Below are 104,465 nucleotides of genomic sequence, written 5' to 3'. Positions count from 1 at the left end.
CCCACCCACCCCCTCCCCCACCCAGCCCCGCTGCCCCGCTGCCCCGCTGCCCCGCTGCCCCGCTGCCCCGCTGCCCCGCTGCCCCGCAGCCCCGCTGCCCCGCAGCCCCGCAGCCCCGCAGCCCCGCAGCCCCGCAGCCCCGCAGCCCCGAGCTTGCCCCACAGCGTCCGCATCCCCGCAGCACAGACCACCCACTCACCGCCGGCTCAAGCCGAACCACGCCCCGCTGAGCGGGAAACCGTTGGCACGCTGGGTGAGCCGTCCCGTGGACTATTGACAGCGCCCGCTCCGAGGGTGTGTGATCTGTCCCATAGATAGGAAACTTTACTAACTATTGCCGCCGGTGGTCCGCCGACCATTCCGCCCCCGGTCACCCCCTGTCCCCCGACAACGCAGGAGGCTCCCAGTGGCACCCCGTCCACCGTGGCGCGCGGTACTGGCCGGTACCGCCGTCGCGGCGCTCGGGCTGACCGCCGTCAGCCCGGTAAACGCTTTCGCGGCCGATACCGACTACGAGTCCGAGAACGCCACCATCTCCCAGGGCGCGGTCGAATCGAACCACGCCGGCTACTCCGGCACCGGCTTCGTCAACTTCGACAACGTCGTCGGCAGCTACGTCGAGTACTCCGTGAACGCCGCCCAGGCGGGCACGCACACCCTGACCTTCCGCTACGCCAACGGAACCGCCGACAACCGCCCGGTCAAGCTGACCGTCGACGGCGGCGACAAGGGCACCGTCGACTTCCCCGCCACCGGCGCGTGGACGACCTGGAAGACCGTCACCGCGACCGTGCAGCTCACCGCCGGGGTCAACAAGGTCCGCACCACCGCGACCACCGCCAACGGCGGCCCGAACGCCGACAAGCTCACCGACACCTTCACCGCGCCGACCGACGGCGAACCGCCGTCGCCGCCGTCGAACCTCAAGGCGAGCAACATCCTCCCCACCGCGGCCACCTTCTCCTGGACCGCTGCGACGGACAACGTCGGCGTCGTCCGCTACGAGATCAACCGCGGCGGCAACATCCTCAAGACCGTCGACGGGAACACCACGAGCGCCACCGTCGACAACCTGACCCCGAACACGGCCTACGACATCTCCGTCGGCGCGTACGACGCCGCGGGCAACCCGTCGCAGCAGAGCAACGTGGTCACCTTCACCACGCCGCCGAGCGACGACACCACCCCGCCGAGCGTGCCGGGCAACCTGCGGTCCACCGGCGTCACCGCGAACAGCGTCTCCCTGGCGTGGAACGCTTCCACGGACAACGGCGGCACCATCGCCGGCTACGACGTCTACCAGGGTGCCACGAAGGTCGCGACCACGACTTCGCTGAGCACGACGGTCACCGACCTGTCCCCGAACACCTCCTACACCTTCACCGTGAAGGCCCGTGACCCGAACGGGAACAGCTCGGCGGCCAGCAACGCGGTCACCGCGAAGACCAGCGCCCCGGGCGGCGCCGGCGGCATCCCGGAGTACGACAAGGACATCGCGAAGGTCGACCTCGGCTGGTCGGTGGACTTCCTGCCCAACGGCAACGCGCTGGTGACCGAGCGGGACCGGTTCGAGATCCTGCTCGTGACGCCGTCGGGCCAGAAGACCACGCTGGGCAAGGTGCCGGGCGCGGTCGGCACCAACGGCGAAGGCGGCCTGCTCGGCCTGGCGATCTCGCCGAACTGGTCGAGCGACCACGCGATCTACCTGTACCACACGGCATCCGGGGACAACCGGATCGTGAAGATGACCTACGACGGCAGCACGCTGTCGTCGACGTCGACGCCGGTACTGACCGGGATCGCGAAGAACCGCTACCACAACGGCGGCCGGATCAAGTTCGGCCCGGACGGCAAGCTGTACGCCACCGTCGGCGACGCCAAGAACAGCGACAACGCGCAGAACAAGAGCTCGCTCAACGGGAAGATCCTGCGGCTCAACCCGGACGGCTCGGCGCCGAGCGACAACCCGTTCTACGCCACCGGCGGCAACGCCCGGTACGTCTGGAGCTACGGCCACCGCAACCCGCAGGGCCTGGCCTGGGACTCCCGCGGCCAGCTGTGGGCGGCGGAGTTCGGCGAGAGCAGCCAGGACGAGCTCAACCTGATCCAGAAGGGCGGCAACTTCGGCTGGCCCGCCTGCGAAGGCACCCAGGGCAGCTGCAGCGGCTACATCGCCCCGAAGAAGACCTGGTCGACGTCGCAGGCCGGGCCGAGCGGGGTGGAGATCGTCAACGACTGGATCTACGTCGCCGGGGTCACCGGTGAGCAGCTGTTCGCCACGCAGATCAACGCCGCCGGCACCGGTGTCGGCACGGTGTCGACGCTGTTCTCCGGCCGCTGGGGCCGGCTGCGCTCGGTCACCAAGACCCCGGACGGCGGGCTCTGGCTGACCTCGACGAACAACGACAAGAACGGCGGCACGCCGTCGGTGCTGGACAACGTGATCGTGCGGCTCAAGTTCCCGGGCGGCAGCACGCCCGGCGGCTTCAAGCTGACCAGCTCCGCCTTCGCCGACAACGCCACCATCCCGGACAAGTACACCTGCGCCGGGGACGGCACGGCGGGCCAGGACCCGTCGCCGCCGCTGGCGTGGGGTGCCTCCGACGGCGCGAAGGGCTACGCCGTCGTGTTCGCCGACGTCGCCAACAGCGGCAACAAGCTGCACTGGGCGATCTGGGACGTCCCGGCGGCCACCCGGTCGCTGCCGGAAGGCCTCGGGGCCGGGTACACCGTCCCGAACCAGGGCGGGGCGAAACAGAAGGCGATGGGCAGCGGGGCGAACGCGCAGAAGTTCTTCGGCCCCTGCCCGGGCGGCTCGAGCCACCCGTACACGTTCACCCTCTACGCCCTGAACACCGCGACCGTGCCCGGCCTGAGCTCGTCCTCGACGATGGCCCAGATCGAGACGGCGATCAAGGGCGCGTCGACGGCCAACGTGGTGCTGCGCGGCAAGTCCAGCGCGGCCGCCTAGAAGCCGCGGCAGGGGTGACCGGAGCGGCGCCGGTCACCCCTGCCGCCCTCACTGCGACTCCGCCACCCGGCGCAGGTGCGCGTCGACGTCGAAGCCGTGCTCCTCCAGCCGGCGGCGGGCCAGCAGCAGTTCGTCGGGCGTGAACAGCTCGGCGTACTCCTCGCGGAGCATGACCGCCTCGGAGCTGCGGCCGAGCTGGTTCTTCTCCCACAGCACGGTGAACCCGCCGGCGGTGCCGGCCCCGCGCAGCAGCAGGCGGGCCGCCTCGACGCCGCCGTGCTCGCGCACCATGCGTTCGAACTGGGCGGGCCGGTAGCCGTAATCCTTGGCGAGAACCCGGCATCCGTCGAGCAGATCCTCGGTGAATCGCGCAGCGAGCCGGGGATCGGCCGGGACGGATGCGGCTGGTTCGGGCATGGGGCAACCTCTCGACGCGACGGCTTCCCAGATTAATCGCGAACCGGGGCGGTTTCGCTACGCCATTCGAGCAACGAATTTGCGAAGTGCACTCTCCGTGTCGGAAAAACCGGCAAAACCGGCAAATCGAAACCGACAGCGACATTCGGGGCTTCGCCCAGGTCGGGGACTCCGCGGGCCCGAGCCCCCGCGAGGTGAAGTGGTCTCTGCCATGCTGACGGCCATGCGAACCGTGGTCCACGGCGACGTTCACGTCCACTATGGACAGATCTACGTCCACGACGAGGCCGGCGAGCCGTTCGAAGGCGATCTGCACGCGTGTTTCGCCGGGCAGCGCAACGGCCTGTGCGGTGCCGCCGTGCGCGGCACCCTCTTCCTCATCACCGGGCTGCACACCGGCGAAGTCGGCTTCACCGCCGAGGTGCACGCGGCCGAGCCACCGGACAGCGGTGGGGAGGACGTCGTCGAGGCTTCCTTCCGCGCCGAGGGCCGGACCAGGCTGGTCACGTGGGGCGGCTCGGACTGGTGGGATCTCGAGCTCGCCCCGGGCGACTACCGCGTCCGCTACAGCGGCACGGCGATGGACGCCGGCCGCGAGCGCGACACCCGGCTCGGCGGCGAGCCCCGGCAGGACAGCTACCTGCTGCAGTTCTGGCCCGCGCCGCCGGCTCCGGACGTCGTCGTCCGCGAAACGAGTGCGATCGCGGCCTACTGGCACGGTTTCGCGCGGGACCTGCCCCCGCCGCCGGCCGAAGAGGAGCTCGCCGCCCGGTGGGAAGCGCGCCGACGGGCCGAGGAGGAGGCGCGGGCGGAGGCGGAGCGCGAACGGCTGCTCCGCGAGTGGGGTGGCGCGCTGCCCGCCGCGCCGGTCCGCGACCTGCCGCCGGGTCCGCTGCGGGAGTTCGCCAAAGTCGACCGCGCGGTGGTGGGAGCGGCGGTCACCGCGGGGCCGGAGGTCTGCCACGCACTCGCCCGCCGGGTGGTCCGCTTCGCGTTCGAGCGGGCCGGGCTCGACAGCGTCGGCTGGATCGCCGCGGGCCTGCGTGCGCTCGACGCGGGGACACCGCTGCCCGCGCCGTTCGACGACTGGACGGCGGCGTGGGACCGGCTCCTGTCGGACCCGGAGGTCCCGCACACGCTGGTACGCACGCCGGACGGCCGGCACGACAACGCGTTGCAGCAGGCCATGGCGTTCCCGGCGATCTTCGCGGCGGTGCACGAGGATGCCGCCAAAGCCCTGGGCGAGGCGTTGTCGGCGGCGGAGTACACCTACGGCGACGACCGGGAGCGGTTCCTGGCCGAGGTGCGCGCGGCGCTGGCCGAGCTCATCGAAGGCCGGTAAGTCACCAGCCGAACAAGCCGCCCATGATCCGGGCGCAGCGGGCCGTCATCGCGTCGGCGCCTTCGTCCGGCCGGTCGATCCACCAGCTGATCAGCGAGTCGACCACCCCGGTCCACACCTGCGCGACCGCCTCGATGTCCGCCGGGTCGGCCAGGCCGCGCGAGGTCAGCAGCTGCGTCGCGCCCAGCACGGCGAACGCGTCGAGCCGGCGGCGGTAGTCCGCGGCTGCCGCGGCGATGTCGCCCGTCGAGGGCACCGTGGCGTCGCGCAGGAGGCGCCAGGCGTACCGGTCGTGGTCGAACGTCGTGAAGATCGCCGAGAGCACCTTCAGGGGCATCTGATCGGGTTCGCCGCCGGCCGCCATGGTCGTCGCCACGCCGTCGGTGAGGCGGCCGCCCGCGCGGTGCAGGCAAGCCAGATACAGGCCGTCCTTCGAGCCGAAGTACTGGTACAGCAACGGCTTCGTGACCCCGACCCGGCGGGCGATCTCGACCATCGACGCGCCCGCGTAACCCGCCCGGCCGAACTCCTCAGTGCCGGCCACGACGAGCTGGGCCTCGCGCTCTTCCCGGGGCATCCCCTTGGTCCCGACCGGCCTTGACTCCGTCACACCGGAGAGCCTACCGTGCGTAAAGTGACCCCAGGGTAAGTTACCGCGTGGTCAGATCCGAGGAGGCAATGTGGCCGAGCTCCTGGCGCACCTGCGCGACCCCGTGCTGTTCGCGATTCCGGTGTTCCTGCTGTTCGTGACGATCGAAATCGTCGCGCTGCACGTGCTCGGCCACGACGACAACGTGGTCGGCTACAGCGTGGCCGACACCCGCACGAGCATGCTGATGGGCACCGTCGCCGTCGGCGTCAACGCGCTGTTCCGGCTGGTGATGCTGGTCGTGTTCGCGGCGCTGTTCGAGCTGGCGCCGGTGCGGCTCGACCCGCGCGACTGGTGGACGTGGGTGCTCATGCTGCTCGGCCAGGAACTCGTGTTCTACGCCTACCACCGGGCCAGCCACCGCGTGCGGCTGCTCTGGGCCGGGCACCAGGTGCACCACTCGAGCGAGCACTACAACTTCTCGACGGCGCTGCGCCAGAAGTGGACCCCGTACTTCCAGCTGCCGTTCTGGTCGGTGCTCGCGCTGTGCGGCATCCCGCCGTGGATGATCCTGACCGGGCTGTCGATCGACCTGGTCTACCAGTTCTTCGTGCACACCGAGAAGGTCGGCAAGCTGCCGCGCTGGTTCGAGTACGTGTTCAACACCCCGTCCCACCACCGCGTCCACCACGGCAGCGACGAGGAGTACCTGGACGCCAACTACGGCGGGATCCTCATCGTCTGGGACCGCATGTTCGGCAGCTTCGTCCCGGAGGGCAGGCGGCCGACGTACGGGCTGACGAAGAACATCGAAACGTACAACCTGCTGAAAGTCGGCTTCCACGAGTACGGCTCGATCCTGCGAGACCTCCGCGGGGCGCGGACGTGGCGCGAGCGCGCGGGCTACGTGTTCGGGCCGCCTGGCTGGCAGCCTGCCCGGGCCCGCGCGCTCGCGCCCGCCGAGTACTGTGCCGATGGTTACTGATCCGACCACAGTCACGGCCGAATGACTTTCGCAGCAAAGGTTACGTGCCGCGCGAGGGTCGGCCTGCTTTTGGTCGGATCAGTAACTAGGCGGTGTCCTGCAGGGTCCGCTCGTTCTCCGGGCGCAGCGTCACCGGCAGGCTCGCCAGCGGCGGGCGCTGCCGGGACGTCAGGTCGGTCAGCACCAGTTCCCGCTCGACGCCGTCCGCCGACGCGCCGCGCTGGAACTGCGCCAGCATCGTGGCCGGCGGGATGGCCGTGACCAGCCGGTCGTAGCGCTCCAGGCGGTCGAACAGCGTCTGCATGATCTGCCCGGACATCCGGCCGAGCGCCTGCGTGCTCTGGTGCCGGTGCACGCGGTGGCCGAGGTCGACCTGGGCCAACCCGTCGAGGCCGCGCAGCTCCACCAGGTCGATGAGGTGCCCGATCTCGACACCGTAGTTCACGACGAACGGGATGCCTTCCAGCACCTCGCGCCGCCCCGCGTACTCGCCGGCCAGCGGCTGGACGAACCCGGACAGCTCCGGCCAGAACATGTTGAGCAGCGGCCGCGCGACCAGTTCGGTGACGCGGCCGCCGCCTTCGGGCTCGCTGCCCGCCGCGCCGTTGAGGGGGCGGTGGTAGAAGCCCTTGACGTAGGCCACGGACGGGTCGGTGAGCAGCGGGCCGAGCAGCCCGGTGACGTAGCTCGTGGTGAAGTCGTAGAGGTCGCCGTCGACGAAGACGACGAGGTCGCCGGTCGTCGCCGCGACGCCCTTCCACAGGGCCTCACCCTTGCCCTGCAGGCCGTCGAGGGCGGGGAAGACGGCGTCCTGCGCGACCACGCGCGCTCCGGCCGCGGCGGCCACCTCGGCGGTGGCGTCGGTCGAATGACTGTCCACGACGAGGATCTCGTCGACCAGCCGGTGGTGTTCCTGCAGCTCCTCGCGGATGGCGGTGACGATCGCGCCGACGGTGGCTTCCTCGTTCCGGGCCGGGATGACGACGGAAACGGTGGTGCCGCGTTTGGCCGCGACCAGGTCCTCGGCCGTCCAGTCGCCCGCTTTGCTGCTGCGCCGGGCGAGCCAGGTGCCGACCTCCGGTGACACCTGCAGCCGCGCGTTGTTCGTGCGCATGCCTTCCCCTTCCCTCGTTCGGCGTATCCCTCCCGACCGAGGTTCGAGGGCCCGCGTTTCGGCGGCCACTCCCCGGTGCTACCGGGGTGTTACGAGATACGCCCGGCGGCACCGATCCCGTTAACACGACGACCGGCGGCGAAATCGCGCTGCTCAGGAGCAAAACCACTGGGAGAATCGCTCCCCGGCTCCTCGGACAGCCCGGCCTCGCGCACCCCGCGACGGCGGGCCGGAGGCCGGCTACGCGTCCTCTTCTTCCAGCATCTCCGGCGTGACGGCCGACTCGGTGTCCGGGATGTTCAGGTCCTTGGCCCGCTTGTCCGCCATCGCCAGCAGCCGCCGGATCCGGCCCGCCACCGCGTCCTTCGTCATCTGCGGGTCCGACAGCTGGCCCAGCTCCTCCAGGGACGCCTGCCGGTTGGACAGCCGCAGCCGGCCCGCCGCCAGGAGGTGGTCCGGGGCCGTGTCGCCGAGGATCTCCAGCGCCCGCTCGACGCGGGCCGCCGCCGCCACCGCCGCGCGGGCCGAGCGGCGCAGGTTCGCGTCGTCGAAGTTGGCCAGCCGGTTCGCCGTCGCGCGGACCTCGCGGCGCATCCGCCGTTCTTCCCACTGCAGCACGCTCGCGTGCGCGCCCAGGCGGGTCAGCAGCGCGCCGATCGCGTCGCCGTCGCGGACCACCACGCGGTCGGCGCCGCGGACCTCGCGGGACTTCGCCTGGATGCCCATCCGGCGTGCCGCGCCCACCAGCGCCAGCGCCGCTTCCGGACCGGGGCACGTCACCTCGAGCGACGACGACCGGCCCGGTTCGGTCAGCGACCCGTGCGCGAGGAACGCGCCCCGCCACGCCGCTTCCGCGTCGGCCACTCCCCCGGACACCACGGCCGCGGGCAGCCCGCGCACCGGGCGGCCGCGCTGGTCGATCAGCCCGGTCTGGCGGGCCAGGCCCTCGCCGTCCTTCACCACGCGCACGACGTACCGGGTGCCCTTGCGCAGCCCGCCGCTGGCGGTGATCACGTGGACGTCCGAATGGTGGCCGTACAGCTCGTGGATCTCCTTGCGCAGCCGTCGCGCGACCGAGCCCGTGTCCAGCTCCGCCTCCACGACCACCCGGCCGGCCACGATGTGCAGCCCGCCGGCGAAGCGAAGCAGCGACGCGACCTCCGCCCGGCGCGGCCCGATCTTCGTGATCTCCAGCCGGCTCAGCTCGTCCTTCACCGCGGCGGTCATCGCCATTACTGCCCCTCCCTGCCTTTCGCTCCTCCCCCGTGCTCCCCGTCCCTGCCGAGACCGAGAGCCTCCCGCATCGTCCGCGCGAGCGCATCAGGATCATGCCGTCCCGGCACTCCGGGGTCGGCCACCACCCCAAGGAGCGCCCGTGCGCCCAGCCGCTCCGCCGCGCGGCGGAGATTCGCCGGGTCGGGCACGGAATCGCGGTCCGCGATCACCGCGTCGACCCGCAGATCGGGCGCGTGCTCGAAGAGTACGTCGAGGTGCCGCTCCGGCGAGAATCCCGCGGTTTCCCCCGGCTGGGGGACAAGGTTGAGCACGAGCACCTTCGTCGCGGCCGTCTGCACGAGCGCGTCGCGCAGGCCGGGCACGAGCAGGTGCGGCAGCACGCTGGTGAACCACGAACCCGGTCCGAGGAAGACGACGTCGGCGTTCAGCACCGCCTCCACCGCCTCGTCGCACGCCAGCGGCGGCCGCCCCGACCGGCCGGTCGAGCGCAGGCTCACGCGCTGCACCTGGCCCGGGGTGGTCGCCACCGCGACCTGACCGCGGATCGTGCGCAGCGCCGCCGGATCCTCGCTGTCGAGCCCGCTGACCTGGCCCTCGATCTCCAGCGGTTCCGGCGACATCGGCAGCACCCGGCCCGAGACGCCCATCAGCCGGCAGGCCTCGTCGAGCGCGGCGACCGGGTCGCCGAGCACCTCGAAGAGCCCGGCCAGCAACAGGTTCCCCACCGCGTGCCCGGCCAGTGCGCCGTCGCCGCCGAAGCGGTGCTGGAACACCTCGGCCCACAGCGTGCCGCCGTCTTCCGCGGCGAAGGCGGCGAACGCCTGCCGCAGGTCGCCCGGCGGCAGCAGGCCGAGTTCGCGCCGCAGCCTGCCGGACGATCCGCCGTCGTCGGCCACGGTCACGACCGCGGTGACGTCGGGGGTCACCCGCCGCACCGCGGACAACGTGGCGTGCAGTCCGTGGCCGCCCCCGAGGGCGACCGCGCGCACGTTATTCACGACCAAGGTCGCGGTGCACCACCTTCACGGCCATACCGTCCTCTTTGGACAGACGCTCGGCGAGCTCGACCGACAGCGCCACGCTGCGGTGCTTGCCGCCGGTGCAGCCGACCGCGAGCGTCAGGTACCGCTTGCCCTCGCGCTTGTAGCCGGCGCCGATCAGGCGCAGCAGCTGGTGGTAGCGGTCGAGGAACTCCTCGGCCCCCTCCTGCGAGAGGACGTAGTTGCGGACCTCACCGTCGAGGCCCGTGTGTTCGCGCAGCTCCGGGATCCAGAACGGGTTCGGCAGGAAGCGGACGTCCATCACCAGGTCGGCGTCCATCGGCAGGCCGTACTTGTAGCCGAAGGACAGCACGGTGACCCGGGTCTGGGTGCTCGACTCGGAGCCGAACGCGTCCTCGATCTTGGCGCGCAGGTCGTGCACCGACAGCGACGACGTGTCGAGCACCAGGTCGGCCTCTTCGCGCAGCGGCTCCAGCAGCGTCCGCTCCGCGGTGATGCCGTCGGCGAGCCGGCCGTCGCCCTGCATCGGGTGGCCGCGGCGGACGGCCTCGAAGCGCCGCACCAGGACGGCGTCGGTCGCCTCCAGGAACAACACGCGCGGCTTGTAGCCCCGCGCGTCCAGGTCCTTGATGACCGAGGCGAGGTCGTCGGTGAACGCGCGCGAGCGCACGTCCATCACCACCGCCACCTTCGTGATCGCGCCGCGCGCCTGCGCACCCAGCTCGACCATGGTGGCGATCAGCTCCGGGGGCAGGTTGTCGACGACGAACCAGCCCAGGTCCTCCAGGCACTTGGCCGCCGTGCTGCGGCCCGCCCCCGACAACCCGGACACGACCGCGACCTCCATGCCGGAGCCGCGGATCTCCTCTTGCGCACTCACTGTGTTTCCCTACTCCCCTGCTCTGTGCCGTTGCCCGCGCCGGACTCCCCGGCCAGCGCGGCGACCACGGCCTCCGCGGTGCGCCTGCCGAAGCCGGGCACCGCCTCGATCTCTTCGATCCTGGCCTGCTTGAGCTTCTTCACCGAGCCGAAGTGCTTGATCAGCGCGGTGCGGCGAGCCTGCCCCAGCCCGGGCACACTGTCCAATTCGGACGTCTGCAGCCGCTTGGACCGCTTCTCGCGGTGGTATGCGATGGCGAAGCGGTGGGCCTCGTCACGCAGCCGCTGCAGCAGGTACAGCCCCTCCGACGTGCGGGGCAGGATCACCGGATCGGGGTCGGCGGGCAGCCAGACCTCTTCCAGCCGCTTGGCCAGCCCGATCACGGCGATGTCGGTGATGCCGAGCTCGGCCAGCACGTCCGCGGCCGCCGTGGCCTGCGGGCCGGCACCGTCGACGACCAGCAGGTTCGGCGGGTAGGCGAACTTCTTCGGCCGCCCGGTCTCCGGGTCGAGACCGGGGGTGCTCGACTCTTCCGCGGTTTCCTTGAGGTAGCGGTGGAACCGGCGCCGGACGACCTCGGCGATCGAGGCGACGTCACCCTCCGTGGCCGCCTCCCGCAGCGCGAAGCGCCGGTACTCGGACTTGCGCGCCAGCCCGTCCTCGAAGACGACGAGCGACGCCACGACGTCGCTGCCCTGGATGTGGCTGATGTCGATGCATTCGATGCGCAGCGGCGCGGTGTCGAGGGCGAGGAACTCCTGCAGCTCGGTGAGCGCCGCCGAGCGCGCCGTGAGGTCGCCGGCGCGACGCAGCTTGTGCTGGGTGAACGCCTCGCCCGCGTTGCGCTGCACGGTCTCGGCCAGCGCCTTCTTGTCGCCGCGCTGCGGCACCCGCAGCTGGACCCGCGACCCGCGCAGCCCGGTGAGCCACTCCGCGACCGCGTCGGCGTCCGCGGGCAGCTCCGGCACCAGGACCTCGCGCGGCACGACCGGGCCGGAGTCGACGTCGTCGCGGGCGTCGAGCTCGGCTTCGTCGCCGTAGAACTGGGTGAGGAAGTGGTCGACCAGCGCCGGGACGTCCATCTCCTCGGCCTTGTCGATCACCCAGCCGCGCTGGCCGCGGACCCGGCCGCCGCGCACGTGGAAGACCTGGACCGCGGCTTCGAGCTCGTCGTGCGCGAACGCCACGACGTCGGCGTCCGTGCCGTCGCCGAGCACCACGGCCTGCTTCTCCATGGCGCGGCGCAGCGCGCCGAGGTCGTCGCGCAGCCGGGCGGCGCGCTCGAACTCGAGTTCTTCCGAGGCGGCCGCCATCTCGGCTTCGAGGCGCTTGATCATGACGTCGGTCTTGCCGGCGAGGAAGTCGCAGAAGTCCTCGACGATGTCGCGGTGCTCGTCGGCGGAGACGCGGCCCACGCACGGCGCCGAGCACTTGTCGATGTAGCCGAGCAGGCAGGGGCGGCCGATCTGGCCGTGCCGCCGGAACACCCCGGCCGAGCAGGTGCGGGCCGGGAAGACGCGCAGCAGCAGGTCGAGGGTCTCGCGGATGGCCCACGCGTGCGCGTACGGCCCGAAGTACCGTACGCCCTTCTTTCGCGCGCCGCGGTAGACGTGCAGGCGGGGGAACTGTTCGTTCAGCGTCACCGCGAGCACCGGGTAGCTCTTGTCGTCGCGGTAGCGGACGTTGAACCGGGGGTCGAACTCCTTGATCCAGTTGTACTCGAGCTGGAGCGCCTCGACCTCGGTGGTGACGACGGTCCACTCCACGCTCGCCGCGGTCGTCACCATCTGGCGCGTGCGCGGGTGCAGGCCGGAGAGGTCGGCGAAGTAGGAGTTCAGCCTGCTGCGGAGGCTTTTGGCCTTGCCGACGTAGATGACCCGCTTGGTCGCGTCGCGGAACTTGTACACGCCAGGGGCATCCGGGATGCTCCCCGGCGAGGGACGGTAGGTGGTCGGGTCAGCCACTCCCCCAGCCTATTTGGCACCACCGACAGTTCTCGCACACCCCCGCTCTGCCCCGCCGGAAGTAGGGTGAACGTCGGCGTTGCGACTTTGGTGGGTGTCCCCCTGGGTGACGCGGTGGTTACTTTCCGACCGCTCGATCCGGTCCCCCTGTCGAAAGGATCCCCACCGTGAGCTCTCTCCGTCTCCTCGGCGCCGCTTCCGCCGCGGCCGTCGCGCTGACCCTCGCCGGTGGCGCGGTCGCCTCCGCGGGCGTCCAGCCGAACATCGTCGGCGGCACCACCGCGCCGACGGTCTCCTGGGGCGCGCAGGTGTACGTGAACACCCCCGGCCGCGACTACCAGGGCTTCAACTGCTCCGGCACGGTGATCGCCGCGCGCTGGGTGCTGACCGCGGTGCACTGCCTCGACCAGGACGGCTCGGGCATGTACGTCCGGGTTGGCAGCAACACGCTGCTGTCGGGCACGAAGATCGCCGTCGACAACGAGTACGAGTCCCCGAACGGCGACATCGCGCTGCTGCACCTGGCCTCGGCGACCAGCGCCTCGCCGATCTCGCTGGGCAGCTCGGACCCGGCGACCGGCAGCACCAACCAGATCTACGGCTGGGGCCGCACCACCCCGACCGGCCCGCCGGCGACGTCGCTGAAGACGGCGAACGTCCAGGTGACCGGCCGGTCCACGGACGCCTACGGCGGCCGCGCGATCCAGAGCGTCGGCGTCAACGGCTCGGCGTGGAAGGGCGACTCGGGCGGCCCCGAGGTCGCGAACGGCGTGCAGGTCGGCGTCGCGTCGACGGTCCAGAACCAGAGCGGGTCGAACACGCGCGGCACGAACAACTACGCGAGCGTGGCGGCGAGCCGGTCCTGGATCCGGACGACCGCGGGCGTGTGAGTTCCCGGGGCGGCGCTCCGGCGCCGCCCCGGTTTTGTCGGTGGTCTGTGGGATGCTCGCGGGCATGCGGATCGCCACCTGGAACGTGAACTCCATCGTCCCCCGCCTGCCGCGGGTGCTCGGTTTCCTCGAGGAGACGGCGCCGGACGTGCTGTGCCTGCAGGAGCTGAAGACCACGACGGAGAAGTTCCCGCTGGCCGAGGTCGAGGCGCTCGGGTACGAGGTGGCGGCGTACGGGCTCGGGCGCTGGAACGGCGTCGGCATCGTGTCGCGGGTCGGCTTGGCGGACGTGGTGCGCGGGCTGCCGGGCGAGCCTTTGTTCGAAGGCGCGGCGGAGGCGCGGGCCGTCGGTGCCACCTGCGGCGGCGTGCGGATGTGGTCGGTGTACGTGCCCAACGGGCGCGAGCCGGACAACCCGCACTACGCGTACAAGCTGGAGTGGCTGGAGACGCTGCGGTCGCTGGTGGCGTCGGAGGTTTCCGGCGGCCCGTTCGCGGTGCTGGGCGACTTCAACGTGGCCCCGACCGACGCGGACGTCTGGGACATCGCGGTGTTCGCGGAGTCGACGCACGTGACGAAGCCGGAGCGCGAAGCACTGGCCCGGCTGCGGGACCTGGGCCTGTCGGACGTCTTCCCCCGGCCGCTGAAGTACGACCACCCGTTCACGTACTGGGACTACCGGGCCGGGAACTTCCCCAACAACAAGGGCATGCGGATCGACCTGGTGTACGGGAACGAGGCTTTCACCGCCGCGGTCACGGATTCCTATGTGGACCGCAACGCGCGGAAGGGGAAGGGGCCGTCCGACCACGCCCCGATCGTGGTCGACCTGGACCTGTAGCCCTCAGCCCCCGGTGGCGGCGCGGTGCAGCTTCCGCAGTGCGCGCACCGCTTCCACCGCGCGGTCCCGGTCCACGGCCTGCACCGCCATCACCGCGTGGTACTCGTCGTCCGGCAGCTCCAGCCGCGCCCACGAAGCCCCGTCGGGAAAGCTCACCGAAAGCACTTCGCTCCACGCGAAGCGGCGGGTGATCAGCACGTTCCGGACCTCGATGCCCTCGGCGTCGGCCCGCACCCGCGCGATGGCGAACAGCATCACGCCGCACGCCAGCAGGATGCCGATGCCCACCATCGCCGCCTGGTCGGAACGCTGGAAGCGGACCCCGGTGTCGCCGTTGCGCAGCAGGACCGCCACCACGACGAACACCGCCAGCAGCGCCACCGCCAGCACGCTGCACATGATCATCGCGCGCCGCGGGCGGATCACCAGCGAAGTCGCCACGCTCACTGGAAACCCCGCTCGGTCCACGGCTGGCGCAGGCTCCGCAGCACGTGCGCGGAGTCCAGGGCGGCCACCGTCGCTTCGTAGCCCTTGTCTTCCTTCGAGCCGGGGCGGCCCGAGCGATCGACCGCCTGCTCGTGCGTGTCGCAGGTCAGGACGCCGTTGCCGACCGGGGTGCTCTCGTCGAGCGCCACCCGGGTCAGGCCCGCCGTCACCGCGTCGCACACGTACTCGAAGTGCGGGGTGCCGCCGCGGATGACCACGCCGAGCGCGACCACCGCGTCGTGGTTGCGGGCCAGCGCCTGCGCCACCACGGGGAGCTCGACCGCGCCGGCGACGTGCACGACCGTCGGCTCCTCCTCCAGCTCCGCTTCCTTCGCCGCGACCAGCGCCCGCTCGAGCAGGACGTCGGTGATGTCGGCGTTCCAGCGGGTGGCGACGATGCCGAGCTTCAGCGACTTGCAGTCGGAGAGGTCCAGCTTGACCTCAGGTCGGCCTTCGCCGCTCACAGTGCTCCTCCATCCGCGTGCTCGGGGCCCGCGCCGACCTGGTCGTAGTGCTCCAGCTGGGCCAGGTCGTGGCCCATCCGGTCGCGCTTGGTCCGCAGGTAGCGCAGGTTTTCCGGGTTCGGCGAGATCGGCAGCGGTACGCGCCCGGTGACGCGCAGGCCGTAGCCTTCGAGGCCGATCCGCTTGGCCGGGTTGTTGGACAGCAGCCGCATGGTGCGGACGCCGAGGTCGCAGAGGATCTGCGCGCCGGTGCCGTAGTCGCGGGCGTCGGCCGGGACGCCGAGCGCGAGGTTCGCGTCGACGGTGTCCGCGCCGTCGTCCTGCAGCTGGTAGGCCTGCAGCTTGTGCAGCAGGCCGATGCCGCGGCCCTCGTGGCCGCGGATGTAGAGCACGACGCCGCGGCCCTCGGCGGCCACCGCTTCCAGGGCGGCCTCCAGCTGGGGGCCGCAGTCGCAGCGCAGCGAGCCGAAGACGTCGCCGGTGAGGCACTCGGAGTGGACGCGGACCAGGATGTCCTGGCCGTCGCCGATTTCGCCGTAGACGAACGCGACGTGTTCGATGCCGTCCAGGAGCGAGTCGTAGCCGACCGCGCGGAACGTGCCCGCCGTCAGCGGGATGCGGGCCTCGGCGACCCGCTCGACCTGCTTCTCGGTGCGGCGGCGGTAGGCGATCAGGTCGGCGATGGTGATGATCGCGAGGTCGTGGTCGGCGGCGAACACCTCGAGCTCGTCGCGGCGGGCCATGTCGCCTTCGTCTTTCTGGGACACGATCTCGCAGAGCACGCCCGCCGGGGCGAGCCCGGCCATCCGGGCCAGGTCGACCGACGCTTCGGTGTGCCCGGGGCGGCGCAGCACGCCGCCTTCCTTGGCCCGCAGCGGCACGACGTGGCCGGGGCGCCGGAAGTCCTTCGCCGTGGACGCCGGGTCGGCGAGCAGCCGGATGGTGTGCGCGCGGTCGGCGGCGGAGATACCGGTGCTGATGCCCTCCGCGGCGTCGACCGTGACGCTGTACGCGGTGCCGCGCGCGTCCTGGTTCGTGTGGTACATCGGGGGCAGGTCCAGCCGGTCCGCTTCGGACTCGGTCAGCGCCACGCAGACGTACCCCGAGGTGTAGCGGACCATGAAGGCCAGCAGTTCCGGCGTCGCCTTCTCGGCGGCGAAGATGAGGTCACCCTCGTTTTCCCGGTCTTCGTCGTCGACCACGACGACCGGGCGGCCCGCCGCGATGTCCTCGATCGCCCGCTCGATGGCATCGGCGTCGAACGCCGCGCCGCTGCCGCACGGGGTCCAGCCCGCTTCGGGTGTGGGCGCACTCGTCTCACTCATGACCGCTCCTCCGTGCCGCTGTCCCGATTGTGCACCTGGTCGCGGATATGGGCCTCGGCCAGCTTTTCCACGTACTTCGCTACCACGTCGACCTCGAGGTTCACCAGGTCACCCGCTTCACGGTGGCCGAGCGTGGTCACTTCGAGGGTGGTCGGGATCAGCGCGACCGCGAACCGGTCGGCGCTGATCGACGCGACCGTCAGCGAGACGCCGTCGACCGCGATCGAGCCCTTCTCGACCACGTACCGGGACAGGTGGGCCGGCAGCGCGAACGTCGTGACGCCGTTCTCGTCGCGGCCGAGGAACACGCCGGTCCCGTCGACGTGGCCCTGCATGATGTGCCCGCCGAGCCGGCCCCCGGCCGGGGTGGCGCGCTCGAGGTTGACCCGGTCACCGACCGCGACCTTGGCCAGGCTGGAGCGCTGCAGCGTCTCGTGGACGACGTCGACGGTGAACTCGCCGCCCGCCACCTCGACGACGGTCAGGCAGACCCCGCTGACCGCGATCGAGTCGCCGTGCCCGGCGTCGCTGGTGACCAGCGGGCCGCGGACGCGCAGCCGGGCCGCGTTCGTCAGCTGCTCGACCGCGGTGACTTCGCCGATTTCCTCGACGATTCCGGTGAACACGTGCGCTGCCTCCTCGTGAACCGGTCCGTGGGCCGGTCCGTAAGCCTGTCCTCCCATCCAACACCCGCCGCGGCCCGGTGGCTTCTCCGGTGCCGCTGCGAGGTCAGCCGGCCCGGCCGCGGGCCGCCTGTTCGCGCAGCGCGGCGACCGCCTTGCCCGGGTCGGCGGCGCCGTAGACGGCGGATCCGGCGACGAAGCAGTCGACGCCGGCCTCGGCGGCCTGCTCGATGGTGTCGGTGTTGATGCCGCCGTCGATCTCGACGATCAGCTTCAGGTGCCCGGTGTCGACCAGCCGCCGCGCGGTGCGGACCTTCTCCAGGACGTCGGCGATGAACGACTGCCCGCCGAAGCCCGGCTCGACCGACATGACCAGCAGCGTGTCGTAGTGCTTGAGCGCGTCGAGCCACGGTTCGAGCGCGGTGCCCGGCTTGAGCGACAGGCCCGCCTTCGCGCCCGCGGCGCGCAGGTTCTTCGCCAGCGCGACCGGGTCCTTCGCGGCTTCGGCGTGCACGGTGACGTTGTAGGCGCCGGCCTCGGCGTACCCGACCGCCCAGCGGTCCGGGTCGTCGATCATCAGGTGGCAGTCGATCGGCAGGTCGGTGCTGTCGATCAGGGCCTTGGCCACGGGCAGGCCGAGGGTCAGGTTGGGCACGAAGTGCGCGTCCATGACGTCGACGTGGACCCAGTCGGCCCGGGTCTCCCCCGCGCCGGCCACGGCGGCGATCTCCTCGCCGAGCCGGGCGAAGTCCGCCGCGAGGATGCTGGGTGCGATCAAAGGTCGGTCTGCCACGTCCCGAGTGTAGGAGGACGGCGCTAACGCTCGCTAACCGGTTGTGACCAGGATCTGGCTCCGGAGAGGGAGGTGACGGGCCACCGGGGAACCCTAACCTCGACGGCATGTCCGGTTTCCTGGTGTCCCTGGCGCGGATCGGCAGCTACCGCAGCCTTCCGTACGCCGTCGCGTCCGCCGTCCTCACGGTCCCGATTTCCCCGTTCGCCTTCGCCGTCGCCGTGTCCGTCGAGGCCGATTCCCGCGTGCGGGCGCTGCTCGCCCTGCTCGCCATGGCGGTGTTCATGGGACTGCTGGGCCTGCTGGGGCCGGTCCGGCGGCTCGGCATCGGCCTCTCGAACACCCTGCTCGGCACGGCCATCCCGGCGCCGGACGGCCGCCCCGACGCCGGTTCGCGGCTGCGTTCGGGTCTCTGGCTCGCCCTGCACACGGCGCTGAGCGGGATCCTGCTCACCGTGCTCGCCTTCCTCAGCCTGGGCCTGCTCGTGCCCGCGGTCTGGCTGACCGGCGGCCAGGACACCATCAGCCTGTTCTGGGACGACGTCCCGCTCGGCGGGTGGACCGTCCCCTTCGGCGTCGTGCTGCTCTTCGCGGCGCTGGTGCTGACCGCGGGCACCACCCGCGGCTTCCGGACCGGCGCGGAAACGCTGCTCGGCCCGTCGGACACCGAACGCGCGGCGCAGGCCGAACGCCGCTCGGCCGTGCTCGCCCAGCGCAACCGGCTGGCCCGCGAGCTGCACGACTCGATCGGGCACACGCTGACGACGTCGACGATCCAGGCGGCCGCCGCGGCCGATCTGGTCGAGGCGGACCCCGCCCAGGTCCGGCGCGCGCTCGGCACGATCGAAGAAGCGTCTCGAAGCGCCCTCGAGGACCTCGACCACGTCCTGGGCCTGCTCCGCGACGAGCCGGCCGCGAAGGCGCCGACGCGCACCCTGACCGAAGTCGACGTCCTCGCCGTGCGCGCCCGCGAAGCCGGGCTCGACGTCCGGCTGGCCGTCACCGGCCCGGTCGCCGCGCTGCCCGCGACGGTGTCGCGGGAGGGTTACCGGATCGTCCAGGAGGGCCTGACCAACGCGTTGCGCCACGCCGGCCCGGGCGCGGTCGAGGTCCGGGTCGAGGCCGGACCGGACCGGCTCGGCATCGCGGTGGTCAACGCGCTGCCCGGCGACGGGCCGCGGACCGGGCGGCGCGGGCTGGCCGGGCTCGCCGAGCGCGTCGAGGCCCTGCGCGGCGAGCTCGACGCCGGCCCGGACGGGCAGCAGTGGCGGCTGCGCGCGACCATCCCGCTGCGGGCGGGCGCGTGACGCCGTCGGTGCTGCTCGCCGACGACGAGCCGCTGGTCCGCACCGGGCTGCGGGCGCTGCTGGAGCAGCAGGGCCTGCCGGTGGTCGGCGAGGCGGCCGACGGCGGCGAGGTCCTCGACGCGGTGCGGCGGACGCGGCCGGACGTGGTGCTGATGGACGTGCGGATGCCCGGCGTGGACGGCATCGAGGCCACCCGCCGGGTGCTCGGGGCGCTGGCGGAACCGCCGAAGATCCTGGTCGTCACCACGTTCGACAACGACGACTACGTGCACGAGGCGCTGCTGGCCGGGGCCAGCGGCTTCCTGCTCAAGCGGGCGCGCAAGGAGGAGATCGCGCACGCCGTGCGGACGGTCGCGGCCGGCGAGTCGCTGCTGTTCCCGGAGGCGATCCGGCGGCTGGTGAGCGGCCGGGTCGCGGGCGGGAAGCACGCGCGGGCGGCGAAAACCCTGACCCGCCGCGAGGCCGAGGTGCTGCGGCTCATCGCCACCGGACTGTCCAACCAGGACATCGCGGCGGCGCTGGTGATCAGCCTGGAGACGGTGAAGACCCACGTGGGCAACGTCTTCACCAAGCTCGGCGCCGGAAACCGCAGCCAGGCCGTGGTCATCGCGTACGAGGCCGGGGTCGTCAAGCCGGGGCACCTCGCCGGTCAATAACCGACGTGCTCTCGGTCACCCCGGGGAAGCCATGAGTTCGGCCAGCGGCCACCCGGCGGTCACCTTCAGTCCCTCCGCGGCACACATGCGGGAGGACTAATAGCCCGTGTCCGAAATCCGGGCCGTAACCCCCGAAGTCCCCGAAGTTCGCCAATGAGGAGAAACATGGCTTCGCTGTTCGCCGGCCGCCGCCGGTGGCTGGTCGCGGGCGCGCTCGGCGCCGCGCTGGTCGCCGCCGCCCCGGTCGCACTGGCCACCAACGGTTCCGACAACGCCGACGCGCGGTCGTTCGCCGGCACCGGTGACCGCACCGCCGACGTCCGCGCCGCGATCCAGGGCGGCCACGCCCGCAACGTCATCCTGTTCCTCGGCGACGGCATGGGCCAGTCGGAGATCACCTCCGCCCGCAACTACGAGCGCGGCGCCGCCGGCCGGCTCGCCATGGACGAGCTGCCGCTCACCGGCGACTACACCACGTACGCCGTCGAGAAGAACAACCCGGCCAAGCCCGAGTACGTGACCGACTCGGCCGCGTCCGGCACCGGCTGGGCCACCGGCGTCAAGACCTTCAACGGCGCGATCTCCGTCGACGCGTACGGCAACGACGTCCCGACGATCCTCGAGATCGCCAAGCGCAACGGCCTGCGCACCGGTGACGTCACCACCGCCGAGGTCCAGGACGCGACCCCGGCCGTGCTCGGCGCGCACGTGATCAGCCGCGACTGCAAGGGCCCGGTCGAGACGACCGCGAAGTGCGCGAAGAACGCCAAGGAGAACGGCGGCAACGGCTCGATCGCCGAGCAGCTGGTGCAGACCCGTCCCGACGTCCTGCTGGGCGGCGGCGCGAAGTACTTCAACCAGACCGTGACGGCCGGGAAGTTCGAGGGCAAGACCGTCCTGGACCAGGCCAAGGCGGCCGGCTACACCGTGGTCAACACCGCGGCCGACCTGGCGAAGGCGCCGAAGGGCAAGCCGGTCCTCGGCCTGTTCGCCGACGGCAACCTGCCGGTCAACTGGACCGGCCCGGCGGCCGTGCACGGCGGCACCGCGCCGTCCCGCTGCACCCCGAACCCCAAGCTGCCCGCGACCCAGCCGAAGCTGGCCGACCAGACCCGCAAGGCCCTCGAGCTGCTCGACGACCGCCGCAGTGACAAGGGCTTCTTCCTGCAGGTCGAGGGCGCGAGCATCGACAAGCAGGACCACGCGGCCGACCCGTGCGGCCAGATCGGCGAGACGGTCGACTTCGACGCGGCCATCGCGGCCGGCGAGGCGTTCGCCCGCAGCCACCCCGACACCCTGGTGCTGGTGACCGCCGACCACGGCCACAGCAGCCAGATCGTCGAGCCCACCGCCACCCCGGGCCTGACCGCGACGCTCGTCACCAACGAGGGCGCGAACATGACCCTGGCCTACGGCACGGCGGAGGCGGGCGGCTCGCAGTCGCACACCGGCACCCAGGTCCGCATCGCGGGCATGGGCCCGCAGGCGGCGAACATCGTCGGCCTGACCAACCAGACCGACCTGTTCGGCACCCTGAAGCGGGCGCTGAAGCTGCGCTGAGCGGTGGGGTGCACCCCCGGGTCGTCCCGGTGGTGCACCCCATACCCCCTGGTGTCCGGTCCCCCTAGCGTGGGGAAAACCGAGACACCAGGGGGTTTTCTCATGCGGAAGTCATTGCGGGCCGTCACCGCGGGCACGCTCGTCGCGCTGCTCGCCGCCACCACCGCCGCACCGGCGCTCGCGGCCGTGAGCCCGGTCCAGGCGAAACTGGACGTGCTGACCGCCCAGGACGGCGTACCGGGGGCGGCGGCGGTGGTCCAGGACGGCCGGCGCACGCAGGTCACCCGCAGCGGCGTGGGCGACGTCGCCACCGGGAAGCCGTTCCCGCGCAACGGATCGTTCCGTGCGGGCAGCGTCACCAAGACGTTCGTGGCGACGGTGGTGCTGCAGCTGGTCGCCGAGGGCCGGGTCCGGCTGGACGCTCCGGTTTCGCGCTACCTGCCGGGGCTGCTGCCGGACGAGCGGATCACCGTCCGGCAGCTGCTGCAGCACACGAGCGGGCTGTACAACTACACCGACGACCTCGACCGGTCGGACCCGGAAGCCCTGCGGCACCGGGGAGCCGAGCCGGCCGAGCTGGTGGCGATGGCGCTGAAGCACCCGGCGCTGTTCCCGCCGGGGACCAGGTGGTCGTACTCGAACACGAACTACATCGTGGCGGGGATGCTCGTGGAGCGGGTGACCGGCCACTCGCTGGACACCGAAATCACCCGCCGCATCACCCGCCCGGTGGGCCTGCGCGACACGTACCTCCCCCGCCGCGGCGACGAGAAGCTGCCGTCCCCGCACGCGGTGGGCTACCTGCCGGTCAACGGGAAGCTGGTGGACTTCAGCGACTTCGACGCCACGATCGCCTGGGCGGCGGGTGGCCTGGTCTCGACCCCGGCGGACCTGGACCGGTTCTACGGAGCGTTGCTGGGCGGCCGGCTGCTGCGCCCGGCCGAGCTGGCGGAGATGCGCCGCACGGTCCCGGCGGACCTCGGCATCCCGGGCGCGGGCTACGGCTTGGGCCTGGGCAGCGTCCCGCTGTCGTGCGGCGTGGTGTGGGGGCACGAAGGGGGCATCATCGGTTTCACGAACTTCGCCGGAGTGGGCCCGAAGGACCGGCGGGCGACGGTGGTGCTGAACGAAAACCCGACCCCGGCCGACACGGGCGCGCACCTGATCGCAGCTGTGGATGCGGCGGTCTGTTCCTAGGCCGGCGGCCCGAAACTGTCGGTGGTGGCCGGTAGCGTGGAAGACGGGGGGCGCCCCCGCGGGCATGGTGCCGATTCGGCGCGAGCCCCGCACGCTTCCGGGCGGATCCAGCCGGCGCAACCGTGCCGGTCGCGCCTCAGGGCAGCAGGTCCAGCGCCTCGGTCCACGGCCGCCGGATGTCCAGGCGGTGCAGCGTCACCCCGGCGCCCGCGAGGGTGTCGAGGTGGCGCTGCCACGCCGGGTGGTGCGCCCGGGTGTCCTGGATCTGGTAGGCCACCACGATCGTGATCCCCGGCGCGCCGAGCACGTCCCCCAGCACCGTCAGGGCCTGGTTGTCCGCGATGCCCAGCGCGAGCTTGGCGACCGAGTTCGCCGACGCCGGCGCGAACAGGAACACGTCCGGGTCGGGGTGCGGCCGCGGCTCGCCGGGCAGCCGGGACACGCTGCGGACCGGCAGGTCCGTGCACGCGGCGACCTCGTCGAGGCCGCCGGTCGATTCCAGCCAGCGCATCGCCGTCGGCGTCAGCGTGATCGCCGGGCGCCAGCCGCGTTCGGCCGCCGGGCGGGCCAGCTCGGCGGCGAACCGGACGTCCAGCCCGCCGCACGAGCCGGCGACCAGTCCGAGGTCCCTCACGGTTTGCGCAGCACGGCGCAGAACATCGCGTCCGTGCCGTGGCGGTGCGGCCACAGCTGGACGTACGGCCCGTCGCCGAGCTCCGGGACGCCGGGGAAGAACCCGCGCGCGTCCAGCACCTCGGCCTTCAGCCGCCGCGCCGATTCCGCGAACACGCCCTCGGTCTCGGCCAGGTGCGGCGAGCACACGACGTAGGTGAGCACGCCGCCCGGCCGCAGCAGCTCGTAGGCTGCGGCGATCAGCTCGCCCTGCAGCTTCGTCAGGTCCGCGACGTCGGACGGCTGACGGCGCCACCGGGCCTCCGGCCGCCGCCGCAGCGCGCCGAGCCCGCTGCACGGCGCGTCGACGAGGATCCGGTCGTAACCCGGCTTCAGGCCGCTCTCGCGTCCGTCGGCGACGTGCACCTTCACCGGCAACCCGCTCGTGGCCTTCTCGACGAGCTTCGCGCGGTGCGGCGCCTTCTCGACGGCGTCGACGGACGCCCCGCTCAGCGCGGCCAGCGCGCCGAGGAGCGCCGCCTTGCCGCCGGGTCCGGCGCAGAGGTCGAGCCAGCGCTCGTCGGTGCCTTCGAGCGGCACCTTCGTCGCGGCGATCGCGCAGAGCTGGCTGCCCTCGTCCTGCACCGCGGCCAGCCGCTCGCGCACCGGTTCGGCGTCGGCCGGGTCGCCGGCGCCGGCGGGCAGGCGTACGCCGTACGGCGAGTACGGCGCCGGGTCGCCGCCGGTGATCGCGGCGAGCTCGTCCGCGCTGATTTCGCCGGGACGGGCGACCAGGTGCACCTCGGGCCGCGCGTCGTCGGCTTCCAGCGCGGCTTTGAGGCCGGCTCCCTTGTCACCCAGCGCTTCGGCGAACGACCGGGCGATCCAGCGCGGGTGCGCGGTGCGCAGCGCGTAGGCGCCGATCGGGTCGGCCGCCTCGTCCGGCGCCAGCTCGTCGAGCCACGCTGCTTCGTCCTTTTCGGACACCTTGCGCAGGATCGCGTTCGCGAAGCCCGTGGCCCACGAACCGGCCTCGGCGCGCACGAGGTCCACAGTGGACGTCACAGCGGCGTGCTCGGGGATGCGCGTGCGCAGCAGCTGGTAGACGCCGAGGCGCAGCGCGTCGAGCACCGCCGGGTCGGTCTGCTTGAGCGGGCGCTCGGCGCAGGCCTCGATGACGGCGTCGAGCAGGCCCTGCGCCCGCGACGCACCGTACGCGAGCTCGGTGGCCAGCGCGGCGTCCCGGCCGGTGATCCGCCGCTCGCGCAGCAGGTCCGGCAGCACGAGGTTGGCGTAGGCGTCCTTCGTGCGGACGGCCGCGAGGACGTCGAACGCGGCCTGCCGGGCCGGATCGACCTCCGGCGGGCGGCGCGGGCCTTCCTTGCGCGGTGCCGGACGGCCCCGCTGCGGCCGTGACGGACGTCGTTCCCTGTGGTCGTTCACCGGAGGCGCTCTCCCTGGTCGATCCTCGTACCGCGCGCCCAGTCGGTGGCCGCCATCCGTTTCTTGCCGGGTGCCTGGACTTCGCCGAGCCGCAGCGGCTTCGTCGCCGTCCCGACCAGCACCCGTTTGCGTTCGACCACGATCTCGCCCGGCGGCGGGCCGGGTTCGTCGAGCACCGTGACCGGGCCGAGCTTGAAGCGTTCCCCGCGGAACTCCGCCCACGCGCCCGGGTCCGGGCTGACCGACCGGATCTGCCGGTCGACCGCCGACGCCGGGTCGGCGAAGGACACCCGCGCGTCGTCGACGGTCACCTTCGGCGCGTAGCTGACCCCCTCGGCGGGCTGCTCGCGCGCGACGAGGGTGCCGTCGGCCAGACCGTCCATGGTGGACAGCAGCAGCTTGGCCCCGGACTCCGCGAGCCGCCCGAGCAGCACGCCGGCGGTGTCGGTGGCCCCGATCGCCTCGGTGACGACGCCGTAGACCGGGCCGGCGTCGAGCTCCTTGACGATCCGGAAGGTCGAGGCGCCGGTGATCTCGTCGCCGGCGCGGATCGCGGCCTGGACGGGCGCGGCCCCGCGCCACGCGGGCAGCAGCGAGAAGTGCAGGTTCACCCAGCCCAGCCGCGGGATGTCGAGGGCGGCCTGCGGCAGCAGCGCCCCGTAGGCGACGACCGGGCAGGCGTCCGGCGCGAGCTCGGTCAGCCGCGCGAGGAAGGCGGGGTCACCGGCGCGCGCGGGGGTGAGGACCTCGATGCCGTGTGCATCGGCGAGCGCGCCGACGGGCGACCGCACGACGCGGCGGCCACGCCCGGCCTGCGCATCGGGCCGCGTGACGACGGCAACGACCTCGTGCCGCCCGGAATCGAGCAGGGCACGCAGGGCGGGGACCGCCGGGTCGGGAGTGCCGGCGAAGACGAGCTTCATCGGCCCACCCCCGGCGGAAGCGGGGTTACAGGTGGCTGGAACATCGTGGCCGAGTCTAGAAGGCCCCCGCCGGTCGGGCGCGCCAGTGCCCCGATGCGCCGATCGACGGGTCAAGCCGGGTTGCCCACAGGCCGGCCGCGATGTGGACAACCAGGGTGGCCACGACGGCTTTCCCGATTTTTCGTCGGCCGCGCTCGATACGCTGGACCCGGGGGGCGCCCCCGGGGCGTGGGGCGCTGCTCGGCGACCATGGAGCTCGGCGGTCGGCGCCGACGGAGGCCCTCGGGGGCGGGGTGGCGAAGTCGGTCGTTGCGGTGCTCTCGTGGAAGCGCCTTCGACCGGAAGTGCCGCCGGCCTGGGCAGTGCCGGGTCGTCTCGGCCGGGCAAGGGAGGTACCCACCACCCCGAAGCCGCAATTGTCACTACGGCCGGTAGTGCCGGGTTCTGGCTTCGGATCGGGGCGGTGGGAGGGGTCTGGGTGGGGTGCAGGTCCGGCCCTCAGCGTGCTGCTGGAGCCGGTGAAGCACCGAAAAAAGAGTGCTCCGGCTTTGCCGGAGCCATGCCAGGAGGGAGGAGTCTGTCGGGTTACTGGGGCACAGGCGCAAGGCCGCGATGGCCAGGTCGGTGGCGGTCCGGATCATCTCGGTCACGCCTCCGAAGGCACGACCGCGATCGCCACCGGAACGACCCGGCTCCGCCCGCCTCGCACGAGGCGAGGCAGGCGAGCCGTCCGCCTACCAGTTCGCCGGCCACACCACCTGAGCCGCACCGCTCCCCCGCCGCACCGGTTCGGCCGCCGCCAGCCAGCGGCCGTCGCGCAGGCGCTCCACTCCCGTGGCCGCTCCGATCTCCGCCGGGGCCGTCGAGAAGCCCTGGCCGCGAGCCTTCAGGTCCGCCGTCTCCGGCTGGTCCAGGAAGGCCTGCTCCACCTGGGCCGCCGCCGAGTTGCGCTGGGATGCCCGCGGGGCCGCGATCGCGCCCTCGAGGGACAGGCCGCGGTCCAGGCGGCCGAGGATCACCTGGAGCACCGTCGTGATGATCGACGCGCCGCCCGGCGAACCCGTCGCGAAGAACGGGCGGCCGTGGTCGAGGACGATCGTCGGGGCCATCGACGAGCGGGGGCGCTTGCCCGGGCCCGGGAGGTTCGGGTCCGGCACGCCTGGCGTCACCGGCGTGAACGAGAAGTCCGTCAGCTCGTTGTTCAGCAGGAACCCGCGGCCCGGCACGACGATGCCGCTGCCACCTTCCTGCTCGATCGTCAGCGTGTACGCGACGACGTTGCCCCACTTGTCCGCGACCGTCAGGTGCGTCGTGTTCTCCCCCTCGTACGGCGTCGGCGCCGCCACGGAGCCCGCGGCGCACGCCGTCGGGTGCCGCGGGTCGGCCGGGGCCACCGGGCTGGTCGCCGCCTTGTCCTTCGAGATCAGGCACGCGCGGGAGTCGGCGAAGCGCTGGTTCAGCAGCTCGCGCGCCGGGACGTCGACGAACGCCGGGTCGCCGATCCAGCGGTTGCGGTCGGCGAAGGCGAAGCGGGTCGACTCGAGGAAGTACTGCAGGTAGTCGGCCTTGCTCGCGTGCTTCAGGTCGAAGTTCTCGAGGATGTTCAGCGCCTCGCCGACCGTCAGCCCGCCCGAAGACGGCGCCGGCATGCCGTAGACGTCGAGCCCCTCGTAACGCGCGTGCGTCGGGTCGCGCTCGATCACGTCGTACGCCGCGAGGTCGCCGGTGGTCAGCTTCCCGGGCCGGACGTTCAGCGTCGAGGCCGGGTCGACCGGCGGCTTCTGCACCGTCTTGGCGATGTCCGCGCCGATCGGCCCGCGGTACAGCGCGTCGACGCCGGACCGCTCGAGCTGCGCGTACGTGGCGGCCAGGTCGGGGTTCTTGAACACGGTCCCCGGCGCCGGGGGCGCGCCGCCCGGCAGGTACAGCGACCGCGTCGAGGGGAACGCCGAGAACCGCGCCGCGTTGTTCGCGATCTGCGTCTGGAACGTCTGGTCGACGACGAAGCCGTCGCGCGCGAGCTTCTCCGCGGGCTTCAGCGTCTTGGCCAGCGAGCGCGTCCCCCACTTGCGCAGCGCCTCGGCCCAGGTCGCGGGCGTGCCGGGCACGCCGACGCTCAGGCCGCTGGTGACGGCGTCGGCGAACGGGAGCGGTGTGCCGTTCTCGAGGAAGAGCTTCTCGTCGGCGGTCTTCGGCGCGGTTTCGCGGCCGTCCAGGGTGTGCACGCGGTGGGTCTTGGCGTCGTAGTAGACGAAGAACCCGCCGCCGCCGACCCCGGCGGAGAACGGGTCGGTGACGCCGAGCGCGGCGGCGACCGCGACGGCCGCGTCGACGGCGTTCCCGCCTTCGCGCAGGACCTGCGTGCCGATCGCGGTGGCGTCGGCGTCGATGCTGGCCACGGCACCCCCGAAGCCGACGGCGACCGGCGACTTCGGCGTGGGCGCGGCGGCGGTGGCGGGCGCGGCGACGCCGGCGGTGAGCGCGGCGGCGGCGGCCAGGACGAGCGTGGTGCGGCTCCAATGCGCGGGCATGCGGGCGAGTCTGCCCCTTGGTCAAGTCTGCTTCAAGCCGTCATCCGACTTTTGCACGGTTCTGGGAACGCTTCCCGCCCGGAACACTGGGTGGCGGAGATCGCCCAGCGACGTGGAGGGAAACCCGTGCGCCTGTCCGCTCTGCTCCCCTTGCTCTCCGCCGTCCCGATGTTCGTGCTCCCCGGTGTCGCCGCGGCCACGCCGGGCTGCTTCGACGCGGCCGTCCCGCTGACCGTGGAGGAACAGCGGCTGACCGCGACGATGCCGGCCGGTGGGCCGGCCGTCGGCCCCGAGCTGGTCCGGCTGGCCGGGTTCGACCCGCTCGTCGCCGAGGTGAAGCACGACCTCTGCGCGGCACGCACGCCGCGCCGGGCCGAGCGGGTGATCACGCAGGCCGGTGACCGGCTGTGGCGGACCGCGGTCGACCGCGCCCAGGGTCGCCGTCCCGACCTGGGCACCCTCGACCGGTTCGACGACCGGCCCCTGTACTGGGCGCGGCTGCAGCTGAGCAGCGCGATCCGGCAGTGGACACCCTCGTTCGCCGTGCCGGACCGGGAGGCGCTGCTCACGGCGTTCGATCACGGCTCACGCGGCCTCGACGACGTCCGGTTCCCGCTCGGGAAGACGCGCCGGGTCATGGTGAGCGGCTTCGACCCGTTCCAGCTCGACGGCGCCGGCGTCCGCATCTCGAACCCGGCCGGCGCGGCGGCCCTGCAGCTGGACGGGCGGACCCTCGACACGCCGTCGGGCCCGGCGGTGGTGCAGGCGGTGAGCTTCCCGGTCGTGTGGGGCTACTTCGACGCGGGCATCGTCGAAGCGGCCTACGGCACGGCGTTGCGCGACCGCGCGCGGCAGCCGGACGTGCTCATGACGATCAGCCAGGGCCGTCCGGGCCGGTTCGACATCGAACGCTGGGCCGGCGCCTGGCGCGGCGGCTTCCCCGACAACAACAACGTGTCCGTCACCGGGGGCGTGCCGCCGGCCGCGGGCTGGCCGCAGCCGGACGTCCAGTTCATCGAGACGACGCTGCCGTACGACCGGATGCTGGCCGCACCGGCCGGCGCCTACCCGGTGAACTTCAACCAGGCGTTCTGCGTCTGGCCGGACGCGTCGCAGCCCGGCGCCGGAACCCCGGTGTGCCGCTCGGACGCCCCGGCCGCGGGCGAGCTCGCCGCTTCCGGCGGGGGCGGCAACTACCTGTCGAACGAATCCATGTTCCGCAGCAACCGCGTCCGCCTCGGCCTCGGCCGGACATCAGTGGCCGGCGGGCACCTGCACACGCCGGTGCTGGGCCAGCCGACGGCCCCGGAAGCGTTGACGGACGCGGACTTCGAGGCCCGCCGCCAGGCGATCGCGGCCCAGGTGCTCACGTTGACCACGGCCGCGGCCGGCGGCCCCGGCACCGCGGCGGCGCCGGCGGTCACGGAATCACCGCGGGCCGCGGTGGAATCGCTGCCGGGCACGGTCCTGCCCGGCTGAGCAGCGTTCATTCCGGCGCTTTCTCACCGGTCATTGCGACAATGGGTGACACCTCAACTCGAATCGGTCCGATCACGGAATTGTTTTCGCATTCTTGCCGCCGGAATCCGGTCGTACACTGGCCGGATGGGTAGCCAGGAGCAGCGTGCGCTCGATTCGCTCTACGCGATCGACAACGTGCTGACGATCGATATCACGATGCCGACGGCGGACTGGGACGCGGTGCGCACCGAACAGCCCGCCGGCGGGGTGTGCAACTTCGACTGGACCGGCGGCAGCCGTTACACCTGGCGGAAGGCGACGTCGGTCGAGCTGTCCGGCACGCGGTTCCCGGCGCGGACGTCCTTCGCCGACGTCGGGGTCAAGAAGAAGTCCTTCTGCGGGTCGATCAGCAGCGGGAAACCCTGTCTGCACCTCGACTTCGGGAAGTTCTCCGACGCGAACAAGGATCCGGTCCGGCAGCTGATCGGCTCGCGGTACCTGACCCTCAACAACTCCGTCCAGGACCCCTCCTACGTCCGGCAGCTGCTCGGCTACAAACTCTTCGAGCTCGCCGGTCTGCCCTATTCGCGCGGCAATTACGCCCAGGTGCGCGTGAACGGCGTGCCGATCGGGCAAGGCGAGGCCGGTGTCGACAGCCCCGGTGTGTTCGTGAACGTCGAGCCGATCATGCCGCGCTACATCGAGCGCAACTTCGGCAACCTGAACGGCAACCTCTACGAGCTGGAGCACCAGGACGACTTCGTCGGCGACCGGTTCCCCTTCATCGGGGTCGAATCGCTGTCGAAGTTCGACGACAAGGCCGATCTGCGGTTCGCCATCGACCACATCGCCGCGCACGGGACGGCCGGGGCCGCCGAGGTGTTCGACCTCGACCAGTTCGTGAAGATCTACGCGATGGAGTTCTTCCTCAAGCACTGGGACGGCTACACCCGCAACACCAACAACACCTACGTCTACAACGACGTGGACGCCGTCGCCCAGCCGGGTGTCGGCGACATCCGGTTCAAGCTGATCCCGTGGGGCCTCGACCAGACCCTCCAGCCCGCCCGGCACTTCCGGCTCGACACCGCCGGGCTGCTCGCCAAGCTCGTGCGCGACGACCCGGGACGGCGGGCGAAGGTGGTCGACCAGATCCGCAGCTACCGCGAGACCGTCTTCGGCTTCGGGATCCAGCAGGAGGTGCTGAAGCCGTTGCTCGACAGGATGAGCACGCTGCTGACCGGGTTCGGCGTGCCGGACGTGCCCACGCAGCTCACCGTCGTGCGCAAGCAGCTGCGGCTCGCCGCGTCCGCCGGTTACCTCTGCGGCGGCCTGCCCGGCGCCGACGGCGCCTACGTCCGCGAGGACGTCACCAACGACTGCCTGCACGCCAGCCGCAGCGAAACCGTGCCCGCGGCGGCCGAGCCCGGCGGCGGCGAGGTCGTCCACCGGCCGCGGCCGGCCGGAGTCGACGACACGGACCTGTGGTGCTTCGCCCCGCTCGGTGGCGGGCAGTCGGTGCGCAGCAAGGCCTCCGGTGCGTCCCTCCACGCGACCACGACGACGTCGGACCAGGGCCACCAGCTGCTGTGCACGCGCGCGTCGGACAACTCGGGCCACGCCGAAGAGTTCACGGTGACCCCGATCGACCCGGTCGGCGACGAATTCGGGTTCAGCGGCTGGTTCACGCTGACGAGCGTCCGGACCGGGCTGGGCGCGGCGTTCGGCGCGGATCCCACGGCGGCCGGGAAACCGCGGGTCCACCAGGACCCCGCCCCGTCGAAGCTGTACTTCTCCTGATTCACAGAACCGCGTAGCCGCCGGCGTCGTCGACGATCAGGATCCGCTGCCTGCCGCCGCTCGAAAACGTCGTGACGCCCTCCGGCTTCGCGGTCCGGTGGAAGGTGACGTCGAGCAGTGCGGCGCGGTCGTCGGCGCGGTTCCAGGTGCCGAGCCGGAACGGCGCGTCGCCGTCGCTGGCCGAGCGTCCGAGCAGGAGCAGGAAATCGCCGGTTCCGGCGGCTCCCGAAATGTCCCGGATCCCGCTGATCACGTCCGGCCGGGGCAGGCGCACGTGCCGCAGTTCGGGAGATCCCAGCAGTGCGGTGGTCCACCGGTCCCCGGCGAGGTCGACGGGCACCCGGACCAGCGTGACGCGCCCCGGGCCGGCGGGTCCCCGCAGGCCGAACAGCAGCGCTTCGCGGTCCCAGGCCAGGCCTTCCACGTTGAGCCCGCCCGCATCCGGTTCCCGCCGCCCGGCCGCGGCGAGCGCGGGTTCGCGGCCGAGCAGCCAGTCCCGGAACCCGGCCATCGGTTCCGCGGGCAGCTCACCCTCGGGCGCGTACCGGACGCGCACGAGGCCGTCGCAGTTCCGTTTTCCGGCCCTGGCGCACAGCGAAGAAGCGACGACGAGAAAGATCTCCCCGTGCACGTCCACCCGGGTGAGGCCTTCGGGATCCCGCAGCATTCCCTTGCCCAGCCCGGCCAACGGACGCCGTCGAATGCGTTCGACCTCGACGACGTCGTGATCGAACGTCATTTCGAACAACGCGGTGGGGTCTTTGTTGTCGACGAAGACGAATCGCCGGGAACCGACCTCCACCACCCCGGAGGCGTTGAACGGCTCGGTGCCGTTCAACGCCGGGAAAGGGGTCGGCCGGATTTTCGTCACGGATCCAAAATACGCCGAAAGGAACTCAGATGAGGTCCAGCGGGTCGAGCTGGATCCGGATCGGTTCGGTCGCCTTCTTCGCGTCACGCCGGGCCGCCGCCGCGTGGATCGACGCCGCCAAGGCCTTGCCCTCCGCCCGGGCGACGCGCACCAGGGCCCGCTCCCGCTCCGCGTTGCCCTCTTCGTCGGGCTCGCCGATCGGGACCGGGCCCAGGACCTCCCCGGACGACGGCAGCGGCAGGTCCTCCAGCAGGGCCGCCACCGCGTCCGGGCTGCCCTCCACGCTCGCCATGCGCATCGCCGGGGGGAAGCCCAGCTCGCGGCGCTCCGCCAGCTCCTGGGCCGCGTGCCAGGCCGGGTCCCAGCGGACCAGGGCCTGCACCGCGGCCAGCCCCGCCTCGGCACCCACGATCACGCGGCCGCCCGCCGCCGCCGGGCGGACCAGGGCCGCCGCCGCCATCCAGCGGCGCAGGGTCTCCTCGCCCGCCCGCAGGTCCTGGCGGCCGAGCAGCGCCCAGCCGTCCAGCAGCAGGGCCGCGCCGTAGCCGCCCTCCGCGACCGGTTCCGCGCCCGGCGTGCACACCACCAGCGCCGGCCTGCCCGGCACCGACTCCAGCACCTCCGCCGCCCCGGACGTGCGGACCGGGACGCCCGGGAACGCGCGGCCGAGCTCCTCAGCCGTCCGCTTCGCGCCGACGATCACCGCGCGCAGCCGGACCGAGCCGCACGCCGTGCAGCGGAACGCCGTTTCCGGGACGCCGCACCAGCGGCACGCCGGCGGTTTCGGCTGCCCGTCGAGCGAGCCGCCGGGCAGGGCCAGCGGCCCCGCGCACCGGCGGCAGTGCGCGGGGGTGCGGCAGTTCCCGCAGGCCAGGCCAGGGACGTACCCGCGCCGCGGTACCTGCACCAGCGCCGGGAGGTCCGCCGCGAACGCCTGGCGCGCCGCCTCGAACGCCACCGCCGGCAGGCGCGCCACCCGGGCCGCCTCGTCCCGGGCGACGTCGAAGTCCTCGCCGACCGGCGTGACGCGCGGGGCGGCCGACCGCAGCGTCGTGCGGTCCGCCAGCACCGGCGCGGCCCAGCCGGACTCGACGAGCAGCTGGGCTTCGGCCGTCCGGGCGAACCCGCCGACCAGCAGCGACGCCTTCGCCGCGTGCGCGCGGTCCATCAAGACGTCGCGGACGTGCGGGTACGGCGCGTGCTGGTCGAGGTGCAGGTCGTCGCCGTCGTCCCAGACGGCGAACAGGCCGGGGTCGTGCACCGGCGCGAACATCGCCGCCCGGGTGCCGACGACCACCCGCACCGCACCGCGCAGCACCGCCAGCCAGCGCCGGTACCGCTCGGCGGGCCCGAGCCCGGCGATCAGCGCCACCACCGCGTCTTCGCCCACGACCGCCGCGCACGCCGCGTGCACCCGGGTCAGGTCGCGGTGGTCCGGCACCACCAGCACCGCGCCCCGCCCCGCGGCGGCCACCGCACCGGCGGCCTCGGCGAGCCGGCGCGGCCAGTCCTCGCCCGGCAGGGCCTGCCAGACGGCGTTCGCGGGCTTGCCTTCGGCGAGCGCCTCCACGAACGCCGGGCCGCGCTGGTAGCGCGCCCAGGCCGTGGTGTCCGGCGCCGCCGGTGGTCCCGCCGGCGGGACCGGCGGTTCGCCTTCGGCCTTGGCGTGCCGCGGCGGGATCGCCAGCCGCAGGACGTCCGAAAGCGTGCCGCCGTAGCGGTCGGCGACCGCCCGGCACACCGCGTGCAGCGACGGCGGCAGCACCGGCTCGGCCGACGTCACGCGGTCCAGGAAGGCCAGCTTGCTGCCGTAGTCGCTGGTCTCGCCGCGTTCGATCAGGTAGCCGTCGACCAGCTGCCCGGCGAACCGGACGCGGACGCGGCAGCCCGGCACGGCGGCTTCGTGCAGCTTCTCCGGCACGAGGTAGTCGAAGGTGCGGTCCAGGTGGGCCAGCGGGATGTCGACGACGATCCGCGCGACCGGCCGCTCGGGCGCGGGCGACTGTGCTCCCTTGGTGGTCCGCGCTTTGGCCGGTTTCCGGGCGCGCGAGGGCGCCGCCTTCGGCGAAGGCGGCTGCTCCGGGAGGTCCCAGAGGGCAGCGGGCTCGGAACTGCTCACGCCGTGATCTCTACCAGACGCCACCGACACCTGACCGGAGAGGCATCACGCGTGACCGGAGAGGCATCTCGCGTGACTGGGGAGGCATCACACGAGATACCCGCCCAGTCACGGGTGATGCCCCTCTGACCACGCGAGAATCCCCCGGAAACGGCGGAAGGCCGTCCCCCGAGCCGGGGACGGCCTTCCGGGGATCGTGCGTCAGGCGCCGGCCGCGGCCTTGAGGGCCTCGGCGCGGGCCGTGCTCTCCCACGGGAGGCCGAGCTCGGGCCGGCCGAAGTGGCCGTACGCCGCCGTCGGGGCGTAGATCGGGCGCAGCAGGTCGAGGTCGCGGATGATCGCCGCCGGCCGGAGGTCGAAGACCTCGGTGATGGCCTGCTGGATCTTCGACGGGTCGACCGTCTCGGTGCCGAACGTCTCGACGAACAGGCCGACCGGGGCCGCCTTGCCGATCGCGTACGCCACCTGGACCTCGGTCCGCTGGGCCAGGCCCGCGGCGACGACGTTCTTGGCCACCCAGCGCATCGCGTACGCCGCGGAACGGTCGACCTTGGACGGGTCCTTGCCGGAGAACGCGCCGCCGCCGTGGCGGGCCATGCCGCCGTAGGTGTCGACGATGATCTTGCGGCCGGTCAGGCCGGCGTCGCCCATCGGGCCGCCGATGACGAACCGGCCGGTCGGGTTGACCAGCAGGCGCGCGTTCGAGGTGTCGATGCCCAGGCCTTCGAGCTCGGGGCCGACGACGTGCTCCTTGACGTCGACGCTGAGCATCCGGTCCAGGTCGATGCCGTCGGCGTGCTGCGAGGACACGACGACCGTGTCGAGCCGGACCGGCTGGTCGCCGGCGTACTCGATGGTCACCTGGGTCTTGCCGTCCGGGCGCAGGTACGGCAGCACGCCGTCCTTGCGGACCGCGGTCAGCCGCTTCGAGAGCCGGTGGGCCAGCGCGATCGGCAGCGGCATCAGCTCGGGGGTGTCCGAGCAGGCGTAGCCGAACATCAGGCCCTGGTCGCCGGCGCCCTGGCGGTTGATCTCGTCCTCGTCGGACTCGACGCGCGACTCGTACGCGGTGTCGACGCCCTGGGCGATGTCGGGCGACTGCGAGCCGATCGCCACGTTGACGCCGCAGGAGTTGCCGTCGAAGCCCTTGGCCGAGGAGTCGTAGCCGATCTTGAGGATGACGTCGCGGACGATCGTCGGGATGTCGGCGTACGCCTCGGTGGTCACCTCACCGGCCACGTGCACCTGGCCGGTGGTGATCAGCGTCTCGACGGCGACGCGGCTGCGCGGGTCCTTCGACAGGAGGCCGTCGAGAATGGAATCGCTGATGGCGTCGCAAATCTTGTCGGGGTGCCCTTCGGTCACCGACTCCGAGGTGAACAATCTGCTGCTGGACGCGGTCACGGTGGCCGTCACTTCCTCACCTAGTCGTCGGATGCCCAGTGGGTTAGGCACCCCTTACCTGTGCAAGCGTACTGACTATCGCTCGGGGGACGGTCAACGCTTCATGAAGCTCACAACAGCGTCCCACAATGTGGACGCGAGTTCTGCTTTCGCCCCCAGCGGGATCGGGATTTCGGTGCCGTCGGCCCCCAGGAGCCAGCCCGAATTGTCCTCCGTGCCGAACGCCTTGCCGTCCCCGACGGCGTTCACCACCAGCAGATCCGCGCCTTTGCGCTTCAGTTTGACCCGGGCGTGGTCGAGAACGCTGCCGTGCGCGTCGCCGGTTTCCGCGGCGAATCCCACCACCACCTGACCGGGATGCCGGTTTCGCACCAATTCCGCGAGGATGTCGGCATTGCGCTCGAGCGTGACGACCGGGTCCGGCTGGTCGTCGGACTTCTTGATCTTGTGCTCGGCCCGGTTCGCCGGCCGGAAGTCGGCGACGGCGGCCGCCATCACGACGACGTCCGCGGACCGCGCCGCGGCGTGCACCGCCTGCCGCAGCTCCTCCGCCGTCGAGACGTGCTCCACCGCTGCGCCCGCCGGGTCGGGCAGGGCGACCGTGTGCGCGGCGACCAGGGTGACCTCGGCGCCGCGCTGGGCGGCGACGCGGGCCAGCGCGTAGCCCTGCTTGCCGGACGAGCGGTTGCCCAGGTAGCGCACCGGGTCGAGGGGCTCGCGGGTGCCGCCGGCCGAGATCACCACGCGGACGCCTTCGAGGTCGCGCGGCAGGGCGTCGGGCCGGGCCAGCAGCAGCTTCGCGAGGTCGACGATCTCGGCCGGGTTCGCCAGGCGGCCCTTGCCGGTGTCGGCGCCCGTCAGCCGGCCCGAGTCCGGCTCGGCGACGATCATCCCGCGCGAGCGCAGCAGGGCCACGTTGTCGCGGGTCGCGGGGTGCTCCCACATCTCCGTGTGCATCGCCGGGAAGAAGGCGACCGGGCACCGGGCGGTGAGCAGGGTGTTGGTCAGCAGGTCGTCGGCGAGGCCGTGGGCGGCCTTGGCGAGCAGGTTCGCCGTGGCCGGGACGACCAGGACGAGCTCGGCTTCCTTGCCGACGCGGACGTGCTGGACCTCGGGCACCTCGGTGAACACGCCCGTGTGCACCGGGTGCCCGGAGAGGGCTTCGAAGGTGGCCGCGCCGACGAAGTTCAGCGCGGCTTCGGTGGGGACCACGCGGACGTCGTGACCGGATTCGGTCAGCCCGCGCAGCACCTCACAGGCCTTGTAGGCGGCGATCCCGCCGCCCACGCCCAGGACGATCCGGGGTTTACTCACCCTCGGTGTGCTCGAGCAGGCCGCCGTGGATCTCGCGCAGCGCGATCGAGAGCGGCTTCTCGCGCGGGCCCGGCTCGACGAGCGGGCCGACGTACTCGAGCAGGCCCTCGCCCAGCTGGGCGTAGTAGTCGTTGATCTGGCGGGCACGCTTGGCCGAGTAGATCACCAGCGCGTACTTCGAGCTGACCTTCTCGAGCAGGTCGTCGATCGGCGGGTTGGTGATGCCCTCGAGCTCTTCGGTCAGGGTTGCCTGGGTGGTCACTCGTGGTGCTCCGCTTCTTCGGAAAACTGATCAGCAGTTATCAAGTTTAGCAAGTGCTCGGCGGCCTCCCGCACGTCGGCGTTGACGACGCGGTGGTCGAACTCCCCCGCCGCCGCCAGCTCGCGCTCCGCTTCGGCCAGCCGGGCCTGCACGGCGGCCTCGTTTTCGGTGCCGCGCCCGGTGAGCCTGCCGACCAGTTCCTCCCACGACGGCGGCATCAGCATCACCAGCCGGGCCTCCGGCATGGCCGCGCGGACCTGGCGGGCGCCCTGCAGCTCGATCTCCAGGACGGCCGGGCGGCCCTCGGCGAGGGCCTTCTCGACCGGCTCGCGCGGGGTGCCGTAGCAGTTGCCGGCGAACTCGGCCCACTCCAGCAGCCTGCCGTCGGCGACCATCGCGTCGAACTCCGCGCGGTCGACGAAGTGGTAGTGCGCCCCGTCGACTTCGCCGGGACGCGCCTTGCGGGTGGTGACCGAGACGCTGAACCAGACGTCGGGCTCCAGCTTCCGCAGCTCGCCCACCACACTCGACTTCCCGACCCCCGATGGCCCCGATACGACGGTGAGCCGGTGCCGGGGGTAGCCCCCCGTCACCGGCTCACTGCCGCGGTCGGCGCCCCGGTTCACCGGGTAGTCACGACCGGCGCCGTTCACTCGCCGCTGAACTCGGCCAGCAGCGCCTTGCGCTGCCGGTCGCCGAGGCCGCGAAGGCGACGGCTGGGGGCGATCTCCAGTCGTTCCATGGTCTGCTGCGCGCGGACCTTGCCGACGCCCGGGAGGGCCTCGAGCAGAGCCGAAACCTTCATCTTGCCGAGGACTTCGTTCTCCTCGGCCTGCTTCAGCACGTCGACCAGAGTGGTACCGCCCCGCTTCAGCCGCTCCTTCAGCTCAGCACGGATGCGGCGGGCGGCGGCGGCCTTCTCCAGCGCCGCAGCGCGCTGTTCCTCTGTCAGCTGGGGAAGTGCCACGTTTTCCTCCGGTAGTTCTCAAAACTGGGTGGGTGACGCGACGGTACCCACCCGTGAGCACCGGCCACAATGCGGGGGTGCCTGGTGGGGGCCGGTTCCGACCCCTGCTATTGGCCGTTTTCCTGCGGGTCGGCCAGCACTTCGGCGACCCGTTCGACCGCTTGGCGCAAAGCCGCTTGCTCCGGACCGTGCTTCAGGATGTCCCGGGACGACGCGGGCAGCACGCCCGGCAGGGACGCACCGAACAGGGCCCGCAAATCGGCCACAGTGGCTCCCTGGGCCCCGAAACCGGGTGCCAGGACCGGACCGTTCAACCGCGAGAGATCGAGCTCTCCCGGCGGAACGGTGGCGCCGACGACGACCCCCACATCGCCGAGCGGCGCCGCTTCGTCGTTGAACGCCGCCGCGGAGTCGACGATCGCCTGCGCGACCGTGCGCCCGTCGGGCAGTTTCGCGTTCTGCACTTCGCCCGCTTCGGGGTTCGAGGTCCGGGCAAGCACGAAGATGCCGCGCCCCGCCGAGACGGCCGTTTCGGCGCATTGGGCCAAAGAGCCGAACCCGAGGTACGGCGAAACGGTGATCGCGTCGGCCGCGATCGCCGCCCCGTCGGCCACGTACGCGGCCGTGTACGCCGCCATCGTGGACCCGATGTCGCCGCGCTTGACGTCCAGGAGCACCAGCGCGCCGGCGTCGCGGGCGGTCGAGACCACCCGTTCCAGCACCCGGACGCCGTCCGGTCCGAAACTTTCGAAGAACGCCGACTGCGGCTTCACGACCGCCGCGCGGGCCGCCAGGACCTCCGTGGCGGACAGCGCGAACCGTTCCAGGCCCGAGACGTCGACCGGGAGCCCCCAGGCCTCGATCAGGCCCGGGTGGGGGTCGATGCCGGCGCACAGCGGGCCGCGGGCCGCGACGGCCTTGGCCAGCCGCGCCCCGAACCGCTCCCGCCCGCTCACGACTTCGCCTTCAGCGCCGCCTGGAGCTCCTGCAGCGACCGGACGCCGATGTCGCCCCGGATCAGCGCCTCGATGCCGTGCACGGCCGCCGCGGCGCCCTGAACGGTGGTCACGCACGGGATGTCGCGCGACACCGCGGCGGTGCGGATTTCGTAGCCGTCGACGCGCGGACCGCTGTTCCCGTAGGGGGTGTTGATCACCATGTCGACTTCGCCGTCGAGGATGACGTCCACGATGTTCGGTTCGGCTTCGGTCGAGCCTTCGTAGTGCTTGCGCACCACCGTGCACGGAATCCCGTTGCGCCGCAGCACTTCCGCGGTGCCGGAGGTGGCGAGGATCTCGAACCCGAGGTCCGCCAGCCGCTTCACCGGGAACACCAGCGAGCGCTTGTCGCGGTTGGCCACCGAGACGAACACGCGCCCGGACGTCGGCAGCGAGCCGTACGCGCCGCTTTGGGACTTCGCGAACGCCTTGCCGAAGTCGACGTCGACGCCCATCACCTCGCCGGTGGACTTCATCTCCGGGCCCAGCAGCGAGTCGACGCCGTGGCCCTCGGGGGTGCGGAAGCGGTGGAAGGGCAGCACGGCTTCCTTCACCGCGACCGGCGAGTCGGCGGGCAGGTGCCCGCCGTCGCCCTCGGCCGGCAGGACGCCGTTCTCGCGCAGGTCCTTGATCGTCGAGCCGGTCATGATCAGCGCGGCGGCCTTGGCCAGCGGCACCGCCGTCGCCTTGGACACGAACGGCACCGTGCGCGACGCACGCGGGTTGGCCTCCAGGACGTACAGGACGTCGTCCTTGAGCGCGTACTGGACGTTCAGGAGCCCGCGCACGCCCACACCGCGCGCGATCGCCTCGGTGGAGCGGCGGACGGCCTGCAGGTCCGTGTGGCCGAGCGTGATCGGCGGCAGCGCGCACGAGGAGTCGCCGGAGTGGATGCCGGCCTCCTCGATGTGCTCCATGACGCCGCCGAGGTACAGCTCCTCGCCGTCGAACAACGCGTCGACGTCGATTTCGATGGCGTCGTCGAGGAAGCGGTCCACCAGCACCGGGTGCTCCGGGGTGACCTCGGTGGCGCGGCGGATGTAGCCGGCCAGGGTCTCCTCGTCGTAGACGATCTCCATGCCGCGTCCGCCGAGGACGTACGACGGCCGGACGAGCACCGGGTAGCCGATCTCGTCGGCGATCCGCTTGGCGCCCTCGAAGGACGTCGCCGTGCCGTAGCGCGGCGCGGGCAGGCCGGCGTCGGTGAGGACTTCGCCGAACGCGCCGCGGTCCTCGGCCAGGTGGATGGCCTCCGGCGGCGTCCCGACCACCGGGACCCCGGCGTCGGCGAGCTTCTTCGCCAGTCCCAGCGGGGTCTGGCCGCCGAGCTGGACGATGACGCCGGCGACCGTGCCGGACGCCTGCTCGGCGTGCACGACCTCGAGGACGTCCTCGAAGGACAGCGGCTCGAAGTACAGCCGGTCGGACGTGTCGTAGTCGGTGGACACGGTTTCCGGGTTGCAGTTGACCATGACGGCCTCGAACCCGGCCTCCCGCAACGCGATCGCCGCGTGCACGCAGGAGTAGTCGAACTCGATGCCCTGGCCGATCCGGTTCGGGCCCGAGCCGAGGATGAGCACCTTCGGCTTGTCCGACTGAACGGCCACTTCGGACTGCGCGTCGGGGTCGGACTCGTAAGCCGAGTAGTGGTAAGGGGTCTTGGCCGCGAACTCGGCCGCGCAGGTGTCGACGGTCTTGAACACCGGCCGCACGCCGAGGCGGTGGCGCAGCGCGCGGACACCGTCCTCGCCCGCCAGTTCCGGCCGCAGGGCGGCGATCTGGCGGTCCGAGAGGCCGGTGCGCTTGGCGCGGCGCAGCAGATCGCCGTCCAGCACCGGCGCGTCGCGGACTTCGGCGCCCACTTCGCCGATGAGGGCGATCTGGTCGATGAACCACGGGTCGATGCCGGACGCTTCGTGGACCTGCTCGACGGTGGCACCGAGCCGCAGCGCACGCTCCACTTCGTACAGCCGGCCTTCGTGCGGCGTGCGCAGCGAGTCCAAAGTGGACTCAATCGTCGCGCCTTCGGGGTCGGGCAGCGTCCAGAACCCGGTCGCCTTGGTCTCGATCGAGCGCATGACCTTGCCGAGCGCTTCGGGGAAGCTGCGGCCGAAGGACATCGCTTCGCCGACGCTCTTCATCGTCGTGGTCAGCGTAGGGTCCGCACCCGGGAACTTCTCGAAGGCGAACCGCGGCATCTTGACGACCACGTAGTCCAAAGTGGGCTCGAACGCGGCCGGCGTCTCGCCGGTGATGTCGTTCCGGATTTCGTCCAGGGTGTAGCCGATGGCGAGCTTCGCGGCGATCTTGGCGATCGGGAAGCCGGTCGCCTTCGACGCCAGCGCGGAAGACCGGGACACACGCGGGTTCATCTCGATGACGACCATCCGGCCGTCGCGCGGGTTGATCGCGAACTGGATGTTGCAGCCACCGGTGTCGACGCCGACCTCGCGCAGCACGGCGATGCCGACGTCCCGCATCACCTGGTACTCGCGGTCGGTGAGGGTCATCGTGGGCGCGACGGTGACCGAGTCGCCGGTGTGCACGCCCATCGCGTCGATGTTCTCGATCGAGCAGACGACCACGACGTTGTCGTGCTTGTCGCGCATCAGCTCGAGCTCGTACTCCTTCCAGCCGAGCACGCTCTCCTCGATGAGCACCTCGGTCACGGGAGACTCCGCGAGCCCGGTGGAGGCTAGCCGTTCGAGGTCCTCGGGCGTGTGCGCCATGCCGGAGCCGAGCCCGCCCATGGTGAACGACGGCCGGATGACGACCGGCAGGCCGAGCTCCTTGACGGTGTCGCGAACCTCGGCCATGTCGTGGCAGACACGGGAGCGCGGGACCTCGGCGCCGATGGAGCGGACGATGTCCTTGAACTTCTGCCGGTCCTCACCGCGCTGGATGGCGTCGATGTCGGCGCCGATCAGCTCGACGCCGTACTTGTCGAGCACGCCACGCTCGTGCAGCGCGACGGCGCAGTTCAGCGCGGTCTGCCCGCCCAGGGTCGCCAGGAGCGCGTCCGGACGTTCTTCGGCGATGACCTTCTCGACGAAGTCCGGCGTCACCGGCTCGATGTAGGTGGCGTCGGCGAACTCGGGGTCGGTCATGATGGTGGCCGGGTTCGAGTTCACCAGTGACACGCGCAGGCCTTCGCTGCGCAGCACCCGGCAGGCCTGGGTGCCGGAGTAGTCGAACTCCGCGGCCTGCCCGATCACGATCGGCCCGGAGCCGATCACCAGCACGTGCTGGATGTCCGTCCTCTTCGGCATCAGGCCTTCTTCTCCATGAGCGAAACGAATGCGTCGAACAGGGGGGCCGCGTCGTGCGGGCCGGCCGCGGCTTCGGGGTGGTACTGGACCGAGAACGCCGGGACGTCCAGCGCGCGGACGCCCTCGACCGTGTCGTCGTTCGGGCAGTAGTGGCTGATCTGCGCCGCCCCGAACGGGGACTCGAAGCGCTGGCCGGGCTCGCCTTCGAGGGCGAAGCCGTGGTTCTGGGCCGTGATCGCCACCGACTTCGTGGCGACGTCGATCACCGGGATGTTGATGCCGCGGTGGCCGTAGCGCATCTTGTACGTCCCCAGCCCGAGCGCGCGGCCGAGGACCTGGTTGCCGAAGCAGATGCCGAACAGCGGGATCTCGCGGCCCAGCACCTGCTTGGTCAGCTCGGTCGCGTGCGTCGTCGTGGCCGGGTCGCCCGGGCCGTTGGACAGGAACACGCCGTCCGGCTCGATCGCCAGGAGCTCGTCCAGGGTCGACGTCGAGGGCAGGACGTGCACCTCGATGCCGCGCTTGATCATCTGCCGCGGGGTGTTGGACTTGATGCCCAGGTCCAGCGCCGCCACCCGGAAGCGAACCTCACCGGAAGGCGAGACCACGTACGGCTTCGGCGTCGACACCTGGCCGGCCAGGTCGGCGCCCTCCATCTTCGGGCTGGCCAGCACCGAAGCGACCATGTCGTCGACGCTGCCGAGCGCGTCACCGGAGAAGACCCCGGCGCGCATCGCGCCGACCTCGCGCAGGTGCCGGGTCAGCGACCGGGTGTCGACCTCGGCGATGCCGACGATCCCCTGGCGCACCAGCTCGTCGTCGAGCGAGCGCTTGGAGCGCCAGTTCGACGGCGTGCGCGCGGGGTCGCGCACCACGTAGCCGTTGACCCAGATCTTCGAGGACTCGTCGTCCTCGTCGTTCCAGCCGGTGTTGCCGATCTGCGGCGCCGTCTGCACCACGATCTGGCCGTGGTAGGACGGGTCGGTCAGCGTCTCCTGGTAGCCGGTCATGCCGGTGCAGAACACCGCCTCGCCGAGGGTTCGCCCCTGCGCGCCGTAGGCAGCGCCGCGGAACACCCGGCCGTCTTCGAGTACCAGTGCGGCCTGAGCGCGCGCGTTCACTGGGCACCTCCCTTGATCTTGAGCTGTTCGATCCACTGTGGATAGTCGTCGAGGTCGTCGCCGCGAAAGCCGGTGTCGAGCTCGGCGTCACCGAGCTGCCAGGTGACGATCAGCAGCGCGTCCGTGCCCATCACCTTCCCGGCGATCTTCGTGTCGCGCCGGACGCCGGTGACGGCGTCCCGCGGGATCCAGAAGTCGGGCGCTCCGCCGCGTTCGACCGCGATACCCGCGCCGTGCAGCCGCCAAACCGCGCCGGTGCGCAGCCCCGCGCCGCGGGTGACGATCCGGTTCTGCCACTCCCCCGCGACCGTCGTCGACAGGTAGACGCCGGTCGATTCCAGCAGCACCTCGCCGGCGTCCGCGGGAATGGCGGGGAACGGCGGCACCTGGGCGCTCTGCGAGCGGGACTTGCGCCGCCAGCCCACGTACATGCCCCAGAGGCAGAGCAGGAAGAAGGCGACGATCGCCAGCACGAGCCAGAAGCGCTCCATCAGCCGATCTTCCCGTCCCGCGCGGTGATCCGCCCGCGCAGCAGCGTCGTGGTCACCACGCCGGGCAGCCGCATTCCCTCGTACGGGGTGTTGGCCGCGATGCTGGCCAGCTCCGCGCCGCGGACGGTCCACTCGGCGTCCGGGTCCACCAGGGTCAGGTTCGCCGGCTCGCCGACCTCGATCGGACGGCCCTGGTCGGCCAGGTTGCCGATCTCGGCGGGCCGCTCGCTCATGACGCGGGCGACCCCGCGCCAGTCGAGCAGGCCGGTGCGGACCATCGTCTCGGCCACGATGGACAGCGCGGTCTGCAGCCCGAGCATGCCCGGCCGGGCCGCGCTCCACTCGGTGTCCTTGTCCTGGACCGCGTGCGGCGCGTGGTCGGTGGCGACGCAGTCGATCGTCCCGTCGGCCAGCGCGGCGCGCAGCTTCTCGGCGTCGGACTCCGTGCGCAGCGGCGGGTTCACCTTGTTGACCGGGTCGTAGGTGGCCAGCCGATCGTCGGTGAGCAGCAGGTGGTGCGGGGTGACCTCGGCCGACACCTTCGTGCCGCGGTCCTTGGCCCAGCGCAGCACGTCCGCCGTGCCCGACGTCGAGACGTGGCAGACGTGCAGCCGCGCGTTCGCGTGCAGCGCCAGCAGGCAGTCGCGGGCCACGATGGACTCTTCCGCCGCGGCCGGCCAGCCGGTGTAGCCGAGCCGGGCCGCGCGCTCGCCCTCGTGGGCCTGGGCGCCGACGGTCAGCCGCGGCTCCTCGGCGTGCTGGGCGATGACGACGTCGAGCGCGGTCGAGTACTCCAGCGCCCGGCGCATCAGCAGCGGGTCGGCGACGCAGAGGCCATCGTCGGAGAACACCTTCACCCGCGCCTGCGAGTTCGCCATCGTGCCGAGCTCGGCGAGCTTCTCGCCCTTGAGCCCGACGGTGACCGCGCCGACCGGGTGGACGTCGACCAGGCCGACCTCCTGGCCGCGCCGCCAGACGTGCTCGACGATGACCGCGTTGTCGGCGACCGGGTCGGTGTTGGCCATCGCGAACACCGCGGTGTAGCCGCCGAGCGCCGCCGCGGCCGAGCCGGTGTCGATCGTCTCGGTGTCCTCGCGGCCGGGTTCGCGCAGGTGCGTGTGCAGGTCGACGAAGCCGGGCAGCAGGACCTGGCCGTTCGCCTCGATCACTTCGGCGTCTTCCGGGGCCTGGACGGCGCCGATCGCGGTGATCACGCCGTCCTCGATCAGGACGTCGACCGGGTCGCCCTCGCCGTACGGACGGGCGCCCTTGATCACGGTGCTCACGCGGCGGCTCCTTCGCTGGCCAGGAGGTGGTAGAGGACCGCCATGCGCACGTGGACGCCGTTGCGGACCTGTTCGGTGATGGCCGAGGCCGGGGAGTCGGCGACCGCCGAAGCGATCTCCATCCCGCGCAGCATCGGGCCGGGGTGCAGCACGACCGCGTGGTCCGGCAGCAGCTTCTGCCGCCGTTCCGACAGGCCGTACGCGATCGAGTACTCCCGCGCGGAAGGGAAGAACCCTCCGTGCATCCGCTCGGCCTGGACGCGCAGCATCATCACCGCGTCGACCGCGGGCAGCTCGGCGTCGAGGTCGTGCGAGACCGTGACCGGCAAGCTCTCGACGCCGTAGGGCAGCAGCGTCGGCGGCGCGACCAGCACCACCTCCGCGCCCAGGGCCGAGAGCAGGTGGATGTTCGAGCGGGCGACCCGGCTGTGCAGGACGTCGCCGACGATGGCGATCCGGCGGTCCTCGAGCGAGCCGAGGCGCTCCCGCAGCGTGGCCGCGTCGAGCAGCGCCTGCGTCGGGTGCTCGTGGGTGCCGTCGCCGGCGTTGACCACCGACGTGCCGGGCTCGGCCAGCCACTCCGAGAGCCGTTGGGCGGCGCCGCTGGCCGGGTGCCGGACGATCACGCAGTCGGCGCCCGCGGCGGCCAGCGTCAACGCGGTGTCCCGCAGCGACTCGCCCTTGTTGACCGAGGAGCTGGCCGCGGAGACGTTGATCACGTCGGCGCTCATCCACTTCCCGGCGATCTCGAACGACACCCGGGTGCGGGTCGAGTTTTCGTAGAACAGGGTGATCACCGTGCGGCCGCGCAGCGTCGGCAGCTTCTTGACCTCGCGGCCGAGCAGCGTGTGCTTGAGCTCGTCGGCGGTGTCGAGCACGGCCGTGGCCAGCGCCGGGTCCAGGCCGTCGGTGGCGAGCAGGTGCTTCACGAGTCCTCTCCAGCAGCAGTGTCCGACGGGCCGCTTTCCGATGGACGCAGCAGGACGGCGTCCCGGCCGTCGATTTCGGCCAGCAGGACCGACACGCCCTCGGAGCGGGCGGTCGGCACGTTCTTGCCCACGTAGTCGGCGCGGATCGGCAGCTCCCGGTGACCACGGTCGACCAGCACGGCCAGCTGCACCGCGCGCGGGCGGCCGTGATCACGCAGGGCATCGAGCGCGGCCCGGATGGTCCGGCCGGAGAAGAGGACGTCGTCGACCAAGATCACCACGCGGTCGTCGATGCCGTCGGTGGGCAGCTGCGTCTGTTCGAGCGCGCGCGGCGGGCGGCGGCGGAGGTCGTCCCGGTAGAGGGTGACGTCGAGGGCGCCGGCGGGCGGGCGGACCCCGGAGAACTCGCCGATCTTGTCGGCGAGGCGGACGGCGAGCGGCGTGCCCCGGGACGGGATGCCGAGCAACACGGGCGGGGTAGTGCTCTCCGCACCGTTCGCGGTCTTTTCGATGACCTGATGGGCCATTCGGGCGATAGTGCGCGCGACATCGCCGGCCGTCAGGAGCTCGCGCTCCCCGGCCGAACCAGCCGCGTCACGCGGGCGTGACGACAAACCGGACTCCTTCCCCGCCTCACCGGACGGGTCCTTAAAGGACGTCTGTTCCCCTGCTGGTCGGGGCTTTCGCACCGACAGTAGCAGGCACTTTGCTCAGTCTTCCGGGTGGTGTGAGGTGATTCGCGACAAGCTCGCGCTTGACCTGGTGACAACAATGCGTAACCATTACTCTGAGTATTCGACTCAGCGAGTCCCCCGGCCCGGTCACCCCGACCGGGAGGGGGTGAAGAACGGAGAACGACCAGATGGGCGATTACGCCAAGGCGCTCGGGGCCAAGCTCCGCGGGATCCGCCAGCAGCAGGGCCTGTCCCTGCACGGGGTCGAGCAGAAGTCCGGTGGGCGCTGGAAGGCCGTCGTCGTCGGCTCGTACGAGCGTGGCGACCGCGCCGTCACCGTGCAGAAGCTGGCCGAGCTGGCCGACTTCTACGGTGTGCCGGTGGTCGAGCTGCTGCCCGAGGGCCGGGTCCCCTCCGGTGCCGAGCCCGCCACCAAGATCGTGATCAACCTGGAGCGCCTGCAGCAGCTGCCTGCCGAAAAGGTGGGCCCGCTGGCCCGCTACGCCGCGACCATCCAGAGCCAGCGCGGCGACTACAACGGCAAGGTGCTCTCGATCCGCACCGAGGACCTGCGGTCCCTGGCGATCATCTACGACATGACCCCGGGCGAGCTGACCGAGCAGCTCATCGACTGGGGCGTCCTGCCGCCGGAGGCCCGTCCTTCCAAGGAGGACTGATCAGCAAGTGTGCGAAACCGACGCAGTGAGCGTTCCCCGGTGGGGCACCGGAGACGCTCACTGACTCGTCGGGGGGCTCGTTTCGGGGGCGAGCCTTCCCCCGCGGTCACCTGACCGGGGGGGCTCTACAGAACCGCGCGCAGGCGGTCGGCGATCGTGCCGATCCGGCCCAGGACGCCGTTGACGAACCGCGGCGAGTCGTCCGTGGACAGTTCCTTCGCCAGGCCGACGGCCTCGTCGATCGCCACCGGGTCCGGCACGTCCTCGGCCCAGAGCAGCTCGTAGACCCCGACCCGCAGCACCGCGAGGTCGACCTTCGGCATCCGCTCCAGCGTCCAGCCCTGCGCGTGCTCGGCCAGCAGCTCGTCGATCCGGGCCTTCCGCCCGGTGACGCCCTCGACCAGGCTGATCGTGTAGTCCGCGATCGGGTCGACGTCCGTCGCGCCGACCCGGTCGGCCAGCAGCGTCACCGCGTCGGTGTCGCGCTGCGCGGCCTCGTACAGCATTTCCACCGCGCGGCGGCGCGCCTGACGGCGGCTGATCGCGCCGCCGCGGTTCGGGTGGGGTTTCGACGTCGGCATCAGCTGGAGACGCGGCCCAGGTAACGGCCGTCGCGGGTGTCGACCTTGATCTTCTCGCCGGTGGACAGGAACAGCGGGACCTGGATCTCCGCGCCGGTCTCCAGCGTGGCCGGCTTGGTGCCGCCGGTGGAGCGGTCGCCCTGCAGGCCCGGGTCGGTGTGCTGGACGACCAGCTCGACCGACGTCGGCAGCTCGACGTACAGCGGCTCGTTCTCGTGCACCGCGACCTGGACCTCGGTGTTCTCGAGCATGTAGTTGGCGTTGTCGCCGACGACCTCGGCCGGGACGGTGATCTGGTCGTAGGTGTCGCCGTCCATGAACACGAAGTCCTGCCCCTCCTTGTAGAGGTAGGTCATGTTCCGGCGGTCCACCGTGGCCGTGTCGACCTTCGTGCCCGCGTTGAACGTCTTGTCGACCACCTTGCCGGTGAGCACGTGCTTGAGGGTGGTGCGCACGAAGGCGCCCCCCTTGCCGGGCTTGACGTGCTGGAACGCGGTGACGGTCCAGAGCTGGCCGTCCAGGTTGAGGACGAGCCCGTTCTTCAGGTCGTTGGTCGTGGCCACGAGCTTGCAGTCTCCTGTGTCGAATCTTCGGGTTCGGGGCCGCTGTCAGACGACCACGAGGTTCTTGGTGCTCAGGGTGAGGAGTTCGGGTTCCCCGGCCCGCACGACGAGCGTGTCCTCGATGCGCACGCCACCGCGGCCCGCGAGGTACACGCCGGGCTCGACGGTGACCGCCATACCGGCGGCCAGTGTACCGACGCCCGTCGCGGCGAAGCTGGGCGCCTCGTGGATCTGCAGGCCGACGCCGTGCCCGAGGCCGTGCGCGAAGTGCTCGCCGTGCCCCGCGTCCGCGATCACCTTCCGCGCCGCGGCGTCCACATCGGACACCTCGGCGCCCGGCACGACGGCGGCGACCCCGGCCGCCTGGGCGGTGTGCACGAGCTCGTAAACCTCCCGCTGCCAGTCGGCGGGCTCGCCGAGGACGAAGGTGCGGGTAATGTCGGAGTGGTAGCCGTCGACGGTGGCGCCGAAGTCCAGCTTGACGAAGTCGCCGCGCTTGAGCTCCGCGTGCGTCGGCTGGTGGTGCGGGATGGCGGAGTGCGCGCCGGCGGCGATGATGGAGGCGAAGCTGGGCGCGGACGAGCCGTGCTCCAGCATCCGGTTCTCCAGGTCACGGGCGATTTCCAGCTCGGTCCGCCCGGGCCGCAGCCCCCCGGCGGCCACCAGGTCGTCCAGCGCCCGGTCCGCCGCGGCGCAGGCCTGGCGCAGCGCCTCGATCTCGGCTTCGTCCTTGACCTCGCGCAGCCGCTCGACCAGCCCGGGGGTCCGCTTCAGGGGTACCTGCTGCTTGAGCTTTTCGTACTCCTCGACGCTGACGTGCTGGCTTTCGAAGCCGAGCTGCCCGTAGGTCGCGGTGTCCTTGGCGGCCCTGGCCACGAGCGCGGCGGCACTCGCCCGGTCGACGACGGTTTCGAGGTCGGGCACCTCGGCGGCCGACTGGGTGGTGTAGCGGCCGTCGGTGCAGAAGAGCGTCTTGTCGTCGCCGCCGGCGTGCAGCAGCACGGCGGCGTTCGAGCCGGTGAACCCGGTCAGGTAGCGGATGTTCAGCAGATCGGTGACCAGCAGCGCGTCCACGCCGGCTCCGGTCAGGAGCCCACGCAGCGCGGCACGACGTCGTCCATGGGTTTCAGGCACCCATCCACCCTAGTTCCTCGGCGGCCGGGTGACCGGTGCGCAGGCCGCCTACACTCCGCAGGATGAGCACCTGGGTGATCCGCGGACTGGTGATGGCGGTGCTGCACGGCGTGGCGTTGACGCTGCTGGCCAAGTACGCCGTGTACCACCCGACGGACCAGACGCTCGCGGTTTCGTCGACGTTGGCGGTCCTGGTCGGCGCGGCGGCGCTGTGGGCGGCGCTGGACGCGTGGCGCGGGGTGGCCGACCGCGGCCGGGCCTGGTTCATCGCGGCGCTGGTGGCCGGAGTGGTGTCGGGCATCCTGTACGTGATCGGGCGAGCGGTGTTCGTCGACCAGACGGGCGTGTCGGAACTGGGCGGCGCCCTCACCGGCGGAGCGGCGTTCTCGGCGCTGCTGGTGCTGGTCCCGGCCGGGCTGGGCCTGCTGGTGGGAGGCCGGATCGGCCGCAGCCGGCCGGTCGAGGAGGAGCCGCGGGACGTGCTGCCGGAGACGCCTTCACCACGGCCCCGGCGGCTTCGGCCGCCCAGCCGCGAGCCGCGCGGCTGATCGGGAGCTTCCGGCCACAACCGGACGGCCCTGGCCACCGGGCCGACAAGCAGCGGCTCTCCGTCACACCCGGGCGGTCGCGAGCCGTGCGGCCAACCGATGGCCTCCAGCCACCACCGGACGGCCCTGGCCACCGGGGCGGATAGGCAGCGGCTTCGAGCCATACCCAGGCGGTCGCCAGCCGCGGCCAACCGGCAGCTTCCAGCCACCACCGGGCCGCCCTGGCCACCGGGGCGGATACGCAGCGGCTTCGAGCCATACCCAAGCGGTCGCCAGCCGAGGCCAACCGGCAGCCTCCAGCCACCACCGGGCCGCCCTGGCCACCGGGCGGACAAGCGGCGGCTGCCACCACCCCGGGCCGCAGCCACCGGGTGCGCGTCAGCCGGTCAGTGCCGGGCCCGGCCGGTAGCCGTCCCACTGCGCGTCGGTCACCGGGTGCGGGGTCGAGGCGTTGCCCGCCGCGACCACCGGGTCCGAGATCCGCCACAGCCGGTGGTCGTCGAGGACCAGCGCGAACCCGCGCCCGGGCGCCTGGACCGCCTCGGCCCCCGCGCGCAACCGGGCCGTCACCGGCAGCGCCGCCACCTCCGGCGGCGCCTTCTCCAGCAGTTCGCCGGCCAGGGCCGCGGCCACCCCGCGCCGGTCGACGCGGACCCGCTGGCCCGCGCGGACCAGGTCCATCGTCCGCTCCGGCGACGGCATCGTGACCCCGTCGAACGTCGCCGCCACCCGGGCGGGGCTCGAGCACGCCTGGCTGCCCAGCAGGTCCAGCCCGAAGTGCCGCAGGTCGGTCGGGGCGGCGGCGCCACCGATCACGGTCGCGCGCATGACGTCGAGGGGCACCCGGGCGCACGGGTCGGCCGTGGACAGCGGCGCGTGCCCGTCGGCGCGGCGCACCAGGCCCGGCCCCTCCCGCCACGGCCCGGGAACCAGCACGGGCCGGAACGGGTGCTCGGTGAAGTCCGCGGACCAGAACGTCAGCGTCGTCCCGCCGTCGGTCTCGTGCGCGACGACGAACGCGGCGAGCGCGCCCACCCACATCAGGTCCGCGCTGAACCCGTCGACGATCGACCGGGCCCGCGGCGCCGAAGTCGAAGCCACCGGCACGAACCCGCCGGTGTCCAGCGCCTGCACGCCCGACCCGAACGCGGGGTCGCGCGAGCGGAGCAGGAACTGCCCGGCGCCGTTGGGACCAGCGGCGCGGCCGGTGGTGTCGGTGAACATCAGGTAGAACCAGCCGTCGAGGTAGACGACCGACGGCTGACCCGCGCCGTAGACGTTTTCGCGGTGCACGTCGTGGGACGGCCCGAGGATCGGCTGCCCGCCGGCCGCGCGGGTCCAGTGGATCCCGTCGGGGCTGGTCGCGAGCCCGATCGAGTTGCCGAGCGCGTGGTCCCCGGCCGCGCCGGTGTAGTACAGGTAGTACGTCGAGCCGACGCGCAGCACGGACGGGTCGCAGGTGTGCATGCCGTCGAACTGCCCGGGCGCCCCGGAGAACACGGCGGCGGGGATCCCACCGTCCGGCCCGGTGAACGGCCCGTCGAAGGACGGGGCCTGGGCGTAGAGGATGTCGTCGCCGGCCGGCCCGGCCCCGCCGTACTGGCTGCACCACCACATCCGGGTCTGCCCGCGGTCGAGCATGACGGTCGGCCCGTAGTTGTAGACGGCATCGGCCCCACCGGCGGCGATGACACCACCGCTCTGCCGGGGGTCACCCGATCCGAGCTCGACGTCGACGGGCCGCGGCGCCGAGGTGGTCTTCCCGCCGGCGATGGCGGGCCGCTCCCCCGCTGCCTGCGGTTGGGCGTAACCCTGGGTGCAGCCCGCGAGCAGGACGGCCGCCAGGAGACTGGCGAGCGAGGCACGAGCGGGTCGCCGACCCCCACGACGAAACGGGTGCACGGCATCGGAGTGTAGCGAGAGGCCACCCGTCCGAGTGGCGGCGCTCCTGTTCGACGGTCGTCCGATCGTGGCGGCGCTGGTCGGGAGCAGCCTCCGGCCCCTGGAGACTGCGCCCGGCGGCGAGAAGCTTTCCGGCCCTGCGGGCTTCGCCCGGCGGAGTCGCACGGCGGTGAGAGACTCTTCGGCCCTGCGGGCTTCGCCCGGCGGGGTCGCGCGGTGGGGTCGTGCGGCGCTGAGTGACTCTTCGGCCGCGAAAAGCCCCACTACCCGGGCGCTGTCACCTACCCGCCGGCCGCACCTTCCGCGGCGACCAGCTCGACCTCGAACCCGGCCTCGTTCTCCAGATAAGCCGCGTAGTGGGCCGGGCCGCCCGCGTGCGGGTAGCGGTCCGCGAACAGCGGCCGCCAGCCGTGGGCCGTCGCGCGGGCTGCCAGGTCGTCGACCTGTGCCCGGCTGCCGACGTGCAGCGCCAGGTGGTTCAAGCCCGGCCGCGTCCGCTCGTGGTCCGTTGCGCTCAGTGCCGGCGACGCCTCGGCCACCAGGTACGTCCCGCCGAGCCGCCAGCTGACCCCCGCCGGCCAGCGCTGGAACTCGCGCCAGCCCAGCTCACCCAGCAGCCAGCCCCAGCTGCGTTCCGCTTCCGCCAGGTCCGGCACCCACAGCTCGATGTGGTGCGGCCGCCCGTGCACCTCCGGCAGCGCCACAAGCACGCGGTGCAGGTCGCCGTAGTGCACGCCGCTGCCGACGTCGAGGAAACCCAAGCGGGCGGCCACTTTCCGGCTCGCCGCGTTCCGCTCGTGGACCAGCGCCCACACCGCCGGGAGCCCGAGCGTGCCGAGCCCGTGGTCCAGCAGCGCACGGGCGGCCTCGGTGGCCAGGCCCTGCCCGGCGTGCGCGCTCGCGACGTAGTAGCCCAGCTCGGCCACGCCGCCCGGCAGCTCCGACGACGGACGCAGGTGCGCGACACCGATCACCTCGCCGTCGCGCACGATCACCCAGTGGCCCTGGCCGGCCGGCCCGTCGTAGGCCAGCCGCCGGTCGACCATCGCGCTCGCCGTGGCCGGGTCGGAGAAGTCCGCCGCGAAGAAGCGGCTCATCTCCGGGTCGGCGAACACCTTCACCACGGCTTCGCGGTCCGCCTCGGTCAGCGGCCGCAGCGTCAGGCGCGGCGTCGCCAGCGAGGTCATCCGGCGTGCTCGGCGAGCCAGCGCAGGGCGAGCGGGTAGCCGTCCACGCCGAGGCCCGCGATCACGGCCGTCGCGATGTCCGAAAGCACGCTGTGGTGCCGGAATTCCTCCCGCTTGTGCACGTTCGAGATGTGCAGCTCGATCAGCGGCGCGGTCAGCTGCGCCGCGGCGTCGCGCACCGCGATCGAGTAGTGCGTCCACGCACCGGCGTTGAGCACCACCGGGTGGCCGCCGTCGGCCGCTTCGTGCAGCCAGCCGACCATCTCGCCCTCGTGGTCGGTCTGCCGGACCTCCACCTCGATCCCGAGCTCCTCGCCCGTCTTGACGCACAGCGCCGCGAGGTCGTCGTGCGTGGTCGAGCCGTACACCGACGGCTCGCGCTTGCCGAGCCGGCCGAGGTTGGGTCCGTTGAACACGAACGCCTTCACAGCAGCACGCTCCCGCTCCCGTGGGTCTCCTCCGCCGCGACGGCCGAGTACGCGGCCGCGAGCAGCGCCGGGTCCGGGCCCTCCAGCCGGCCGGGCTTGGCGAGCCCGTCGAGGACGACGAACCGCAGCGCCCCGGAGCGGGTCTTCTTGTCGCCCTTCATGGTTTCCAGCAGCTGCGGCAGCGCGTCGGCGTCGTAGGTCGTCGGCAGGCCGAGCCGCTTCAGCACGGAGGCGTGGCGCTCGGCCGTGGCGTCGTCGAGCCGCCCGGCCAGCCGCGCCAGCTCGGCGGCGAACACCAGGCCGACGCTGACCGCGGCGCCGTGCCGCCACCGGTACCGCTCGCGGCGCTCGATGGCGTGGCCGAGGGTGTGGCCGTAGTTGAGGATCTCCCGCAGGTCGGACTCCCGCAGGTCGGCGGCGACGACGTCGGCCTTGACCCGGATCGACCGGCGGACCAGCTCGGCCAGGACGTCACCCGTCGCGTCGAGCGCCGCGGCCGGATCGGCCTCGATCAGCTCGAGGATCCGCGGGTCGGCGATGAAGCCGGCCTTGACGACCTCGGCCATCCCGGCGACGAGCTCGTTAGGCGGGAGCGTCTCCAGCGTCGCGAGGTCGACGAACACCGCGCTCGGCTCGTGGAACACCCCGACGAGGTTCTTGCCGGCCTCGGTGTTGATGCCGGTCTTGCCGCCCACCGAGGCGTCGACCATGCCGAGCAGCGTGGTCGGCACGTTGACCAGCCGGACCCCGCGCATCCACGTGCCCGCGACGAACCCGGCGAGGTCCGTCACGGCGCCGCCGCCGAGGCCGACCACGGCGCCCCGGCGGTCCAGCCCCATCCGGCCGAGCACCTCCCAGCAGAAGCCGGCGACGCTCAGCGCCTTGCCGTCCTCGGCGTCCGGGATCTCGACGCGGTGGGCATCGAGGCCGGCCGCGGTCAGCTCGTCGCGGATGGCCTCGGCCGTGGCGGTCAGCGTGGGCGGGTGGATCAGCGCGATCTTCGAGGCGCCGGCCAGGTGCTCGGTGAGGTCGCCGAGCAGGCCGCGCCCGACGACGACGTCGTAGGGCTGGGCGGTGGCGACCGGGATGCGCACCGGATCAGACACGGGGTGGCTCACTCCTTGGCTTCGGCGGGAGCGGCGAGCTCCGCCACGAGGTGCGCGACGATCCCGGACGGCGTCCGGTCGTCGGTGACGATCTCGACGGTGGCGACCTCGCGGTAGACAGGCACCCGCTCGTCGAGCAGTTTCTTGAAGGTGGCCCGGGGGTTCACCCCGGCCAGCAGCGGCCGCGCACTCGACAGGCCGGTGCGCTGCACACCCGCCGCGAGGCCGACGTTGAGGAAGACGACGGTGTGCTCGGCCAGCCGCGCCCGGGTGCCCGGGGTGAGCGGCGCGCCGCCGCCGAGGGAGAGCACGCCCTCGTGTTCGGCCAGCGCGGTGGCGACCGCTTCCTCTTCCAGCGCGCGGAAAGCGGGTTCGCCCTCTTCCGCGAAGATGTCGGAGATGCTGCGCCCGGCCCGCGCGACGATGTCATCGTCGCTGTCCCGGAACGCGACGCCGAGCGCGGCGGCGAGCAGCGGGCCGACCGTGCTCTTGCCCGAGCCGGGCGGCCCGACGATCACCGCGCGAGGACTCACCACCGCTCCTCGAGGGCCTTGAGGTACGCCTCGGCGTTGCGCTTGCTCTCGGCGAGCGAGTCACCGCCGAACTTCTCGAGCGCGGCGTCGGCGAGGACCAGCGCCACGACCGACTCCAGCACGACCCCGGCCCGAGGCACCGCGCAGACGTCGGACCGCTGGTGGATGGCCACCGCGGGCTCGCCGGTCTTGACGTCTACTGTGGACAGTGCTTTGGGGACGGTCGAGATCGGCTTCATGGCCACGCGCACGCGCAGCGGCTCGCCGTTGGTGATGCCGCCTTCGAGGCCGCCTGCGCGGTTGGAGCGGCGCGTGACGCCGACCGGACCGGAGCCGCGGTCGATCTCGTCGTGGGCCTGGCTGCCCCAGCGACGCGCGGTCGTGAAGCCGTCGCCGACCTCGACGCCCTTCATCGCCTGGACGCCCATCAGCGCGCCGGCCAGCCGCGCGTCGAGCCGGCGATCCCAGTGGACGTGGGAGCCGAGGCCGGGCGGGAGGCCGTAGGCGAGCACCTCGATCACGCCGCCGACGGTGTCACCCGCCTTCCGCACGGCGTCGACCTCGGCGACCATCGCGTCGGTGCCTTCCTGGCTGAAGGAGCGCACCGGGCTCTCGTCGATGGCGGCCAGGTCCCCGGGCTGCGGGAGGGGGCCCTCGGGCGCGTCGGCGCCGCCGATCGAGACGACGTGGCTGAGGATTTCGACACCGAGCAGCTGCTGGAGGAAGTTGCGCGCGACGGTGCCGAGCGCGGTCCGCGACGCCGTCTCCCGGGCGCTCGCGCGCTCGAGGACGGGACGGGCCTCGTCGAAGCCGTACTTCTGCATGCCGGGCAGGTCCGCGTGGCCGGGGCGGGGCCGGGTGAGCGGTTCGTTGCGCGCGAGGCCTTCGAGGATCTGGGGGTCGACCGGGTCGGCCGCCATGACCTGCTCCCACTTCGGCCACTCGGCGTTCTCGATGTGCACGGCGACCGGGCCGCCCTGGGTGAGGCCGTGGCGGACGCCGCCGAGGAACTCGATGTGGTCGGTCTCGAAGCCCATCCGCGGGCTGCGGCCGAACCCGAGCCGGCGCCGGGCCAGCTGCTCGGTGACGTCGGCGGTGGTGACGGCAACGCCCGCGGGCATCCCTTCGAGCACGGCGGCCAGCGCGGGTCCGTGCGATTCACCTGCGGTGATCCAGCGCAACATGGGCTCAATCCTGTCACGGGCGCGACGCGGGCCGGGACATGCCTCCGGTCAGCTGCACCGGTGTAGCGGGCGGGCAGCCGGAGAGCGGTGGTGGTGGCGAAGATCGGGAAGGTCATGACTCCAGGCTGCTGCCGCGGGGTTGCGCACGGCAATCACCGGTTGTCGCGAACGGAGGATTCGCGACGTTTTCGGGTCGGAATCACTCCTGTGGGCGACTTCGGGCGCGGGTCGCGCGCGTGCTTGGAGGGTCGGATGGCGTACCCCGGCGGACGACACGCGTACCTGGAAGGACGACACACGTGACTGAAGGGTCGACTCGCGTGATTGGGGGGTCGACTCGCGTGATTGGAGGCGGAAGTCGCGTGATTGGGGGCGGATCTCGTGTGTCTGGAGGGGCATTACGCGTGATTGGGCGGGGATCTCGCGTGGTGGGGTGGGTGGGGGTGGCTCATCCGGGGCCCCCTGCGGCCCGGATGAGCCACCGGACTCAGAGGGTCAGCCGGAGCAGGGGCAGGCCGCTGCCGGCGCGGATCTCCAGTGCCGCCAGGTCGGGCTGCCGCAGGGCCGTGCCGATCGAAAGGCGGGCCGTGTTCTCCGGGAGGGCCTTCCACGTCGCCAGCTGGGTCTCCTGGCCCGAACGCGAGATCGCCACCAGGAGGTAGTCGCCGCCGCTGCGGCCGCCCGTGTAGCTGCACGACATGTCGACCTGGGTGCCCCAGTCGAACGCCGCCAGGCGGGCGTCCGCGCGGACCGGGAACTGCCCCAGCGCCGTCATCGCGACCGAAGGTGGCACCGCCGGCACCGCCGGAGCCGACGCCACCACCGCCAGCGCCACGCACGCCGACACGGCCAGCGCGGCCGATGCCGAAGTCACCGCGAGGCGGATCCGGCGGCCGCGCCGGACGCGGCGCAGCACCGTGGGCAGCAGGTCCGGCGGAGGCGGGCCGGGGTCGGGCAGCGAGGCCGGCGCGTCGACCCTGGCCAGCAGCCCGGGCAGCCCCGCCAGCTCGCGCACCGAAGCCGCGCACCGGTCGCAGGTGCGCAGGTGCTCCTCGAAGCGCTGCCGGTCCTCGGGGGCGAGCGCCCCCAGCACGTACGCGGCGTCGAACGTCGCGAACGGGTCCTCGCTCACTGGGTCACCCCCCTCTCCTCGAGCACCAGGCGGAGCGCGCGCAACGCGTAGTGCGTGCGCGACTTGACCGTCCCCTCGGCCACCCCCAGCTTCAGCGCCGCGTCGGCGACCGAATACCCCTGGAAGTAGCACAGCAGCAGCACCTCGCGGTGCCGTTCCGACAGCTCGGCCAGCGCCTCGGCGACCAGCCAGCCCTGCACCGCGCGTTCGGTGCCGTCGGCGACCACGCGGTCCGGCGGCCGGTCGGTCGGCACCTCCGACCGGGCCGACGCCGAGCGCCAGCCGTCGATGGCGATCCGCCGCGCGACCGTGAAGAGCCACCCCCGCGCCGAGCCCTGCGACTGGTCCAGCACCGACGGCGACCGCCAAGCCCGCAGCAGCGTCTCCTGGACGACGTCCTCGGCCCGGATCCGGTCACCGGAGGTCAGGTGCAGGGCGTAGGACCACAGCGCGGCCGCGTGCTCCTCGTGCAGCGCGCGCATGAGCGCCTCTTCGGCGACCTCTCCCACGAACTCAGGCCGCCACCCGGCGCCGGTCCTTCACGAACAGCAGCGCCAGACCGCCCACGATGCAGACCGCCTCGGTGATGACGCCCCAGTACTCCGGCTGGCTGTTGAACTGGTCGTGGTTGCCCATGAACCCGACGGTCGCGGCCAGCACGTACGCCCCGAGCGTCAGCGCCCCGAACCCGGCCGCGCCCAGCGCCGGCAGCCAGTGCCGCCAGGCCAGGACCGCGATCGCCAGCACCAGCCCGGCGATCGCGTCGAGCAGGAACAGCGTCCCGGTCAGGCCGGGGTAGTCCTGCGTCCACAGGAAGTAGTGCACGCCCGCCGAGCCGAGCAGCGCGGCCGCCACGACGATGCGTAGAACCCAACTCACCATGATCGTTCCTCCACTCCACACCCACTCCGCTACATACACGGGGCAGGGGGCGATCCGGTTCACCGGAAATTGAACCGAACGGGTGGCGATCCCGTTGATAAGGGCATGACAGCCGAACTGCACTCCCGCCGCACCGTCCTGACCACCGGTGCCGCCGTCGCCGGTGCCGCCGTCGGCGCCGTCGCCCTCACCGCCTGTTCGTCGGAGCCGAACGGCAAATCGGGCACCGCGCAGGCGCCGATCGCCGCCGGGACGCCGCTGGTCGCGCTCGCCGACGTCCCGGTCGGGCAGGCGAAGGCGGCGAAGGCGCCGGACGGCACCGACGTGATCGTGGCCCGGACGTCGGAGTCGGCCTGTGCCGCGTTCAGCGCCGTGTGCACGCACCAGGGCTGCACGGTCGCGCCGAAGGGCGCCGACCTGGTCTGCCCGTGCCACGGTTCGGTGTTCAACGCGCTCACCGGCGAGGTCAAGCAGGGCCCGGCGAGCAAGCCGCTGCCGTCGGTGCCGGTCAAGGTCGAGAACGGGAAGGTCGTCACCGGCTGACGAGCCGGGCACGCGAACGGGCCCTTGCGGACGCACGTCCACAAGGGCCCGTTCGCGTTGCGGGAGCGTCGCGAACGGCGGCTCAGGCGTCCCAGGCGAACAGCCGGTCGCCCGCGGCGACCTCGCGGCCGGTGTCCAAACCGGACAAAACTTCCGCCGCCGCGTCGAGCGCGACGACCGGGACGATCGCCGAGTAGCCCGCCGCGGTCACCGCCTCCGGGTCCCAGCTGACGACCGGCTGGCCGGCCCGCACCTGCTCGCCCTTGACGACGTGCAGCGTGAAGCCCTCGCCCTTCTCCTTGACCGTGTCGATGCCCAGGTGGACCAGCACGGCCTTGCCGTCCTCGGTCGCGATGACGTAGGCGTGCGGGTGCAGGGTCGCCACCGTGCCGTCGACCGGCGCGACCGCGTCCGACCGGCCGCCAGACGGCTGCACCGCGATGCCCGGCCCGACCATGGCCTGCGCGAACACCGGGTCGGGGACCTCGGTGATCGGCACCACGCGCCCGGCGACCGGGCTGAGGATGTCGAAGCTCACAGCAGGTCCTCGATGTCGCTGGCGATGGTGTCCGCTTCCGGCCCGACGATCACCTGCAGGGCCGTCGACCCCATCTTGACCACGCCCATCGCGCCGGCCTTCTTGAGCGCGCCTTCGTCGACGAGGCTCATGTCCTCGACCTCGCAGCGCAGCCGCGTGATGCAGCCCTCGACCTCGGTGAGATTGCCCGCGCCGCCGAGTGCCGCGAGGATCTTTTCGGGCCTGTCATCCGCCATCGCGGTCTCCTTGATCACTGTTTGTTCCCAACCTGACGCGAACCGCGTGTCCACCTGTACTACGCCGTTCGTCCGCTTGCACCCCGCCGCGGGCCACGAACGGATAACGGTGGTTGACACCCGTCCGCACGGCGGAGCATCCTGCCCCATCAGATCATTGGTCTAGACCGGAACGTACCAATGTTCCGGGCCGGATGCGAGCACCGGTCCCCCGGTGACACGAGAACGAGGAGGGTGACGCCGATGAGCGCGGCAGCGCACGTCCCGCCGCCCGACAAGGTTGTCAACGGGCCCACGCCCAAGCACGCCCAGCTGCGGGAAATCCTCCGCCGCACGGTGGAGCGCGAGCTCCCGCCGGGTGCCCCGATCCCGTCGGAACGCGAGCTGGCCCAGCGCTACGGCGTGTCGCGGCTCACGGTCCGCTCGGCGATCGGCAAGCTGGTCGAGGAGGGCCTGCTCGCCCGGGTCCGCGGCAAGGGCACGTTCACCGCGGCCCGGCGGATGGAGCTGCAGCTCTACCTGATGTCGTTCACCGACGACATGCGGAGGCGGGGGCTGACCCCGACGACCGAGGTGGTCTCCGCGGCCACCGAGGTGCCGCCCACCGCCTCGGCACACGCCCTCGGCCTGGCCGAGGGCGCTCCGGCGCACCACCTGGTGCGGTTGCGGCACGCCGACGGCGTGCCACTGGCCGTCGAACGCGGCTGGTACCACGCGGGCCGGGCCCCCGGGTTGCTCGGGCTCGACCTGACCCAGTCCATTTACGCGCAGCTGGCCGAGACGTACGGTGTGCGTCCCGACCAGGCGTGGCAGACCGTCTGGGCCGAAGGCGCGGACCGCGAGACGGCCCGGCTGCTCGGCATGCGTGCCGGCAGCCCGCTGCTCGTGTTCCGGCGGGTCTCCAGCGCCAACGGGGACCCCATCGAAGACATCACGTCCTGGTACCGGGGAGACCACTACCAGGTGACCATGCAGTTGGACCGGAACACCCCGGAACCCGGTCAACCACCCCACTATGGAGGATCCAGATGAGTTCGACCACCGCGGAGGGGGCGAAGAAGAGCGGCAGCGGTCTCGCCGGTCTTCAGCGCTTCGGCCGTAGCCTCATGCTCCCGATCGCCGTGCTCCCGGCGGCGGGCATCCTGCTCCGGTTCGGGCAGGACGACATGCTCGGCAAGGACGGCCTGGGCTGGAACAAGGTCGCGTCGGTGCTCGGCGCCGCGGGCGGCACGCTGTTCAACTGGCTGCCGCTGCTGTTCGCGGTCGGCATCGCCGTCGGTTTCGCCAAGAAGGGCGACGGCTCGACCGCCGTCGCGGCGGTCGTCGGCTTCTTCGTCTTCAGCTCCGTCGTCCAGGTCTTCGCCCCGCTCAAGGACCTGCCGAAGTACACGGCCGGCGTCACCGAGCTCCAGCCGATCAAGTGGCCGTACTCGGTGCTCGCGGGTGTCGTGGTCGGCATCGTGGCGGCGCTGCTGTGGCAGAAGTACCACCGCATCAAGCTGCCCGCCTACCTGGCGTTCTTCGGCGGCCGCCGGTTCGTCCCGATCATCACCGCGGGCGTCATGGTGCTCCTCGGCGTGATCTTCGGCCTGGTCTTCCACTGGGTCAACAGCGGCATCGAGGCGGCCGGTGACGCGGTCACCGCCTCCCCGGTCGTCGGTGGCGGCATCTACGGCGCCCTGAACCGCCTGCTCATCCCGGTCGGTCTGCACCAGCTGCTGAACGTCCCGGTCTGGTTCATCTTCGACGGCGGCGACATCAACAACTTCGTCGCGGGCAAGATGTCGGCGGGCTCGTTCACCACCGGCTTCTTCCCGATCTTCATGTTCGCCCTGCCCGCGGCCGCGCTGGCCATCTGGCAGACGGCCCGCCCGGCGCAGAAGAAGGTCGTCGGCGGTGTGATGATCGCCGGCGCGCTGACCTCGTTCCTCACCGGTGTCACCGAGCCGATCGAGTTCTCGTTCATGTTCGTCGCGTGGCCGCTGTACCTGTTCCACGCGATCATGACCGGCACCTCGCTGGCGATCTGCAACGCGCTGGGTATCCACCAGAGCTTCAACTTCTCGGCCGGCGCGATCGACTACCTGCTCAACTTCGGCGCCCCCGCGGCGCAGAAGCCGTGGCTGCTGATCCCGATCGGCCTCGTCTACGCGGTGATCTACTACGTGGTGTTCCGCTTCGCGATCACCAAGTGGAACCTGCGCACGCCGGGCCGCGAGGACGACTCGATCGAGGCCGACCTCGACCGCACGGCCGCCGCGTAACATCCGTACCGACGTAGCACCTGTTTAGCGAGAGGACGAACATGCCGGAGAAACGCGTCGCCGTGGCCAGCAAGGTGGGGCTGCACGCCCGGCCGGCCGCGCTGGTGGCGAAGGCGGCCGCGGCGCAGCCCGTCGCGGTGCAGATCGCCAAGGCCGGCGGGGACCCGGTGGCCGCCGGCAGCGTGCTCAACCTGATGACGCTGGCCGCCGGCTACGGCGACGAGGTCGTCATCAGCGCCGAGGGCGAGGGCGCCGAGGAGGCCGTGGAAGCGGTCGCCCAGCTGGTCGCCACCGACCTCGACGCCTGAGCAGTACCCCGCGAAGGCCTTCGCACCGGCTCCCCGACAGCCGGTGCGAAGGCCTTCGCGGCGTTTCGTAGGCTGGCCTCATGGAGAGCGTGCGCCTGATCGACGAGTGGCCGGTGGACAACGCCGCGACGGCCGTGGTGACGGCGGACGGGAGCGTCGCGGGCCGCCACGGCGACACCGCGCGGAAGTTCCGGCTGGCCTCGGTCTCCAAGCCGCTGACCGCCTACACCGCGCTCATCGCGGTCGAAGAGGGTGTCGTCGAGCTCGACACGCCGGCCGGGCCGGAGGGCTCGACGGTGCGGCACCTGCTCGCCCACACCTCCGGGCTCGCCTTCGACGCGCACAAGGCGATGGCCGCGCCGGGCACGCGGCGCCTGTACTCCAACGCCGGGTTCGAGCAGCTGGCCGACGCGCTCGCCGAGCACTCCGGCATCCCGTTCGCGCAGTACCAGGCCGAAGCGCTGTTCGCCCCGCTCGGCATGGCTTCGACCACGCTGGACGGCTCGCCCGCGGCCGGCGCGGTGTCCACTGTGGACGACCTGGCCGCCTTCGCCGCCGAGCTGCAGGCGCCGAAGCTGCTCGACCCGGCCACCGTCGCCGAAGCGACGAACGTCGTGTTCCCCGGGCTCTCCGGGGTGCTGCCCGGGTTCGGGCACCAGAAGCCCAACGACTGGGGCCTCGGCTTCGAGATCCGCGACCACAAGAGCCCCCACTGGACCGGCGCGCACAGCTCGCCGCGGACGTTCGGCCACTTCGGCCAGTCGGGCACGTTCCTCTGGGTCGACCCGGACGCCGGCGCGGCCTGCGTCGCCCTCACCGACCGCGCGTTCGGCCCGTGGGCCGCCGAGGTCTGGCCGCGCTACACCGACGCCGTCCTGGCGGAACTGGGCGCGTGAAACGGGCCTTCCTCGCCGCAGCCCTCCTGCTGCTCGCCGCCTGCAGCGCACCCGCGGCCGCACCCGCCCCGGTGCCCCCGGCGGCGGCACCGGACGCTCCCCTGGCGCTCGGCACGAACGGCGCCGCCGTCCCGGTGCTGCGCTGGGCGCCCTGCCACGGGCCGTTCCAGTGCGCGGGTGCGGCCGTTCCGCTGAGCTATCGCGAGCCGATGGGCACGATCACGCTGTCGGTGATCCGGCTGCCCGCGGGCGACCCGGGACGGCGCCTCGGCTCGCTGTTCTTCAACTTCGGCGGCCCGGGCACCGGCGGCGTCGGCGAGCTGACGCGGTTCGCCGCCCGTTACCCGCCGGAGCTGCGCGCCCGGTTCGACCTGATGAGCTTCGACCCGCGCGGGATCGGCGGGTCGGCGCCGATCGGCTGTCCCGGCGCGGACCACCCGCCGCCGTCCGGTTCGCCGCTGCGGCAGCCGGACGCCTTCTTCGCCGCGAGCGCGGCAACCGGGAAGGCCTGCGCGGCCTCGGGCGCGCTCCTGGCGCACCTCTCGACCGCGAACGTGGCGAGGGACATGGAACTCCTGCGCCAGGCCGTCGGGGACGCCTCGCTGAACTTCTACGGGTACTCCTACGGCACCTACCTGGGCGCTACGTACGCGAACCTGTTCCCGGACAAGGTCCGCGCGATGACCCTGGACGGCACGCTCGACCTCGTCGCGAACGCCACCGGGAAGCCGGGCCAGGAGAAGCAGCCGGTGGACGTGCGCGCGGACGTCGCCGCGGCGCAGCAGCAGGAACTGGACCAGTTCTTCGCGGTGTGCGCGGCGGCCGGGCCGAAGTGCGCCTTCTCCGGCGGCGACCCGAAGGCGAAGTTCGCCGGGATCTTCGCCCACGCCTCCCGTGGCCCGGGCGTGGGCGCCCTGATGAAGACGGTCGGCAGCGCGCTGTACCAGTCCGGCCGGTGGAAGCGGCTCGCCCAGACCCTGGCCGCGATGCCGTCGGACCCGGGCGCCGCCGCGCCGGTGCCGGACCCGTACGTGCCGACGCACTCCCCCGGTTTCCTGGCCGTGCAGTGCCTCGACAGCGACAACCCGAGCTCGCCCGCGGACTACGCCGAACTCGCCACGCGGGAAAGCGCGCGGCAGCCGTACTTCGGGCTGAGCGCGGTGTATTCGATGGCGCAGTGCGCCGGCTGGCCCGCCCGCGACGACGACCGCTACACCGGCCCGTGGAACCGGCCGCGCAAGAACCCTGTCCTGGTGCTGAACAACCGGTTCGACCCGGCGACACCGCTGCACAACGCCGAGGCGACGGCGGCGGAACTCGGCGACGGCCGCGTGCTCGTCGTCGAGGGCTACGGCCACACCTCACTGGACGTCCCCAGCGCGTGCGCGTCGGCGGCCGTGGTGCGCTACCTGACGGAGCCGGCCGCGCCGGCCGCGGGGACGACCTGCGCACCCGACGCGATTCCCTTTCCCTGAGGGAAAATCGCCGACCGCAGGTGATGCCCAACGACCCGGCCGGGACAGGGTCCAAAGACCCTGCCGCGGTCCGGGCGCGGGTGGTGTCCTGTAGGGGTGCAGGCCCGCCGCAGGGCCGGTGCGGGGACCTCGGGCCCCGGCGGGCCGCACGCCTACTTCACTCCATGACGCGGATCGGTTCCCCCGCCTGGTAGGCGGCGATGTCCTCGACGGCGTCGCCGTAGAAGATCTCGTAGACCTCCCGCGTGACGAAGCCGATGTGCGGGGTCAGGACCGCGTTGTCGAGTGTCCTCAGTGGATGGTCGGCGGGGAACGGCTCGGTGTCGTAGACGTCCAGCGCGGCGGCGCGGATCTCCTTGCGCCGCAATGCGTCCACCAACGCGGCTTCGTCGACGATCGGGCCGCGCGAGGTGTTCACCAGCAGCGCCGTCGGCTTCATCGCGGCGAGCTCGGCCGCGCCGACCAGGCCGCGGGTGCGCTCGCCCAGCACCAGGTGGATGGACAGCACGTCCGAACGCGCGAACAGCTCGTCCTTGGTCACCGCGGTGACGCCGTGCGGGTCCGCCTTCTCCTGCGTCAGGTTCTGGCTCCAGGCGATGGTCTCCATCCCGAAGACCTGCCCGATCTTGGCCGCGCCCGCGCCGAGCCTGCCGAGGCCGAGCAGGCCGAGCGTCTTGCCGTGCAGCATGGTGCCGACGGACGTCTGCCAGCCGCCCTCGCGCATGGACCGGAACTCCTGCGGCAGGTTCCGCGAGGCGGCGAGGATCAGCGCCCAGGTGTGTTCGGCGGTCGGCTCCCCGATGTACCCGGTGGCGGACACGACGACGCCGTTGCGCCGCGCCGCCGCGACGTCGACGGCCGCGTTCCGCTTGCCCGTGCTGACCAGCAGCTTCAGGTCCGGGAGGGCGTCGAGCACGTCAGCCGGGAACCGGGTGCGCTCGCGCATCGCGACGACGCATTCGAAGCCCTGGAGCTGCTTGATGACGTCGGTCAGGGGTTCGGTGAAGACCGTGATGTCGGCGTTCAGCGAGTCCCAGTCACCGAAGGTGAGGGCGACGTTCTGGTAGTCGTCGAGAATGGCGATCCGCATGACCTCACCGTAGTGGCTGCCTCAGCCGGTCGCGGACGGCTCGCCGGGGAAGAGGATGGGGCTGAGCAGGTACCGCGTGCGACCGGGGGTGGCCGGGTTGGCCAGCCGCGGGAGGATCGCGGCCCGCAGCTCGCCGACCATGGCGACGAGTTCGTCCCGGTCCAGCCAGAGCGCGTGCTGCTGGTAGCCGACGGGGTCGGCCGACGGGTCGGCGTCGTCGCGGTCGAGGTAGGCGCCGAACTCGGCGACCAGGGTCGCGACCGCCACGGCGAACGCGCGCCGGTGGTCCTCGGCCGACATCGACGCGACGGTGCCGGGGTCGATGGACGCCCGGTCCCGGCGCAGCCGGTAGTGGCGCTCGGTCGCGCCGCGGACCCGCCGCTCGTCGGCCACCTCCAGGATCCCGCCGCCGGCGAGCAGGTCGACGTGCCGGTAGAGCATGGCTTTCGAGACGTCCGGCAGGAGGGCGCCGAGCTGGGCCGTGGTCAGGGTCCGCTCGCCGCGCAGGGCGTGCACGATCCGCAGCCGGGCCGGGTGTCCCAGCAGTTCCATGATGTCCACTACTCAATTTTCTCATGAGGTGATAACGTTCGCAAAATCCGAGAATGATTGGGGGTTCGGGATGACGGGCACAGATCCGGCGGCGGTCGCGCTGGCGATCGTCGGCATGGTGGCGGCAGAACGGTTCACGGAGGCCGAGGAGCGATTCGCGCCGCGGCTGCGGGCGGCGGTGTCGGCCGGGACGCTCCGGGTGGGGTGGGAGACGGAGCTCGCCAAGACCGGGCCGGTCCGGGCGGTCGGCACCCCGCTGAGCGAGCCGCCCGCGGCGGGCCTGGTCCGGGTGAGCGTCCCGGTGACCTGCGAGCGCGGGGGCCTCACGGTGATCATGTCGGTCGACGACGCCGGCCTGCTGCACGGACTGCGGCTCGCGCCGCCGGCCGGCCCGTCCTGGACGCCGCCGGCCTACGCCGAGCCGGAGCGGTTCACCGAGCGCGAAGTCACCATCGGCGCCGGCCCGCTTTCCGTGCCCGGCACGCTCGCCGTTCCCCGGGGGCGGGGCCCGTGGCCGGGACTGGTGCTGCTCACGTCCGGCCCCGCCGACCGCGACCTCACGACCGGGCCCAACAAGCCGTTCAAGGACCTGGCGTGGGGACTGGCCTCCCACGGCGTCGCGGTGGCCCGGTTCGACAAGGTGACCCACGTCCACCCGGAGACCGGCTCCGCGCCCGGCTTCACGATGGTCGACGAATACGTGCCGCACGCGGTCGCCGCCGTCCGCCTGCTGCAGCAGCAGCGGGCCGTGGACCCGGCGCGGGTGTTCGTCCTGGGCCTCAGCGGCGGGGGCAGGGCAGCGCCCCGGGTCGCGGCGGCCGAGCCGGCCATCGCCGGCCTGATCAGCCTGGCCGGCGACACGCTGCCGCCGCCGCGAGCGGCCGTCCGGGTCGCCCGCTACCTGGCCGAACTGGACCCGGGCCCGGCCACCACCGCGGTCGCCGAGTCGGTCGAGCAGCAGGCCGCACTGGTCGAAAGCCCCGACCTGTCCCCCGCGACGCCGGCCGCGGACCTCCTCTTCGGCTGGCCGGCCTCGTACTGGCTGGACCTGCGCGGCTACGACCCGGTCGCGACCGCCGCCGCACTGGACAAGCCGATGCTCATCCTGCAGGGCGGCCGTGACTACCAGGTGACGGTGACCGGCGACCTCGTGCGCTGGCAGGCCGGCCTGGCCCGGCGGCCCGATGTCGACATCCGCGTCCACGAGGCCGACGACCACCTGTTCTTCCGCGGCGAAGGGCCGTCCACACCGGCGGCGTACGGCGTGCCGCAGCACGTCGACCCGGCCGTGGTCGCCGACATCGCGGAGTGGGTTTCCCGGCCGCGGTGAACGGCCGGCGTGACACAGCCCTCTTGAACACGTTCAAAACTGGCGCTACCCTCCTTCTTGAACACGTTCAAAAGGGGAGGAACCATGGACCCGATCGTCATCGCCTACGCGCTCTACCTGCTGATCAGCATTCCGCTGACGGTGCTCGTCGCCCGCACGCTGAGCAAGCACGGCCGCACCTTCCTCACCGAGGTCTTCGCCGACAGCCCCGGCCTCGCCAACGCCGTCAACCAGCTCCTGGTCGTCGGCTTCTACCTGGTCAGCCTCGGCTTCGTGACGCTCTTCCTGACCACCAGCACCTTCATCGTCAGCGCCCGTGAAGTGTTCGAGATGCTGTCGGTCAAGATCGGCACAGTCGCGCTCGTGCTCGGCGTCATGCACCTGTTCAACGTCCTGGTCTTCAACAGCATCCGGCGCCGCCACCTGGCCCCGAAACCCGCACCGGCGCCGGTCCCGGTCCCCTACCCCGGCGTGCCGCAGGCCCCGCCCTTCCCGGCTCCCTGACCGCGGCGGCGCTAACGTGCAGCGCGTGGCCAAGAGCGAGGAAACGCGGTCCCTGATCGTCACGACCGCGATGCGGCTGTTCACCGAGAACGGCTACGACCGCACGACGATGCGCGCGATCGCCGCCGAGGCGGGCGTCTCCGTCGGGAACGCCTACTACTACTTCTCGTCCAAGGAACAGCTGATCCAGGGCTTCTACGACGAGATGGCCGGCCGGCACCTGGCCACGGCCCGGACGCTGCTCGACGGCGAAACCGGCTTCGCGGCCCGGCTGAAGGCGGTGCTGCTGTGCTGGCTCGACGTCGCCGAGCCCTACCACCGCTTCGGCACACAGTTCTTCGTCAACGCGGCCGACCCGGAGTCGCCGCTGAGCCCGTTCAGCGACGACTCCTCGGCCGCCCGCGAAGCCTCGATCGGCCTCATGCGCGAGGTCGTCGAAGGCTCCGACGTCAAGCTCGACCCCGAGCTGCGCACCCAGCTGCCGGAGCTGCTCTGGCTCTTCCAGATGGGCGTGGTGCTGTTCTGGGTGCACGACCGCTCGGCGGGCACGAAACGCAGCCGGCTGCTGGTCGAGCGCAGCGTCCCGCTGCTGGCCCGGCTGGCCGCGCTCTCCCGGCTGCGGGTGTTCCGGCCCGTCAGCCGGGAGATCGTCGACCTGATTCAGGAACTCTCCAAGCGGGACTGACCGCCCGTAACACTCCGCGGGCTCTGAGCGACCCCTTCCACAACCTGCAGACCCGCAGAGAGGTGGCTCGGGGTGCCGCTGAGTCTCACCCAGCTCGTCAGCATCGCTTCGGGGCTGGTCATCGCGGTGACCAGCTACGTGTACCAGAAGCGCAAGTACCTCAAGTCACTGACGCGCGATCTCGGCTTGGAAACCTTCCCCCAGTACATCGTGCGCGGGGTCGGGTCGCGGCTGGTCCGCCGGCTTCGACCCCGGGTCGCCGCCCGGCTCAGCCTCCGGGATTTCGCCCTGAACCGCCTCGCGGCGAGTTCGAACCGGCTCCTCGTCCCGGCGGCAGTGCCCGTCGAACTCGTGCTGGACGACATGTTCGTCCCGCTGACGGCCACCGGCGCCGACCGAACCCGGTTTTCGGCCGACCAGATCCGGCAGAGCGACCACCGCAGGATCCTGCTCGTCGGCGACCCGGGATCCGGCAAGTCGACCTTGGTCAAGCGCATCTACCGCGACATCTGCCGGGCGGCGATCGCCACCCGCGACGTCCGCCGCGCCCGGATCCCGGTCCGGATCGAGCTCAAGAACCTCAACCCGGGGAAGGTCCTCCGCACGGAAGGCGGCCTGGTCAAAGCCGTCGAGCACCAGGTCACGGCGGTCAACACGTACGCGAGCCAGAACCTCTACGACTCGTTCGCCGACACCGGCCGGATCACCGTCCTCCTCGACGGCTTGGACGAAGTGAACACCAGCGAGTTCGACACCGTCTCGGCCGAGATCACCGAGCTCTGCCGGCACCTGGCCGGGAAACACGCGCGCAACCAGGTGATCGTGACGACCCGCCGCCAGCTCTACGTCAACCTTCCCCCCGACTTCACCGACACCTTCGACGCGCACCTCACCCTGGAACCGTTCACCGCCGACGACATGTACGAGTTCCTGCGCAAGTGGCCTTACCAGAATTCACCGGAACGGCACCTGTCGCGCATTTTCGGCAATCTCGCCGCCCAGCCGAACATCCGCAGCATGTGCGAGACGCCGTTGATCCTCGCGATGTACGTCGCTACCGACCAGATCACCGGCGGAGAAGGCCTGCCGGAAACCCGGCCCGATTTCTACCGTGCCGTGGTCGACGAGCTGCTCGTGCGACGCAGGGGCCGCCAGCTCGGCCTGACCACCGGCCTCAACGTCCTTCGCCGGACCCGGCAGCAGGTGCTGGGCCGGATCGCCCTCGAGCACCTGCTCGACGGGAGCCAGTCCCGGAATGCCCTCGATTGGTCCAGGGCCGTGAAGATCGTCCAGGAGGAGGAAGAACTCACCGAAGCCGACGCCGGGACCCGCCTTCGGGAGCTGTCCCGGGACACCGGCTTGTTCACCGAGGAAAGGCCGGAAGAGACCCTCCGGTTCGTCCACCTGACATTCTGCGAGTTCCTCGCCGCGGACGCCGTCGACCGCGGTGACGACGAGACCTGGCTGCGGATCACGCGCGCGATCGACGAGAGCGCCGATGAAGCCCTCGGGCGGCGGTTCGGCGAGCGGCTGGCGGAGGTGATCGTCTTTTCCGCCGCTCTCCAGAAGAACGACCGGCTCCGCGGGGAACGCGTGCTGTGGGCCATCCGCACCGACGTCGAACTGGGCCTGCGGGCTGTCATCGACTGCCAGCCGTACGACGACGAACGGGTGATGGCGGAGCTGGCCCGGATCGCCGACGCCGCCCACCGGGCCGAGCGAGACGAGAACTGGTTCCACCTGTTCCGGTTGATCGCCATCGCCCTGCGCGACCGCGAGCTGGCCGAGAGTTCGATCACCGGCCGCCGGTCCAGTCACCTCGAACCGTTCTTCGTCAGCGTGACGACCGGCGCTCAAGGGAGTTTCGACCCACTGTTCGTCTCCTACCTGCGCCTCGATCCCGGCGCTGCCCTCGAATTGGCCCGATCACTCGGCCTCGACCTCGCCGCGGACCGTCCAGAACTGCTGATCAAGGTCCTCGACGAACCAGCCGTGCTGGCTCAGGCCATCGCCGAGTTCCAGGGCAGTGAAGAAGGGCTCAGAGAGTGGGCCCTGATATTGGCGATCGGAGGAATCTACCACGAGAGCGTGGGCAACCGGATCGAGTCCACGACCGCGGCCGTGCCGCCCCTGAACGAATGGCTTCCCCCTCGGCCCGGAAAGAGGAGAGGCTGGCACAACTACTTCCTCGGCAGATCCATGGTCGGCATTGTTCTGGAGGCGGCCTGCCGGTGGCCCGGCCCGTCGGCCACCCTCCGGTTTCTCGCCACCGTCCGGGTTCCCCGTTCCTACCGCAGCGTGCGCATCATGCACGCCCTTTCCCTGCTCACCCTGGCGAAGCTGGTCGTCGTCGTGGCCGCTTTCCAGCTTGTCAGCCGGCTGGAGCTGCTCTCTCCGGCGCTGGCCGCGCTTTCGGCAGGCGTGGCCTCGCTCGGCTACCTCCTCTCCTTCCTGCTGGAACGCTTCGAACGCAAAGACCCGCTCCTGGATCAGGCAGACGAGATCATTTCGCGCCGGCCCACGCCCCCGAACGTCCAGCAATTGCTCGAAACCGTCACGGCGAATCCGGAAACCGACACGAAAACGATCGCCGACCTGGTTCGGCGGATCGGACGGGACCGAAAGGACCAGGAGGGACTGTTTTTACGCCGGCTTCGCGTGCCGATCCCCACTGTCCTGACTTTGAACCCGGTCACCCGGATCGACCTCTTCGAGGTCATGCAGGATGCCCTGGCCGACTTGGAGGTGGAGTCCGACGAACCGGAAACCGCCGATCCGCGGACGTGAGCGGAACTGCGGGGGACTCCTGACGAAGGCCCCCGCAGCCGATCACGCCGAAGGACTGACCGCGCGGAAGTACAGGAACCGCGGCTTGGTCCGCAGGTTCGCCGTCCACTTCGGATCGGCGGTCTCGGCCTCGGCGACCGGCATCGGCTCCACCAGGCGGTCCACCGCGAAGCCCGCGTCGCGGACCGCCTGGAACGTCCAGCTCAGCGGGCGGCGGTGGAAGCGGACCACGTTGCCGGGTGGGAACTCGTCCTCCAGCAGCTCGAGCTCGAAGTAGTTCTCCTTGCCGAACCACCGCCAGTCCTCGCCCGGGTGGTGCACCGAGAACACCAGCACGCCGCCGGGCTTGAGCACCCGGCGGAACTCGGCCAGCGTCGGTCCCCAGTCCGCCAGGTAGTGCAGCACCAGGGACGCCGTGACGACGTCGATCGAGGCGACCGGCAGGTCCAGGGGCCGGGCGATGTCCGCGACCTCGAACCGGGCCGTGTCGCCGAACTTCCGGCGTGCGACGGCGATCATCCCGTCGCTCGAGTCGACGCCGAGGACGTCGGCCCCGCGGCCGGCCAGGAGCGCGCTCAGGTGCCCGGCCGCGCAGCCGGCGTCCAGCACGCGCAGCCCGTCGACGTCCCCGGCGAGGTCGAGGATCGCCGGCCGGTCGTAGAGGGCGTTGGTGACGGACTTCTCCGCGTGCTCGGCGTAGGCCTCGCTGTGGCCGTCGTACTGCGCGGCCCGCGCGCGGCCGAGGATCTCCTCGACCACTTCGGTCTTGGCGTCGGCGTAGTTCTGGAGGTATTTCCACTTCTTGGCGGCGAGTTCGCGCTTCTTCGCCGCGTACAGCTCCAGCTCCTCCGGGTGCGAGCGCAGGCGGTCGCGGAAGAGGCGGTAGCGCGGTGTCTGGCCGTTGCCCGGCGAGTAGACGTGCAGGTTGATGTCGGTGTCCGGGCCCTTGAAGCAGCGGTGCTTCTCCCAGTCCGGCTCGCGGATGACGAGCCGGTAGCCCGCCGCCTCCAGCGCCGGGACGTAGGCCTCCTCGTCGTCGGAGTCCGGCACCTCCAGGAGGATGTCGACGATCGGCTTGGCGCACAGGCCCGGCACCGACGTCGAGCCGACGTGCTCCAGCACGAGCACCCGCTCCCCCAGCACCCCCCGGATCCGCTCGGCTTCGCGTTCGAAGAGCTTCGGCCACTCCGGGTCGTAGTCGGCGAGCGTTACGGTCGAGTTGAGCTTCGGCGCTTCGCCGACCCACGCGCTCTGGACTTCCTCATCGCTCAACGCTTCTTGGCTGGTCATTCCGGTAGCCCCCCTTCAACAAGGCAGTCCGCCAGATTATCGACGTGCGCAACCGGTTTTCAGCCGATCGGCAGCGGCAGCAGGTGGCCCGTCGCTTCGCGCAGTGCGTCCCGCATCGTCGCCCGCGGGGCCGGGCGGCCGGTGAAGTGCTCGGCCTGGCCGAACGCCTGGTGCAGCAGCATGTCCAGCCCGGTCGCCAGCCGACCGCCGCGGGCCGCGACGGCTTCGGCGAGCGGGGTCGGCCACGGGTGGTAGATGACGTCGAGGACGTGTTCGACCGCGGCGAGCTCGGCCACGTGCGCGGCGACCGCGTCCGGCGGGACGGTGTTCACCAGCACCGCCGCGGACCCCAGGGCCGCGAAGTCCGTGTCGGCCCAGCGCAGGACGTCGACGTCGAGCGCGGCCCGCTTCGCCGCGTCGAGGGTTTCACCGGCGCGGGCGGGCTCGCGCACCACCAGCCGCACCTGCCGGACGCCGAGGGCGGCCAGCCCGACGACCGCCGCCGCCGCGGTGCCGCCTGCGCCGAGCACGACCGCGGTGTCCGCCGGGGACGGCCGGTAGCCGCCCGCGGCGCGCAGGGCGCCGGTGACGCCCTCGACGTCGGTGCAGTCCGCGAGCCAGCCCCGTTCGGTGCGGACCAGCGTGTTGGCCGCGCCGACGGCGGCCGCGCGCGGGGTCACCTCGTCCGCGTGGTCCAGTGCCGCGCGCTTGCCCGGCATGGTCACCGAAAACCCGGCCCACTCCGGGCCGAGGCGCCCGACCAGGCGCGGCAGCTCCTCGGCGCTCGTCTCGATCCGCTCGTAGGTCCAGCCGGTCAGGCCCAGCGCGGCGAACGCGGCGCCGTGCAGCACCGGGGACAGCGAGTGCGCCACCGGCTTGCCCAGCACCGCGGCCTTGCGCGGCTCAGATGACACCGCGGGCCTTGGCCAGGTCGCGGTTCTTGTTGTGCTCGTCGTTGGTGACCGCGAAGCAGGACAGGCCGTTCTTCTCGCACTTGACGAAGTACACCCAGTCGCCGTCCGGCGGCTTCACCGCGGCCTTGATCGCGTCCGAGCTCGCCACCGCGATCGGCGTCGGCGGCAACCCGGTGTTCTTGTAGGTGTTGTAGGGACCGGACTTCACCCGGTCGGCTTCGTCGGTCAGCAGTGTCGGCCGGTCCAGCACGTAGTTGACCGTGGAGTCCATCTGCAGCCGCATGTTGATCTTCAGCCGGTTGTAGATGACCCGCGAGAGCTTGCCGAAGTCGGCCTTGACCGCCTCGCGCTCGATGATCGAGGCGATGATCAGCGTCTGGTACGGCGTCATGCCCGGACCGGCCGACTGCGAGGTCAGCCCGGAGTTCTGGAGCGCCTCGGCCGAGCTGCGCACCAGCTGCCCGAGGATCTCCTGCGCGCTGGAGCCGGGCTTGACGTCGTAGACGCCGGGCGCGATCAGGCCCTCCAGCCTGCGGTCCTTGCGGTCGGCCTTGTTCGCGGGGTCGATCGCCCAGTCCGGCACGCCGAGCTGCTTGAGGTCCGCCGCGTCGACGGCCTTGCGCAGGTCGTCCGCCGAGACGCAGGTGCTCTTGCCGTTGAGCTGCGCGCACGACGCCTTCGACATCAGGCTGTACACACCCGGCGTGACCTTGCCGTCGGGCTGGGTGATGTCGTCGAACTGGGTGTACGGCCGGATCTCCAGCTGCCCGACCCGCGAGGCCGGGGTGGTGAGCCGCTCGACCGCGCTGGCCCCGGACATGTGCGACTTCATCACGTAGAAGCCGTGCTGGACCCGGGCGAGCTTGGGGTTGCCCTCGCCCGCCTTGACGAACGCCTTGCTGCTGGCGACGACACCGGCGGTGGTGAGCTTCGCGCCGATGGCCGACGTCGTGTCGCCGTCGTCCACCTGGAACAGCACGTCCTCGTTGCCCGCGCCGTCGAAGTCGTCGTAGCCGAAGAACTTGTTGAAGCCGTACCAGGCGCCGCCGGCGAGCAGGGCGATCACCGCGATCGCGGCGATCCAGCCGAGGGCGCGTTTGCCCTTCTTCCGCCGCGGCTTCTCGGGCTCTTCGTCGTAATCGTCGTACTCGTCTTCGTACTCCGACTCGTCGTAGTCGTCGTACTCCTCGTAGTCGCCGTACTCGTCGTAGTCCGCGTACTCGTCTTCCTCGGCGAAGAGCTCCTCGTGCGGCGCGCGCGGCGGTTCGGCCGGGGGCGGCGGGGCCAGCGCGGGCAGGACGTCGGTCACCGGCTCCTCGCGCACAGGCGGGGCCGGCGGACGGCGGCGCGGCTCGGCGCCGGGTTCGGGCACGCCTGCGGAGCGGTCACCCGGCTGGGCGCCCCGCCGGAGGGGTGCTTCGGCGTCGGGTTCCAGCGCCGCGCGGCGCCGCCGCGAATCGGCGGCTTCGGCCGGGTCGGGTGCGGGCCGACGGCGGCGCTCGACACCGGGCGCGGCGGCCTCCACCGGCTCGGGTGCCGGGCCACGCCGGGCCGGCGGGGGCTCGGCCGCGTCGGCGTCTTTGCGCCGCCGCCGCGCGGGCGGCGGCTCGGGCGCGTCCGCGTCGGGTTCCTTCCGGCGCCGCCGCGGGGACGCCGGCTCGATCCGCTCGGGCGCGGCACGGCGGGGTACCCGGTCCTCGTCGGGCTCGGGTGCCGCGCGACGCCGGCGCGGGGCGGCCGGCTGCTCGAGCTCGGAGCCCTCGTCGAGGCCGTGGCGGGCGTAGGCGGCCCGGGCCGGGGCGGCCCGCCGCTCCTGCGGGTCCAGGTCGGCGTCGGCCGAGGGCAGGGTGCCGGGCGGCTCGAGGCGGCGACGGCCGGGCGGCGGGGCGCTGCGGGGGTCGTAACCCGGCGGCTCCTCCCGCCGGGCCCGGCGGGAGGGCTGGGGCAGGTCGTACTCGCCGCTGGGCCCCTGCCCGCGGCGCGGCGGCAGCTCGTGCTGCCCGCTCGGGCTGCGGCGCGGGTCCGCGGCCCGCGGGTCGGCGCGGCGCGGTGCGGGCCGGGACGGCGGCGGGGTGGCCGCTTCCGGCTCGCGCAGTCGCCGACGCCCGCGTGGGGGCTCGGGTGGCTGCTCGTTCATCGGTCTCCCTCCCGGGCGCGGTGCGCAGCGGCGGCGTCGATCCAGGCCTGCAGGATCTCGACGGCGGCGGCCTGGTCGACCACCGCGCGCTGTTTGCGGCCTTTGACCCCGCGCTGGGAGAGGATGCGGGATGCGGTGACCGTGGTCAGCCGCTCGTCGCCCAGCCGGACCGGCACGGGCGCTATCCGCCCGGCCAGGCGTTCAGAATACGCGATCGCCAGCTCGGCCGCCGGACCCTGCCGGTTGGCGAGCGTTCTCGGCAGGCCCACGATCACCTCGACCACCTCGTGCTCGGTGACGAGGGCGGCCAGCTGGTCCAGATCACTGTCGTCGGTCGCATCGCGGGAGAGGGTAACCAATGGCGAAGCGAGCAGGGGGGCCGGATCGCTCAGCGCCACCCCGACCCGGACGGATCCGACATCCACGCCGAGCCGGCGACCCCGGCCCGGATCGCCCACTCCGGGGCGGTCCGGGCCGCGGTTTCCGCGGTTAACCAATGCCGGCAATCGCCGCGCGCAGCGCCGTGACCGCCTCGGCCGCGCCGGCCGGGTTCGTGCCACCGCCCTGGGCCATGTCGGGCTTGCCGCCGCCCCGGCCGCCGATCTTCTCGGCGAACGACGGGACGAGCTTGCCCGCGGCGATGCCCTTGTCCTGGGCCGCCTTGGTGGTCGCGACGACGAAGCTCAGCTTCTCGCCGGCCGGCGAGAAGAGCGCCACGACGCCGGGCCGCGTGCCGAGGCGGCCGCGGATGTCCGAAGCCAGCGCGCGCAGGCCGTTGCCGTCGACGTCCGGGACGACCTCGGCCACCACGGTCACGCCACCGATGTCCTGGGCCTTGTCGACCAGCGCGCCCGCCGAGCCCAGCACCTGCTGGGTCTTCAGCTGGGCGATCTCCTTCTCGGCGTTCTTCAGCCGGGTCAGGACGTCGTCGATGCGGCCCGGCAGCTGGTCCGAGGGCACCTTGAAGGTGTTCGCCAGCTGCGAGACCAGCAGCTGCTCCTTGCGGACGTACTTGAGCGCGTCCGTGCCGACCAGCGCCTCGACGCGGTGCACGCCCGAGCCGATGGAGGCGTCGGAGACCAGCTTGACCAGGCCGAGCTGGCCGATCCGGTCAACGTGCGTGCCACCGCAGAGCTCGCGGGAGTAGTCGCCCATGTCGACCACGCGGACGTCGTTGCCGTACTTCTCGCCGAACAGCGCGACCGCGCCCAGCTCGAGGGCCTTGTCCTTGGTCGTGGTGTAGCTCTGCACCTCGACGTTGGTCTGGAGGTAGTCGTTGACCTCCTCCTCGACCTCGGTCAGCACGTCCGAAGAAACCGAGCCGGGCGTGGTGAAGTCGAACCGCATGCGGCCCGGCGAGTTCAGCGAGCCCGCCTGCGCCGCGCGCTTGCCGTACGCGCCGCGGACGGCCGCGTGCACCAGGTGCGTCGCGGAGTGCGAGCGCTCGATCGAGAGGCGGCGGTGCGCGTCGACCGAGCCGGTGAGCTTCGTGTCCAGGCCGACCTCGCCGTCGACGACCTCGACGCGGTGCACGTACAGGCCCGGCACGATCTTCTGGACGTCCAGGACCTTCAGCTCGACGCCGTCGCCGAGGAGCACGCCGGTGTCGGCGACCTGGCCACCGCTCTCGGCGTAGAACGGCGTCCGGTCGAGGACCAGCTCGGCCTTCTTGCCCGCCGACACGCTGCGCACCGGCTGCCCGTCTTCGAGCAGCGCGACGACCGTGGCCTCGGCCTGCAGGTCGGTGTAGCCGAGGAACTCGGTCTCGCCGTGCTGCTCCAGGACCTTCCGGTACTCCGAGAGGTCGCCGTGGCCGGTCTTGCGGGCCGCCGCGTCCGCCTTCGCGCGGGTCCGCTGCTCGTTCATGAGCGTGCGGAAACCCTCTTCGTCGACGGTCAGGCCCTGCTCGGCCGCCATCTCGAGGGTGAGGTCGATCGGGAAGCCGTAGGTGTCGTGCAGCTGGAAGGCCTTGTCGCCGGCCAGCACGTCGCCGCCGCCGCGCTTGGTCTCCTCGGCCGCGAGGTCGAAGATGCGCGAACCGGACGTGAGGGTCGAGAGGAAGGCTTCCTCCTCGATCCGGACGACCTCGTTGATCCGGTCGAAGCCGCTGACGAGCTCGGGGTACGTCGGGCCCATGGTGTCGCGCACGACCGCCGCGAACGCCTGCAGCACCGGCTCGTGCACGCCCAGCAGGCGCGAGGAGCGGATGATGCGGCGCAGCAGGCGGCGCAGCACGTAGCCGCGGCCGTCGTTGCCCGGGGTGACGCCGTCGCCGATCAGCATGACGCCGGTGCGGGCGTGGTCGGCGATGACGCGGAAGCGGACGTCGTCGGCGTGGTTGCTGCCGTAGCGGCGGCCCGAGAACTCCTCCGCGCGGCCGATGACCGGGCGCACGAGGTCGGTCTCGTAGACGTTCTCGACGCCCTGCAGGATCGTCGCGACGCGCTCGACGCCCATGCCGGTGTCGATGTTCTTCTTCGGCAGCTCGCCGATCGGCGGGTGCCCGAGCTTGGGGCTCAGGTCGCCGCGGACGTCCTGCATGAAGACGAGGTTCCAGATCTCGATGTAGCGGTCCTCGTCGGCGACCGGGCCGCCCTCGCGGCCGTACGCCGGGCCGCGGTCGTAGTAGATCTCCGAGCACGGGCCGCCGGGACCGGGCACGCCCATGTCCCAGTAGTTGTCCTTGCCGTCGCGGGCCTGGATGCGCTCGCCGGGCAGGCCGGTGAGCTTGCGCCACAGGCCGGCCGCTTCGGAGTCGTCGTTGTAGACCGTCGCCCAGATGCGGTCGGGGTCGAGGCCGAAGCCGCCTTCGCTCTGGGGCTTGGTGATCAGCTCCCAGGCCGCCTCGATGGCGCCTTCCTTGAAGTAGTCGCCGAAGGAGAAGTTGCCGGCCATCTGGAAGAAGGTGTTGTGCCGGGTGGTCTTGCCGACCTCGTCGATGTCCGGCGTGCGCACGCACTTCTGGACCGACGTCGCGCGCGGGTACGGCGGCGGCGCCTCACCGAGGAAGTACGGCTTGAACTGCACCATGCCGGCGTTGACGAACAGCAGGTTCGGGTCGTCGAGGATCAGCGGCGCGCTGGGCACGCGCGTGTGGCCCTTCGCCTCGAAATGGCGCAGGAAACGGTCGGTGATTTCGTGTGTGTCCACGGGTCAGTCCTTGTGGCTGTGGTTCGGAAGCGGGCTCGGCGGCGACGGCGGCAGGGGTTTTCCGGGCAGGCCCGGATCAGCCCTCCGCCCGGCGAGCTCGCCGGACCGGGCGCCGGGCGGCGGCGTGCCGTCCCTCGGCGCGGGGCGCGCTCACGCCCGTCCGCTCCTCGACCATGTCGTGCAGCTCCTGTTCCCGCTCGTTCATGCCCGCACGCACCTCGGCGCCGAACGAACCCACGGCGCCCGCCAGCTCGCGCACGGCGTCCCCCAGGTTCGATGCTAACCCGGCCGGAGTGGCCTGACGAGCCGTTTCGGCGGCCTTGCGGGACAGGGCGACCCCGGCGACGACGCCGACGCCGAGCCAGAACAGCCGCTTCATTTCCCGGCCTTCCTGGCGGCCTTGAGGGCGCTCTTCTTCTTGCGCGCCCGGATCGCCTTGGACAGGCCGTAGGACAGCGCGGCGGTCTTGACCAGCGGCCCGCCGAGGGTCGCGGTGAACACGGACGTCAGCGCGGAGACGTTGCCGGTGACCGCCTGCGCGTTCGCGGTGATCCCGTCGACCCGCTCGAGCTGGGTGTTGACGTGCGTGATCGTCTCGTTCGCGCCGATCAACAGCGGATCGGTGTTGCTGTTGGTGCGCTCGATCGCTTCGGTGGCCGCGTCCAGCGTCTTGCCGAGCTTGATCAGCGGGATCGCCAGCAGGACGACCAGCACCACGAATGCTCCTGCGGCGATCAACGCGGCGATCTGCCCTGCCGACACGGGCCCTCCTCGGTTCAGGGGTCGGGATGCCGCCTGAGGTTACCGCCTGGGCCGGTCCCCGACCGTGTCACCCCGCCGGGCCCGGAAAACGCCTCGCCGCGGGCCACGGGCGGGCGGTACACCTGAGCGATGGGACACGACGACGGACCCGGGAGACGGGTGTTCGCCGGGCCGGGCGGGACGGCCGCCGACGTGCTGGCCGGGCTGCCCGGCGCCGACCTGACGACGGTGCAGCTGGAGATCGCGCGCCGGCGCGCGGCCCGGCTGGCCGGACCCGACGTGCTGCGCCGGCACCGGACCGACCGGTTCGCGACGCCGAGCCCGCTGCCGCTCGGCCTGCTGCGGCGGGTCGAAGACGCCGTGCTCGGCGCGGCCGCGGGCTTCGACCTGGTGGCCCTCTCGCCGCTCGTCCCGCTGGGCACCCACTCGGCGGTGGCCGGGGTGGCCCAGCACCGGGTGGTGCCGACCGGCCGCGGCACCGAGGTCGCCGCGGACCCCACCACCGGCCTGGCCCTGGAGGCGGCGGTCCGGCGCGCGGGCGCGGATGCCGTCCGCTTGGCCTCGGTGCAGCGCGTGGTGCGGGCCCAGCGGGTTCCGGCGGGACTGTTCGCGCACTTCTCGCTGTTCGGCGCGGTGACGGCCGGCCGAGACTCCGGCGACCTGGCCTTCGAGCGGCAGCACTTGGCCGAGCACGCCCGGCTGCTGGCCGCGGCCTGCCGGACGCTGGGCGCGTCCGCGGTCGAGCTGGCCGTGACCGTGCTCGACCCCCGGTTCGAGGGTCTGCTCGACGCGGTGCCGGGCTTGCCGGTCCGCGCGTTCCCGGACCGCGAAGGCGGCCGTGGGTACTACGAGGGTCTCTGCTTCAAGGTGTATGCGTCCTTCGGCGGCGAACTCGCCGAAGTGGGCGACGGTGGCTTCACGGCGTGGACGCGGAAGCTGCTGGGCAACGCGAAGGAACGCCTCCTGACCAGCGCCTTGGGCGTGGACCGGCTCGCGACGCTCCTCTAACGCTCCTTCACGACCGCCCGGTACAGCGCGGCCATGTCCTCGTCTCCGTGCCCGGCCTCGACCGCCGCCTCCAGGTGGGCCAGCACCGCCTTCGCCCCCGCCAGGTCGACCTCGCCGCCCGCGGCCTCGACCACCAGCCGGGCGTCCTTCGCCGCCAGGCCCGCCGGGAACGACGCCGGGTACTCCCCCGCCAGCATCGCGCCGCCCTTCACGTGCGCGTAGCCGACGTCGAGGCCGCCGCCCTTGATCGTCTCCAGGAACAGCGCCGGGTCCAGGCCCAGGGCTGCGGCCAGGCCGAGGCTCTCCGCCGTCGCGTTCGTCAGGGCCAGGACCCACGCGTTCATCACCAGCTTGAGGCGGCTGCCGCGGCCGGCCGGGCCGAGCCAGATCGTGCGCATGCCGACCGCGTCGAACACCGGGGTCGCCGCCGGGCGGGACTCCTCCGGGCCCGAGCCGAGCACCAGCAGCTGCGCCTGTTCCGCGGGCTGGCGGGTGCCGAGCACCGGCGCGTCGACGAACACCACGCCCGCCTTCTCCGCCATCGCGGCGAGGCGGTCGGTCCAGTCGAGGCCGACCGTGCTCATCTGCAGCCACAACGTCCCCGAAGCCGGCGAAGCGGCTTCGAACGCTTCGGCCACGGCTGGGCCGTCCGCCAGCATCGTCACGAGGACGTCCGCACCCTCGGCGGCGGCCGAGGCGGAATCGGCGACCGTGGCGACGTCGGACAGGGGTTCGGCCTTGGCCCGGGTCCGGTTCCAGACGCGGACGTCGAGGCCCGCCTTGGCGATGTTGGCCGCCATCGGGGCGCCCATGATCCCGGTTCCGAGAAACGCGACAGTCATACCGCCATCGTGGCGGAGACCGGGAGGGCCCGCGCGCTCAGCCGGACGGCGGCGCGTTCTGCCCGGTGCGCTCGAGCTTGTGCCACGGGAGGCGGGCGCCGGCGAACGCCGTCATCACCGACTGGACGACCACCAGGTACATCAGCTGCCGGTAGACGAACTGCTGCAGCGGCAGCGCCAGCAGCGGCCCGAGCCGCTCGCCGTCGAGCCGGAACGCGATGATCCCGGGCACCAGCTGCATCAGCAGGAACACCAGCCAGTACCCCAGCGTGGCCGGCCAGTCCCCGGCCAGCGCGCCGAACAGCGCGGCGACGTCCACCAGCGGCGCCAGCATCGGCAGCACCACCTGGAACAGCAGCAGGTACGGCAGCCCGCGGCGGCCCAGCCGTCCGGCCGCGCCACCGCGCAGCACCGCACCGCGGTGCTTCCACACCGCCTGCAGCGTGCCGTAGCACCAGCGGTAGCGCTGCTTCCACAGCTGCCCGAGCGTCGACGGCGCCTCGGTCCAGGCCCGCGCCCGCTGCTCGTAGACGACGCGCCAGCCGGCCTGCTCCAGCAGCATCGTCAGATCGGTGTCCTCGGCCAGGGTGTCCTCCGGGACGCCGCCGAGGTCGAGCACCGCCGACCGCCGGAACGCGCCGATCGCGCCCGGCACGGTCGGCATGCACTCGAGGACGTCGTACATCCGCCGGTCGAGGTTGAAGCCGATCACGTACTCGATGTGCTGCCAGCGGCCGAGCAGCCCGCCGCGGTTGCCGACCTTCGCGTTGCCCGACACCGCACCGACGCGCCGGTCGGCGAACGGCCGGATCACCGCGCCCACCGTGCCCGGCTCGAGCACGGTGTCGCCGTCGACCATGACCACCAGCTCGGTGCGGGCCGCGGCGAGACCGTTGTTGAGCGCGGCGGGCTTGCCCGCGTTGCGCTGGCGGATCAGCCGCACGCGGCGCGACCGGAACCGCGCGACGACGTCGGCGGTGCCGTCGGTGGAGCCGTCGTCGACCACGATCACCCACACCGGGTGGTGGTCGGAGGCGAGGATCGAGCGGATGGTCGCCTCGATCCCGGCTTCTTCGTTGTAGGCCGGGACGATCACCGTGACGCCGGCGCGGACCCGCCGCCGCACGCCCCGCCGCCGCACGTGGATCGCGGTGGTGACGAGGATGAGCGCGGTCCGCAGGACGGCGATGACGCTCGCCACGACGAGCAGCCATCGCAGCGCCTCGGCGACGAACCCGCTGAGGCCCACCGCGGCGACCAGAGCCCACCCGCCGGCCCGGCTCGCCGGCGCGGCCGGGCTGACGGCCTCGCGGATCCCGGTGGCCTCGCCGACGGTGCCGAACGTCCAGCCCGCCGCCTGCAACCCCGGCAGCAGCTGTTCCAGCGCCGCAACGGTTTCCGAGCGGTCACCGCCCGCGTCGTGCATCAGCACCACGGCGCCGCGGTCGTCCTTCGGCGTCACGTTCGCGACGATCGCCGCCACGCCGGGACGGCGCCAGTCCTGGCTGTCCACATCGGACAGCACGACGAGCCGCCCGTCGGCGCCGATCCGCCGCATCGACGCCCACGCCGCGTCGTCGACGGCGGCCGTGGTGGCCGAGTACGGCGGCCGGACCAGCGAGGTGCCCACCCCCGCGGCGCCGGCCAGTGCCAGGTCCGTGCCGCGCAGCTCCAGCCTCGCCCGCAGGTCGCCGTCGCCGCGCAGGTCGGAGTGGGTGGTGGTGTGGTTGCCGAGCTCGTGGCCGCCGGCCAGGATGTCGCGGACCAGCCCGGGGTACCGGGCGGCCCGCGCGCCGGTGACGAAGAACGTGGCGTGCGCGTGGTGCGCGGCGAGCACCGCCAGCACGCGCGGCGTCCACTCCGGGTCCGGGCCGTCGTCGAAGGTCAGGGCGAGCGTCTTGGCTTTGGCCTGCAGCCCCACCGGGTCGGTGCGGGCGTCGATGACGGGCCCGCCGGAGCGGATCCCGGCCGGGACCGCCGCCGAGCTGCCCGACGGTGGGTCTTCGCCGGCGCTGAACCCGCCCGAGACGAGCACGTTCAGGCCGAGCAGCACCGCGACGGCGGTGACGGCGGTGCCGAGGAGCAGCCAGTGCGCCTTCGGCGGCGGGGTGTGGTGATGCCTGGCCAAGAGGGCGATCCCCGCTCAGTGCCCGCTGCCGGGCGGGGTGGTGCGGGTCTGCCCGGGCGGCACCTCCGGCGCGCGGCTGTTGCGGTGCTCGCTCGTCGGCGTGGACGGTGTGGACGGCGCCGTCGTGGCGGCGGACGGCGGCGCCGTGGTCACCGCCGGCGGGCGGCCCGGCGTCGAGAGGCGGGCTTCCCGCGACGACGGCGTGGTTGCCGGCGCGCCGTTCGCCCGGGCGGGCTCCTCGGTGATCGGCAGCGGCACGCTCGTCGCGGGCACCGGCACCGGCACGAAGCCGGGGACGGGGATCAGCGCCGAGGTGGGGATCGGCGCGCCGAACAAGGCGGCGACGAACACGGCGAGGTAGAGCAGGACCCCCGCGCAGGCGGCGAGGGCGACGCGGCGGACGATGCGCCGCCGCCGTCCGGTGGGGTCGACGAAAACCGGCGTCGCGGCGTCTTCGCCGTCGGGATCGGGCAGGGCAGGCATGCGGGCTCCGGGGCAGGGGGCATCACCGTAAGCACGCCACGACCTGCCGAAACCGCCGGGGTCAGGCGGTTATTCACCGTCTCCGGCGGCCGCCCGGAACACGATCTCGGTGCGGCCGGTCAGTAGTCGCCGAGCAGGCAGAAGGGGTGGCCGGCCGGATCGGCGTAGACGCGCCAGCCGCGGCCGCCGAGGTCGGGGTCGAGCAGGCGGCCGCCGTTGGCCAGGACCGCGTGGTGCGACTCGCGGAAGTCGTCGACCTCGAAGTCGAGGTGGAACTGCTGCGGGAAGGAGGGGTCCGGCCAGCTCGGCGGCCGGTGGTCGGGGGCGCGCTGGAAGCCCAGGACCATCCCGTCGACGTGCAGGGTCGACCAGTCTTCGTCCACGCGCCAGCGCGGATCGGGGCGGTCCACCTCGCCGCCGAGCAGGGCCTGGTAGAAGCGGGCGAGCACCAGCGGCTCCGGACAGTCCAGGACGATGCACTGCAGCGTCGCGGGCACGGGCACGCCTCCTGCCGTCGTGGGCCTCCCCGGTCCGGGCCGCCTCGAGGGGAAGAGTTTACGAACTCCGATGATCTTGCCCACCCCGGCCCACGCTCGCGGCGAACCGTGTTCAACGGGTGTGAAGCGTCCTTTCCCGCGGCGGAGGTTCGCACGGCCCGCCGGCGCCCTCCCGGGCCGGCGTCACTGGCCCCGGATCGTCCGGCGCAGCTTCGGGACCCGCTCGGCCAGCGTCCGCTCGGCGCCGCGCTGGGTGGGGTCGTAGTAGTCCCGGCCCACCAGCTCGTCCGGGGGGTACTGCTGCGCCAGCACGCCCTCCGGCACGTCGTGCGGGTACCGGTAGCCCTGCGCGTTGCCGAGCTTCTTCGCGCCTGCGTAGTGCCCGTCGCGCAGGTGCGGGGGCACCGTGCCCGCCAGGCCCGCGCGGACGTCCGCCAGCGCCGCGTCGATGCCCTTGATCACCGCGTTGGACTTCGGGGCCGTCGCCAGGTGGACCGTCGCCTGGGCCAGCGCCAGCCTGCCCTCCGGCATGCCGATGAACTGGACCGCGTGCGCGGCCGCGACCGCCGACTGCAGCGCCGTCGGGTCGGCCATCCCGATGTCCTCGCTGGCGTGGACCACCAGCCTCCGCGCGAGGAACCGCGGGTCCTCGCCCGCCTCGATCATCCGGGCCAGGTAGTGCAGTGCGGCGTCCACATCGGACCCGCGGATCGACTTGATGAACGCGCTGATCACGTCGTAGTGCTGGTCGCCGTCGCGGTCGTAGCGCACCGCCGCCTTGTCCACTGTGGACTCGACGATGGCCAGGTCGATCGTCTTCGCCTCGGTGGCCGAGGCGGCGTCCGCCGCCGCCTCCAGCGCCGTGAGCGCGCGGCGCGCGTCCCCACCCGCGAGGCGCACGAGGTGGGCGCGCGCGTCCTCGGTCAGCGTCAGCTCGCCACCCAGGCCGCGCTCGTCGGCCAGCGCCCGCTCGAGCAGCGCCGTGATGTCCTCGTCGGTCAGCGGGCGCAGCTGCAGCACCAGCGACCGCGAAAGCAGCGGCGACACGACCGAAAACGACGGGTTCTCGGTGGTCGCCGCGACCAGCAGGACCGTGCGGTCCTCCACCGCGCCGAGCAGCGCGTCCTGCTGGGTCTTGGAGAACCGGTGCACCTCGTCGATGAACAGCACCGTGTTCTCGGCGTTGTACTGCCGCCGCCGGCGCGCTTCTTCGATGACCCCGCGGACCTCCTTGACGCCCGCCGAAAGCGCGGACATCGCGACGAACCGGCGCCCGGTCGCGATCGAGACGAGGTTGGCCAGCGTGGTCTTGCCCGTGCCGGGCGGGCCGTAGAGCAGCACCGACGCCGGCGCGGCGCCTTCGACCAGCCGCCGCAGCGGCGCGCCCTCGCGCAGCAGGTGCTGCTGGCCGACGACCTCGTCGAGGGAACGCGGCCGCATCCGCACGGCCAGCGGCGAACTGGCCGGGTCCGCCTGCGGTTCCACGCCCGCGTTCGACACCGTGCGCTCCGGCGGGGGCGCGATGTCGGCGTTCACGGTGAAGAGCTCGTCCTGTGCCACACCGATGACGTTAACCGACCCCACCGACAGAAGCGCTTGCCCCGGTCCGCGGATCGGCGCTATCGTCGCTCTGACTGGTTGACCGAAATCGCAAATCCGGTCAACCAGTCAAATGCTCAACGAAACCGCAGGTGGACACACATGGGGCATCCCAACCGCGAACGTGCCGACCGGATCCTGGACGCGGCGGGCGAGCTGCTGCTGCGCATGGGCTACCGCAAGGTGGCCGTGGACGACATCGCACGCGCAGTCGGCATCGGCAAGGGCACCGTCTACCTGCACTGGCGCAACAAGGAGCTGCTGTTCAAGGCGCTGATGATGCGCGAGTCGGCCGACCTCACCGACGCGGTGCTGGCGGCGATCAAAGCCGACCCGGCGATGATCCTGCCGCACCGGATGGTCTCCGGTTCGTTCCTGCTCACGCACCGCCGTCCGCTCGTGATGGCGATGCTGCGCGGCAACGCCGAGATGTTCGGCGCGCTCGGCGACCTCGACCTGCACAAGCAGCAGGACGAGCTGCGCGCGCACTTCGAGGGCACGATGCTGCGGCACGGGCTGATCCGTTCGGACGTGCCGCAGCTGAGCTACGCGCTCAGCGCTTCGACCCTCGGCTTCTACCTGGGCGACACGTTGTCGGACCAGTTCGAGGGCATTCCCCTCGAAGAGAAGGCGAAGGTGCTCGCCCACCTGATCCGCACCGCGTTCGAGCCGCCCGGCGAGCCCGATCCCGCGGCGGTCGCGGAAGTGGCGGCGGAGCTGAGCACGGCGCTCGAGGAGCTCGTCTCGAGCTACCGCAAGGGGATCTACGCGCACGATCCCACCAGGGCTCCCGGCTGATCCCGGGGCCACCCAATGGGGAAAGGGGCGGAAATGACCACCACACTGGCCGACACCTGGGGACTGCCCGAGGCCCAGTTCTGGCTGCGGGGGAAGCAACCGGAGAAGCGGATCGAGTTCGCCGCGGAACTGGGGATGTGGAACGTCTACGGGCACCCGGAGATCGAAGCGATCCTCCGCGACCCGGCGACGTTCTCGTCCGACACCACGCGGCTGGTGCCGAAGGAGCTGATGCCGGACCCCGACTACGACATGTCGACGGGCAGCATCCTGCAGCTCGACCCGCCGCTGCACAACAAGATGCGCAAGCTCGTCAGCCGGGCGTTCACGCCGAAGGTGGTGGCCGACCTCGAGCCGAGGATCGCGGCGATCACCCACCAGCTGCTCGACGCGATCCCGGCCGGCGACCGGCTGGAGCTGGTGGCCGACCTGGCCTACCCGCTGCCGGTGATCGTGATCGCCGAACTGCTGGGCGTCCCGGCCGGGGACCGGCACCTGTTCAAGGGCTGGGTGGACCGGATGTTCGAGTCCGCCGACCAGGTTTCCCTGGTGAAGAAGGACGAAAAGCAGGACGCGGCGATCCGGAGGTCCATGGAGGGCCAGCGGGCGCTCGCCGACTACCTCGGCGTGCACGTCGACGAGCGGCGGAAGCAGCCGCGGGAAGACCTGCTGACGAAGCTCGTCGAAGCCGAGCTGGACGGCGAACGGCTTTCGCGCTCCGAAGTCGTCAACTTCGCGAACATCCTGCTGCTGGCCGGCCACATCACCACCACGATGCTGCTCGGCAACGTGGTGCTGTGCCTGGACACGCACCGGGAGTGGGCCGAGCGGGTGCGCGCGGACCGCTCGCTCGTGCCGCCGGTGATCGAAGAGTCGCTGCGGTACCTGACGCCGTTCGCGGCGGTGGCGCGCACGACCCTGCGGGAGGCGGAGGTCGGCGGCGTCACCGTGCCGGCGGACCAGATGCTGCTCCTGTGGGTGTCGGCGGCCAACCGGGACGAGCGGGTGTTCCGCGACCCGGGCACGTTCGACCCGCGGCGGGACCCGAACCCGCACCTGGCCTTCGGCCGCGGGATCCACTTCTGCATCGGCGCGCCGCTCGCGCGGCTGGAAGGCCGGGTGGCGCTGGACATCCTGCTCGACCGCTACCCGGTGCTGCGCACGATCCCGGGTGAGCCGCCGAAGTTCCAGGTCAACCCGAACATGACCGGCGTGCGCGAACTGCCGCTCTCGACGGTGTGAGCCGGTTGCGCCCTGGGCGAAATCCCTCGCCCAGGGCGCTCGGCGTGCCCGATGGTGGACCGGTGAAGGTGGCGGTGCTGGCGGACATCCACGGGGTCCTCCCGGCGCTGGAGGCGGTCCTGGCGGAGCCGGACGTCCAGGCGGCGGAGAAGATCGTGCTGCTCGGCGACCTGCTCGCCGGGCCGATGCCCGTGGAGACGCTCGAGCGGCTCCGGTCGCTGGGCGAGCGGGCGGTGTGGGTGCGCGGCAACGCCGACCGCGAGCTGGCCGAATCGGCGCGCACCGGGGGCACGTTCGTCCCGGACCCGATCTTCCCGTGGGCGGCGAAGCAGCTGCGTCCGGCCGATCTCCCGCTGCTCGACGCGTTGCCGCTGACGGTGACCGTCGAAGGGGTGCTGTTCTGCCACGCGACTCCGCGCAACGACACCGAGATCGTGCTCGTCGACTCGCCGCCGGAGCGCTGGGCGGAGGTCCTGGCGGGCGTTTCGGCGTCGACGGTCGTCTGCGGGCACACGCACATGCCGTTCGTCCGCCTCGTGGACCGGCGGCTGGTGGTCAACCCCGGCAGCGTCGGAATGCCTTACGGGACAAGGGGTGCACACTGGGCACTGCTCGGCGAAGGCGTCCAGCTGCGGCGCACGGAGTACGACACCGAGGAGGCGTGCCGGTACCTGGCGGCGCATTGCGCGTACCCGGACATCGAGGAGTGGGCGGACTTCTTCGTCCGCAACCCGGCTTCGGACGTCGAGGCGCTGCGGGTGTTCAGCGGGCGCGGAACGAGTTCCACATGATGACGGCGGCGTAGGGCAGGAATTCGCGGCCGCGGCGCCAGAGCCACGGGATCCCCTTGAGCACCAGCCAGCCGACGTGCCCCGCGGTGCTGGGTTCGACACCACCGCTGCAGGTGAGGCTCACCGGTTCGGGCACGGCGAACCCGGCGTCGGCGAGCAGCCCGGTGAAGCCGGCGGCGAGCATGCGGTGGCCCAGCTCGGAGGGGTGCAGCCGGTCGACGCTCCAGGACGCGAGGTCGTAGGCGCCGGGCAGCCGCTCGAGGTCGAGGCAGGGCACACCTTCCCGGGCGACGACGTCGTCGATGGCCGCGTTGAGTTCCGCGACGCGGGCGCTGAGGGCGCGCTTGAGCGAGGGCGGGAGGCGGAAGACCTTGCTGTGGTCGTGGAAGCGGACGGGCACCACGGTGGTCCCGGTTTCCCGCAGCCGCCGGATCACCTCGCCGAGCTCGGCGGCGATCCGCGAGGCATCGAAGTCGGGCCGAAGGGTGTCGTTCATCCCGGCGACGAGCAGGGCGACATCGGGCCGGTGCCCAACGGCGGCGGGCACCTGCTCGGTGAGAACACACCGCATCCGCGCCCCGGCGAAGGAGGGGTTGAGATAGCCGCCGGCCTCAACCCCGAGAGCAGCGGCGACGAGCGGGCCGACCCCGCGCCAGCCGCCCCGCCGGGGAAGCGGATCCCCAAGCCCGACGGCGGTGGAGTCACCGAGAACGGCAAGCCGCCGCGCTCGCCTGAGCGCAGGGACGGCGGCGAGCGGACGCGGGGGCGGTTCGGGCAGCGGGGTGACATCGACGCTCATCACGGTCACGGTCACGACCATCGGCCACGCAGGCTCACACCCGGTGAGGTGGAGGTAACGCGGTCACGACACCGGGCCTAATTCTTGACGCCCACCTCACAGGGGCCGGATATGGGCGGTTTGGCCGGAGTGGGCGATCAGTGAGGGTACGGCGGGGCCGCCGCCGGGCGCCGCGGCAAGCGCCGGCTGCGGCGAAGCCGGACGGCAAGAGACCAGCGGCCCCCACAACCCGCCCCTCCCGGCCACACCCCCCTGCCGACCCGATACGCAGCCGCCTCAGCGGCCGCCAGGCCTTGTCAAGGCACGCTTTCCCGCCTTGACAAGGCCTGGCGGCCGTTGAACAATCCGGCGTTCGGGCCGGCGGGAACCCCCCAGCCTCACACCGGCGGGAACCCCAACCTCACCGAAACGCAGGATAAAACGCCAGATCAGCATGCGGCCCCAGCCGCGCAGCCAACGCCGCAGCAACCCGAGCCGCAAACTCCGAAACCGCCGTCATCCGGACATACCCGGCATGCTTGGCCAGATCCCGCCACCAGGTCACGAACGCCGCCTCCCGGCTCACCGGTGCCGCGTGCCGGGACAGGTTCAACGCCCCCAGCTCCTCCCCGGTGATCAGCCACACCCGCAGCAGCTCGCTTGCGGTCAACTGCGCCGCGAGGACTTCGTCGTCGGCGAACGCCGGCCACACCCCGACCACCTCGGCCCGCCAGGCCGCGATCATCGCCTCGCTCATTCCCGCCGGCAGGGCCAGCGCGTCCGGCCAGCTGGCGAACGGCAGCCGCAGGTGGGCCGCGTCCACCAGGGCGGAGCGGACCCGGCCGGACTCGAAGTCGAGGAAGCGGACGCCCTGGCCCGTCACGAGGTTGTTGTCCGGGCTCAGCTCGACCGGGCTGAACGCCCGGAAGCCCGCCGCGCGGGACTGCTCGACCGCCGCTGTCACCTGTGCGAGCACCTCGTCCGGCACCGGGATGCCCAGGCGCTTCTGGATCAGTGACGGCACCCTCGAGCACAGCGCGTCGACCCCGTCGGAGTCGCTCTTCGCCGGGCCGCCGAGGCGCCGCAGCAGCGCGTTGAAGTCCGCTTCCCGGCCGGCCGTGCTCGCGTGCAGGCGGCCCAGCGACCGGGCCCAGGACAGCAGCGCCCGCTCGGCCGCGCGCGAGTCGCGGGCGTAGAGCTTGTCCTCGAGCGTCGGCGTGCGGCCCAGGTCCTCCAGCACCAGCACGCGGTCGCGGCCGTCGTGGGCCACCAGCTCCGGGCACATCCGCTCGTCCGGGGCCAGCGCCGTGAACAGCTGGTAGCTGACCGCCTCCTGGGCGAACGGGTCGGCTCCGGACTCCGGCCGGTCCGGGTAGTGCTTGATGACGAGCGTGCGCGGCAGCGCGAACGACGACACCACCCGCGCGCGGACCACCGTGGCCGGCCCGCTCCCCGCCAGGTCCTCGGGCGCGACCAAGGTGATCGCGCTGCCGAACCGGCGTGAAAGAACGGACTCGCCCGCCGCGACCGCCGCGGCGATGGCGAGCTGCCCGGCTCCTGCCCCGACTCCAGCGTCGCCGGCGGAGGAGGTGTCGACTGTCATTGTCACCGACCCTACTCGTGACTGAGCAACCATGACTACTGACATCCGGACAAGAAAGCGCATCCCGCCCGGATACGGGTCACCCGCGTGAAAGCGGACGCATTCCCACCGGAGAACGTTGCCCATTCCGGCGCACCATCAACACAATGGCCGCAGCTGCAACGATTCCGAGAAGGTTGACCAGCAGCTGCCCGACGGACTGGAGGCACCGGCTCCACTCCCCCGCCACGGCCGCGACGACCGCGTACCCCGCGGCCGGCACCGTGGTCACCGAGATGAACACGCCGACCAAGGCGGCCGACTTCGCCGACGTCATGGCAAGCATCCCGGCCGCGCCGGCGAGCATGGCGACGACCAGGGACGGCACGCCGACGGAGAACACGAAGTCGACCTCGTTGTGCTGTTTCAGCTCGAACGCCTTCTCCCCGAAGACGTCGGTCACGCGGACGAGCAGCGCGCCCCCCAGCGTAACCACCATCGCCAGCGGGAAGCCGACGGTCAGCGCGACCGCGGCCTGCCGGACCAGCTGCCAGTGCCGCAGCACCAGACCGACGGCGAGCGCGGCCAGCGGCCCGAACTCCGGGCCGACGACCATCGCGCCGACGATCGTCACCGAGGAGTCGGTGAGCACGCCGACGGCGGCGAGCAGGCAGGCGATGGTCAGGAAGGCCAGGAACGTCGCGTTCAGCCGCGACTCCTCACCCGTCCGGCCGAGCAGCTCCTGCCAGACGACGGCGTCCGCGGCTTCGCCCGGCGCGGCCTCCTCCGCCTGGTCGGCGGCGTCGGACAGCGCCGTGTCGAGGGCTTCGAGCGTGATGCCGCCGGTGTGGTCGAGGTCGAGCACGCACAGCGCGTCGACGATCTCGTCCGCCGCCTCGCGCGCGATATCGGCCTCGACCAGGTCACCCTCGGGCTCCACGGCGGCGCCGCGGTGCACGATCAGGTGCGCCGTCCCGGCGTGGGCCCGCAGGATTTCGAGCGCCTCGGCGGTCTTGTCCGGCGGGCACACGGCCCTGAGGTGCAGCACTAGTTCTGCGGGGCGGCGGCCGGTTTCGCGTCGATCCCGGCTTCCTTGCGCTGCTGCGCGGTGATCGGCGCGGGCGCCGCGGTCAGCGGGTCGTACCCGCCGCCGGTCTTCGGGAACGCGATCACGTCACGCAGCGAGTCGGCCTTGGCCAGCAGCATCACGATGCGGTCCCAGCCGAACGCGATGCCGCCGTGCGGCGGCGGGCCGTAGGCGAAGGCGTCGAGCAGGAAGCCGAACTTCTCCTGCGCCTCCTCCTCGCCGAGGCCCATCAGGTTGAACACGCGCTTCTGGACGTCGCCGCGGTGGATACGGATCGAGCCACCGCCGATCTCGTTGCCGTTGCAGACGATGTCGTAGGCGTAGGCCAGGGCGTTGCCCGGGTCCTGCTCGAACTTGTCGATCCACTCCGGGGTCGGCGAGGTGAAGGCGTGGTGCACCGCGGTCCACTTGCCGGAGCCGACCGCGACGTCGTCGCCGATGTCCTCGACCGGCGCGAACAGCGGCGCGTCGACGACCCACACGAACGACCAGGCGTTCTCGTCGATCAGGCCGAGCCGCTTGCCGATCTCGTCGCGCGCGGCGCCGAGCAGCGGCTGCGTCGAGGACGCCTTGCCCGCGGAGAAGAAGATGCAGTCGCCCGGCTTGGCACCCGCCGCCGCGGCGACGTTCTCGCGCTCGTGCTCGGACAGGTTCTTCGCGACCGGGCCGCCGAGCGTGCCGTCCTCGTTCACGAGGATGTACGCGAGGCCGCGCGCGCCGCGCTGCTTCGCCCACTCCTGCCACGCGTCGAGCTGGCGGCGCGGCTGGTCGGCCCCGCCCGCCATCACCACCGCACCGACGTACGGCGCCTGGAACACGCGGAACGGCGTGTCGGCGAAGAACTCCGTCATGTCGGTGATCTCGAGGTCGAAGCGCAGGTCCGGCTTGTCCGAGCCGTACTTGGCCATCGCCTCGTGGTAGGTGATGCGCGGGATGGGCCGCGGGATCTCGTGCCCGATCAGCTTCCACAGCGCGGACACGATGTCCTCGCCGAGCTTGATGACGTCGTCCTGCTCGACGAAGCTCATCTCGATGTCGAGCTGGGTGAACTCGGGCTGGCGGTCGGCGCGGAAGTCTTCGTCGCGGTAGCAGCGGGCGATCTGGTAGTACCGCTCCATACCGCCGACCATGAGCAGCTGCTTGAACAGCTGCGGCGACTGCGGCAGCGCGTACCAGGAGCCGGGCTTGAGCCGGGCCGGGACCAGGAAGTCTCGCGCGCCTTCGGGCGTCGAGCGGGTCATCGTCGGGGTCTCGATCTCGACGAAGTCCTGGGCGTGCAGCACCTCGCGCGCGGCGCGGCTGACCTCGCTGCGCAGGCGCATGGCCGCGGCCGGGCCGCTGCGGCGCAGGTCGAGGTAGCGGTGCTTGAGCCGGACCTCTTCGCCGACGTCGACGCGGTCGTCGATCGGGAACGGCAGCGGCGCGGACTCCGACAGCACCTCGAGCGCGGTCGCGAGGACCTCGATCTCGCCGGTGGCGATCTCGGCGTTGGCGTTGCCCTCGGGGCGCTTCGCGACCTCGCCGACGATCTTGACGCAGAACTCCGACCGCAGCGCGTGGGCGCGCTCGGCCATCTCGCCCTCGCGGAAGACGACCTGGGCGACACCGCTGGCATCACGGAGGTCGATGAAGATGACGCCGCCGTGATCGCGCCGCCGGGCCACCCATCCGGTGAGGGTGACGGTCTGTCCGGCCTGTCCGGCACGCAGGGTGCCGGCGTTGTGAGTGCGGAGCACTGCGACTGCTCTCCTTCGACATGGGTGGTTCTCGCTGCTGAAAAGGCTAACGAACCCCTCACCCTACGACGTCGGCAGGCCCGCCCGGCCGTGACCCGTGTCAGAGGACGTACTTGGGCCGCGTCTCCAGCGCCGCGACCAGGCGGTGGGCCTGCGCCAGGTAGGCCGCCACCTGGTAGATGCGGCCACCCGGGTGCGCCACCTGCCAGCTCGCCGCCGCGGTGGCGGAGGCGAAGAACGGCTGGCCCGCGCAGGCCACGGCGTCGACGCCCTCCAGCCCGAACCCGAGGTCGACCGCCGCGACCACCGCCGACGGCGGGTCGACCAGGAGGATCCCCTGGGACATCAGCTCGATGCGGATGCGCGTCCCGGTGACCGGGCAGATCGCGGCGGCGTGCACCAGCTCGCCGGTGGCGATGGCCAGCAGGAACATGTCGACGGTGCCGTCCGGGCCCGCGCCGAGGGTGCCTTCGGCGGGCTGGAGGCGGTGGTGGGCGCCGCGCGGCGCCGGGCCGGTCGACACGAGGTCGCGGTGCAGGGTGAACCCGATCAGCTCGACCAGCCGCCGGGCCTCGGCCGGGGCGACGCCGACGGTCGCGGCCAGCCGGTCGACGCCGACCGGGTGCCGTCCGGCCCGGGTCAGCTTCAGCGCGGCCCAGGCGAGCCGGGCGGCCGCGACACGGTCGGTCTGCGAGGTCGTCATCGTCCGGCTCCTTTCGGGTTCGATCCCTTCGACGTTAGGCGCCGGTGCGGCGGGACGACAACGACACGACCGGACATTTTGCCGCAAACCGAAGACACCGGGTCGCAAACGCCCCGAACGGCCCAGTACGTCACCCGGTGGGTCCACAAAGGATCGTCACAGCAGGCGCAGCTGCTCCGCGGGGGCGGCCTCGGCCACCGGCAGCTCGGGACCCCGCGCGGCGAACCCGCCCTTGCGGTCCAGGCCGTGCCGCCGCAGCAACGGCCCCACCCGCGCCGCGAGCCCCTCCCGGTAGGCCTTCCGGACGTAACTGCCCCGCGCGTACAGCTCCCGGTACCGCGGGACGAGCTCCGGGTGCGAGCCCGCCAGCCAGCGGCCGAACCACTCGCGCGCCCCCGGCCGCAGGTGCAGCGCGAACGCCGTGACGCCGGTCGCGCCGACGTCGGCGAGCCGGGCGAACAGCGCGTCCAGTGCCTCCTCGGAGTCGGTCAGCCACGGCAGCACCGGCGCCACCAGCACCGAGCACGGCAGCCCGGCTTCGCGCGCCTTGCGGACCAGCTCCAGCCGCGCCCGCGGGCTCGGCGTGCCGGGTTCGAGGCGGTGCTGCAGCTCTTCGTCGAGCAGCGCGATCGACACCGCGAGCCCGACCGGGACGTCCCGGGCGACGTCCCGCAGCAGCGGCAGGTCCCTGGCCAGCACCGTGCCCTTGGTCAGCACCGACAGCGGTGTGCCCGACCGCGCCAGTGCCGTGATGATGCCGGGCATCAGCCGGTAGCGGCCCTCGGCGCGCTGGTAGGGGTCGGTGTTGGTGCCCATGGCGACGTGCTCGCGCCGCCACGACGGCTTCTTCAGCTGGGCGGCCAGCACCTGCGGGGCGTTGATCTTGACGACCACCTGCGTGTCGAAGTCGCGGCCGGCGTCGAAGTCGAGGTAGGTGTGGGTGTTCCGGGCGAAGCAGTTGTGCGACACCATGCCGTCGGCCACGAAGTCGCCGGTGCCGGTGGTGATGTCGAACAGCGGCAGCTGCAGGCCCAGCGCCTCGATCGCCGCCACGCGGCGGCGGCTCGCGCCGATCACCGCGCCCTCGAGGGACCGCTTCCACGTGACCGCCGGGTTGCCGACGTGGAAGAACCGCAGCACCTCGCCGACGCCGCCGAGCAGCCGGATCTCCTGGCGCGTCGGGAACTTCGGCACCTCGTCGAGCTGGTACGCGAAGCCGAAGCGGGCGAGCGCGGCGGTGAAGGCGTCGGCGATCTCGGGTTCGTCGTGCGCCACCGCGAGGACGCCGCGGCCGTAGCCGCCCGCGATGTCGAAGACGCCGGCCAGGAACCCGCGCTGCCAATGGGCGTCCGGATCCGGCGGCACCTTGAGAAAACCGACCGAAGCGCCGAAGTCCGGCAGGTAGCGCAGGGCCCGGGTGGCGGCGTCCGGCTCGGCGGCGAACCCGCCCGAGCGCAGCATCCCGCACAGGTAGCCGGCCCGGTAGCCGAGCGTCTCGTCCGGCGTCGGCTCGAACCGCCCGACGCCGATCAGCTCGGTACCGGGCTCCAGGTGCGGCCGCTGCGCGGCGCCGAACCTGCTGCCGGTGACGTGCTTCCAGCCCTTGCTCGTGAGAAACCGGTGGTCGCCGCCGGCGACGAGCCGGGTGCCGTCTTCGAGGGTGACGCGGTAGGCCGCGCGCAGCGTGGTCCAGTGCGCTTCGACCCGGGTCGGCACCAGCCGCCGGGACGCGCCGTGGCCGCGGGTGCCGTAGATCGCGTCGCCGACCTTCAGGTCGGACAGCGCCTTCGTCCGGCCGTCGGCCATCAGGATCCGGGTGCCGCCTTCGAGGCAGTAGGTGCAGGCGTGGGAGCAGCCGCGATAGGGGTTGACGGTCCAGCCGAACGGCACGCCGGAGCCGTCGGGCACCTTGTTCAGCACCGATCGCGCGTGCACCTCGTGAAAGGTGACGCCGTCGAATTCCGGTGACCGCACCGATCGCACCAGGCCCTCGAGCCCGGGCAGTGCCGGTTCACCCTCCCCTGTCCGCTGCCGATCCCATCGCACGGCGCCAGTCGAACATATGTTCTAGACGAGTGTCAAACCGGTTCGGCACAAGCGGATCACGTGGTGCCGGTGGTGTTCGTGTGACCGGTGGGACGACCCAGGTGCCGCCTAAACCGATCCGGCCTCCCGCACGTGTCCGGTCGCGGCCCCACTCCGGACCGCCACGACGGCAGGGGAGAAACCATGCTGAAGGCCAGGAAGACCACGAAGAGCCGCACGAGGAAGGCCGGCGCCGTCGTGGCCGCGGTGGCGTCGGTCGCCGGGATGGTCTCCGCGGCCACGCCCGCCACCGCGGCCGCTTACCCCACCAGCGAATTCGCGATGCCGTACACGGTGAGTTACTACAACGGCACGGTCACCTGGTTCAACCGGTCGGTCGAGGTCAGCGGAGTGTTCAAGGCCAGCAACTGCCGCCGGATCTACGCGCGGGCCTACGCGGGCAATACCTCGCTGGACTTCAGGAGCACCAGCCTCTGGTGCAACCGGGCCGGCACGGCGACCCTGAACCTGGACGCGAACGTCGTCGGCGGAGCCGACAGCGTCTGGATCTACATGACCGACGAAACCGACCGCCACCTCGTCGAACGGATCTGCTACCGGGACGGCTACTGCCTCACCGTTTCGCTCTAGCCCCACCGCCGAACGGGTCCGGCGCCGAGCGGGTCCGGACCCGTTCGGCACGCGCGCTCAGGACGTGAAGCGCTCCAGGGCCCGGATCTTGTTGGTCGCGTCCAGGGCGGCCACCTTGTACGCCTCCGACAGCGTCGGGTAGTTGAACACCGCGTCCACCAGGTAGTCGACCGTGCCGCCACAGCCCATCACCGCCTGTCCGATGTGGACCAGATCCGTCGCGCCCGTGCCGAACACGTGGACGCCCAGCAGTTTCCGGTCCGTCGTGGACACCAGCAGCTTCAGCATCCCGTAGCTGTCGCCGGTGATCTGGCCGCGCGCCAGCTCGCGATAACGGGCGATGCCGACCTCGTACGGTACCGCCGACGACGTCAGCTGGGCCTCGGTCGAGCCGACGTACGAAATCTCCGGGATCGTGTAGATCCCGATCGGCTGCAGGGCGCCGAGCTCGTGCGCCGGCTCGCCGAACGCGTGGTACGCCGCGAGCCTGCCCTGGTCCATCGACGTCGCCGCCAGGGCCGGGAAGCCGATCACGTCGCCGACCGCGTAGATGTGCGGGACCGCCGTGCGGTAGTTCTCGTCGACCACCAGCCGGCCGCGCTCGTCGGCGGCCAGGCCGGCCGCCTCCAGGTTGAGCTCGCCGGTCATGCCCTGGCGGCCCGCCGAGTACATGACGCCGTCGGCCGGGATGCGCTTGCCGCTGACCAGGGTCGTGATCGTCGCGTGGTCGGACACCGCCACGTCCGCGACCTTCTCGCCGAAGCGGAACGTGACGCCCAGGTCGCGCAGCTGGAACTTGAGCGATTCGACGATCTCCGGGTCGCAGAAGTCGAGCATGTGGTCGCGCTGCTCGACCACGGTGACCCGCGAGCCGAGCGCGGCGAACATCGACGCGTACTCGATCCCGATCACCCCGGCGCCCACCACGACCAGCGACGACGGGATCTGCTCCAGCTGGAGGATCTCGTCGGAGTCGAGCACGCGGGCGGCGTCGAAGTCGACCTGCTTCGGCCGCGCGGGCCGGGTGCCGGTGGCGATCACCACGTGGTCGGCCGACAGCGTCCGCCGGTCGCCGCGGTGGCGGCCTTCGACCAGCACGGTGTGCGGGTCGGCGAAGGAGCCGGTGCCGTCGAGGAGGTCGATGTGGTTGCGCAGCAGCTGCGCGCGCACCACCTGGACCTCGCGCCCGACCACGTGCTGGGTGCGGGCGAGCAGGTCGGCGATGGTGATGTCCTGCTTGACGCGGTAGCTCGCGCCGTAGAGCTCGCGCTGGTTCATGCCGGTCAGGTAGAGCACGGCTTCGCGCAGCGTCTTGGACGGGATCGTGCCGGTGTTGACGCACACCCCGCCGACCATGTCGTGCCGGTCGACGACCGCCACCTTCTTGCCGAGCTTCGCCGCGGCGATCGCGGCCTTCTGCCCGCCGGGGCCCGAACCGATGACGATGAGGTCGTACTCGTGCTCGCTCACGACGTCGAGCCTGCGCACCCGGCGGTCCGTGCGCAACCCCCCACCGGTGAAGATCCGCACGCGAGCCGGTTCCGGGGTTAGCGTGTCCGGGTGCTGCGCGTCTCGCTGCTGGGCGAGCAGGTGATCGCCGACGACGAGTCCGGCGCCGTGCTGACGCGGTCGCCGCGGTCGGTCGCGCTCGTGGCCCACCTCGTCGTGCACGCCGGGCGGGCGCAGCCCCGGCGCCTGCTCGCCGGCCTGTTCTGGCCGGACTCCACCGACGCGCAGGCGCTGACCAACCTCCGCCGCGAGCTGCACCAGCTGCGCCGCGTGCTGGGCGACCCGCCCGCGCTGACCGTCACCGGGCAGGACCTGTGCTGGCGGGACACGCCGTCGAGCCGCGTGGACGTGCGGGAGTTCGCCGCCGCCCACCGGGCCGCGCTGGCCGCCGCCGACCCCGGTGCGGCCGTCGCCCACGCCCGGGCCGCGCTCGCGGCCTACCGCGACGAGCTGCTGCCCGGCCTGGCCGACGACTGGGTGCTGGCGGCCCGCGCCGAGCTCGAGCGCCAGTGCGTCGAACTGTGCGACCTGATCTGCCGGACGCCGTCGGGCGATCCCGCCGCCGCGCTCGCCGCGGCCCGCCGCCGGATCGCGCTGCGTCCCCTCGAAGAGACCGGCTACCGGACGCTGATGGGGCTGCAGGCCGAGGCCGGGGACCGGGCGGGCGCGGTGAGCACCTACCACCGGTGCGCGTCGGTGCTGGAGCGCGAGCTCGGCGTCGTCCCGGCCGAACCGACCCGCGCGGCGCTGCGCCGGCTGCTCGCCCGGCCCGACCCGGAACCGCGGCGGGCGGCCGCGCCCGGTCTCGTCGGCCGCGCCGCGGAGCTGGCCCGCCTCGGCGAGCTGTGGCGGACGGCCGCGGCGGGCCGCGCCGGGTTCGTCCTCGTGCGCGGGGACGCCGGGGTCGGCAAGACCCGCCTGGTGACCGAGCTGGCCGGGCTGGCGCGGGCCGAAGGCGCGGTCGTGGCGGCCGGCCGGTGCTTCGGGACGCCGGGACGGCTCGCGCTGGCCCCGGTGGCCGAGTGGCTGCGCACGCCCGCCGTGCAGAAGGCGGCGGCGGCACTGGACCCGGTGTGGCGCGCCGAGGTCGACCGGCTGCTGCCGGCCACGCGCACCACCGGCGAGCACGCCGTCGTCGAGGCCTGGCAGCGCCTGCGGTTCTTCGAAGGGCTGGCCAGGGCGCTCACCGCCGGCGGCCGGCCCGTCCTGCTGGTGCTCGACAACGCGCAGTGGTGCGACGAAGAGACCGGCGCGTTCGTCGCCTTCTGCCTCGGCCTGCTGCCGGAGGCGCCGCTGCTGGTCGTGGCGACGCTGCGCGACGGCGACCCGGGCGCGGGCGTCGCGGCCTGGACGGGTCAGCTGCGCGACGACGGCAGGCTGGCCGAGCTGCCGCTGCGCCCGTTCGACGCTGCCGGCACCGCCCGCCTCGCCGAAGCGGTCGCCGGGCGTCCCCTGTCCACTTCGGACCGTGACCTGCTGCACGCGGCCACCGGCGGTTACCCGCTGTACGTCGTCGAAGCCCTGCGGGCGCACGATTCCCCGCCCGCCGAAGGGCTGGCCGCGGTGCTGCGGACGCGGCTGGAGCAGCCGGGGCCGGCCGCCCGCGAGATCGCCGGGCTCGCCGCCGCGGCCGGCCGGGACGTCACCCTCGAGCTGCTCACCGAGGCGAGCGACCTCGACGCGGACACCGTCGTCGACGCCGTCGACGAGCTGTGGCGGCGCCGGCTCGTGCGCGAGTTCGGCGGCAGCTACGACTTCACCCACGACCTGCTGCGCGAGGCCGCCTACGAGCAGATCAGCCCGCCGCGGCGGTGGCTGCTGCACCGGCGGCTGGCCCAGGGGCTCGAGCTGCTGCACGCCGGCGACACCGACGCCGTGGCGGCGCAGCTGGCCGAGCAGTACGCCCGGGGCGGCCGCCCGGACCGCGCCGTCGCGCACTACCGGCGGGCGGCCGCCGTCGCCGCGGGCACGTTCGCCCACGCCGAGGCGATCCGGCTGCTGCGGGAGGCGCTGGACCTCGTCCGCGCCCGCCCGGCGAGCGGCAACCGCGACCGGGACGAGCTGGCCGTCCTCGAAGCGCTCGCCGGGCCGCTGAACGCCCACCAGGGCTACTCGTCCCCCGAGCTGCAGCGCACGCTGGAACGGTCGCTCGCGCTCGCGGAGTCGCTCGGTGACGAGGAGGCCGCGCTCACCGCGCTGCTGGAGCTGTGGTCGTCGCGGTTCGTCCAGGGCCGGACGGTGCAGGCCCACGAGGCGGCCGAACGCGCCCTCGGGCTGCTGGCCCCGGGGACGAGCGCCGAACAGGGCGGCTCGGCGCACTTCATCGTCGCGGGTTCGTCGCTGAGCCTCGGGCACGACCCGGCCGAGGCGCTGAAGCACTTCGAACTGGGCGCCGAGCGCACCCGCGGCGCGTCGTCGTGGCCGATCGGCACCCGTCCGGACGTCCACGGCCCGGCCTGGGCGGCGCACGCCCACTGGCTGCTCGGCGACGAAGACGCGGCCGTCGCGTGCGGTGCCGAAGCGATCGCGCTCGCCCGCCGGATCGACCACCCGTACAGCCTGGCCATCGCGCTGGCCTACGCCGGGATCACCCACCAGATGCGCGGCGACCGCCGGGCGCTGGAACAGGCCGTCGCCGAGCTGCGGGCCCTGTGCGACCGGTACGGCTTCGCCTACTACCGCGAGTGGGCGCTGGTGCTGGGCGGCTGGGCCCGCGGCGGCGCGGCCGGCCTGGCCGCGGCGCAGGAGGGGGTCGCGAACCTCAAGGCGGAGGGGTCGTTCGCGCGGATGCCGTACTGGCTTTCGCTGGTCGCCGAGCTCTCGGCCCCGGAAGCGGCGCGGGCGACGCTGGACGCCGCACTGGCCGCCGGGGAGGCCCGCGACGACCGCTGGTGGCTGCCGGAGGTGCTCCGCCTGCGCGCGGGCCACGACGCCGACCCGGTCCCCCGGCTGCGGGCGGCCGCGGAGCTGGCCCGCGTCCAGGGCAGCACCGCCCTGCGGGAGCGGGCCGAGGCGGACCTGCGCCGATACCCGCGCTGAGCGGCCCGAACGAACCGAACGCTGCGCGAACGCCTGCTGCCTACGTTCCTTCCGGTACCGCGAACCCGAGAGGGGCCACCCATGACCACCACCGCCTTGCCGCACGAAGAACTGGCCGCCGCGCTGCGCGGCGACATCGTCACCCCCGCCGACCCCGGCTACGACGAAGCCCGTGCCGTCTACAACGCCATGATCGACAAGCGCCCGGCCGCGATCGCCTACTGCCGCGACGCCGCCGACGTCGTCGCCTGCGTCCGCTACGGCCGCGCCCGGGGCGTGGCCATCGCGGTCCGCGGCGGCGGCCACAACGCGGGCGGCCTCGGCGTCGCCGACGGCGCGCTCGTCATCGACCTGTCGCGCCTGCGCAGCACCACGGTCGACCCGGTCCACCACACGGTCCGCGCCGACGCCGGCTGCACCTGGGGCGACGTCGACCACGCCACGGTCGCGTTCGGGATGGCGACGCCGTCGGGCATCGTCGCGTCGACCGGGGTGGCGGGCCTGACCCTGGGCGGCGGCATCGGCTACCTGGCCCGCCGCTTCGGCCTGACGATCGACAACCTGCTGGGGGCGGACGTCGTCCTCGCCGACGGCTCGTTCGTGCACGCCTCGGCGTCCGAGCACCCCGACCTGTTCTGGGCCCTGCGCGGCGGCGGCGGCAACTTCGGCGTCGTGACGTCGTTCACGTTCCGCTGCCACGACATCGGCGAGCACGGCGTGGTCATCGGCGGACCGGTGCTGTACGACCTGGCCGACACCCCGGAGGTCCTGCGCTGGTACCGCGAGCTGCTGCCGTCGCTGCCCGAGGAGCTGAACGGCTGGTTCGGCCTGCTGACGGTCCCGCCGGCACCCCCGTTCCCGGAGCAGCTGTGGGGCCGCAAGGCCTGCGGCATCGTCTGGTGCTACACGGGCCCGCACGACAAGGCGGACGAGGTACTGGCCCCGGTGCGCTCGTTCGGTTCGCCCCTGCTGACCGGTTTGCAGCCGATGCCGTACACGGCGCTGCAGGGGGCGTTCGACGCGCTGTACCCGGCCGGCCTCCAGTGGTACTGGCGGGCGGACGTGTTCCACGAAATCTCCGACAAGGCCATCGAAATCCACCTCAAGCACGGCGAGGAACTGCCGACCATGCATTCGTCGATGCACCTGTACCCGATCGACGGAGCGGCGAGCCGCGTGGCACCGGACGCAACGGCGTTCCCCCACCGCGAAGGCGGCTGGTCGGGCGTGATCGTCGGGGTGGACCCGGCACCGGAAAACGCGGACACGATCTCTCGCTGGACAAAGGACTACTGGGAGGAACTGCACCCGACCTCAGCGGGAGGGGCGTACATCAACTTCATGATGGAGGAGGGCCAGGACCGGGTCCGCGCCTCGTACCGAAGCAACTACGACCGACTGGCAACGGTGAAGAGGAAGTACGACCCGGAAAACGTGTTCCACATCAACCAGAACATCAAACCGGCCTAAGACAAAGGACACCATGTCGAGCACCCGGCTCGCGCGCTCGGGCCCGCCTTGCGGCAGCAGGCT

General features: G+C 72.3%; 95 protein-coding genes. 30 read left to right on the top strand and 65 right to left on the bottom strand.

Annotated elements, in window-relative coordinates; all coding sequences use genetic code 11:
- Positions 1-406: 406 nt before the first annotated feature.
- Positions 407-2,971, top strand: a complete 2,565-nt coding sequence (locus tag ACWEGE_RS37360) for a PQQ-dependent sugar dehydrogenase (protein ID WP_449665194.1) — start codon at positions 407-409, stop codon at positions 2,969-2,971.
- A gap of 48 nt (positions 2,972-3,019) precedes the next feature.
- Here ACWEGE_RS37360 and ACWEGE_RS37355 read toward each other — a convergent pair whose 3' ends face one another.
- Positions 3,020-3,388, bottom strand: coding sequence for a hypothetical protein (locus tag ACWEGE_RS37355; protein ID WP_043788295.1), 369 nt, complete (start codon positions 3,386-3,388; stop codon positions 3,020-3,022).
- 223 nt (positions 3,389-3,611) lie between these two features.
- Between ACWEGE_RS37355 and ACWEGE_RS37350 the strand changes: the two genes are divergently transcribed.
- Positions 3,612-4,730: a hypothetical protein gene (locus ACWEGE_RS37350; RefSeq protein WP_449665193.1), complete on the top strand. Its 1,119-nt coding sequence runs from the start codon at positions 3,612-3,614 to the stop codon at positions 4,728-4,730.
- A gap of 1 nt (position 4,731) precedes the next feature.
- On the opposite strand, the gene ACWEGE_RS37345 is transcribed toward ACWEGE_RS37350, so the two are convergent.
- Entirely contained in the window at positions 4,732-5,340 is a 609-nt protein-coding gene (locus tag ACWEGE_RS37345) for a TetR/AcrR family transcriptional regulator (RefSeq protein ID WP_449665192.1), read from the bottom strand.
- Between the two features lie 70 nt (positions 5,341-5,410).
- Here ACWEGE_RS37345 and ACWEGE_RS37340 point away from each other — a divergent pair, with 70 nt between their 5' ends.
- On the top strand, positions 5,411-6,304 hold the full coding sequence (locus ACWEGE_RS37340) for a sterol desaturase family protein (RefSeq protein WP_449665191.1): 894 nt from the start codon (positions 5,411-5,413) through the stop codon (positions 6,302-6,304).
- Positions 6,305-6,389: 85 nt separating this feature from the next.
- Here the strand turns inward: ACWEGE_RS37340 and ACWEGE_RS37335 are convergent, their stop codons facing one another.
- The 5 genes from ACWEGE_RS37335 to uvrC form a co-directional block, all read right to left on the bottom strand.
- Positions 6,390-7,418 (bottom strand): glucosyl-3-phosphoglycerate synthase, encoded by a 1,029-nt coding sequence (locus ACWEGE_RS37335; protein ID WP_449665190.1) that lies wholly within the window; start codon positions 7,416-7,418, stop codon positions 6,390-6,392.
- Between the two features lie 240 nt (positions 7,419-7,658).
- Positions 7,659-8,651, bottom strand: a complete 993-nt coding sequence (gene whiA / locus ACWEGE_RS37330; protein WP_043788299.1) for a DNA-binding protein WhiA — start codon at positions 8,649-8,651, stop codon at positions 7,659-7,661.
- Positions 8,651-9,643: a gluconeogenesis factor YvcK family protein gene (locus ACWEGE_RS37325; protein WP_449665200.1), complete on the bottom strand. Its 993-nt coding sequence runs from the start codon at positions 9,641-9,643 to the stop codon at positions 8,651-8,653. Before ACWEGE_RS37325 ends, whiA begins: the two co-directional genes overlap by 1 nt.
- A 1-nt stretch (position 9,644) precedes the next feature.
- Positions 9,645-10,502: an RNase adapter RapZ gene (gene rapZ, locus ACWEGE_RS37320; RefSeq protein ID WP_449665199.1), complete on the bottom strand. Its 858-nt coding sequence runs from the start codon at positions 10,500-10,502 to the stop codon at positions 9,645-9,647.
- A gap of 29 nt (positions 10,503-10,531) precedes the next feature.
- On the bottom strand, positions 10,532-12,499 hold the full coding sequence (gene uvrC / locus ACWEGE_RS37315) for an excinuclease ABC subunit UvrC (RefSeq protein ID WP_449665189.1): 1,968 nt from the start codon (positions 12,497-12,499) through the stop codon (positions 10,532-10,534).
- 167 nt (positions 12,500-12,666) lie between these two features.
- Here uvrC and ACWEGE_RS37310 point away from each other — a divergent pair, with 167 nt between their 5' ends.
- Positions 12,667-13,389 (top strand): S1 family peptidase, encoded by a 723-nt coding sequence (locus ACWEGE_RS37310; RefSeq protein WP_449665188.1) that lies wholly within the window; start codon positions 12,667-12,669, stop codon positions 13,387-13,389.
- 64 nt (positions 13,390-13,453) lie between these two features.
- Positions 13,454-14,230 (top strand): exodeoxyribonuclease III, encoded by a 777-nt coding sequence (locus tag ACWEGE_RS37305; protein WP_449665187.1) that lies wholly within the window; start codon positions 13,454-13,456, stop codon positions 14,228-14,230.
- Positions 14,231-14,233: 3 nt separating this feature from the next.
- Here ACWEGE_RS37305 and ACWEGE_RS37300 read toward each other — a convergent pair whose 3' ends face one another.
- The 5 genes from ACWEGE_RS37300 to rpe form a co-directional block, all read right to left on the bottom strand.
- Positions 14,234-14,677: a PH domain-containing protein gene (locus ACWEGE_RS37300; protein WP_191314254.1), complete on the bottom strand. Its 444-nt coding sequence runs from the start codon at positions 14,675-14,677 to the stop codon at positions 14,234-14,236.
- Positions 14,674-15,180 (bottom strand): 6,7-dimethyl-8-ribityllumazine synthase, encoded by a 507-nt coding sequence (ribH, locus tag ACWEGE_RS37295; protein WP_091308458.1) that lies wholly within the window; start codon positions 15,178-15,180, stop codon positions 14,674-14,676. Before ribH ends, ACWEGE_RS37300 begins: the two co-directional genes overlap by 4 nt.
- Complete coding sequence (locus tag ACWEGE_RS37290) at positions 15,177-16,505, bottom strand: bifunctional 3,4-dihydroxy-2-butanone-4-phosphate synthase/GTP cyclohydrolase II (RefSeq protein WP_449665186.1); 1,329 nt, start codon at positions 16,503-16,505, stop codon at positions 15,177-15,179. Before ACWEGE_RS37290 ends, ribH begins: the two co-directional genes overlap by 4 nt.
- Positions 16,502-17,131: a riboflavin synthase gene (locus tag ACWEGE_RS37285; RefSeq protein ID WP_449665185.1), complete on the bottom strand. Its 630-nt coding sequence runs from the start codon at positions 17,129-17,131 to the stop codon at positions 16,502-16,504. The genes ACWEGE_RS37290 and ACWEGE_RS37285 overlap by 4 nt, the downstream gene beginning before the upstream one ends.
- A 103-nt stretch (positions 17,132-17,234) precedes the next feature.
- Positions 17,235-17,906: a ribulose-phosphate 3-epimerase gene (gene rpe, locus ACWEGE_RS37280; protein WP_449665198.1), complete on the bottom strand. Its 672-nt coding sequence runs from the start codon at positions 17,904-17,906 to the stop codon at positions 17,235-17,237.
- A gap of 122 nt (positions 17,907-18,028) precedes the next feature.
- Here rpe and ACWEGE_RS37275 point away from each other — a divergent pair, with 122 nt between their 5' ends.
- From ACWEGE_RS37275 to ACWEGE_RS37260, 4 genes are all read left to right on the top strand, one after another.
- The gene (locus ACWEGE_RS37275) at positions 18,029-19,228 is read left to right on the top strand and encodes a sensor histidine kinase (RefSeq protein ID WP_449665184.1); all 1,200 of its coding nucleotides are present in this window, start codon (positions 18,029-18,031) and stop codon (positions 19,226-19,228) included.
- Complete coding sequence (locus tag ACWEGE_RS37270) at positions 19,225-19,884, top strand: response regulator (protein ID WP_449665183.1); 660 nt, start codon at positions 19,225-19,227, stop codon at positions 19,882-19,884. Before ACWEGE_RS37275 ends, ACWEGE_RS37270 begins: the two co-directional genes overlap by 4 nt.
- Before the next feature lie 165 nt (positions 19,885-20,049).
- The gene (gene phoA / locus ACWEGE_RS37265) at positions 20,050-21,444 is read left to right on the top strand and encodes an alkaline phosphatase (RefSeq protein WP_449665182.1); all 1,395 of its coding nucleotides are present in this window, start codon (positions 20,050-20,052) and stop codon (positions 21,442-21,444) included.
- A gap of 102 nt (positions 21,445-21,546) precedes the next feature.
- Positions 21,547-22,641, top strand: coding sequence for a serine hydrolase domain-containing protein (locus ACWEGE_RS37260; protein WP_449665181.1), 1,095 nt, complete (start codon positions 21,547-21,549; stop codon positions 22,639-22,641).
- 136 nt (positions 22,642-22,777) lie between these two features.
- On the opposite strand, the gene ACWEGE_RS37255 is transcribed toward ACWEGE_RS37260, so the two are convergent.
- The 4 genes from ACWEGE_RS37255 to ggt all read right to left on the bottom strand — a co-directional run bounded on the left by ACWEGE_RS37255 (position 22,778) and on the right by ggt (position 28,150).
- A complete protein-coding gene (locus ACWEGE_RS37255; RefSeq protein ID WP_449665180.1) occupies positions 22,778-23,275 on the bottom strand; it encodes a flavoprotein in 498 nt (165 codons plus the stop codon).
- A complete protein-coding gene (locus tag ACWEGE_RS37250; protein WP_449665179.1) occupies positions 23,272-24,696 on the bottom strand; it encodes an RsmB/NOP family class I SAM-dependent RNA methyltransferase in 1,425 nt (474 codons plus the stop codon). Before ACWEGE_RS37250 ends, ACWEGE_RS37255 begins: the two co-directional genes overlap by 4 nt.
- Positions 24,693-25,619 carry a methionyl-tRNA formyltransferase gene (gene fmt, locus ACWEGE_RS37245; RefSeq protein ID WP_449665178.1) on the bottom strand — a complete coding sequence of 309 codons (927 nt, stop codon included), beginning with the start codon at positions 25,617-25,619 and terminating at the stop codon, positions 24,693-24,695. The genes ACWEGE_RS37250 and fmt overlap by 4 nt, the downstream gene beginning before the upstream one ends.
- A 734-nt stretch (positions 25,620-26,353) precedes the next feature.
- Complete coding sequence (gene ggt / locus ACWEGE_RS37240) at positions 26,354-28,150, bottom strand: gamma-glutamyltransferase (RefSeq protein ID WP_449665177.1); 1,797 nt, start codon at positions 28,148-28,150, stop codon at positions 26,354-26,356.
- Positions 28,151-28,276: 126 nt separating this feature from the next.
- Between ggt and ACWEGE_RS37235 the strand changes: the two genes are divergently transcribed.
- Positions 28,277-29,629, top strand: coding sequence for a hypothetical protein (locus ACWEGE_RS37235; protein ID WP_449665176.1), 1,353 nt, complete (start codon positions 28,277-28,279; stop codon positions 29,627-29,629).
- Between the two features lie 126 nt (positions 29,630-29,755).
- Positions 29,756-31,411 (top strand): CotH kinase family protein, encoded by a 1,656-nt coding sequence (locus ACWEGE_RS37230; RefSeq protein WP_449665175.1) that lies wholly within the window; start codon positions 29,756-29,758, stop codon positions 31,409-31,411.
- Between the two features lies 1 nt (position 31,412).
- On the opposite strand, the gene ACWEGE_RS37225 is transcribed toward ACWEGE_RS37230, so the two are convergent.
- The 14 genes from ACWEGE_RS37225 to pyrR all read right to left on the bottom strand — a co-directional run bounded on the left by ACWEGE_RS37225 (position 31,413) and on the right by pyrR (position 47,056).
- A complete protein-coding gene (locus ACWEGE_RS37225) occupies positions 31,413-32,282 on the bottom strand; it encodes a hypothetical protein (RefSeq protein ID WP_449665174.1) in 870 nt (289 codons plus the stop codon).
- Between the two features lie 25 nt (positions 32,283-32,307).
- Positions 32,308-34,401, bottom strand: a complete 2,094-nt coding sequence (locus ACWEGE_RS37220) for a primosomal protein N' (RefSeq protein WP_449665173.1) — start codon at positions 34,399-34,401, stop codon at positions 32,308-32,310.
- Positions 34,402-34,602: 201 nt separating this feature from the next.
- Complete coding sequence (gene metK, locus ACWEGE_RS37215; RefSeq protein ID WP_378190926.1) at positions 34,603-35,805, bottom strand: methionine adenosyltransferase; 1,203 nt, start codon at positions 35,803-35,805, stop codon at positions 34,603-34,605.
- A 93-nt stretch (positions 35,806-35,898) separates the two neighbouring features.
- On the bottom strand, positions 35,899-37,119 hold the full coding sequence (gene coaBC / locus ACWEGE_RS37210) for a bifunctional phosphopantothenoylcysteine decarboxylase/phosphopantothenate--cysteine ligase CoaBC (protein ID WP_449665172.1): 1,221 nt from the start codon (positions 37,117-37,119) through the stop codon (positions 35,899-35,901).
- The gene (rpoZ, locus tag ACWEGE_RS37205; RefSeq protein ID WP_206788720.1) at positions 37,112-37,381 is read right to left on the bottom strand and encodes a DNA-directed RNA polymerase subunit omega; all 270 of its coding nucleotides are present in this window, start codon (positions 37,379-37,381) and stop codon (positions 37,112-37,114) included. The genes coaBC and rpoZ overlap by 8 nt, the downstream gene beginning before the upstream one ends.
- Positions 37,378-38,034 carry a guanylate kinase gene (gene gmk / locus ACWEGE_RS37200; protein WP_449665171.1) on the bottom strand — a complete coding sequence of 219 codons (657 nt, stop codon included), beginning with the start codon at positions 38,032-38,034 and terminating at the stop codon, positions 37,378-37,380. Before gmk ends, rpoZ begins: the two co-directional genes overlap by 4 nt.
- A complete protein-coding gene (mihF, locus tag ACWEGE_RS37195; RefSeq protein WP_003096398.1) occupies positions 38,031-38,348 on the bottom strand; it encodes an integration host factor, actinobacterial type in 318 nt (105 codons plus the stop codon). The genes gmk and mihF overlap by 4 nt, the downstream gene beginning before the upstream one ends.
- Positions 38,349-38,455: 107 nt before the next feature.
- Entirely contained in the window at positions 38,456-39,304 is an 849-nt protein-coding gene (gene pyrF, locus ACWEGE_RS37190) for an orotidine-5'-phosphate decarboxylase (RefSeq protein ID WP_449665170.1), read from the bottom strand.
- The gene (carB, locus tag ACWEGE_RS37185; RefSeq protein ID WP_449665169.1) at positions 39,301-42,615 is read right to left on the bottom strand and encodes a carbamoyl-phosphate synthase large subunit; all 3,315 of its coding nucleotides are present in this window, start codon (positions 42,613-42,615) and stop codon (positions 39,301-39,303) included. Before carB ends, pyrF begins: the two co-directional genes overlap by 4 nt.
- Positions 42,615-43,736 carry a glutamine-hydrolyzing carbamoyl-phosphate synthase small subunit gene (carA, locus tag ACWEGE_RS37180; RefSeq protein WP_176176232.1) on the bottom strand — a complete coding sequence of 374 codons (1,122 nt, stop codon included), beginning with the start codon at positions 43,734-43,736 and terminating at the stop codon, positions 42,615-42,617. Before carA ends, carB begins: the two co-directional genes overlap by 1 nt.
- Complete coding sequence (locus tag ACWEGE_RS37175) at positions 43,733-44,227, bottom strand: PH-like domain-containing protein (protein ID WP_449665168.1); 495 nt, start codon at positions 44,225-44,227, stop codon at positions 43,733-43,735. Before ACWEGE_RS37175 ends, carA begins: the two co-directional genes overlap by 4 nt.
- Positions 44,227-45,513, bottom strand: coding sequence for a dihydroorotase (locus tag ACWEGE_RS37170; protein WP_449665167.1), 1,287 nt, complete (start codon positions 45,511-45,513; stop codon positions 44,227-44,229). The genes ACWEGE_RS37175 and ACWEGE_RS37170 overlap by 1 nt, the downstream gene beginning before the upstream one ends.
- Complete coding sequence (locus tag ACWEGE_RS37165; protein WP_449665166.1) at positions 45,510-46,442, bottom strand: aspartate carbamoyltransferase catalytic subunit; 933 nt, start codon at positions 46,440-46,442, stop codon at positions 45,510-45,512. Before ACWEGE_RS37165 ends, ACWEGE_RS37170 begins: the two co-directional genes overlap by 4 nt.
- Entirely contained in the window at positions 46,439-47,056 is a 618-nt protein-coding gene (gene pyrR, locus ACWEGE_RS37160; RefSeq protein WP_449665165.1) for a bifunctional pyr operon transcriptional regulator/uracil phosphoribosyltransferase PyrR, read from the bottom strand. Before pyrR ends, ACWEGE_RS37165 begins: the two co-directional genes overlap by 4 nt.
- 248 nt (positions 47,057-47,304) lie before the next feature.
- Between pyrR and bldD the strand changes: the two genes are divergently transcribed.
- A complete protein-coding gene (gene bldD, locus ACWEGE_RS37155; RefSeq protein WP_003096372.1) occupies positions 47,305-47,793 on the top strand; it encodes a transcriptional regulator BldD in 489 nt (162 codons plus the stop codon).
- Between the two features lie 125 nt (positions 47,794-47,918).
- On the opposite strand, the gene nusB is transcribed toward bldD, so the two are convergent.
- The 3 genes from nusB to ACWEGE_RS37140 are packed head-to-tail and all read right to left on the bottom strand — an operon-like array spanning position 47,919 to position 50,071.
- On the bottom strand, positions 47,919-48,374 hold the full coding sequence (gene nusB, locus ACWEGE_RS37150; RefSeq protein WP_003096361.1) for a transcription antitermination factor NusB: 456 nt from the start codon (positions 48,372-48,374) through the stop codon (positions 47,919-47,921).
- Positions 48,374-48,937: an elongation factor P gene (efp, locus tag ACWEGE_RS37145; RefSeq protein ID WP_176176226.1), complete on the bottom strand. Its 564-nt coding sequence runs from the start codon at positions 48,935-48,937 to the stop codon at positions 48,374-48,376. Before efp ends, nusB begins: the two co-directional genes overlap by 1 nt.
- A gap of 45 nt (positions 48,938-48,982) precedes the next feature.
- Entirely contained in the window at positions 48,983-50,071 is a 1,089-nt protein-coding gene (locus tag ACWEGE_RS37140) for a M24 family metallopeptidase (protein ID WP_449665164.1), read from the bottom strand.
- 62 nt (positions 50,072-50,133) lie between these two features.
- Here ACWEGE_RS37140 and ACWEGE_RS37135 point away from each other — a divergent pair, with 62 nt between their 5' ends.
- The gene (locus ACWEGE_RS37135) at positions 50,134-50,619 is read left to right on the top strand and encodes a B-4DMT family transporter (protein ID WP_449665163.1); all 486 of its coding nucleotides are present in this window, start codon (positions 50,134-50,136) and stop codon (positions 50,617-50,619) included.
- Positions 50,620-50,997: 378 nt separating this feature from the next.
- Here the strand turns inward: ACWEGE_RS37135 and ACWEGE_RS37130 are convergent, their stop codons facing one another.
- From ACWEGE_RS37130 to ACWEGE_RS37090, 9 genes are all read right to left on the bottom strand, one after another.
- Complete coding sequence (locus tag ACWEGE_RS37130; protein WP_449665162.1) at positions 50,998-52,521, bottom strand: beta-xylosidase; 1,524 nt, start codon at positions 52,519-52,521, stop codon at positions 50,998-51,000.
- A gap of 281 nt (positions 52,522-52,802) precedes the next feature.
- Positions 52,803-53,708 (bottom strand): GNAT family N-acetyltransferase, encoded by a 906-nt coding sequence (locus tag ACWEGE_RS37125; RefSeq protein ID WP_449665161.1) that lies wholly within the window; start codon positions 53,706-53,708, stop codon positions 52,803-52,805.
- A complete protein-coding gene (gene aroQ / locus ACWEGE_RS37120) occupies positions 53,705-54,136 on the bottom strand; it encodes a type II 3-dehydroquinate dehydratase (RefSeq protein ID WP_449665160.1) in 432 nt (143 codons plus the stop codon). Before aroQ ends, ACWEGE_RS37125 begins: the two co-directional genes overlap by 4 nt.
- Positions 54,133-55,242, bottom strand: a complete 1,110-nt coding sequence (gene aroB / locus ACWEGE_RS37115) for a 3-dehydroquinate synthase (RefSeq protein WP_449665159.1) — start codon at positions 55,240-55,242, stop codon at positions 54,133-54,135. The genes aroQ and aroB overlap by 4 nt, the downstream gene beginning before the upstream one ends.
- A gap of 8 nt (positions 55,243-55,250) precedes the next feature.
- Complete coding sequence (locus ACWEGE_RS37110) at positions 55,251-55,775, bottom strand: shikimate kinase (protein ID WP_449665158.1); 525 nt, start codon at positions 55,773-55,775, stop codon at positions 55,251-55,253.
- Positions 55,772-56,959: a chorismate synthase gene (aroC, locus tag ACWEGE_RS37105; RefSeq protein WP_449665157.1), complete on the bottom strand. Its 1,188-nt coding sequence runs from the start codon at positions 56,957-56,959 to the stop codon at positions 55,772-55,774. The genes ACWEGE_RS37110 and aroC overlap by 4 nt, the downstream gene beginning before the upstream one ends.
- A gap of 487 nt (positions 56,960-57,446) precedes the next feature.
- Positions 57,447-58,091 (bottom strand): anti-sigma factor family protein, encoded by a 645-nt coding sequence (locus tag ACWEGE_RS37100; RefSeq protein ID WP_449665156.1) that lies wholly within the window; start codon positions 58,089-58,091, stop codon positions 57,447-57,449.
- On the bottom strand, positions 58,088-58,600 hold the full coding sequence (locus ACWEGE_RS37095) for a sigma-70 family RNA polymerase sigma factor (RefSeq protein ID WP_449665155.1): 513 nt from the start codon (positions 58,598-58,600) through the stop codon (positions 58,088-58,090). The genes ACWEGE_RS37100 and ACWEGE_RS37095 overlap by 4 nt, the downstream gene beginning before the upstream one ends.
- A 4-nt stretch (positions 58,601-58,604) precedes the next feature.
- A complete protein-coding gene (locus ACWEGE_RS37090; protein WP_449665154.1) occupies positions 58,605-58,973 on the bottom strand; it encodes a hypothetical protein in 369 nt (122 codons plus the stop codon).
- Positions 58,974-59,078: 105 nt separating this feature from the next.
- Here ACWEGE_RS37090 and ACWEGE_RS37085 point away from each other — a divergent pair, with 105 nt between their 5' ends.
- A complete protein-coding gene (locus ACWEGE_RS37085; protein ID WP_449665153.1) occupies positions 59,079-59,516 on the top strand; it encodes a QcrA and Rieske domain-containing protein in 438 nt (145 codons plus the stop codon).
- Positions 59,517-59,598: 82 nt separating this feature from the next.
- On the opposite strand, the gene ACWEGE_RS37080 is transcribed toward ACWEGE_RS37085, so the two are convergent.
- Together ACWEGE_RS37080 and ACWEGE_RS37075 are read right to left on the bottom strand one after the other, a co-directional pair.
- On the bottom strand, positions 59,599-60,054 hold the full coding sequence (locus ACWEGE_RS37080) for a PTS sugar transporter subunit IIA (protein ID WP_449665152.1): 456 nt from the start codon (positions 60,052-60,054) through the stop codon (positions 59,599-59,601).
- Positions 60,051-60,290 (bottom strand): glucose PTS transporter subunit EIIB, encoded by a 240-nt coding sequence (locus ACWEGE_RS37075; protein WP_167455364.1) that lies wholly within the window; start codon positions 60,288-60,290, stop codon positions 60,051-60,053. Before ACWEGE_RS37075 ends, ACWEGE_RS37080 begins: the two co-directional genes overlap by 4 nt.
- 243 nt (positions 60,291-60,533) lie before the next feature.
- Here ACWEGE_RS37075 and ACWEGE_RS37070 point away from each other — a divergent pair, with 243 nt between their 5' ends.
- From ACWEGE_RS37070 to ACWEGE_RS37050, 5 genes are all read left to right on the top strand, one after another.
- On the top strand, positions 60,534-61,322 hold the full coding sequence (locus tag ACWEGE_RS37070; RefSeq protein ID WP_449665151.1) for a GntR family transcriptional regulator: 789 nt from the start codon (positions 60,534-60,536) through the stop codon (positions 61,320-61,322).
- Positions 61,319-62,554, top strand: coding sequence for a PTS transporter subunit EIIC (locus tag ACWEGE_RS37065; RefSeq protein ID WP_449665150.1), 1,236 nt, complete (start codon positions 61,319-61,321; stop codon positions 62,552-62,554). The genes ACWEGE_RS37070 and ACWEGE_RS37065 overlap by 4 nt, the downstream gene beginning before the upstream one ends.
- A 41-nt stretch (positions 62,555-62,595) precedes the next feature.
- On the top strand, positions 62,596-62,862 hold the full coding sequence (locus tag ACWEGE_RS37060; protein WP_285994310.1) for an HPr family phosphocarrier protein: 267 nt from the start codon (positions 62,596-62,598) through the stop codon (positions 62,860-62,862).
- Positions 62,863-62,942: 80 nt separating this feature from the next.
- Positions 62,943-63,758 carry a serine hydrolase domain-containing protein gene (locus ACWEGE_RS37055; RefSeq protein ID WP_449665149.1) on the top strand — a complete coding sequence of 272 codons (816 nt, stop codon included), beginning with the start codon at positions 62,943-62,945 and terminating at the stop codon, positions 63,756-63,758.
- Positions 63,755-65,233 carry an alpha/beta hydrolase gene (locus tag ACWEGE_RS37050; RefSeq protein WP_449665148.1) on the top strand — a complete coding sequence of 493 codons (1,479 nt, stop codon included), beginning with the start codon at positions 63,755-63,757 and terminating at the stop codon, positions 65,231-65,233. The genes ACWEGE_RS37055 and ACWEGE_RS37050 overlap by 4 nt, the downstream gene beginning before the upstream one ends.
- Positions 65,234-65,390: 157 nt before the next feature.
- On the opposite strand, the gene ACWEGE_RS37045 is transcribed toward ACWEGE_RS37050, so the two are convergent.
- Both ACWEGE_RS37045 and ACWEGE_RS37040 read right to left on the bottom strand, forming a co-directional pair.
- Positions 65,391-66,323 carry a D-2-hydroxyacid dehydrogenase family protein gene (locus ACWEGE_RS37045; protein ID WP_449665147.1) on the bottom strand — a complete coding sequence of 311 codons (933 nt, stop codon included), beginning with the start codon at positions 66,321-66,323 and terminating at the stop codon, positions 65,391-65,393.
- Positions 66,324-66,344: 21 nt separating this feature from the next.
- Positions 66,345-66,875, bottom strand: a complete 531-nt coding sequence (locus tag ACWEGE_RS37040; protein WP_449665197.1) for a helix-turn-helix domain-containing protein — start codon at positions 66,873-66,875, stop codon at positions 66,345-66,347.
- A 70-nt stretch (positions 66,876-66,945) separates the two neighbouring features.
- On the opposite strand from ACWEGE_RS37040, the gene ACWEGE_RS37035 reads away from it, so the two are divergent.
- The 4 genes from ACWEGE_RS37035 to ACWEGE_RS37020 all read left to right on the top strand — a co-directional run bounded on the left by ACWEGE_RS37035 (position 66,946) and on the right by ACWEGE_RS37020 (position 72,181).
- Positions 66,946-68,205 carry an alpha/beta hydrolase family protein gene (locus ACWEGE_RS37035; protein ID WP_449665146.1) on the top strand — a complete coding sequence of 420 codons (1,260 nt, stop codon included), beginning with the start codon at positions 66,946-66,948 and terminating at the stop codon, positions 68,203-68,205.
- Positions 68,206-68,289: 84 nt separating this feature from the next.
- Positions 68,290-68,709 carry a hypothetical protein gene (locus ACWEGE_RS37030; protein ID WP_449665145.1) on the top strand — a complete coding sequence of 140 codons (420 nt, stop codon included), beginning with the start codon at positions 68,290-68,292 and terminating at the stop codon, positions 68,707-68,709.
- A 25-nt stretch (positions 68,710-68,734) separates the two neighbouring features.
- Positions 68,735-69,394 (top strand): TetR family transcriptional regulator, encoded by a 660-nt coding sequence (locus tag ACWEGE_RS37025; protein WP_449665144.1) that lies wholly within the window; start codon positions 68,735-68,737, stop codon positions 69,392-69,394.
- 363 nt (positions 69,395-69,757) lie between these two features.
- The gene (locus ACWEGE_RS37020) at positions 69,758-72,181 is read left to right on the top strand and encodes an NACHT domain-containing protein (protein WP_449665196.1); all 2,424 of its coding nucleotides are present in this window, start codon (positions 69,758-69,760) and stop codon (positions 72,179-72,181) included.
- 42 nt (positions 72,182-72,223) lie between these two features.
- Here the strand turns inward: ACWEGE_RS37020 and ACWEGE_RS37015 are convergent, their stop codons facing one another.
- The 7 genes from ACWEGE_RS37015 to ACWEGE_RS36985 form a co-directional block, all read right to left on the bottom strand.
- Positions 72,224-73,471, bottom strand: a complete 1,248-nt coding sequence (locus tag ACWEGE_RS37015; protein ID WP_449665143.1) for a GrpB family protein — start codon at positions 73,469-73,471, stop codon at positions 72,224-72,226.
- 59 nt (positions 73,472-73,530) lie between these two features.
- Complete coding sequence (locus ACWEGE_RS37010; RefSeq protein WP_449665195.1) at positions 73,531-74,358, bottom strand: shikimate dehydrogenase; 828 nt, start codon at positions 74,356-74,358, stop codon at positions 73,531-73,533.
- A gap of 16 nt (positions 74,359-74,374) precedes the next feature.
- A complete protein-coding gene (gene mltG / locus ACWEGE_RS37005) occupies positions 74,375-76,522 on the bottom strand; it encodes an endolytic transglycosylase MltG (RefSeq protein ID WP_449665142.1) in 2,148 nt (715 codons plus the stop codon).
- Entirely contained in the window at positions 76,519-76,947 is a 429-nt protein-coding gene (gene ruvX / locus ACWEGE_RS37000; RefSeq protein WP_449665141.1) for a Holliday junction resolvase RuvX, read from the bottom strand. Before ruvX ends, mltG begins: the two co-directional genes overlap by 4 nt.
- 64 nt (positions 76,948-77,011) lie before the next feature.
- Positions 77,012-79,672, bottom strand: coding sequence for an alanine--tRNA ligase (gene alaS / locus ACWEGE_RS36995; protein WP_449665140.1), 2,661 nt, complete (start codon positions 79,670-79,672; stop codon positions 77,012-77,014).
- Between the two features lie 76 nt (positions 79,673-79,748).
- The gene (locus tag ACWEGE_RS36990; RefSeq protein ID WP_310974984.1) at positions 79,749-80,051 is read right to left on the bottom strand and encodes a hypothetical protein; all 303 of its coding nucleotides are present in this window, start codon (positions 80,049-80,051) and stop codon (positions 79,749-79,751) included.
- Positions 80,048-80,434 (bottom strand): DUF948 domain-containing protein, encoded by a 387-nt coding sequence (locus ACWEGE_RS36985; protein WP_093951788.1) that lies wholly within the window; start codon positions 80,432-80,434, stop codon positions 80,048-80,050. The genes ACWEGE_RS36990 and ACWEGE_RS36985 overlap by 4 nt, the downstream gene beginning before the upstream one ends.
- Before the next feature lie 129 nt (positions 80,435-80,563).
- Between ACWEGE_RS36985 and ACWEGE_RS36980 the strand changes: the two genes are divergently transcribed.
- On the top strand, positions 80,564-81,442 hold the full coding sequence (locus ACWEGE_RS36980; protein ID WP_449665139.1) for a hypothetical protein: 879 nt from the start codon (positions 80,564-80,566) through the stop codon (positions 81,440-81,442).
- On the opposite strand, the gene ACWEGE_RS36975 is transcribed toward ACWEGE_RS36980, so the two are convergent.
- The 5 genes from ACWEGE_RS36975 to ACWEGE_RS36955 all read right to left on the bottom strand — a co-directional run bounded on the left by ACWEGE_RS36975 (position 81,439) and on the right by ACWEGE_RS36955 (position 86,952).
- Positions 81,439-82,284, bottom strand: a complete 846-nt coding sequence (locus ACWEGE_RS36975; protein ID WP_449665138.1) for an NAD(P)-dependent oxidoreductase — start codon at positions 82,282-82,284, stop codon at positions 81,439-81,441. The genes ACWEGE_RS36980 and ACWEGE_RS36975 overlap by 4 nt on opposite strands.
- A gap of 37 nt (positions 82,285-82,321) precedes the next feature.
- Complete coding sequence (locus ACWEGE_RS36970) at positions 82,322-84,412, bottom strand: bifunctional polysaccharide deacetylase/glycosyltransferase family 2 protein (protein ID WP_449665137.1); 2,091 nt, start codon at positions 84,410-84,412, stop codon at positions 82,322-82,324.
- Positions 84,413-84,427: 15 nt separating this feature from the next.
- Positions 84,428-84,895, bottom strand: a complete 468-nt coding sequence (locus ACWEGE_RS36965; RefSeq protein ID WP_449665136.1) for a hypothetical protein — start codon at positions 84,893-84,895, stop codon at positions 84,428-84,430.
- 119 nt (positions 84,896-85,014) lie between these two features.
- Complete coding sequence (locus tag ACWEGE_RS36960) at positions 85,015-85,392, bottom strand: VOC family protein (RefSeq protein WP_449665135.1); 378 nt, start codon at positions 85,390-85,392, stop codon at positions 85,015-85,017.
- 183 nt (positions 85,393-85,575) lie between these two features.
- Positions 85,576-86,952 (bottom strand): replication-associated recombination protein A, encoded by a 1,377-nt coding sequence (locus ACWEGE_RS36955; RefSeq protein WP_449665134.1) that lies wholly within the window; start codon positions 86,950-86,952, stop codon positions 85,576-85,578.
- Between the two features lie 141 nt (positions 86,953-87,093).
- Here ACWEGE_RS36955 and ACWEGE_RS36950 point away from each other — a divergent pair, with 141 nt between their 5' ends.
- The 3 genes from ACWEGE_RS36950 (at position 87,094) to ACWEGE_RS36940 (ending at position 89,822) form a co-directional block, all read left to right on the top strand.
- The gene (locus tag ACWEGE_RS36950) at positions 87,094-87,789 is read left to right on the top strand and encodes a TetR/AcrR family transcriptional regulator (protein ID WP_449665133.1); all 696 of its coding nucleotides are present in this window, start codon (positions 87,094-87,096) and stop codon (positions 87,787-87,789) included.
- Positions 87,790-87,822: 33 nt separating this feature from the next.
- On the top strand, positions 87,823-89,031 hold the full coding sequence (locus ACWEGE_RS36945; RefSeq protein ID WP_449665132.1) for a cytochrome P450: 1,209 nt from the start codon (positions 87,823-87,825) through the stop codon (positions 89,029-89,031).
- A 62-nt stretch (positions 89,032-89,093) separates the two neighbouring features.
- Positions 89,094-89,822: a metallophosphoesterase family protein gene (locus ACWEGE_RS36940; protein WP_449665131.1), complete on the top strand. Its 729-nt coding sequence runs from the start codon at positions 89,094-89,096 to the stop codon at positions 89,820-89,822.
- On the opposite strand, the gene ACWEGE_RS36935 is transcribed toward ACWEGE_RS36940, so the two are convergent.
- The 6 genes from ACWEGE_RS36935 to ACWEGE_RS36910 form a co-directional block, all read right to left on the bottom strand.
- Positions 89,794-90,642, bottom strand: coding sequence for an SGNH/GDSL hydrolase family protein (locus ACWEGE_RS36935; RefSeq protein WP_449665130.1), 849 nt, complete (start codon positions 90,640-90,642; stop codon positions 89,794-89,796). The genes ACWEGE_RS36940 and ACWEGE_RS36935 overlap by 29 nt on opposite strands.
- A 379-nt stretch (positions 90,643-91,021) precedes the next feature.
- Complete coding sequence (locus ACWEGE_RS36930; protein WP_449665129.1) at positions 91,022-92,203, bottom strand: phosphotransferase; 1,182 nt, start codon at positions 92,201-92,203, stop codon at positions 91,022-91,024.
- Positions 92,204-92,282: 79 nt separating this feature from the next.
- Positions 92,283-93,230 carry a DUF389 domain-containing protein gene (locus ACWEGE_RS36925; protein ID WP_449665128.1) on the bottom strand — a complete coding sequence of 316 codons (948 nt, stop codon included), beginning with the start codon at positions 93,228-93,230 and terminating at the stop codon, positions 92,283-92,285.
- The gene (gene aspS, locus ACWEGE_RS36920; protein WP_449665127.1) at positions 93,230-95,005 is read right to left on the bottom strand and encodes an aspartate--tRNA ligase; all 1,776 of its coding nucleotides are present in this window, start codon (positions 95,003-95,005) and stop codon (positions 93,230-93,232) included. The genes ACWEGE_RS36925 and aspS overlap by 1 nt, the downstream gene beginning before the upstream one ends.
- A gap of 100 nt (positions 95,006-95,105) precedes the next feature.
- Positions 95,106-95,708, bottom strand: coding sequence for an organomercurial lyase (gene merB, locus ACWEGE_RS36915; protein WP_449665126.1), 603 nt, complete (start codon positions 95,706-95,708; stop codon positions 95,106-95,108).
- 156 nt (positions 95,709-95,864) lie between these two features.
- On the bottom strand, positions 95,865-97,754 hold the full coding sequence (locus ACWEGE_RS36910; protein ID WP_449665125.1) for an intein-containing Rv2578c family radical SAM protein: 1,890 nt from the start codon (positions 97,752-97,754) through the stop codon (positions 95,865-95,867).
- A 183-nt stretch (positions 97,755-97,937) separates the two neighbouring features.
- Between ACWEGE_RS36910 and ACWEGE_RS36905 the strand changes: the two genes are divergently transcribed.
- Positions 97,938-98,384, top strand: a complete 447-nt coding sequence (locus tag ACWEGE_RS36905; RefSeq protein ID WP_449665124.1) for a hypothetical protein — start codon at positions 97,938-97,940, stop codon at positions 98,382-98,384.
- Positions 98,385-98,441: 57 nt separating this feature from the next.
- Here the strand turns inward: ACWEGE_RS36905 and sthA are convergent, their stop codons facing one another.
- Positions 98,442-99,854, bottom strand: a complete 1,413-nt coding sequence (gene sthA, locus ACWEGE_RS36900) for a Si-specific NAD(P)(+) transhydrogenase (RefSeq protein WP_449665123.1) — start codon at positions 99,852-99,854, stop codon at positions 98,442-98,444.
- 90 nt (positions 99,855-99,944) lie between these two features.
- Here sthA and ACWEGE_RS36895 point away from each other — a divergent pair, with 90 nt between their 5' ends.
- Both ACWEGE_RS36895 and ACWEGE_RS36890 read left to right on the top strand, forming a co-directional pair.
- Positions 99,945-102,932 carry an ATP-binding protein gene (locus ACWEGE_RS36895; RefSeq protein ID WP_449665122.1) on the top strand — a complete coding sequence of 996 codons (2,988 nt, stop codon included), beginning with the start codon at positions 99,945-99,947 and terminating at the stop codon, positions 102,930-102,932.
- An 81-nt stretch (positions 102,933-103,013) separates the two neighbouring features.
- On the top strand, positions 103,014-104,402 hold the full coding sequence (locus ACWEGE_RS36890) for an FAD-binding oxidoreductase (RefSeq protein WP_449665121.1): 1,389 nt from the start codon (positions 103,014-103,016) through the stop codon (positions 104,400-104,402).
- Positions 104,403-104,465 lie beyond the last annotated feature (63 nt).

The sequence above is a fragment of the Amycolatopsis sp. NPDC004747 genome (assembly GCF_053601335.1).
This window is presented reverse-complemented; position numbering and strand designations above follow the sequence as displayed.

Coding starts and splice junctions, on each gene's coding strand:
- ACWEGE_RS37355 (WP_043788295.1), bottom strand. CDS start 3,388: ATGCCCGAACCAGCCGCATCCGTCCCGGCCGATCCCCGGCTCGCTGCG.
- ACWEGE_RS37350 (WP_449665193.1), top strand. CDS start 3,612: ATGCGAACCGTGGTCCACGGCGACGTTCACGTCCACTATGGACAGATC.
- ACWEGE_RS37335 (WP_449665190.1), bottom strand. CDS start 7,418: ATGCGCACGAACAACGCGCGGCTGCAGGTGTCACCGGAGGTCGGCACC.
- whiA (WP_043788299.1), bottom strand. CDS start 8,651: ATGGCGATGACCGCCGCGGTGAAGGACGAGCTGAGCCGGCTGGAGATC.
- rapZ (WP_449665199.1), bottom strand. CDS start 10,502: ATGGAGGTCGCGGTCGTGTCCGGGTTGTCGGGGGCGGGCCGCAGCACG.
- ACWEGE_RS37305 (WP_449665187.1), top strand. CDS start 13,454: ATGCGGATCGCCACCTGGAACGTGAACTCCATCGTCCCCCGCCTGCCG.
- ACWEGE_RS37290 (WP_449665186.1), bottom strand. CDS start 16,505: ATGAGTGAGACGAGTGCGCCCACACCCGAAGCGGGCTGGACCCCGTGC.
- ACWEGE_RS37275 (WP_449665184.1), top strand. CDS start 18,029: ATGTCCGGTTTCCTGGTGTCCCTGGCGCGGATCGGCAGCTACCGCAGC.
- phoA (WP_449665182.1), top strand. CDS start 20,050: ATGGCTTCGCTGTTCGCCGGCCGCCGCCGGTGGCTGGTCGCGGGCGCG.
- ACWEGE_RS37260 (WP_449665181.1), top strand. CDS start 21,547: ATGCGGAAGTCATTGCGGGCCGTCACCGCGGGCACGCTCGTCGCGCTG.
- fmt (WP_449665178.1), bottom strand. CDS start 25,619: ATGAAGCTCGTCTTCGCCGGCACTCCCGACCCGGCGGTCCCCGCCCTG.
- ggt (WP_449665177.1), bottom strand. CDS start 28,150: ATGCCCGCGCATTGGAGCCGCACCACGCTCGTCCTGGCCGCCGCCGCC.
- ACWEGE_RS37230 (WP_449665175.1), top strand. CDS start 29,756: ATGGGTAGCCAGGAGCAGCGTGCGCTCGATTCGCTCTACGCGATCGAC.
- carB (WP_449665169.1), bottom strand. CDS start 42,615: ATGCCGAAGAGGACGGACATCCAGCACGTGCTGGTGATCGGCTCCGGG.
- ACWEGE_RS37175 (WP_449665168.1), bottom strand. CDS start 44,227: ATGGAGCGCTTCTGGCTCGTGCTGGCGATCGTCGCCTTCTTCCTGCTC.
- bldD (WP_003096372.1), top strand. CDS start 47,305: ATGGGCGATTACGCCAAGGCGCTCGGGGCCAAGCTCCGCGGGATCCGC.
- nusB (WP_003096361.1), bottom strand. CDS start 48,374: ATGCCGACGTCGAAACCCCACCCGAACCGCGGCGGCGCGATCAGCCGC.
- ACWEGE_RS37135 (WP_449665163.1), top strand. CDS start 50,134: ATGAGCACCTGGGTGATCCGCGGACTGGTGATGGCGGTGCTGCACGGC.
- ACWEGE_RS37125 (WP_449665161.1), bottom strand. CDS start 53,708: ATGACCTCGCTGGCGACGCCGCGCCTGACGCTGCGGCCGCTGACCGAG.
- aroC (WP_449665157.1), bottom strand. CDS start 56,959: ATGTTGCGCTGGATCACCGCAGGTGAATCGCACGGACCCGCGCTGGCC.
- ACWEGE_RS37090 (WP_449665154.1), bottom strand. CDS start 58,973: ATGGTGAGTTGGGTTCTACGCATCGTCGTGGCGGCCGCGCTGCTCGGC.
- ACWEGE_RS37085 (WP_449665153.1), top strand. CDS start 59,079: ATGACAGCCGAACTGCACTCCCGCCGCACCGTCCTGACCACCGGTGCC.
- ACWEGE_RS37075 (WP_167455364.1), bottom strand. CDS start 60,290: ATGGCGGATGACAGGCCCGAAAAGATCCTCGCGGCACTCGGCGGCGCG.
- ACWEGE_RS37070 (WP_449665151.1), top strand. CDS start 60,534: ATGAGCGCGGCAGCGCACGTCCCGCCGCCCGACAAGGTTGTCAACGGG.
- ACWEGE_RS37065 (WP_449665150.1), top strand. CDS start 61,319: ATGAGTTCGACCACCGCGGAGGGGGCGAAGAAGAGCGGCAGCGGTCTC.
- ACWEGE_RS37060 (WP_285994310.1), top strand. CDS start 62,596: ATGCCGGAGAAACGCGTCGCCGTGGCCAGCAAGGTGGGGCTGCACGCC.
- ACWEGE_RS37055 (WP_449665149.1), top strand. CDS start 62,943: ATGGAGAGCGTGCGCCTGATCGACGAGTGGCCGGTGGACAACGCCGCG.
- ACWEGE_RS37045 (WP_449665147.1), bottom strand. CDS start 66,323: ATGCGGATCGCCATTCTCGACGACTACCAGAACGTCGCCCTCACCTTC.
- ACWEGE_RS37040 (WP_449665197.1), bottom strand. CDS start 66,875: ATGGAACTGCTGGGACACCCGGCCCGGCTGCGGATCGTGCACGCCCTG.
- ACWEGE_RS37035 (WP_449665146.1), top strand. CDS start 66,946: ATGACGGGCACAGATCCGGCGGCGGTCGCGCTGGCGATCGTCGGCATG.
- ACWEGE_RS37030 (WP_449665145.1), top strand. CDS start 68,290: ATGGACCCGATCGTCATCGCCTACGCGCTCTACCTGCTGATCAGCATT.
- ACWEGE_RS37020 (WP_449665196.1), top strand. CDS start 69,758: ATGTTCGTCCCGCTGACGGCCACCGGCGCCGACCGAACCCGGTTTTCG.
- ACWEGE_RS37015 (WP_449665143.1), bottom strand. CDS start 73,471: ATGACCAGCCAAGAAGCGTTGAGCGATGAGGAAGTCCAGAGCGCGTGG.
- mltG (WP_449665142.1), bottom strand. CDS start 76,522: ATGAACGAGCAGCCACCCGAGCCCCCACGCGGGCGTCGGCGACTGCGC.
- ACWEGE_RS36990 (WP_310974984.1), bottom strand. CDS start 80,051: ATGAAGCGGCTGTTCTGGCTCGGCGTCGGCGTCGTCGCCGGGGTCGCC.
- ACWEGE_RS36980 (WP_449665139.1), top strand. CDS start 80,564: ATGGGACACGACGACGGACCCGGGAGACGGGTGTTCGCCGGGCCGGGC.
- ACWEGE_RS36975 (WP_449665138.1), bottom strand. CDS start 82,284: ATGACTGTCGCGTTTCTCGGAACCGGGATCATGGGCGCCCCGATGGCG.
- ACWEGE_RS36965 (WP_449665136.1), bottom strand. CDS start 84,895: ATGCCTGCCCTGCCCGATCCCGACGGCGAAGACGCCGCGACGCCGGTT.
- ACWEGE_RS36950 (WP_449665133.1), top strand. CDS start 87,094: ATGGGGCATCCCAACCGCGAACGTGCCGACCGGATCCTGGACGCGGCG.
- ACWEGE_RS36945 (WP_449665132.1), top strand. CDS start 87,823: ATGACCACCACACTGGCCGACACCTGGGGACTGCCCGAGGCCCAGTTC.
- ACWEGE_RS36935 (WP_449665130.1), bottom strand. CDS start 90,642: ATGGTCGTGACCGTGACCGTGATGAGCGTCGATGTCACCCCGCTGCCC.
- ACWEGE_RS36930 (WP_449665129.1), bottom strand. CDS start 92,203: ATGACAGTCGACACCTCCTCCGCCGGCGACGCTGGAGTCGGGGCAGGA.
- merB (WP_449665126.1), bottom strand. CDS start 95,708: ATGACGACCTCGCAGACCGACCGTGTCGCGGCCGCCCGGCTCGCCTGG.
- ACWEGE_RS36905 (WP_449665124.1), top strand. CDS start 97,938: ATGCTGAAGGCCAGGAAGACCACGAAGAGCCGCACGAGGAAGGCCGGC.
- ACWEGE_RS36890 (WP_449665121.1), top strand. CDS start 103,014: ATGACCACCACCGCCTTGCCGCACGAAGAACTGGCCGCCGCGCTGCGC.